The organism is Bacillus sp. EKM202B, assembly GCF_011066025.1.
In the GTDB taxonomy this organism is placed as follows: domain Bacteria; phylum Bacillota; class Bacilli; order Bacillales; family Bacillaceae_G; genus Bacillus_A; species Bacillus_A toyonensis.
The window spans coordinates 115,344-230,686 of the sequence record NZ_JAAMNK010000006.1 but is presented as its reverse complement, the minus strand read 5'-3'; the positions used below and the strand labels follow the sequence as shown (position 1 = coordinate 230,686).

Below are 115,343 nucleotides of genomic sequence, written 5' to 3'. Positions count from 1 at the left end.
TTCTAGAAACGATTCATCTTCTGTAAAAGCATCGAGTGGAACGTTAAAAGAATAACTATAGCCATTACCTTGTCCACGTTCATTTACAGCGCCAGTTCCAGGGAATAAATAACGTCCGGTTTCGTGTAATGAAATGGTGCATACGTTAGGATCATCGTAAAATGACCACTGTACACCATCACCGTGATGAGCATCTGTATCAATATATAAAACACGTAAACCGTATTTCTTTTGAATGTATTTCATTGCGATGGAACTATCGTTATAAATACAAAAACCAGATGCCTTGCCACGGAAGCCGTGATGTAAGCCGCCGCCTAAATTAAGTGCGTGTTTTACTTTTCCAGAAAGAACAGCATCGACAGCTGTTAACGTACCGCCAACGAGCAGTGCACTTGCCTCGTGCATATTTGGAAACATCGGTGTATCTTCTGTTCCGAGTCCATATGTCATCGCAATTGATTTTTCTAACTTTCCTTCTCCAGCACGTTTTACCGCATGTATGTACTCCTCTGTATGAACGTAGGCAATCTCTTCATCTGTAGCCATCCGTGGTGAGATGATTTGAGAGGGAGAGATGAAACCGCCCTTTTGTAATAAATCATACGTAAGTGTGACGCGCAGTTGGTTAAAAGGATGATCAGGGCTAAATGAATAGCCCCGAAAGTCATCCGAATAAATAAACGCGCTACTCATGCTTGTATCCCCATGATGTTTGGCCATAATACGCGGTAGCCTTCTGCTTCAAGTGCATCAATCACTTTTAGCGGATTCATCGTTTGAATGCGGAAAACAAGTACTTTATCATTCTCATCTTTTGCTGGATAGACGAGAACGCTCACGATATTTATTTGTAAATCACTAAAAATAGCAACGACTTTTCCAAGAATACCAGGTTCATTTTTTACTTGAATTTCAATTTGTGAACTTGGTTGATGTGCTCCTGTTAATTTTACTAACGTGTGCAGTACTGTAGATTCTGAGATGATACCAACTAACTTACCAGCCTTTGTAACAGGAAGGCAGCCAATTTTATTTTCAAAAAATAAAGTAGCAATTTCCTCAACGAAATCGAGAGGGTGGCAAGTCATTACAGGATGTTTCATAATAAGTTCGAGCGGTTGCTTCAGCATATCGAGTGAAACTTGTTCATCTAGAATAGACGGACTTGCATCTCTTACATCCCGATCAGAAATAATGCCTACGACGTGATTATTTTGATCGACAATTGGAATGTGCCGAATTCCTTTCGTGCGAATCGTTCGGATTGCTGTTTCGATTGTATCGTTTGGATGTAGCGTAACTACATTTTGATTCATAATTTCTTCTACAATCATTCCAGTTGCCCCCTTTATTAATACATAAAACGATTGTGAAAACGTAGACGGTCAAATGCTTGAATAGAATCCGTATCGACGCGATTACCGATGCGGACCATTAAACAGTTGGCAGGATGTGAACAAATTTCAGGATCATCTGTAGCCATCCATTGTAAACCACCAGCATTCATCATCTTTTCCATTACTTTTCGGTACTCCCAAACATTTAAACCTGTTTGTTTTAAATCCCAGTGCCAATAATATTCAGTCGTCAATATAATGTAATCTTCCATATAATCGTCCATCATAGACACTTCTAATAAGTTCTTTCCGACAGAGCACCCACGGAAGGCTGGGACGACTTCAATTGCCCCGAGCTCAATTAAGTTTTCCATTTTTCCTTCTGACCATCGTTCGAGCGGATCGGGATACAAATATGTAACATATCCAACAATCGTTTGGTCATGTCTAGCAATAATGAGACGTGCTTCTGGTAATTTAGAAATTTCGACAATTGCTTTATATTGCTGCTCGGCAGGACGAAACGCAATTAAATCTGGATGGAATTCATACATTTCAAGATTATGGGTAGAGACAGGACCTTCAATAATTAAAGTGCCTTTCGCTGTTTTCAAGTTTCTAGCATTATATATTTTTTTATGAATCAATGTATTGCTCACCACCTTGAGGGTTTGTGAATCTATTAATATCGTACTTTATAATATATGCGATGTGAATCGAATTTTGTCATTAAAAATTTGTCTAAAAATCAACAAATATACTGAAAATTTTAAATAATATCATTATAATAGATAATAGAATACATAGGAGGGGGATGTAAAGTATGAAAGTAGAAACGCTTCCTGTCATTAAAGGAGAAAATAATTTGCCGAATTATGAAGAGGCATACGCGAATTTTAACTGGGAAGAGGTTAATAAAAATTTTACTTGGAATGAGACAGGCCGAGTAAATATGGCGTATGAAGCAATTGATAAGCATGCGAAATCTGATCGAAAAAATAAAGTAGCCCTTTATTATCAAGATGGATCGCGAAAAGAGAAATATACATTTAAGGAAATGAAGGATTTTTCTAATAAAGCAGGAAACGTCCTAAAAAATTATGGCGATGTTGAAAAAGGCGATCGCGTTTTTATTTTTATGCCACGTTCTCCAGAATTATATTTCGCGCTTTTAGGTGCAGTGAAATTAGGAGCAATTGTTGGACCGCTATTTGAAGCATTTATGGAAGGCGCAGTTCGTGATCGTTTAGAAGATAGCGAGGCAAAGGTGTTAATTACAACTCCTGAATTGTTAGAGCGTATACCATTAAATGATTTACCAGCTTTAAAAACAGTCTTTCTTGTTGGAGATAATGTAGAAGAAGGTGGTAAAACAGTAGCGTTCAATCCTTTATTTGAACAAGCTTCAAAAGAATTACATATCGAATGGTTAGGCCGCGAAGACGGTTTAATTCTTCACTATACGTCTGGTTCTACTGGTAAGCCAAAAGGTGTTCTCCATGCGCAAAATGCAATGGTTCAGCACTATCAAACGGCGAAATGGGTATTAGATTTAAAAGAAGATGACGTATATTGGTGTACTGCTGACCCGGGCTGGGTAACGGGAACTGCTTACGGCATTTTTGCACCGTGGTTAGTCGGAGCATCAAATGTTATTTTAGGTGGACGATTTAGTCCAGATGCATGGTATGAAGCACTGCAAGATTACGGTGTAACAGTTTGGTATAGTGCACCGACAGCGTTCCGTATGTTAATGGGAGCTGGACAAGATGCAATTAAAAAATACGACTTATCACAAGTACGCCACGTATTAAGCGTAGGTGAGCCATTAAATCCAGAAGTAATTCGCTGGGGTATGAATGCATTTGGACTTCGTATTCATGATACGTGGTGGATGACAGAAACAGGTGGACAAGTTATTTGTAACTATCCTTGTATGGAAATCCGTCCAGGTTCAATGGGTAAACCAATTCCAGGTGTGAAAGCAGCGATTGTTGATAATGAAGGAAATGAAGTGCCTCCATACACAATGGGTAACTTAGCAATTGGTAAAGGTTGGCCAGCTATGATGCGTGGAATCTGGAATAACCAGCAAAAATATGAGTCATACTTTATGCCGGGAGACTGGTATGTATCAGGTGATTCAGCTTATATGGATGAAGACGGATACTTCTGGTTCCAAGGACGTATTGACGATGTAATTATGACGTCAGGTGAGCGAGTTGGACCGTTTGAAGTAGAAAGTAAACTAATCGAGCATGCTGCTGTTGCAGAAGCTGGTGTAATTGGTATTCCTGATCCGGTGCGCGGCGAAATTATTAAAGCGTTTATCGCACTTCGAGCAGGATACGAACCATCTGATGAATTAAAAGAAGAAATTCGTCAATTTGTAAAAAAAGGCCTAGCAGCTCATGCAGCGCCAAGACAAATTGAATTTAGAGATAAATTACCGAAAACGAGAAGTGGTAAAATTATGCGCCGCGTATTAAAAGCGTGGGAGTTAAACTTACCAACAGGTGACTTATCAACGATGGAAGATTAAGAGAGAAAGGTCTGAACGAAAAATGTTCAGGCCTTTCTTTTTTATGATATCATGAACTTATATATATAAGTTGAAGGGGATAGTATGATGAAAACAGAAAAAGAAAAGATGATACTAGGAGAAATGTACATACCGGCTGATCCAGTTTTAGTACAAGAAAGAGAGCAAGCACGTATATTAACGAGAAAATTAAATGATACGCCAGAAGAGCAATTGAAAGAGCGTAGCGAAATCGTAAAAGAATTATTCGGAACGACAGGAGATAATATTCATCTTGAATCTTCTTTTAGATGTGATTACGGCTATAACATTCATGTCGGTGAAAATTTTTACGCGAACTTTGACTGTACGATTTTAGACGTATGCCCGGTAACAATCGGAGTGAACTGTATGTTAGCTCCAGGTGTTCACATTTATACAGCAACGCATCCACTCGATCCAATTGAGCGTATAAGCGGATCAGAATACGGAAAACCAGTTACAATTGGCGATAACGTATGGATTGGCGGAAGAGCAATTATTAATCCAGGTGTAACAATTGGAGACAATGCGGTGATCGCATCTGGTGCTGTCGTAACGAAAGATGTGCCTAATAATGTAGTAGTTGGCGGGAACCCTGCAAAGATTATAAAAAAACTAAAATAATATTTGAACGAAGTGCCTTCCTCGTCTGCATACATTTATGAAAGAATAGATGAGGGAGGCTTTTATATGTCTAATAAATTACTTCTTGCTTTTGCTTTAATTGGAATTATAGTTGTATTTTCTTGTGGTCTTTTCTTACCGATACCAATTGGATATAGAGTATCAATGATTACAGCTGGAGTTATAATGGGTGTTCTGTTTTCAATCATTATTCCATTTGATAGAAAACATATAGTACGGAAAAATGGATATAAAATTGATTTTATAAAAACAAAAGTGTATTTTCGCTGGAATGTATTTGATACTATTTCTGTCTGCCTTGCGTTGTATGCATGCATATGTGTGCAAGCGTTAAATATTTTAGTTGCAATGGGATTTACGATTCAAAACCCATATGTTCAATTTTTTACAAATCAATCACAATTGTGGATTTTTATTGCGATTGCATATTTAATTTCCCGTATTTCATTAACGTTAAAAGGAATAAAGGAGATCAAAAATCATGGCGCAAATTGGGATTGAGGAGGAGCTCATGCTTGCGTATCAAAGTGGAGATAAACAAGCGGGAGAAAGACTATATGTTTTAATCAAACCAGCGCTATACACATTTTTATATCGATTTAACCGAGATGAACAATTAAGTATCGATCTTGTGCAAGACACGTTTTTGACGCTAGAGCGTAAGAAACATATGTATGAACTTGAAAAAGGTAAAATAAAAACATATTTATTTCAAATTGGTTATCGTCTTATGATTAATAAATTAAATAGGAGAAAAAAGTGGCGTACGCTTTTGCCATTTTTAGTGCCGATTCCGGAAAAAGAATTTTCTCACGAAGATCGGCTCACAGTAAGAGAAGCAATTTTGAAAGTTCCAGAAGAGCAAAGAGCGGTCCTAATCCTTTCTTATTATCATGACATGCAGCAAAAAGAAATTGCAGAGATATTAAACATTCCGATTGGAACGGTGAAATCGAGACTTCATAACGGGATAAAGAAATTGAAACAATTGCTGGAGGTGGACGAAATTGAGCGAAAATCCCTTTAAGAGTGAATATAAGTTAAAGCAACATTTAGATAGTGATCATGTAGAGATACCAGACTTTCCAAAAACGGTAAGTCGATTCGATCGATTAATCGGGTTTCTTGGTTCCCCAGCGAAAGATCCTGTGGAGGCGACCATTGGGAATGATTTATCGGTTGTGTTTCATGTATCGTTATTAGTTGGGGTTCCAATTCTTTCTCTTATTACGATACTCTTTATGACGTTGTAAAGGATTGGCAAGGAGAGAAACCGGGCCTCTATTTGACACGCCTATATAAATGATGGTATAAAGAAAAGTATATGAATAATTGAGCGTGGAAAGGGAGAAGTAGTGATCATTTCCCTGTTTTAGAGAGCTGATGGTCGGTGGAAATCAGCACATAGATGATCGCGAATTACGCCCCTAGAGCATCTTTTTTCGATTGAATTGTATTCAAAAGGGAAAAGACGGTGCTAAGCCGTTATGTAAATAAGGTGGTAGGCTTTTTTTGCCTGCAACTAGGGTGGTAACGCGATAATCAAAATCGTCCCTTATTTGAAGGGGCGATTTTTTTATGTTTTCAACTTTCACGCCAGTAATGAACTTAAAGGAGAGTATGTAGGATATGGGTATTTTACAAGATCTTGAATTTCGCGGTCTAATTAATCAGCAAACAGATGCTGAGGGCCTTGAGCAATTATTAGAAAAAGAAAGCGTTAAATTATACTGTGGTTTCGACCCGACAGCGGATAGCTTACACATCGGTCATATGTTACCAGTATTAATGTTACGTCGTTTCCAATTAGCTGGTCATCAACCAATCGCACTTGTTGGCGGTGGTACTGGTATGATCGGTGACCCAAGTGGTAAAAAAGCAGAGCGTACATTAAATACGAAAGATACAGTTGCTTACTACACAGAAAGCATTAAAAACCAACTTTCAAACTTCTTAGAGTTTGAAAACGTGGACAACCCAGCAACAATGGCTAACAACTATGACTGGCTTGGTAACTTAGATGTCATTTCATTCTTACGCGATATCGGTAAAAACTTCGGTTTAAACTATATGTTAGCAAAAGATACAGTAGCATCTCGTTTAGAGACGGGTATTTCATTCACTGAGTTTAGTTACATGATCTTACAATCATACGACTTCTTAAACTTATACCAACACCATAATTGCCGCCTACAAATCGGTGGTAGTGACCAATGGGGTAACATTACAGCTGGTCTTGAATTAATCCGTAAATCAGAAGAAGATGCGAAAGCATTCGGTTTAACAATTCCACTTGTTACAAAATCTGACGGTACGAAGTTTGGTAAAACAGAAGGCGGCGCAATTTGGTTAGATCCAGAGAAAACAACTCCTTACGAGTTCTACCAATTCTGGATTAACACAGATGACCGCGACGTTGTTAAATACTTAAAATACTTCACATTCTTATCTCATGAAGAAATTCTTGAGCTTGAAAAGCAAGTAGCTGAAGCGCCAGAAAAACGTGCAGCACAAAAAGCGTTAGGTTCTGAAATGACAAAACTTGTTCACGGTGAAGAAGCATTAGAGCAAGCGATTAAAATTTCAGCTGCACTATTCAGCGGTTCTGTAGCAGAACTGACTGCAAATGAAATCGAACAAGGATTCAAAGACGTACCATCTGTAGAACGTACTGCAGAAGATACAGTATTAATCGACTTACTTGTAGAAAGCAAAATCTCTCCATCAAAACGTCAAGCACGTGAAGATGTAACGAACGGTGCAATCTACGTAAACGGTGAGCGTACACAAGCATTAGACTATGTTGTAACAGAAAACGACCGCATCGAAGGTAAATTCACAATCATTCGCCGCGGTAAGAAGAAATATTTCTTAATTCGTTACTAATCAGAAACGAATATAAACAAATAGTACCCCGGATTGTAGGCTGAAAGGTTTATGATTCGGGGTTTTTATGTATGAATTTAGATTACCTTACGAGTTCTTGTAAATAGAATATGAAGAATTAATACGAGCATATAAAGTAAGCTAATGAGCATAACAATAAATGCTGTTGGATAAAATTTTGCTGCATATATAAAGAAATCGATTTGATAAATATCTTGGTAATTTGAAACGGTGCCTTTAAAATAATTCGTAAACTTAGCGCTATATTTCCATTCATCAGGATAATCTATTAAATTACTCCCCTGATACCAACTCATAAGTGTTGAAGTAATAAAAAGCATACATGCACTGCCCAATTGAACCATTTGGTTTATCGTCAAAAGAAATCAACCTCCTATTTTATGGTTATTATAGCGTGCATTCGTATTCCTGTAACCTTTTTGTTGTAATCTCCTTTTCGAGTTCATACGGAAATCACATGTAAGCGGTATGATAAACGTATAACAAATAGAAAGGAGTGGTAAAACAAAATGTCACTAGAAGCGCTCATTATTTTTTCTTTGCTAAATGCGGGTCAGCTTGCAGAGAATTCGAAGGTTGATATACATAAAGAGCAAAAAGATGCTTATGTATATGTTCAAAAAGAGGAAAATAAATAACTTTATTTTATATATAAATGACAAAAAGCCAATCCAGAGGATTGGCTTTTTGTCATTGTGTTGGAAAAAGAGGGGAAATCCCTCTTTTTAAACATTAGCTAAAATTTGATCATAGCATGAAATAATAAGTGGTTCCAAATCTTTTAAATCATTAACATTATCAATGAAAATTCTACTTACTCCCTGTGATTTTGGGGCTTGCTCAACAACGAAATTAGGGCATAGCTGTTTAGTAGCTTCTAGATCTAGTCTTACAACTAAGGATTTTGCATCTCCATCAAGGAAGAGACGTATAAACCATTTTGTGATTACACGATTCATGATGCAAAAATAACTAATAGTATCTTTATATTTGAGGTCACTGATGTCTCTTTGATTTTCAGTTAATATTTCTTTAACAATGTTAAAGGCAGTCAGTTCATCTTCGGTAGTGAAAACTCTATCTGTTTTGTCTTCTTTGCTAATGTCTTCCATTATTTCGGCAGAAGCGGCTGCAACTAGGCTTGTTTCTATTTTCTCCGTTATTTTTGTTTCTTTTGGTGTTAAACCATCACTGATTATTTCTAATAGTGTTCGATTAATTGCTTTTTTAACAATTGGTCGGAACCGCTCTAAAACGTTATTTGTAATTCTAGTTGAGCTAAAGTCTTTAATTAGAAAACGAAGGAAGTCATCTGAAGGATTTTTAAATAACTCTTTAATTGTGGAGTTTAAATTGGTCATATAAATAAGTTCTTCGGCATATTTTACGATCTCTTCAGCTTCAAAATTCTCTTTTGTAAAAGTTTCAATCGTTTCAATATCTAAATTACTTAAATTATCCATACTGAATGTGAAGAAAGGTTTTTCATCCATTACATTGTCATTTGTTAAATCAGTATAAAATTTGTATTCTATACCATTAGTTAGTACCCCTACTTTGACATCAGGTAAGGCATTGAAATACCTAGATAGTTGCGCATCGTGTTTAAGGAGGTTTTCTGTTACAGGTTTTGCCTCAATTAAAATAATTGGAACTCCATTTTTGAAAACCGCATAATCGACTTTTTCCCCCTTTTTAGTTCCAAAGTCTGCAATATACTCAGGTCTAACTTCTAAAGGGCTAAAAACGTCATAACCTAGCTTTTGAAGAAAAGGAATAATTAAGGATTGCTTGGTCATTTCTTCATTAGTTATGTACTCTTTTCGTTCTAAAATTTGGTTAGCTATTTTGTTTATGTCATTTCTGAATTCCATATCAACGTCTCCTCGTTATAAAGTTTAAAAATCCTTAATATTAATACTATTATTTAAAAATTCATAATATAACATAAGTTATGTATGGAAATAGGAAGGTTATTTTTTTATTTGAATTAGATTAGATAAAACATATTTGTTTTAGGTGGGGGTATAGAGTATTGGGATTTTTATGTTACGTGGGATATAAAAAATTATGGTGAGAATTGAAAAAAGCCAATCCACAGGATTGGCTTTTTGTCATTAACGAGAGTAGAACTCGATAGTATCAAAAAGCCTTATTATATCAGTGTTTGGAGTAGGTCTATTATTAACTAGCCCCAAAATTAGCCCCACTTTCTGCTAAGCTTTGACTAAATAACTCTACTGACATAGATTCCATTTCCTTTAATACATGGCCATAAATTTCATAAATCATTTGTGGAGTATTCCCTAAACGTTCGGCAATTACTTTCACATTTAAACCTTGATTTAATAATATGGTGCAATGTGTATGACGTAAGCCATGTATTGTTATCGAAGGAAGGTTTGTTTTATTTAATACTCTTCTAAATGCATATAGGACACTGCTATCTGTTATAGGTTTTCCGGTTTGGTATGATGTAAATACAAAAGATTCATCATGTAGTTTATATCCAAAAGACAGCATTGTTTCCATGCACCATTTCCGATAAACCTTTAATTGATTTACTAATACATCATCTATTAGAATTGTTCTATAACTATTTTTTGTTTTTGGTGATCGTACACCTTTATTATCCCTGGTACGTTCAATAGTAATTGTTTTTTTATCAAAATCGATGTTGTTCCATTGTAAACCACAAGTCTCGCCTCTACGAATTCCTGTGTATGCAACTGTTAATAAAAATGTGTAGTTTGTAGTGTTTTCTTCTTGTTTCGCTACTTTTAAAAATTCAACTAATTGCTCAGGTGTGAAATAATTGTTGTTTTCGTCTTTAACAGTTTCTTGGCTTGAAAGTTTAATTTTTGTGAAGCGATTACGAGACAATATTTCATCTTCTACAGCTGCGTTAATAGCGATCTTGAATAGGGTGTGAAATAAATGAACTGTACTTGGCTTATATTTCTTTTCAAGTACATTCAAAAATTCTCTCTTATATGTGGTTCTATCCAATGTTTGCAACTTGTAACGGCCAAGTAATGGTTTCATTTGTAAGCGAATAGCCATTTCACGTTGCGCTCGAGAGGTTGGTTTCCAACTATTTTTATGAGTGTTATACCATATATCTAACCATTCCCCAATGGTCATTTGATCATGTTCCACTTGTTTAGATTCACCACGTATTGTTGCAGCTTTCACTTCTAAAAGGGATTTGAGAGCTGCTTTTTCTGTTTTAAATCCACTTTTTTTCTTCTCTTTTCTTTTCCCCGTGTTGTCATAATACTTATGACGGTACATCCACAGTTTTTCGTTCTTTGTATTGAAATAATAGTATATTTCCGGTTCTTTTGCTGATTTGTGCAACTTCACTATTACCATTCCTTTCATTGCTTTGGCTGGCGTATGCATAGGAATGGATAAGTGTTGAATTGGTGTTATTTATCTTTGTCACGATCAGATGAATCTTGGTTTAAAAATGTAAACTTAAAACTCTTCATATGGTCATATTCCTTTTCAATGTCTTCATCTGAAGGGCAATTTACTTCAAGTTTTTCAAATAAAACTTCTAATATCTTTGTAGCTGTTTTCCTCTGTTCATAATTTAGCGATTTGCCATCAAAAAATACATCGCCCCCATTTAAAAGTATTTTTAAATCTGGATAATGGAGTCTGCGATATTCCCACAAGGCAAAATTTTTATGGTCTCTTTCTATATATGCTTCTTCTTCTTCGGGTGTCATGGATTCCCAAAAAGCCTTTTCTTCTCTATGTGCTTGTATATCTGCATCTGTATATAATCCAGCCTGCCAAGCTAATTCAGCAAATTCAATTCCAAGAGTCTCGGATAATTTTCTAATAACACCATATGCAAGTTGTCTTTGTCCTTTTTCAAAATACTGTTTTTCCTCTAGTGATAGATTATCAAATGGATTTCCGCTTAAAAGATACTCGATTGTCACATTTCCTATTTCTGCAATTTTTGCAAGGCGTTCATTATTTGGGACTGTAATTCCCTTTTCCCATTTCGAAACAACGCTTTTGTTAGCATTTAGTATTTGCTTTCCGAATTCCTCTAATGTCATTCCGTTTTTAATCCTTATTAACTTTATTCTTTGTCCTAACGCTTCTTTATTATTTTTCATGATATACCTCCGATTAGGGTTAATAATAATTTAATAATACAACAAGTATCATAAAGTGTCATCTTTTTATTGACAGTATCACTAAGTGTCATTTATTATAAAAGTATCATAAAGTTTCACGCGGAAGGAGGGAAGGTATGAAAAAAGTTACATTAACTGTCAAAGAAGTTGCAGCATTATTGGGTGTTTCTTTAACAACTGTATATTCAATGACACGTATGAGTGAAATTCCACATGCAAGAGTTAGGGGGAAAATACTTTTTCACCGCCCAACAATTGAAACATGGTTAATTAATGGAGCTATGCAAAGCTGCGAAAAGGTAGAAGCATAATTTAATTGATAAATAGAATGAGGTGAAAAAAGTGATTCCTGCAAATGTGCAAGTGAATATTGATGAAAAAGCCATCAAGGAGTACATACAGCAGCAGATAGATCAGCAGATTCATGAAACATTGTTAATGGTTGATGTTGAAAAATTAGTAACCATTACATCAATGAGCAAAAGATTTTTGGATGATGAGATTTTGTCAGACCCTCGTATGAGATTAATAGAGCGACGACGTAATAGAAAACGTTGGTGGTTCTATAAGCAAGCTCTTGAGGTAATAACAGAAATTGTAGATGAATGGTAAGTAACAACGCTTTGGCTGGCGTGTGCATAGGAAAAAAAGTCCATGAAAGATTAGGTGGATAAATACTTATTAATTCAAATTGCTTGATATTTTGTAGCAACTTTGATTTGGAAACGATTGAGGTGAATAGGTTAATGACGACTGCTGAAATACGTGAAGACAAGTTACATATGATTTTAGAAAAAGCGGAAAACGGTGATTCAAAAGCAATCAAAGTTTTAAAAGGAATTAATCGAATATTAAAGCAAGTATGATATTTACTTTCGAAAACATTATTAAGAGAAAAGGAGGTGCTCATTTTTGAAAGTTACCATGCCGCACTATATAACAAGAATTGATGAAATGTTACCTGGAGCAAAAATTATCAAGCTTACTGGATATGCAAATGGAAATACAGATTATCAGAAGGCTAAGAGTCCAATAGGCTCATGGCAAAGCAGTACTTCTTTAAATGAGGAACAAATAAGCGATTGGATAGAAAAAGGCGGCTGGATAGGTGTAAGGATACCAAAAGGATTTTATTTGGTGGATATTGATAACACGCAAGAAGGAGAGTTATTGAAAGAACTTCTTGAGGGTGAAAATATAAATCATCATGCGATTAAAACACCTAATGGATTGCAGTTTATTTTTAAAGGTGAAACGGATAGAGCACTCAATCAAGGTCAATATCAGAACTATGTTAACCGTTTAGGTTTAACACAAGATACACGGGCTGCTGAAAAAGGCTATATAGTATTTCCAACTGAAAATACCGAAGGGCGTTATGTACTATCTCAAAGTATGGGGAATTTAGGCGAATTACCGCATTATCTTTATAAAGTGTGGAACGCACAAAAAAAGCCTTCTCCAATGTCTTACCCTTATGAAACTAGCGGCAGCCGTGATGGTGATTTTTTCGACTTAGCCCGAAGATTATTAACGTGCGGTGTAAACAAAGAAGACGTATTGGAAAGCCTTCAATTAGCTTATGAATATTTTGTACCGTATAAAGAAGGTTTCCCTTTAAGTACAATAAATGAAAAGGTAGAATCTGCCTGCAAATTTATAAAAACAAATGAAAGTAAAAGCAAACCAACTAATGAAATTGCGGAATTTAAAATTCATGTAGATGGTATAAGCGAAGATAAAGTTATTCCTAAGCCTTTTAAAATAGGAAACAAAGGTACACTTTTTGAGACTAGAGAGGATAAGGATGGAAATGAGATAACAAAACTCGTATCTCGCAAAACACCATATATTACAAAGGAATTCCATAACATAGAACGTTCACAGGTCCTTTATGAAATTGAATGGAAGGAAAGTAATAGAACTGTAAGTGAAGTTGTACCAGCTTCTACTATTGCGGTTAGAAAAGAATTACTAGAACTAAGTGATAAAGGTTTTTCTGTTAATGATAATAATGTTAAGAAAATCATTGCTTATTTTGATCAATATCTATTGGTTAATAATATAGGACAACATTATGCAGTAGAACGTTTAGGGCATATAAAGGATACTTTTATCCACCCTTTAGTTACTAAAGATGTTGAAATAATGGCGATAGATCATGGTGAGAAACAACTACTTGAAGCCTTTGAAGTGAAAGGAACAAGTGATACTTGGAAAACAGAAGTGTTTGAACGAATTAAACAGCATCCCAAGGCAGTATTTTTTGTTCTTTCTAGTTTTGCGAGTGTTATTATAAAGGATTTACGTTTACAACCTTTCATTGTTGATTTAAGTGGAACAACCTCACAGGGCAAGACTACTACATTAAAAGTGGCTGCAAGTGTTTGGGGTAATGAAAGCTTAATGAGTGAGTGGAATGCTACAAAAGTATCTATTGAGAGAAAATCAGCATATTTAAACAGTTTTCCTTTATTAATGGATGATACACGGAAAGCCGATGAACGTATTTTAAAAGATGTTATTTATTCTTTCAGTGGAGGACGTTCAAAAGGAAGAGGAAGTTTAAAAGGAAGTCAGAGGGAGTTTACTTGGCATAATATTTTACTAAGTACAGGTGAAGTAACTTTAAACGAATATGCAAAAAATCAAGGTGGAGCTGCTGCTAGAATTATTCCGCTAGTTGACCAGCCATTAAAGAAAGATCATAGCAATATTATGGCACTACATGAAGCATTAGAAAACAACTACGGAGCGATAGGAATAGATTTCTTAAAAGTTTGGTTGAAACATAAAAAGGAGCTTATTCCAGAGTATCACAAGTTTAGACAACATTATGTAGATAAATCCAAAGATAATGAAGTATTAAGCCGATTAGCTGGATATTATGCTGCAGTCCATTTTACAGGAAGTATACTAAAGAGCAAAGTGGATTTCGATATTGATCTAAAAGCTATTTCCTCATTATTTGATGATATAGCAGAAGAAAATAAAGCAATAGACAAGCCTATGCAGTTTTTAGAAGAGATACTTTCGGATTTGGATAGTAGTAGACAGGATATATTTTATGATTATATGCCTAAAATTATTAAAGCAATTTATAAGGATAAACAAAGACAGTTGTTTTTGACACCAGCTTATGTAAAGGACTTTTTAGGATTAGAAGAAAAGCCAACACGTAGAGAATGGCTAAAACGAGGCATCACCTCTCCAATAGAAGATAAGGATAAAATCGTTGACTATAAACAAGTAAAACACAAGGGTAAGAATGTCAGAGTGATATTTTTAAATATGGATATTGTCAATGAATTAGGATTTAACTTTCATGAGGAAACAAATGTGCATTAAAAAACGCAGTAGCAAAAGTAACAAAAATGATGATAAGTTCTATCTTTTGTGTTACCTCATTAAACCTTAGAGCCACAAGGGATTGATAGTTAAAGGTAACAAAAGTAACAAAGGTAACAAGTAGATATAAGTTATGTTTTTTTAATAATAAAAGAAACTATAAAAAACTAATATACAGTACATTTTCAAAAAAAGTGCTACTCTTGTTACCTTTTCAAAAAATAAGGTTAAAACCGTTGGGAGAGTAAGGTTTAATAGGGTAACGAAAAATTGGAGAAATACGTTACCATCGGTGTTACCTTGTTACCAAAACATAAATAAACAAGGGTGTGTAGAAATGACTTCAAAAAAAGCTCCAATCGTATTAGCAGTTGAACGTGATGAAAAAGGAAATCTTAGTACATGGTGTCAATACTGTAGAAAGTTTCATCATCACGGAACAGGTGAAGGACACAGGGATGCGCATTGTTTTGAGGAAGATAGTCCATATATTCGTACAGGTTATGTCCTTAAGAAGATGAAACTATCGGGTAAAGAGGTTGTTACAAAGAATAAGCCTAAGTAGGTGATACGTAATTGGTTTGCCTTAAAGATTATCAAATGTTAGAAGAAGAGATCACTTATTTGGAATACAAGTTAAATAGAATACATGCTGAATTAAAACGTCAGAGCAATTGCAACAGCTCGTTGACATATTGAGTAATTTCAAAAACTTAGAACAACAGATACTTAAGCTGAAATATATTGATGGAATGACGTTAGAAGGCATAGGAGCCAAGTTAAATTACAGTACGCATTATATTAAAGTGAAACATGCTGAGATTATGAGAAGAATCCAGTTTGCTGAGAGATTAAAGTAAGATGATAAAGAACTGTGAAAGGAAAATAAAATATTTTACAAGCTATTTAATTAATTAAACAAGAATTGAGTTGTTCATTTGTAAACAAAAATTAAAAATAAATTTTTATATAACACCCCCCGGTCAAAATATAGAAAAATTTTTGCTGGGGGACCGATCAACGCGAGGGGGAGATTTGTCTTTTTATTTTTTGCTTTTCGCGCGTGGAAAATAGAAAAAAAGGCCAAAAAAGATGCTTTCCTATTTTTTTAGGAAAACATTTATGTTTTTAATCGGTAAATTAAATTGTTACTTATGAACCTATAAATCGCATGAAATCAACGTTTGTTTCGTTAAATTTAGATTCTCACAACTCAAATATACACGTCAAATAGTGATTTTCATTTAAAAAAATAATAAAACAAGCAATGAAAGGGTGATGAAAGTATGATTTCAAATGAAAACAAAAAACAAACAGCTTATGAAATGTATAAAAGCGGAAAATACTCATTTAAAGAAATCGCAGCAGAATTAGAAGTCAAAGAGAGTACGCTAAACAATTGGCGTTACCGTTACAAGTGGGTAGAACTATCGGCAAATGTAGATCGTCAAAAGCTTTATGAGTTACTGATGTCTAAATTGAAAGATAAAGGTTTAGAAAATGAAATGCAATTCGTAGACATGGTGAATACGTACATGAAATTTTTCGATATCAAAAACAAATTGATTGAAGATATTGAAGAACGTGGCGTATCTGTAATGGGTGTAACCGGATCAGTCAAAAAGAATGATTCTATTTCAGAATTAACAAAAGTTATCACGTCTATGTCAAAGTTGCTGGAGTTTTTAGGTATCGACATTGAAGAAGCTGAAGACGATGAAGAACTTTATGTATAAATAATAATATAACAGGAGGTCATGAAAATATGGCACATTTAGAAAATAGTTTAAAATTGAAAGACTTATTTTATCAACGAATCAAAACAGAAGAAAGGAGCCTTCCGGTCCTGGAAAAGCTAAAATTAGCAGAAGAGTGTCAAAGAAACGTTACGTCACGTGATGAATATGACCACATTACAAAGATCGTTGAAGAACTAAAAAAAGAATATGCAGCCGAAAGGAAATTCGGTTACACGCCAACAGTTATTTTTAGTGAAGAAGACAAAGCCCAGGCGGCGAAAGTGATTAAGAAAGATATCAAAGAAATGGACAAACGTTATATCGAGTTACGCAAACGAAAAGATGACTTAGAAACGTCTATTGCTGATGAAGTTGCCGCTATTAATGTAGAACTAAATGAAATGCATGAAGCTCACAGAAAGTTAATGCATTGTAATGAGACTTACGGAGGGTATTACTGTGAACTATATGAAATGGTTACATCTACAAAATCGGGGGTATTACGATAATGATTACATTATATGAAAAGATTCTATCAGCACGCGAAGGAAAACATGCTTATCATACTTATGATATTGAACTAACGCCGCTAACAGATGCAGGGAAAGTATTATTCGGTCGTATGGACTTATTAAAGGGAGAAATGGACGGACAAGTTAAAAACTGGTTAAAGAATGCTTTATCACGTAACAAAGGCAACTTCAAACCTAATGACAAATATACTTTTTACTATGATGATTCGAACGAATCAGAAGATCAGCGAGTAAATGAAGTATTACGTTATGTAGAAAACAAGATTTACAGAAAATGGGAAACAAGTACAAAATGGGGTAATTTAAAATCTCCTATACCTGGAGTCGACTATTCAGTAAAGATTGAAAAGAGAGTTGACGTGATCGACGCGCCACAAAAGTCAGGTTCGAGACAAAAAACGTTAAAAAATCCAGCGATTGATGTAGAAAGAAAAGAAGTAACCGATACATTAGTTACTGAAGGTTAACGCTTGAAAAAATTCAGATGGATTGGAAATTGAAATGATTAGGGAAATGTATACGAATATTAATGAATTAGGATTGAAATTATACAACCTTCTTGATGGGAAGTTAATCTATTCAGAGGTAGAACCGACTGTGTATCGTTGGAGATTAAGAAATTATTTAATAGTTGACTAATTACAACAAAAAGAGCCGATGTTTAATAATAAAGGGTGTCGGTTCTTTTTTATATGATAGATTGTGAGAGTAGGGTGGTTACTATGCGTAATAATAAATTAAATCGTATTCATGGCATAGGGAACGAATTTTCGGTTGCAGAAATTAACGTGAAATTGTATAATACTTGCAAAGATTGGAGGAGGATGTGTGCATGGATTTTATTTTACAAAAGGATATTCCTAGACAAGCAATTGAACGAAGCTTTCCACAAAATATTAGAGTCGAAATGAATGAGGCTGTAGCTAAAGCGTATGAGTTAGCGCTTAGTACCCTAGAAAATACAAGCTATTTAAATGACTCCGATGGGAGAGGAAAGGATAGTTTTCCCTATTTGAAAAATTTTGCGGTTGAATTCGTATTACGTAATTTTATTAAGCAAGGGAAACTTCCTTATAAGTATGAAATTAAATATAATCGTAACAAATCAGCGCGATATTTTATTATGAAGAACCTAGAAAATACGGTTGAAATTTGTGTTAATCAAGTCAAAAGGAAATCTTGTATAGGTAGACCTGCACACTATAGAAATCAGCGTATTAAACAATTTCAGTCTTACATGTTATTAGATGATCAAGAGCAAGAGAACAGTGAAATAGATATTATTTCTAAACCTCCTATATATTTTGAATTAAATCATGGTTATCAAAGTTTTAAACCGACTTTTGTTGTACTCGGCATTCCGAATAAAATTGGAGAATGGGTAGATTATATAGAAATATCTAAAGAATTACATGTGTTAGAAAATCCATCTGGAATACAAACACAGGTAGCTAATGTGGAGGACTTTGATCTTAATGAGTTCTTAGAATATTTAAATGAGAGTGAGATAAATGAATAAGCAATATGATAAGTATTCAAAAAAGAGAATGCTGTTTTCTGGGAAATTTCAATTTAACGGAAAAAAGCTAAAACTAGCTAGAGAAATACGTTCAATGACTACCACGGAATTAGCGGGGAAAATTGATGTATCACATCAAATGATATCTAAATATGAAAAAGGAGAGAATATTCCTCAAGAAGAAAAAATAAGGCTTATATCTCAAGCACTTCAATTCCCAAGAACATTTTTCTTTACATCATACTTTCTGGAAAATAACGACAGAACTAGTCCGAACTTTTTCCGGAAAGGAGCAGCGGTTGCAAAAAAATATCAAATACAAGTAGAAGCTAATACAACCATATCCGTAGGAATAAAAAAATATTTAGAATCGAAATTGAAATTACCGAAATTTACTATGCCTAATTTTGCGTTGGTCCAAAAAGAATTTCGTCAATTAGATTTTAATGACATAGAAGATACAGCAAATGCCTTACGAGATTTATTTAATTTACAACGTGGCCCTATAGGGAACATAACTCTTTTGTGTGAGCGAATGGGTATTGGAGTGTTTTTTGCTGATTTAGATAGTGCAAAAATTGACGCACATACAGTATTCGTAGATGATACACCATATATTATTTTAAATAAAGAAAGAAAATCTAGTGTACGGATGAGATTTAATATAGCACATGAATTAGGACATATTTTATTACATTCTCATTATCAAGAAAAAGATGTTGCCAATTCAAGTAATCATAAGCGTATAGAAGATGAAGCTGATCACTTTGCAGGATGTCTTTTATTGCCGGGTGATGGACTTGCATTAGATATGGCAGCATCAAATTTAACTTATCTAATTTCATTAAAAAAACACTGGAAAGCATCCATTCAAGCGATAATTTACAGATCAGAGCAACTGGGATTATTTTCAAGCGATCATACTTTACATTTAAGGCAACAAATTAGCCGAAATAGTTGGCGGAAATTTGAACCTTTAGATGACGAAATTACAATTGAAGAGCCACAAGTACTAAAGCAAGCCATTCACGTTCTCTTAAAGAATAATATAATTACTGTTGAAGAAATGGAAATGGAACTAGGATTAACAATGGAGATGATACAAGAATATTGCTTGGGACGTAATTGTTATGAAGCAAAGGAAATAAAATTTCAAAATAATGTTGTATCATTGTTTTAAAGTATTTTATCATTAATAAAAAAATTCCCTCTGTATAGTTAAGTAGGGAATTTTTTATAAGCTTTGAATGATTGAATATTATAAAATTTAGGTTTATTTTGTTTTTGTGTTCTTAAATCATTCTTATATAGTTTTTTATTTAAGGACGAACATCTCTAATGGATGCTCTATTTAGCTTGTTTCTTCTAAATTAAAAAAGAATTCTACTATATCCCTTCCGAATTTTGATAATTCGAAACGGTCATTTGAATTTAGTCCTTTCAATTTTAAATTAGATGTTCTTTTTCCTTTAGCTTGTTTTTCCAAATAGTCATGAATATCTTTTATAGATTGGAAAAGATTTTTTAAATCATCAAGAATCTTTTTCTCTGTCTTTGTAGTGAGAATACCTAATCTAAAGAGATTATTTCTGATAGAGTCATATTGATCGTAACTTAATCCGTGTTGTTTCATCACATCTTCAAAAGTTAGATGTTCTTGATCGTAGGAGTAATTATATAGCCTTAATACTGCAATATCGACTATTCTTAGTTCTTTTAAAACATCATAATAAGTCAACACAAAATCTTCAGTCACATCTTCGTGTTCTGTTAATTTAACAAAACCATTTACCATGTATTTTATTTTATCTTCTTGTTGCTCATCGATAACATAATCCATTACATATCCGTATAATTTATCAATTTGTTGCTTTTGCTCGCTTGTTTTATTTTCTAAGTTGGTCTGAAGCTCAGTAATTCTAGAAGCTAAATCTTCTGAAAAACTTTGCATATTTCTTTCAAGTTTTGCTCGTTTAAGACTTCCATAAACTCCGGATAAACCTGGTACTAATGATGCGACTCCGTCTATTGCCAACTCTGCAACAAGACCGGTAACAGATTCTTTTGCGAAATCAGCTACAGCATCACTTCCAACTTCAAGAACGGTTGTTATTGTTGTTTCTTTTGTTATTTCCTTTAGATCTTGTTTCTTATTTCTATTCATTTATTTCCCTCCATCTTCTTGTTTGACAAAATTTATATTTCTACAAAAATGAATGCTATCCTTTCAAATAAATGAAAAGCACCTATACTGGATGCTTTTTTGTTAATTAGATTAACTCGAATGGGATTTTCTAGATTTCATTTTTGAATACTTTAAATATACTTTTGATGAGAAATCACACACATAAAAAGGTCCCTCTTCTTCTTTGTACTTTTCGTGGAATACACTTCTTTTATCATCGATAATAAAATTGTGTATTAATTGTAACTCTTTTATTTTTTCTTCGCTTAAGCTTTCTACAAGATATTGTGTTTGATGTCTATCTCTTAGTTGTTGATTTAAATATTGATAGAAGAAGCTCATAAATAATGGGATAAAGATAGCGATTAATACAAAAGTATTTTTTGAAGTTTGAAAGAGATTAATATCAATTTTGATATTGAAAAGGACCCAATAAATGAACATAAAATTAATCATGTTAAGTAGGACAACATATCTAGTAATTCTACAAAATAGACTATTTCTATTAGGTTTAATGAAGGGGAGGGTGGCTGTTATTATTAAAAGTACTAAAAATATCAAAGAAAATAAGAGTGCACTCACTTGATATAATGTTTTTAAAATGAAAGAATAGTCAATTGGTACACTAGGTATAAAAATTTTAAAATAAAGCGCAGGGAGAATAAATACACATATCGCAGCAAGGACTATATCTTGCCAAAACATAAAAATATCCATCTGCTTACGTTTAGTTTTGTCCTTAAATAATTGATCGAATTCATTGGTAGTGGAAGATTCCATGTAAAATGAACCGAACCCTTTTATAATCCCCCAAACTCCTACAGCTGCACCTACGATTTTAGCTATATTAATAATTTCGTTAAATGACATATAATTATCTACTCTCCTTTGAAATGAATTGGTTTAATATTCCAGTTTGATTATTGTATCATAATTTTTATATGTAAGGTTAGATAATGTATAGGAATTTTCATTTGGAATAGAAATTATCCATTAGATTATTTATAAAAGATTGAAAACTTGTTTGTTTTGGTAAAGGTATTAATATGCTTTAAAGCGAACTTATCCATATTCAAAATGAAAAAGAAGAACGTTAATCCTTATAATAAGGCGTTCTTCTTTGTGTGTGATTTTTATCTCCAGCGCCATGCAATGGTTGTATCTTCAATATGTATTGCTGGAATGTCAATTCCTATATATTTCCCCTCATTTTCATCAAAAATAGACCAATTTTCATCGTCGAGAAATTCAGGGTTAATGCTTTCAAAATCAAATGTACTATCCTCATCTACCATTTCACGAAAATATTCCTGAAATGGTTTACTATTATCATTTAAATGTATTGTTCCATACATCCATGGTGTTTCTACAAAAACGTCTCTGATTTCACCTATTTCAGTATCTTTAAAGTATAATTTCATATTTGCACCTTCTTATTCATGGATTTTGAAATAGTCTTTTGGTATCTCACCTTTTATCAAATACTCATTATCTCTTTTTATTCAGCTTCGAAGCATAAGTGATTAAAACTCCTAATGTAAGTTCAGCAATTACAACTTATGTGCAAGCAATGTAAATATTACATTTTTGATGTCTAATTACATAGACCAATAAAAAAGAAGAACGTTTACCCTCATTAAAAGACGTTCTTCTTTTTTGTTTGTATTGATTTAATAATAAAAGTTAAGATGTTTTATCCGCTATACTTTTTCGTATTACTACATCAATTTCTACCTCTTGTGCGTCATCTAGTGCATGAAATAATAAATCAAAGTAGGTAACTCCTCTAGGTGTAGCATAATATGTAGCTAAATTTATCACTTGTGGTGGAAGTGGTTGACTATCCCAAGGTGGACGTTTTGTTAAATCTTCAATATCCCAAACTACTTCATCAGGTTTCTTCTTTTGTAATATGTTTTGAATCTCTTTTAAATTTTCTCGTGCTTCTTTCACATCGTCCCAACTTAACTTGTCAAAATACAAATCCTTCATTAATAATGGATACTTAGTTCCCCAACCTTCAGGTTCTGCATGATAAGACATCGTTGAAAAAAAACTGTGTAATAAATCTGGATGACCAACTTCATAAAAAATACAATCTACTCCAAATCCTACTGTCATTTTTAATCCCTCTCTTTATATTACTGTTTTTTAATTTCTATTGTTACTTGATCATTTGTCTTATCAAGAATTTTTTTCTTCAATTCTAAAATCTCTGTGGCACTAATCTCTTGTCCTCTAATATCAACAATGATTGACTGTGTAGTTCCTTCAGGTAAGTTTTTTAATCTTGCTTCTACTTGTTTTCCTATAACATATGCCAATCTAGTTCTTTTGGCTGATGTAGATACATCGTAATTTTTTACTTCGATCGCATGTTTAACTGAATCAGAATATAAATCTGGAATAGAAGAACCTTTGGTTTTTTTCTCTAATTCTAGACCATCTTTAAAAATAACTTGTTCTCGATAATTGGGGTTATCTTTTAAGGCATCAAGTTCTGACTGTCTCCAAGATGGTCTAGCAAACATGAGATAACCACTTAAATAATTTCCCCAATGTCCTGATGGTGGAAGTGTGCTTAATATTCCTTCACCAGTGAGACCACCACCTGCAAGAGCAGGCTGTAAACGTGGTGGAAAGGCTTCAGTTACTCTATATATATTTGCTCCTCTAGCAAGTTTAGAAGCTTTATCAAGGCCTTTTCCACCAAGAAACCCCAAACCGACTGACGTCACAAGATAAGAACCCCAACGAAATCCACTCTCAACATCGCCATGCCAAACGTCATTCATAAAAGAATCTGAGAAAGCGTTCCACATAGCAGGAAGAGTCTCATCATAATTGACAACAGCATCCCACATGTCTGACCATGTTTCACCGTCACCTAACGCTTTAAATCCTTCCCAAGCATCTCCAACACCTTTTCCTGCACCATCATAAAGACCATCCCAAGCTTTCTCTAAATCAGATTTTGGTTTATCACACATTGCACCTTCTTCAATTGAATTATCAGCCTGGCGCTTCCTATCTTCTGTAATTGCTTGGATAGAAGTCACCCATTCCATATTCAACCCTTGTGTACTAAATGTACCACTTGCAGGACTAAAACCTTTTCCACTTTTGACTTCTGCAAGACCTGTTGCAATACTAGCGGCTAATTGAATTGCTGTACTATAGTTATCGCTAGATGTTCGATTAAATTCATATAGATGTTCTAACTTCTCTTGCAGTTTCCGTTTCATGACAGCAAAGATATTTACCATAGCGTCCATGCCTGAAATTGGCATAGTTTGATGGAGTGCTTCTGTACTTGCCTTCATTCGGTCAATTTCTCGAATTTGTTCTAATATTTCTTGTTCAATTACATCTGTCGAAGCGACCTGTGATTGAAATTGATTTGGAAAGGCATCATTCTGACGAATTAGTTCTTCACACAAATAAATGATTCCTTGTGCCAAAGGACGAAAAGTTTCTGCAAAGAATGCTTTTGCGCTATCGTAAGTTTGCCCTTGTAGAACAGTATCGCTTGTAAAAGCATCAATCGACTGAATAGCTTGTTCCATACCTTGAATAGTAGCGGTACAGAAAGCATTCATACTTTGAGTTTGAGCCTGTACTTCCCCTAGATACATATTTAAACTCAAAAATCTCCCTCCTTTAATAAGTAAATTATACCGATTTAAGGAGATAACTGTAAATATTACATTGCAATGATTTTATTAGAGGTATTAATATACCTCAAAGCGAACCTATTCATATTCTAACTGAAATGGGGAGTAAAGAACTGGTGGTATTAAATAATTCATCAAATAAAAAAGTGAACGATTATGAAAAATATTCGTTCACTTTTATTTTATTCTTTACGTTAAATATAGTTCATAATCCCCATCAATACTGCTTGGATCTCCGAATGTTTCCTCATATAGATTACTGGCTTTTGTAAACCTATTTTTTAATGCAAAGTGGTAACCTTCTTCTGTTATAACTTCTTGTAATACTAAACGCTCGAAGCCCTTTTCTTTTGCGAATGTTTTAAACCAATCAAGAATAATACTTCCTTTTCCTTGATTACTTGGTGTAATGCTTATAGCGGCAATTGCTAAATATGGTTTTGGGAAATACTCACTTCTAATGTTAATTGTGGCCATAGATTCTTTAGATGAAATATGTAAAGTATATTTAGAAAAACCTTCAAACAATTCTATTTCGTCTTGTACTATTTCTTCTAATAACAATTTTAATGTTTGAAAGTCATGTATATGAAGAGGAATTTTGATGAAGTTTTCTTTCAAAATAAGTAGCTCCTTTTAGCATCTGCTTTTTTTGTACTTACCCATTTCTATACACACGCCAGCCTTATAATTATTTGCCCCAAACTAGCCCCACTTGGCCCCAGGGACATTCTTTTTTATGCCTTATTTTGCATTGTTAATGCTAAATAAAAAAAGCCCAGGCCCCTTGATAAACAAGGTTCCTAAGGCTTTTAATACTACTCTTTGCAGAGTACCGAGATTAACGAGAGTAGAACTCTACGATTAATGCTTCGTTGATTTCAGCTGCTAACTCAGAACGCTCAGCGTGACGAGTGTAAGTAGCTTCTAATTTATCAGCATCGAAAGTTAAGTATTCTGGTACGAAATTGTTAACTTCGATCGCTTCTTTAACAACAACAAGGCTGTTAGATTTTTCGCGAACGCTGATAGTTTGACCAGGTTTAACGCGGTAAGATGGGATATCTACGCGAGCGCCATCAACCATGATGTGACCGTGGTTTACTAATTGGCGAGCTGCACGACGAGTGCGAGCTAAGCCCATACGGTAAACTAAGTTGTCAAGACGAGCTTCAAGAAGGATCATGAAGTTTTCGCCGTGCTTACCAGGCATTTTACCTGCTTGGTCAAATGTGCGACGGAATTGACGCTCAGTCATGCCGTACATGTGACGAAGTTTTTGTTTCTCTTGTAATTGTAAACCGTATTCTGAAAGTTTCTTACGTTGGTTAGGACCGTGAGGACCTGGTGCGTAAGGGCGTTTTTCTAATTCTTTTCCTGTGCCGCTTAGAGAGATTCCAAGACGACGAGACAGTTTCCAAGCTGGACCTGTATAACGAGCCATAGTTGACTCCTCCTTTAAAAATGTTTTTATTTACGTAAAATAAAAACAGACGTAATCGATATTTACGGGCATTTTGTTTTCATGTACCTTCGCTCCAGCAGCAGGGAGTTACGAGATACACCTCCGTAGAGGAACAAAATACAAACGATAAACTCACATTACAAGGCTGCCTTTTTATTTTACACAAACGCTATTATATCTTTTACCCAGAGTTTCGTCAAGCGAGTACGTTTTTGTTTTATGCATATAAATTTTGGAAATTAATATAAGAAGGAATTTAAAACAATATAAAAGAAGAGATAGAAACACAAATGAAACGCTTACATAAAATGTAGTAAAAACATTCATCAGTTTTTTAATGGTGAATATGCGGGATAAAAACATAAAGGGGATGTTTTTATGAAAAAGAAGCATATGGAGACAGCGTTAATTCATCACGGTTATACATCTGAGGAACATAAAGGAAGTTTAACACCACCGTTATTTCAAACGTCTACATTTACATTTGAGACTGCGCAGCAAGGAGAAGCGAGTTTTGCGGGAGTAGATCCGTCTTATATTTACTCAAGACTTGGAAATCCGACTGTAAAATTATTTGAAGAGCGCATGGCTGTGTTAGAAGGGGGAGAAGAAGCACTTGCTTTCGGATCCGGAATGGCAGCTATTTCAGCAACGTTAATTGGCTTTCTAAAAGCTGGAGATCATATTATTTGTTCAAACGGATTATATGGGTGCACGTACGGATTTTTAGAAGTGTTAGAAGAGAAATTTATGATTACACATTCGTTTTGTGATATGGAGACAGAGACTGATATTGAAAATAAGATTCGCCCAAATACAAAGCTCATTTTCGTTGAAACACCGATTAATCCAACGATGAAATTAATCGATTTAAAACAAGTGATTCGAGTTGCGAAGCGAAATGGCCTACTCGTCATTGTTGATAATACGTTTTGTTCACCTTATTTACAAAGACCGCTTGAGCTTGGTTGTGACGCAGTTGTGCATAGTGCGACAAAATATATTGGTGGCCATGGTGATGTTGTAGCGGGTGTAACAATTTGTAAAACGAAAGTGTTAGCTGAAAAAATTCGTCCGATGCGAAAAGATATCGGCGGTATTATGGCGCCGTTTGATGCGTGGTTATTATTACGCGGATTAAAGACGTTAGCAGTAAGAATGGATCGTCATTGTGATAATGCAGAAAAAATTGTATCGTTCCTAAAAAATCATGATGTAGTAGAAGGGGTTTGGTACCCAGAAGGGGAGTTAGCATCTCGCCAAATGAAACGGGGCGGTGGCGTTATTTCTTTTTCTGTCAAAGGCGGGAAAGAGGAAACGCAAGCGTTTATCAATGACCTTCACTTTATTACGATCGCGGTAAGTTTAGGTGATACAGAAACGTTAATTCAGCATCCAGCAACGATGACGCATGCTGCGATTCCAGCGGAACTAAGAAAAGAAATGGGTATTTTCGATAATTTAATACGTTTATCTGTCGGTTTAGAATCGTGGGAGGATATCATTTCTGATTTGGAGCAAGCGTTAAAGAAAATATCTACTGTTAGTAATCAATAAAAAAGAGTGAGCTATCGGTTTCGTACATTACGTACTTAATCGATAACTCACTCTTTTTCTTATATATGTTTTAACAGTGTTTCCACAAACTTTTCTAAATAGTGCTGATCTACTTCATCGAAACGATTTTTTTCAGGACTATCAATATCCAGCACACCAATGACATTTCCGTCTTTTATAATCGGTACAACGATTTCCGAATTAGAGGCACTATCGCAAGCGATATGTCCTGGGAATTGGTGAACGTCCGCTACAAGTTGCGTTGTTTTCGTTTCAGCTGCTACGCCGCAAACGCCGCGCCCAAATGGAATACGTACGCATGCTGGCATTCCTTGGAATGGCCCGAGAACGAGCTGATTTCCTTCTGTTACATAAAAGCCAACCCAATTAACGCGATCTAAAAATTGGTTTAATAATGCGGACGCATTTGATAAGTTTGCGACTACGTTTAATTCGCCAGTTAATAATGCATCCAGTTGTTTAATTACTGTCTCATACTGCTTTTCACGAGAACCTGCATAACTTTCTTTTGTAAACATGGAAACAACTCCCTTTTTATCGAGATGTGTAAAATATTAGCAAAATACGATGTATTTCACATGACTTTGTCGATAGAAAATTAAAGGAATTTGTCTTAAAAGTCAAGAAATTTAAACTATAGCTGTTCAGTGAGAGGAAGTGAGCGCATGAAGCAGACGAAACAAAAAGTAATTGATGCGGCAATATCGTTGTTTAATACGAAAGGTTATGACGGGACATCAGTGCGAGACATTGCAAAGCGAGCGGATGTGAATGTAGCGAATATTTCATACTATTTTGCTGGAAAGCAAGGCCTATTAGAGCAGCTTATTACTGATTTTTTAGAAGGATATATTCATGTGATTGAAACGTCCTTTGAACAGAGAGAGTATTTGTCGGCTAAAGATGTGATGGTGCAAATGGTGCGCGGGATTTTACGATATCAATTTGAAAATAGGGAACTGACACGTTTTTTTTATAGAGAGCTTTCGCTTGATACGACATTAATTCGTGAAGTGATGACCGTTTATTTTTCTAAAGAAAGATATTATATCGAGCAAATCATTAGAGAAGGACAAATGAAGAAAGAATTTCGAAAGGTATCTTTTACAATGTTTATGACGCAATTAAAAGGCATGATAAATATGCCGTTTTTATATCCGCAGTATATATCAGAAGTATTGCATTCTTTTCCATCCGAAACATTTTTCTTAGAAATGTATACGAAGGAAATTGAGCAATGGATGGAACAAGCATTATGTAAAACGAATATGTATCAGGAATGGCCAAGAGCTGTTCATATGTGAAGAATCCCCACCTAACGAACCGAGGTGGGGATTCTTGTAGTTTCTTTTCTTTGCCATAAATTGTTACATAATAGCGCAATAATTGTTAATGAGGCTCCGGCAATTTCGATTTTGTCGACCGTATAACCTCGAAATATGGAACCGATAAGTGCAAGGACAGGAACTAAATTCATAAATAATATGCCGTTAATAGATGAAATATAGCGATTCCCCATATTCCAGCAAAACACAGCGATAACACCTGCAATAATCGACATATAAAAGAGTTCAAAACGAACGCTCACAATTGTGCGTAATGATGGTACAGTAATGACGTTTGTGTAAGTTAATAAAGTGACAATAACGATGAGTGACATTGAACCGAACAAACAAGTTAACGTTGTATATCGAAGTGGTGACCAAGATTGAAAATGAGCACCGCCATTTGTATAAATGACCCAGCAAGTAACGCCGCATAACATCAATATATTCGTAGATAAGTGACTTGCAGCTCCAAATAATAAGTGAATATTTCCTTTTGAAATGACAAGCATAACACCGAGTAATGCAACGAACATACAAAGAAAAGTGTAGTTTTGTGGACGCTTATTTTTTGTTATCCATTGTAATGATAAGGCAATTAGTGGCATGAGAGACTGAATCATCGCTGCATGGATTGCTCCAGAAGGTCCGGCAAGTTGTTGTCCGTAGAAAACGAGAAAACCATATCCAGCGAAACCGACTGTTCCGTAAAAAAATAAAGAAAGTGTTCGTTTTTCTAAGCGGAGCGAATGTGTCCCTTCAGTGATTAATAGCAAAATAAGAAAAATAATAGCTGCAGATCCGTAGCGAATAGTTGTGAAAAAGAACGGATCGATAAATTGTAAGGCGTTTGCCATTACAGGAAACATAAATCCCCAGGCAGTTACGGCAAGTAAGCATAGGAGGGATCCGAAGAGCATTTGTTTTTTGTTCAAGAGTACCATTCTCCTTTACATTTCGTTATAGTAAGTTGATGAAATAAGTATAAAGAGTAATGATTTATAGAAGGAAATATCGATTTTTTATAACAGTTATAACTTTTTGTTAGAGGTGTATATGATGGATTTAGAGGCAGTACGATCGTTTATGGAAGTAAAGCATACGCGCAGTTTATCAAAGGCAAGTAAGCTTTTACATATTTCACAACCAGCGCTTAGTAAACAAATTCAAAGATTAGAAGCGGATTTAGAGGTTACTTTACTCAAGCGTTCTGCTCAAGGAGTGGAGTTAACAGAGGCTGGTGAGATATTTATAGCAAGAATGTTACCGATTTTGGAACAAATACATGAAGTGAAAACGGAGATGAAGAAGTATCAAGAGAAACGGAGAATTTCGATAGGTATATTGCCAAGTTTAGCGGCGTATTACATATCGAAATGCAAAGATATATTAGGTGATGGATTCGAAATAGAATGGAAAATTGAGCATACGAAAGTATTAATGGAATTGTTTAAAGAGCGGAAGATTGAAGCGATGTTCATTGATTCAGTAGTAGAAGGCGCTACATATATAAAAGAAATGCGGGAGGAAAAAATTGTTTGTGTAGTTTCAAATGATCATCCTTATAAAGAGAAAACAATAATCCGAATGGAAGGTTTGGAACATGAGAAATTAATTGTGTACCCAGAAATATGTGATGTAAGGAAAATGATTATGAACATGTTTCAAGGTATAGGTGCGAAACCAATCATTGCGTTTGAAACTTCTTATGCAGAACCGATGCTTGCGATGGTCGGAGCTGGACTTGGCATCACTTTACTTCCAGAAATGTCAGTGGAGCAAGCGGTAAAGCAGGGGAATGTGCATGTGATTTCTGTTGAACCCCCACTCATGCGCAAAATCTATTTCGTATCTCATATGAAAGAGTGCCCGTTATGGCAATCATTTGAGGATAGGTAGTGAAGCGGGCGGAAGATTAAGAAAGATTACAATTGCATTTAAAGAAACATGAAATTTTAAAAAAAACTAGGTCAAAAACACGTCATTACATGGTATGATTAGTACATTGTTAGTTGTTAAATATAGGGGAATTCCCTTTTTATACATAATGCCTTCCATTTCATAAACGGAACGGACAAAAAAAGAGATATAACTAGGAGGCTTTTTTGCATGGATTCTATCCTGACGATCGTTATCATTGTAGTAAGCTCTATTCTAGTGCTGCTCATGATAGAGCTTGTGATAAGAAATCGTTCATATAAAGATATTGAAGCACTGGAGCAGTGGAAACAAGAAATAAAAGATAAACCTGTGGCAGATGAACTAAAGCGAGTAAAAGATTTGAACATGACAGGTCAAACAGAAGAACTGTTTGGTAAATGGCGTGAAGAGTGGGATGAAATCGTATCAACAACTCTTCCAAAAGCTGAAAAAGATTTAGGGCAAGCGCGAAAATTCGCCTCGCAATTCTCCTTCCGCAAAGCAAAGCATGCGATGAACGAATCCATAAGTGGTTTAGATGACGCTGATAATCGTATTACAGACATTTTAAATGAATTACAGCAACTGTTAGAAAGCCATGAAAAAAATAGCTCGGAAATTGAAGGGTTACGTGATACATATCGTAGTATGAAAAAGAGTGTTCTTGCCCATCGACACATGTATGGAGCAGCTGAGCAGAGAATTGAAGAGATGCTAGATGCCGAATCTAATAAATTTAATAGTTTTGAAGAAGCAACAAATAATGGCGACTATTTAAAAGCGAGAGAAATTGTTATTAGTTTGGAAGAAGGTTTAGCTAATTTAGAAATCATTATTCACCAAATTCCAGATTTATTGGTAGAGTGTCAAGCAACGTTACCAGTTCAACTGGAAGATTTATTACACGGACATAATGATATGGTAAGACAAGGTTATGTATTAGATTACCTGGAAATCCCTAAAGAAGTCCGCGATATGACGACACAACTACAAACATGTTTAATGGATATACAGGAGCTTCATATAACGGAAGCGGCTGAAAAAGTAGAAAAATTAAAAACTCGTTTAGACGGTTTTTATGATCAACTAGAACAAGAAGTGCATGCGAGACATTATGTAGAGCAAAAAACACTTTCTGTTTATGAAGATTTAGAAGAACTTCGTGAAGAAACAATTGAAACGAAAGCAGAAACGCAACTTGTGAAACAAAGCTATCAGTTACAAGATAAGGATATTGAGTCTCAAAAAGTAATTGAAAAGCAAATGCACATTTTAATGAAACGTTTTGAAGTGATGCAATTACGCGTTGCTGAACAAGATATTGCATTCTCTATAATTCGTGAGGAACTAGAAGAGGTTTATGAGCAATGTGAAACTTTAAAAGTACTTCATGCAGAATATAAAGAAATGCTACAAACGATGCGTAAAGAAGAATTTGAAGCGCGTGAGAAGTTGCAGGAAATGCGCAATACAATTTTTGAAACGAAACGCTTTATGCAAAAGTCGAATTTGCCAGGTCTTCCAGTGAGTATTATGGAAGATTTACAAAGAGGGCAAATGGCAATGCAAGCTGTATATGAGCAATTAGAAATAAAACCGTTAAATATGCATGCTGTAAATAGCAGTTTAGAAGAGGCATACACAACTGTTAACGGTGTAGCTGAAATGACAGAAGAGTTAATTGGACAAGCGTATTTAGTTGAAAAATTAATTCAATACGGAAACCGTTACCGCAGTCATGATGAAAATCTTGCAGAAAGCTTAAATTATGCAGAGAAATTATTCCGTGAATATCAATACGATGCAGCTTTAGAACAAGCGGCTTCTGTACTAGAGCAACTTGAACCTGGCGTTGTTCAAAAAATAGCTGAATATGTAGACAATGAACAAACCCTTTCATAAAGGGTTTGTTTTTTTGTGTAATTTTGAAGGCGATGTTGCTATAATGAATAGCGGAATACAGTAAGGTTATTCGTTTCAAAATAAAGTGAAACTGTAATCAGTGGGGGGGATTCATCCTCACTGATTACTAGCCTTCACCAATCGGGATAAAACGGAACCTTTGTGTAGTCTTAGCGTAATTACACGTATTTATGATATGATTATATGATGTGATAGCGCTGAAAGGGGAAGAACGATGATCTATTTTGATAATAGTGCGACGACGAAGCCATATCCAGAAGCCCTTCAATCGTACGTAACGGTTGCTGGGAAATATTTTGGAAATCCTTCTTCTATTCATTCGCTTGGAGGAGAGGCAGAGCGTCTATTAACACAATCAAGAACGATTGCAGCGCAGCTTCTTCACGTAAAACCTTCTGAAATTATTTTCACATCGGGTGGAACGGAAGGGAATAACCTTGCGATTAAAGGGATAGCGATGAGGAATCGTTCGCGCGGCAAACATATCATTACAACAAATATTGAACACGCGTCTGTGTTTGAGGCATATAAGCAATTAGAAGAACTCGGGTTTGATGTAACATATTTACCGGTTAACGAGCATGGTGTTGTATCGGTAGAGGATGTGAAGCGAGTGCTTCGTGAAGATACAATTCTTGTTTCAATTATTCATGTGAACAACGAAACTGGAGCAATTCAGCCCGTTGCTGAAATTGGAACGTTATTATCGAATTATCCGAAAATAAGATTCCATGTGGACCATGTACAAGGGATAGGAAAAGTACCGCTTAATTTATATGCTTCGCATATTGACCTTTGCTCAATATCTGGACATAAATTCCACAGTGTAAAAGGAACAGGTCTTCTTTACGTGCGTGATGGCGTAAGATTAGATCCGATTTTATCAGGTGGTCAACAAGAGCTTAAGTATCGCTCTGGTACAGAGAACTTACCTGGCATTGTAGCGATGGTGAAAGCACTTCGCATGACAATGGAACAAGTGAAAGAAAAGATAGCTCATTTGCAAAGTTTACAAACAGAGCTTGTACGTTTCTTTAAAGAAATGGAAGATGTAACAATTAATACGTCGCTTGCATATGCAGCACCACACATTTTAAATGTGTCGTTTGTCGGTTTAAAACCGGAAGTGGTCGTTCATGCTTTAGAAGAACACGGTGTATATGTATCAACGAAGTCTGCTTGTTCTTCAAAAGCAAATGAAGTGAGCAGAGTGTTAGTGTCAATGGGAGTACCGCATGCAGCTGCTGCAAGCGCTATTCGTATTAGTCTAGCACCAGACAACACGATGGAAGAAGTAAAACAATTTGAAGGTATTGTAAAAGAGACAATGCCAAAATTATATGAAGTGATGAGGTAAAGAAATATGATGACATATGAATATATTTTAGTACGTTACGGAGAAATGACGACAAAAGGTAAGAACCGTTCTAAATTTGTAAGCACATTAAAAGATAACGTTAAGTTCAAACTGAAAAAATTCCCAAACATTAAAATCGATGCAACACATGACCGTATGTACATTCAGTTAAATGGCGAAGACCATGAAGCGATTGCTGAAAGATTGAAAGATGTATTTGGTATTCATAAGTTTAATTTAGCGATGAAAGTACCATCAGAATTAGAAGATATTAAAAAAGGTGCATTAGCAGCTTTCTTACAAGTAAAAGATGATGTGAAAACATTTAAAATTACAGTGCACCGTTCTGATAAACGTTTCCCAATGAAGACGATGGAGTTACTTCCAGAAATTGGCGGGCACATTTTAGAAAATACAGAGAATATCACAGTAGACGTCCATAATCCAGATGTGAATGTACGTGTAGAAATTCGCAGTGGTTACAGCTATATTATGTGTGGTGAGCACATGGGAGCTGGCGGTTTACCAGTTGGCGTTGGCGGAAAAGTAATGGTACTTCTTTCTGGTGGTATTGATAGCCCCGTAGCAGCGTACTTAACGATGAAACGCGGCGTATCTGTGGAGGCAGTTCACTTCCATAGTCCACCTTTCACAAGTGAGCGTGCGAAACAAAAAGTAATCGATTTAGCACAAGAGTTAACGAAATACTGTAAACGTGTAACACTTCACCTTGTTCCATTTACTGAAGTGCAAAAAACGATTAATAAAGAAATTCCATCTAGTTATTCTATGACAGTAATGCGTCGTATGATGATGCGTATTACAGAGCAGATTGCAGAGGAGCGTAATGCACTTGCAATTACGACTGGTGAAAGTCTTGGACAAGTAGCGAGCCAAACGTTAGATAGTATGCATACGATTAATGAAGTGACAAACTATCCTGTTATTCGTCCGCTTATTACGATGGATAAATTAGAAATTATTAAAATCGCTGAAGAAATCGGCACATATGATATCTCAATTCGTCCATACGAAGATTGCTGTACAGTATTCACACCAGCAAGCCCAGCGACGAAGCCGAAGCGTGAAAAAGCGAATCGTTTTGAAGCGAAATATGATTTCACACCATTAATCGAAGAAGCTGTAGCAAACAAAGAAACAATGGTATTACAAACGGTAGAAGTAGTAGCGGAAGAAGAAAAATTCGAAGAACTTTTCTAAAACCATAAATTACCATATCTAAAATGTGTATGAAGTCATGTTATTTATCACACTCTATACTCACAAGGAGGTGATATAACATGGCACGTAGCACAAATAAATTAGCGGTTCCTGGTGCTGAATCAGCATTAGACCAAATGAAATACGAAATCGCTCAAGAGTTTGGTGTTCAACTTGGAGCGGATGCAACATCTCGCGCTAACGGTTCTGTTGGTGGCGAAATTACGAAACGTCTAGTTTCACTAGCTGAGCAACAATTAGGCGGTTTCCAAAAATAATTCCATATACAATGGCTTAGAAAGAGCGGGTTCTCCCCGCTCTTTCTTTTTGTTGTTCCTATTAGTATAAATTCATTTCGACAAAAGTATAAAAAAATTGTCAAAAGAAGAGGGTTCAAAATTTACTGAAAATTCTTTATTATATAAGGGAGGCATAAAGAAAAAGGAGGATGTTTATGAAGAGAGAGGAATTGTTGGCACCACCATCTTATAATTTAGTTTCAGAAATAGAGAAATATACAGACGATAAAGAGAAGCTTGCTTTAATTTGGCAAGATGATAAAGGGAATAGACGAGAAGTTACATATTTTGAATTAATGCAAGGTGCAAATAAAATTGGAAACGCTTTTATAAAAAGTGGCTTACAAAAAGGGGACAAGCTCCTTATTATGATGCCGCGTTTAATTGAAGCTTACATGACGTATATCGCTGCGATTAAAGCAGGGTTTGTCGTAATTCCGAGTTCGGAAATGTTGCGTAAAAAAGATATTGAATACCGCATTGGACACGGAGAAGTAAAAGCGATTGTAAGTTATGAACCATATATCGGACAGTTTGATAACATAGGGGCGATGGAATCTCTTCAAAAGTTCGTTCTGAGCAAGCAGTCAGTAGACGGATGGATCAATTTAAAAACAGCATTAGAAACAGAAAGTGACATGTTAGAAATGGCGAAAACAGATAAAGAAGATATGGTCTTTTTATCTTATACGTCAGGGACGACAGGAAACCCGAAAGGTGTTGTTCATACGCATGCATGGGCATACGCTCATTTACGTACGAGCGCTCCAAATTGGCTCGGAATTGAAGAGAATGATGTTGTATGGGCAACGGCTAGTCCAGGGTGGCAAAAGTGGATTTGGAGCCCGTTTTTAGCAACTCTCGGTTCAGGGGCAACAGGATTTGTATACAACGGTAAGTTTGAACCGAAAACGTATTTAAATTTATTAGACGATAATAAGGTGAATGTGCTTTGTTGTACACCGACTGAGTATAGATTAATGGCAAAGGTAGAAGACTTGACTGAGTACAATTTAGAAGCGTTACATAGCGCTGTATCCGCAGGTGAGCCGTTAAATAGAGAAGTCATTGAAACGTTCCAAAAGCACTTTGATATTACAGTAAGAGATGGCTATGGGCAAACGGAAAATACATTACTTGTTGGCGTAATGAAAGGGATGGATATTAGACCGGGATCAATGGGGAAACCAACGCCAGGAAACCATGTTGATATCGTTAATGAAGAAGGAATCCCAGTGCAGGTAGGAGAAGTTGGCGATATTGCAGTTCATATTGAAACACCAGCCCTCTTTAAGCAATATTATAAAGATGATGAGCGTACAGCGATGCAATTCCGTGGTGATTATTATATTACGGGTGATAAAGCGAAAAAAGATGAAGACGGCTATTTCTGGTTTGAAGGGCGCGGAGATGATATTATCATTAGCTCTGGTTATACAATTGGGCCGTTCGAAGTCGAAGATGCACTTGTAAAACATCCTTACGTAAGAGAATGTGCGGTTGTCGCAAGTCCAGATGAAATTCGAGGGAGTGTCGTGAAGGCATTTATCGTATTAAGAGAGAATATAGAAAAGAACGAAGAAACATTAATTCCAGTGCTCCAACAACATGTGAAAGAACTCACTGCACCATATAAATATCCTCGCAAAATTGAATTTGTAGATGAACTACCAAAAACGATTTCCGGAAAAATTCGTCGTATTGAACTTAGAAAACAAGAGATGGAGCTTCCTTCAAAATAATTTTGAAAATAGGGAAGTAAATAGTTGAATGAAATGTAAAACGATGATATTATAAAAACGAACATAAGTTCTATTTTATAAACTAAAAAAAGAGGTGTCCGTATGATTTTAGGTATTAATCCGTACTTAGTTTTAGATGGTAGTGGGCAAGAAGCTGTACAGTTTTACAAAGAGGCGTTAGACGCAAAAGTAGAAGTAATGCAAACTTTTGGTGACATGCCTGAAAATCCAGAATACCCGATTCCAGCTGAAGCGAAAGAGCGCGTTTTACATGCTACTTTAAAAGTTGGTAATACGGACCTTATGATTTCTGATACATTCCCAGGTCAAGGGCATGCAATCGGATCTCAAGTAACAATCGCAATTCAAATTAGTAATGCAGAAAAAGCAAAAGAAGTATTCGAAAAGTTACAAGAGGGTGGAGAAGTTATTATGCCACTTCAAGAAACGTTCTGGAGCCCAGCATACGGACAACTAAAAGATAAATTTAGCATTGAATGGCAAATTACAACGTCTACTACTGAACAAAAATAATTTTGGGAAAGCACCATTTTTAATTCAAATGGTGCTTTTTTTATACGGATTAATCTCGTAGACTAAAGGGAAAAAGGGGATGAGCATATGGGAGAAATTTGGTATGGCGGCACCATTTACACGATGCGAGAAGAGAATGAAAAAGTAGACGCTGTTTATGTTGAAAACGGTGTGATCGTTGATGTTGGGAGTAAAGAAGAGTTAGAAGACCGATATGCTACTACGGTTAAATTGCACGATTTAGAAGGCAAAACGATGATTCCAGGTCTCGTTGATAGTCATATGCATCTTATTGGGCATGGAGAGAGGTTACTCCGTCTAGATTTATCAAATTGTACATCTTATGGCGAAGTACTTACTCTTGTTCAGAAGCAAGTAGAAGACGCGCCAAAAGGTTGTTGGATTATCGGAGAAGGCTGGAATGAAAATAACTTTACAGATACGAAAGATGTTCACGCACGTGATTTAGATGCAATTTCGAAAGAACATCCCATTTTATTAAAACGAGTTTGTCGTCACGTTACATGGGTGAATTCATACATACTGCAAGAAGCGAACATAACAGAAGAGACGCAAGATCCGAAAGGCGGGAAAATTGGCCGGGATGCATCAAATAAGTTAACAGGGCTTTTATATGAACAAGGACAAGAATTAATGAAACACGTTCAGCCTGAAATTGATGAAGCTTATTTACAAAGAGCTTTGCAAACAGCGATTAAAGACTGCTGGCAATATGGAATCGTTGGTGGGCATACGGAAGATTTAAATTATTACGGTGGTTTTAGAAAAACGTATAATGCGTTTTCTTACGTTATAAAAGAAATGCCATTTAAAGCGCATTTACTCGTTCATCATGAAGTAGCAAATGAAAGAAAAAAATATGAAAATGAGCACTATATTGAATTTGGTGCGATGAAAATTTTTTCTGACGGTTCTTTTGGCGGAAGAACTGCTTTATTAAGTGAATCGTATGAAGATGCGAAGGAAACAAATGGAGTTGCGATTTTCTCACTTGAAGAGCTTGCAAGTTTAGTGAAAAAAGCACGTGATTTACATATGCCAGTTGCCATTCATACTATCGGTGACTTGTCGCTTGAATATGTCATTGATGCGCTTGAATTACATCCACCAGCAGAAGGGGTACGTGACCGTATTATTCATTGCCAGCTAGCTCGTGAAGAGTTGATTGAAAGAATGAAACACTTGCCAGCTATTATTGATATTCAACCGGTCTTTGTTTCATCAGATTTTCCATCAGTCATTGAAAAACTAGGCGAGCGTCGTCTTCGTTACGCGTATGCTTGGAAGACGTTACTGGACGCAGGCTTACATTGCAACGGTGGTTCAGATGCTCCTATTGAACAAGTGAATCCGTTTTTAGGCATATATAGCGCTGTTACACGTAGAAGTTTTATTGACGGTGTATGCTATATGCCTGAGGAAAGATTAACGGCATATGAGGCTGTTTCTTTATTTACGACAGGAAGTGCTTATGCAATAGGAAAAGAAGCGAAGCGAGGACAAATTATAAAAGGATATGAAGCAGACTTTACGATATTAGATCGAAACATATTTGAAATAGAGGCAGAAGAAATAAAAGAAGTACAAGCGGAAATGACCGTCATTGATGGCCAGGTTGTCTATAGAAAAGATGCGTAAAATATATCAGCGATTTTCGGAATATATCGACTGTAACTCGAAATATATCAGCGATTATTGAAATATATCGACCGTAACTCGAAATATATCAGCGATTATTAAAATATATCGACTTACCGACAAAAACTGACAAAAATAACGGCCCGATAGCGAGAGATTGTTGGCCGCACCAATCGGGATAAATAAATAACCGCAGAATTATGGGATCCCATAATTTTGCGGTTATTTTACTACTATAAAAATGTTCTCTGTACTTTTTCCCAGAAGGAATTGTTTTTTAATTTTACTGTTTTAATTTGTTTATCGCTTAAGCGTACAACAGCTTTTTCAACTTGTTTAATGCTAAGCGCTTCGTTATCCATGCCGATAACAGGATAATCGTTACCGTCTGGTTTAAGTTTTAAAGTTAGTGTACGTTCGTGGTTTAAGATGAACGGTGAACCGAGCGTACGGTATGTGTTGTTATTTAAAGATGCTAGTTCGCTTACTTGGAAACATGGGATAAGCGGATCGACAACGGCACCATGCAATGATTTGTTGTAAGCTGTACTTCCTGTTGGGGTAGAAACAACTAAACCGTCACCTCTAAATGTTTCGAAATATAAATCATCAACGTGAACATCTACAACGAATGTTTTAATAATGCTAGAACGTAATGAGAATTCATTTAAACAATGGAAAGATGTACCGTGATCTATATCTACCTGAATTGTTGGATATTTTCGCACTTCAATTTCATTTTTTGTAATTTCTTGAAGGGCTGTATCAACGTGATCAATGTGGAAATCACAGTAGAAAGAAATTTCATCTTTCGTAGAAATCCCTGCGTATAAGCAATCTTCTCTAAAACCAGTTTTACGAACGGCTTGTAAGAAAGTTGCATCATCTCCAACACTGACGATAGCGTTTGCATTTTTTGGTTGATCTAATATGGTAAATCCATTCTCTTCTAAAATACGATAGATTGGTTTCATCTTTTCAACGAGCGTTGCTTTGTCATCACCATAAAAGAAAAATAAATTGCGACGATCTGCCATTATGTATCCCTCCACTGCAGTTAAATTTTCTGTTTTTCGTGCTACATATCATTAGAGTCCGTTCCCTGATGATATGTTCAAATAATATATTTCGATATAAATTGTCAAAATACCTTTTTATTTTTAGAAAAATTTTTATATTCAATCTTACGGAACTCTGTTTAATGATGAATAAACTTGTCGATAATGGGTACGGAGTGAAAGGATGATACGTATGAAGTGGCTCGTAATTGGAATAATAATTCTTCTCCTTTTTATTTTGCTTATACTATTGTCGAAAATAAAGCTTAAAGTGACATTTTTATATTCAGAAATGGAAAAGCAATGTTTGTTTCAAGTGAAAATATGGATGATTCGATATACATTTGATGTGTTGGAAAGAATTGAAAAACAGCAGAAAAAGACAGGACAGAAAATCGAAAAAGCTGAAAAGGACGGCGGAATAGATAATAAAATTATGGCGCAACTTGACAGCATCGGGGAACTGATAAAAAGGCTTCAAAAAGTTCATACTATCGTTAAAGATTTTCTCAAACGAGTGAAAATCAATGGTTGGAAATGGCATACGCAAATTGGAGCAGGCGACGCAGCTAGTACTGGAATTGTCACTGGATATGCATGGGGGACAAAAGGAATGGCTGCTGGAGTTATAGGACAATATATGCATATTGTCGATGTACCAGAATTTGAAATTACCCCTGTTTTTCAAGGGAAGGGATTTGCATCAAGGTGCGAGTTAACAGCATCTTTTCGTATATTTCGTGCTATAAAAACAGGATTCAAATTACTCATGTTTATGAGAAAGCAAAAATCTGGTATGACAGAAAAATCTGTTCAAGCATAGGGGGGATATAGAGTGGACCATCCAATTCAAGGTTTAATGACAACAGCAATGCAGCATTTAAAACAAATGACTGATGTAAATACAATTGTTGGTGATCCAATTAAAGCAGCAGATGGAAGTGTAATTCTTACTGTTTCGAAAGTAAGCTTTGGTTTTGCTGCTGGTGGAAGTGAATTTGGTAAAGTAGAACATTCAGGTCGTCATCCATTTGGCGGGGGAAGTGGTGGAGGAGTTTCTATTAATCCTGTTGCCTTTCTTGTTATAAATGGAGATGGTGTGAAAGTATTACACTTAGATAAGCAGACACACGTCATTGATAAAATAATTGAATTAGCACCACAAGCTGTTGATAAAGTGAAAGAAATGATGGATAAACGAAAAGAAGATGATCCTGAATTTCAAATTTAACGAATAAAGAAGCTAATCAATGGATTAGCTTCTTTAATTTTTTTGTAAATAAAGCGATTTTATTTGCATTATCGATGGGGACAAACTATCATTTACATTGTACATATTTTGTTTAAATAAGGGAGGATTTTCAAGTGGCAAACGTAACTTTTAAAGGTAATCCAATGACTTTAGTTGGAACAGAAGTTAAAGTTGGCGATCAAGCGCCAAACTTCCAAGTATTAGCAAACGACTTATCTCCAGTAAGTTTAGAAACATACAAAGGCGAAGTAAAATTAATTAGTGTTGTACCTTCAATCGACACAGGTGTATGTGATGCACAAACACGTCGTTTTAACCAAGATGCAGCAGGTATTGAAAACGCGAAAGTATTAACAATTAGCGCTGACTTACCATTCGCTCAAAAACGCTGGTGTGCAGCAAACGGTTTAGAAAATGTTGTAACACTTTCTGATCACCGTGACCTTTCATTCGGTGAAGCTTACGGCTTAGTAATGAAAGAACTTCGTTTACTTGCTCGTGCAGTATTCGTAGTAGATAGCAATGACAAAGTAGTTTACGCAGAATACGTAAGCGAAGGTACAAGCCATCCAAACTATGAAGCAGCATTAGAAGCAGCTAAATCTGCAAAGTAATAGGAAGGAAATGACCTCTTATAAAGAGGTCGTTTTTTCTCATCTATTGCTGCGAATGGTAACGATAGATGAGAAAAAATGTTATATCATACATAACTTGAAAGGGAGCTCTTTACAGGAGGTCGCTTTTTCTTTTTGGAAAAAATCACTTTGTGGTATGATATAAGTTATGTGTAAAAGAGAGAAGGAGGAATGTACGTGAGTCAGACAGTGGAAACATTATTTTCTATTTTTGATTCTTCTACGGTAGTTTTACGTAAAGAATTAGATGTAACATATTTAGAGGCGCTTGTAGAAACAGGTGATAACTTGTTTGAAGGTGCGATTTTACAAGAGGAATTATCCGAATCAACAATTGAAAGGTTGAATCGTGAATATAGTACGTTTAATGAAGAAACATATAAAGGTGAAGAAATTCGTAAAGCATTTCAGCTAGCCATTTTAAAAGGAATGAAAGAGGGCGTACAAGCAAATCACGAAATGACGCCAGATGCAGTTGGAATGTTCATGAGCTACTTATTCCATAAATTTATGCAAGGCAAAACAGAAATTACTGTTTTAGATCCTGCAATTGGAACAGGTAATTTAATGACTACAGTATTTAATAGCGCTAAAGAAGAGCTAGCAATGAGTGGATTTGGTGTAGAAGTGGATGAAGTGCTAATTAAACTTGCTTTAGTAAATGCAAATTTACAAAAGCATGGAATCGAATTCTTCCATCAAGATGGACTAGCACCACTTTATATTGATCCAGTTGATGCAGTCGTTTCAGATTTACCAATTGGTTATTATCCAAACGAAATCAGTGCGAGTGAATATAAGTTAAAAGCAGATCAAGGAATGTCATATGCGCATCACTTATTTATTGAACAAAGTGTGAAACATACGAAAGAAGGCGGGTATTTATTCTTCTTAGTACCAAACTTTATTTTTGAAAGTGATCAAGCGCCGAAACTACATGCATTTATTAAAGAAACATGCTTTATTCAAGGTTTGTTACAGCTACCTGTTTCCATGTTTAAAAACGAGAAAAATGCAAAAAGTATATTTGTTCTCCAAAAGAAAGGCCAAGGTGTAACAATGCCGAAACAGGCATTACTAGTGGAATTACCTAAATTCTCTAATATGAAGGCTATGGAGAACATTATGGATCAATTAAATACTTGGTTTGCAACACAAAAGTAACACGATATATATGTAACAGGGTTAGTGATTAATGTAGTACAGTTGTATAGAATATGTCATATTTTTTAATATATACAAGATTTAACTGAATTTTTTTGAAATCTGTAATATATTTTTTTTCTTGGTGTTACAATTTTTTCACTTGAAATATATGTCGGACGATGTTTAAATTAAAATCGTGAGTATAAAATTTACTGATGATGAAACGTTTTCATAGTGAGTGAATTTAATTAGATAAAATCGAGCGGTTTGTGGAATGATCCACACAACTACCAAGAGAAAAAGGGGCGAAAGACTAGATGTCAAAAATCATCGCGATTAACGCAGGAAGCTCTTCCTTAAAATTCCAATTATTTGAAATGCCAAGTGAAACAGTATTAACAAAAGGTTTAGTAGAACGTATCGGTTTAGAAGATAGTATCTTCACTATTACTGTAGATGGCGAAAAACAAAAAGAAATTACAAACATCCCAGATCACGCAGTAGCAGTTAACATGCTTCTTAGCAAATTAACTGAAAATGGAATCGTAAAATCTCTTGATGAGATTGGCGGTATCGGTCACCGTGTTGTACACGGCGGCGAAAAATTTGCGGATTCTGTTTTAATTACTGATGAAGTATTAGCGGAAATCGAAGAATTAAGCGATTTAGCACCACTTCACAACCCAGCAAACCTTGTTGGTATTAAAGCATTCCAAGAAGTATTACCAAACGTACCAGCAGTAGCAGTATTCGATACAGCATTCCACCAAACAATGCCGGAATCTGCATTCCTATACAGCTTACCGTATGAGTACTATGAGAAATTTGGTATCCGTAAATACGGTTTCCACGGAACTTCTCATAAATACGTAACTGAGCGTGCGGCTGAATTATTAGGTCGTCCAATTGAAAGCTTAAGCCTACTTTCTTGTCACTTAGGTAACGGTGCAAGTATCGCAGCAGTAGAAGGCGGTAAGTCTATCGATACTTCTATGGGCTTCACTCCACTTGCTGGTGTAACAATGGGTACACGTTCTGGTAACATTGACCCTGCGTTAATTCCATACATCATGGAAAAAACAGGCCAAACTGTAGAAGAAGTAGTTAACGTATTAAACAAGAAGAGTGGTATGTTAGGTCTTACTGGTTACTCTAGTGACCTACGTGACATCATTGCGAAAGAAGAAGAAGGCGACCACCGTGCGAAAGTAGCACTTGACGTGTTCGTAAGCCGTATCCATAAATACATTGGTTCTTACACAGCTCGTATGAAAGGCGTTGACGCTATCATCTTTACAGCTGGTGTAGGTGAAAACAGTGCAATTATTCGTGAGCGCGTATTAGAAGGCCTTGAGTACATGGGCGTATACTTCGACGCAAAACGCAATAACGTATTCGGTGAAGAAGCATTCATCAGCTTCCCTCACTCTCCAGTAAAAATTATCGTAATTCCAACTGACGAAGAAGTTATGATTGCTCGTGACGTACTACGTCTTGGAGATATTGGTTAATATATGAAAAGAAAGACGAGATCCTATAGGATTTCGTCTTTCTTTTCATATATTTTAAAATTCCATCTGGATATAATAATTTTTCCTTCTGAATGAATGCAGTAATGGGAACCCATTTTGCATATGACGCTGTTTGCTCATCTTGTATATTCACTATTTCCATTTCATATAGTGATCTGTCTAATAAACGCAAAGAATATAGTTGAATAATCTCATGACCAATTTCCTCATCTAGATGAAAGATGTTTTCTAAGCAACCTAAATAATCGATAATTTCTACTTCTGTATGAAGCTCTTCATTAAACTCTCGAATAACTGTTTCATCTGATTTTTCTCCGAGTTCAATTGATCCACCAAGAGGACGGTAATAGGTTTCATTGTCTATATTATATTCTTGTAGTAGAAGTCGATTGTGATGTATAACAATACCAAAGGATTTTGCACGTGGGTACATGAATATGATCGCTCCTTATTCATTTATATGTGGATAATTATAAGTTGAAATATAGAGAAAATCACCTTTTTATTTCACGTTGTTGAGCTAATTGTAATACCGTCTAATAGTTCTTTCCAAAATGCTTCATTGTACTGGTATATATCCATCACTGGGCATTTTATAACGCAAATGTTTTGTAATCCCCAATCTTCTTCAGTGATAGTTGGTACATCGGCAGGAAGTAATAAAAGGACGGAGAAGTTATGCTTGACCATTTGAGATAAAATTTGTTCAAGAAAAAGTGCTTCTTCATATGTTCCCCCGGTTCGAATAAACAATATGGATTCTTCCATTTCTACTGTAGTTAGAAAACGATTAATCCGATGCTCATAATTTAATTTAATATCTGTATAAGAAGGCCAAGAAGTTGGTGTATTTACATCTGTTTTAAAGTCATGGCAGGAGTCAATTTCATAAATGTTGTCTCGTAGTCTTAATTTCGCATCATCATCCCAAAATGAGATGAAGGACAAATTTTCTAATTCTAAAAAACGGTGAAAGCGATTTTGTAATAATAAATTTACTTTCTCTAATGAAGGACTTAGCATAAAATCAATAACGCCAAAAAATGGGGATAATCCTAGTTGATATAAAGCCCAAGCAGGCCAGCAGTTTTGTCCTAAGCTAAATACAGCATTATACTTTTGTTTTATATTGGATAGATTCATGTGATTCATCTCATCCTTTTTGCTAATATTTTATGTCATTAAAAAATGGTATGTGAATGGAGATAGACAAGCATATTTGCAAAGAATAAGCAGAAATATGTTACAATAGAAAAAAATCGAACGAGGTGGTTGTTACGATGCGATCGAAGCGAGAACAAGCCATTTTAGACAATATAAAGGAATGGGAAGCGCAATTAGTTGAGCAAGAAGCGACCGATTTTCAAAAAGTGTTTGATAAATGGTTACATACTACAGTTGCGAAATTACCTGAGAAAAAACGAAAAGAATTCTTTACGAAAGCAGATGGATGGCTTTTTCATTTGCATGCACTGATTCAAAGTTCACAATCACAATTAGATGCACGTAATCGTATTTTAGGAACATCAAGATTATTTAATGAATCAATTGAACAACTTGAAGATTTGAAAGCATTATCTATTGATCAGTTAACATACATAGCAGAGCAACAAACAGCACGTCATCGTCTATATTCATTCGTGCAAGGCGGAGCAACGGGTGCTGGAGGATTATTATTATTGACAGCTGATTTTCCGGTTATGATTGCGTTAAATGTGAAGGCTGTCCAACTTATTGCAACATCGTTTGGGCATGATGTGAACAAGCCTTATGAAATGATGCTGGCGTTAAAGGTGTTTCATGCGTCATTATTGCCAGGAAGACTTCAGCAATACGCTTGGTACAACTTGCTACGAGAGCTGGAGCAAGAAGATTCGTTCTTTTATGAAGGAGACGAAGCAGTGTTACAAACAGCCTCTACCGAAGTTTTGTTAAAGCAAATTTTGAAAACATTTTCAATTTATGCTCTTCGTCGTAAATTATTCCAAGGTATCCCAGTCATCGGAATGGCAATTGGATCTACAGTAAATTATCGTTTAACAAGAAATGTTACTGAATTTGCCAATCGATTTTATCAAGTGCGCCACATAATGGAGAAAGAAAAAAAATCATAAAAAAAGCGAGAGGCCGAAGCCTTTCGCTTTTTTAATTTGTTGCATGTTTTTTGGTCATTGGAATAGATACTGGTTGCTTTTCTGCTGCTTTTTCTGCTTTTGGATAATAAATTAAATCCAATGTTTTTGCCTGTACGGCAATTGAAAGAATAGTAAAAGCAATTTCTGTCCAATTTAAATAATATAATGAAAGCGCAAGAACAATCGCGTCAAAGACGAAGAAAATTTGCCCAATTGTAAAACGAGTTCGTTTACTTAATACAATTGTTAAAATATCGTCTCCACCGGTTGCACCGCCAAATCGCAATATAAAACCGAGTCCAATACCAGCTAAAGCACCGCCAACTATTGCAGCTATAAATAAATTGTTTGATAAATCTACCGTAAATGGAGAATAATTTTCCATAAGGGAATAAAATACTCCGAATGAAATTGAACCTAAAAATGAATAGCCAACCATTTTTTTACCTAAAAATGAAGCGCACAGTAAAATAATTGGGATATCCATTATTACAGTTGAAATAGATGGTGAAATATCATAAAAATTTTGGATGAATAGTGCAATACCTACAAATCCACCTTCTGTTAAGTGGTTTTGGAAGTGAATGTGATATAGCGCTGCCGCTAAAATAAATGAACCGATTAAAACCATAAAAACTTCTTTAATAATTTGTCGACTTTGGATGTTCCTCATCGTTATTCCTTCTTTCCGTAGTTAGTAGTCCTTTTTGTGTTGTAAACTAACTACGAGCTCACATGTAGCTTTCAGTTAGTTTACGAAAAAACTAACTACGCTATATGTCGCTGAAGAAATAACGAATAATCCTCTCGTCCATCAATTCTCCCTACCTTCGTTTTAGTTTAAGTCTTAAAACGACTAAACAAAACGTGGAGTAGGATTCGTCATTTAGCAATCCTGCTCTTCTTTGTTTTGTTTAGCTAATAACAATTAAGTCCTAAACAAAACGCTACGTGTAAGAAGAGTCTTTTTTTTGCCAAATTATCCTTCGGGCAATCATAATTTCCCCACTCTCGTATTTTTTTCGCTAGACTAAAGTATCTGAGCTGAAAAATACGCTACGTGTATGATTCGTCAATACGATGCCACATGCTCCTTCGAGCGATCATGATATCAAAATCCCTTCCTTCAAGATTTATATTATTATATCATACTTTCAAAAAATGTATGCGGATGGAAACCGACAATAAACGGAGGGAATCTACAAAAATTGTTATGTTTAAATATTTTTGTAGAAAAGCCTAAGTTATTTTGTAGGATTGGACAGTTTTTAGAAGTTTGTCCAATAAGTAAGCAAAGATGGTTTTTTATTCAGTTGTATTGTTTTCGTCACCTTTATCTTTAAAAAATGCATCCCAGCTAATCACACTTAAAAATGTTAAAGCGATAATAATGAAAGCTCGCATCATTTTGAGGCCTCCTTTTGTACATAGTATATGAATATCTTACTTTGTAATGTGTCATTTTTTTACATATTATATTAATATAGATAGATGAAAGGGAGAGTGGAGATATGCTAAAAGACATGTTTAAAAGAAGAGAATTAAAATGCGTTTCATGTCAGAAAAAGATTGAATATGAAGAAGAGCTAGTTGCTTTTGTGAAGTTGCCGAAAGAAAGAAGTATATTAGTAGGTCCGTTTGATGTATGTTTAGCAAAAACGGCGCAAGAAATATATTGCAAAGCTTGTTACGACAAAAAAGCATGACCCAAAGTGAATGAGGGGCATGCTTTTTTCATTGGTGTGCTTTTCCCTCAGATACATTTTGGGTGAGGCGATACCAAAGCCAAAGGTCGTTAATAATAGAGGCTAAATCAGCTATTTCAGAATTAAGCCTACAGGAAATTTCAAAATTATCTTCGTTATTTAAACGATGTTGTTTTTGATTAATGTAATGTTCAATCTCTTTTATACGATCAGGTATTTTTCCGCGAATTTGCTCCCATTTTAATAAAATACCATGCTGTGTTTTTTCAGAGATGTCTTCCCATTCTTCTTGTATGTTTGGCACTGCAATTCCTAGATGTTCATTGTATATAAAATACTTTTCCATAGACACACCTCCAATTTCCTGCCTCTATTTTACATAAAAAAAGAAAGAAATTCGACGAAATTGTTTGAAAAAAATTATGAATTCCCCTTGATTCATTTTATGAAAGGTGTTAAAGTTTGAATTATTATAAGAAATAATGAATATTTATTCTTTAGGGGGATGTAAAATGGAGAAGAAAAAAGTTGTATTAGCATATTCCGGAGGTCTTGATACTTCCGTTGCAATTAAATGGTTACAAGAGAAGAATTATGATATTATCGCGCTTTGTTTAGATTTAGGGGAAGGAAAAGACTTAGCGTTTGTAAAAGAAAAAGCACTTTCAGTAGGTGCAATTAAATCGTATATGATTGATGTTCAAGAAGAATTCGCGAATGAATATGCATTGATGGCGATGCAAGCACACACGTTATACGAAGGGAAATATCCTCTTGTCTCTGCATTATCTCGTCCACTTATTGCGAAAAAATTAGTAGAAATCGCAGAACAAGAAGGCGCAACTGCAGTTGCACACGGATGTACAGGGAAAGGGAATGACCAAGTTCGTTTTGAAGTTTCTATTCAAGCATTGAATCCATATTTAGAAGTGATTGCGCCTGTACGTGAATGGAAGTGGTCACGTGAAGAAGAAATTGCATATGCAAAAGAAAACGATGTACCAATTCCAATTAATTTAGATAGCCCATTCTCAATCGATCAAAACTTATGGGGACGCAGCAACGAATGTGGAATTTTAGAAGATCCATGGGCAGCGCCGCCAGAAGATGCATACGAAATGACATTAGCATTAGAAGATACACCGAATAAACCAGAGTTTGTAGAAATTGGATTTGAAGCAGGAGTACCGACGACTTTAAATGGCACTTCATATTCACTGTCAGAACTAATTAAAACGTTAAATGCCCTTGCTGGAAAACATGGCGTTGGACGTATCGATCACGTAGAAAATCGTCTTGTCGGTATTAAATCTCGTGAAGTATACGAATGCCCAGCAGCAATGACGTTAATTACAGCGCATAAAGAGTTGGAAGATTTAACACACGTGAAAGAAGTAGCACATTTTAAACCGGTGATTGAACAGAAAATAACGGAACTTATTTATAATGGCTTATGGTTCTCTCCTTTAAAACAAGCGCTTCATGCATTTTTACAAGAAACGCAAAAGCATGTAACAGGTACAGTGCGTGTGAAATTATTTAAAGGTCATGCGATTGTAGAAGGGCGTAAATCTGAATACTCGTTATATGATGAGAAATTAGCTACGTATACTGCCCAGGATGAATTTAATCATGATGCAGCAGTTGGATTCATTTCATTATTCGGTTTACCGACGAAAGTATACAGTCAAGTGAATCAAAAGAAGGTGGAAGCGTGAGCAAACTTTGGGGCGGACGTTTTACAGAAGAAGCGGAAGCGTGGGTTGAAGAGTTTGGAGCGTCCATCTTCTTCGATCAACAATTAGTCAATCAAGATATAAATGGGAGTATTGCACACGTAACGATGCTAGCAAAGCAAGGGATCGTTACGAAAGAAGAAGCCGAGAAAATAAAGCTAGGTCTTCAATATTTATTAGAAGAAGCGAAACAAAATAAGTTACATTTCTCAGTTGAAGCTGAGGACATTCATTTAAACATTGAAAAGATGTTAATTGAAAAAATCGGTGAAGTGGGAGGGAAACTTCATACAGGCCGAAGCCGTAACGACCAAGTGGCAACAGATATGCATTTGTATATAAAAGAAAAGGTAGAAGATATTATAAAAGCTACAAAACAATTGCAAACTGTTCTTGTTCATCAAGCAGAAAATAATATTGAAACAATTATGCCTGGCTATACGCACTTGCAACGTGCGCAGCCTATATCATTTGCACATCATATTCTTGCTTACTTTTGGATGTTAGAGCGCGATGTGAATCGTTATGAAGATTCGTTAAAACGCATTAACATTTCACCACTCGGAGCAGGAGCGTTAGCTGGGACGACATTCCCGATTGACCGAGAATATAGTGCGGAGCTTCTCGGATTTAATGGCATCTATGAAAATAGTTTAGATGCGGTAAGCGATCGTGATTTCATACTGGAGTTTTTAAGTAACTCATCTATGCTCATGATGCACTTATCACGCTTTTGCGAAGAACTTATTTTATGGAGTAGCCAAGAGTTTCAATTTATTGAAATGAGCGATCAATACGCAACGGGAAGCAGTATTATGCCGCAAAAGAAAAATCCGGATATGGCGGAACTAATCCGCGGTAAAACAGGCAGAGTATACGGTAATTTATTCAGTTTACTTACAGTAATGAAAGGATTACCGCTCGCGTACAATAAAGACTTACAAGAAGATAAAGAAGGAATGTTTGATACAGTAAAAACAGTAGAAGGATGCCTTCATATTATGGCAGGCATGCTGGAAACGATGACTGTAAACCAAGAAAAAATGGGGCAAGCTGTGACCCAAGATTTCTCTAACGCAACAGAAATTGCGGACTACTTAGCAAGTAAAGGACTGCCATTCCGTCAAGCTCATGAAATTGTTGGGAAGTTAGTTCTACATTGCACACAAAAAGGAATTTATTTATTAGATGTACCATTTGAAACGTATAAAGAAATGAGTTCGTTATTTGAAGAAGATTTGTATGAAGTTCTTTCGCCGTATGCTGCTGTAAAGCGCCGTAACAGTGCTGGCGGGACTGGGTTTGAGCAAATTGAAAAAACTTTGGAGAAGGCGAAGGGGTTAGTTGGAGAGTTTGTAGGAATTAAATGATGTATGAGATAGAAGGTAAGGTGCTTTTTATAGAAAGTACCTTACCTTTTTGTATTTAGATTTTTACAGGAGTATTTATCATTCCATAATCATAAAATGATGTTTCTCATGTATGGCTAATAGTTGAATAGATTGAATCAAATTAGGATAGTGAGCAATTGGATCTAAAAATACGATATGCCCTGCAATATTTTCTTCTATATTTTGAATGAGTTTTTTTATTTCATTTGTTTCACGTGTAAGTAATTCTTCTAATTGAGTTACATTCATAGATTGATAGACTTTTTTTGAAGGGATTAAAATCCAAGGTGCTTTCATTCCTTTGCCATGCTTTTCTTTATATTCGGCATAAATGTCATGTATTTCAGTGGCAAATGGGACGTTTTTTCTTAGCTTTGCATAAGGGATAAGGGTAAACGAGAATTTAATTGCTACTTTGAGCATATTTGCAATTAAATATAAGTGATAAAAATGCTCCCCAATAGACCATTTTCCATTCTGCGGGCGATACCATAGTTGTTCTTGAGATAGTGAATGGAGATGAGGAAGGAACTGGCTTCTTTGTACATGTAATGTATGAAAATGCTTTGAGATATTTTCAGATTTCATATTTTGGTATCCTCCACACGTATTTTTCCTAATTATAACATTTTTAGTGGGAATGTAATTAAGCCTAGAACAGTCTGTTCTAGGCTTAAAATTTCATCGCTTAATCATACTTATGTCGATCTTCCGTAATTCGAATATACTCAATATCCATCAAATCTCGCAGTAATGCACCGTTACTTAGTTCAATTCCATGTGTCTCTTTAAAATGTGTACGAATCGTATCTAACATTTCGATTTCTTTCCCATTCACATCTAAAATAATACGTTCAGAATCATCCATGTAGCATCCTCCTTTTTTACACACATATATTTTGTCCGTCTATTTCTAAAAAATGTATGTTAACGTAATGTTAGGAAATAAGAAAGGGATGGAAAATGAGACGTATTTATTTTATAGGGCTAATTTTGTACACATTAATTGTATTACATGTTGCATTCCCAAATATCTTTTCATTTGAGGATGTAGAAACAGTACACGTTGCGATATTTATTTTTGCTCTATTTGTAGTAGATTGCTTTATTTCTATATGGCTTTCGAAAAGAAAAGATATACAAGGCAAAAAAGAAATGGAACGGAAAAAGAGAAAACGTTCATTTTGGATGATGACGTACTGTTTATCTTTAGTGCTTACTGCTGCTTTTTTTAGTGAGCATATTCCATTAGAAAGATTAAATATTGGTTTTGGAGCGTTCGTATTTGCATACTATTTTTTCATGCATTTTCTTCCTTATATGAAAGAGAAGCGAGGAGAAGAGGAAGATCCTCTTGTAGAAGAAGCAAGAGAACGAGAGCATAGGAGAATAGAAGAAGATATACAAAAACTCGGAGAACAAAAATGGTATTTGAAGTCTAAAATTATATATGTTCTTTGCTTTATCACGCCGCCAATCGGTTATTTGTATGTGTTCTTGCTTCGTAAAAAAATGAAAGAAGATGCAAAGCAAACGTACTTAACGGTTGCGACGATCATGATGGCATTATGGTCTTTGAAGTTCTTACCGCCATATGTGCTGGCAGTTGCAGTTGTTGTGGTTGTTTGTCTTGTATTTATAGTGAAGTATGTGAAATGAAAAACACCAAGCCCATGTGGGCTTGGTGTTTTATCTATAAATTAAAGCTCACCTTGTTCCTCATCACCACGAACAACAAGGACATCGCATTTCGCATAGCGAATAATATGTTCAGAGACGCTACCAATTAGGAAACGTTCAACAGCATTTAAACCAGTTGCACCACACATAATTAAATCTACTTTATGGTTTGGAGCGATTTCTTTTGAAATTTTAGATTTAGGATTACCAAATTCTAATACAGTTTCAATTTTTTCAAGGCCAGCTTCAAGCGCAGTTTTTTTGTAGTCTTCTAATAAGTCTTCTGCAAATAGATTTGCACGTTCAGCAATTGCGCGGCTATAAGCTTCTACTGCTGAGTATGCTTTTACATCAACGATATGAGCAATTGTTAATGTTGCATTGTTTCGTTTTGCGACTTGAATTGCTTTTTTAAAGGCTTTTTCTGCTTCTTTAGAACCGTCCACCGCGATTAAAATATTTGTATATGTATTATTCATAGTAAATTCCTCCCAATCATTTTTATTACCTTTTACAACTTTATTATAAAACAAATTTTGGTAATGTGCTTGTCGGAAACGTTACAGAATTTTGAAAACTTTGTTTTAATTCATTTTAGTTGTAATTGGTGCGAGAACTTGTTACATATGAACTATAGCAATTTAAAAGGGGGCAGTTTTGTGAGACATGCGCTCATTACAGCCGGTACGAAAGGTTTAGGAAAGCAAGTAACAGAAAAATTATTGGCTAAAGGCTATTCAGTAACAGTAACATATCATAGCGATATAACGGCTATGGAAACGATGAAAGAAACATATAAAAATATGGAAGAGCGTCTACAATTCGTGCAAGCGGATGTCACGAAAAAGGAAGATTTACATAAAATAGTAGAAGAAGCGATGAGCCGTTTTGGCAAAATTGACTTTTTAATTAATAATGCTGGTCCATATGTATTTGAACGGAAAAAGTTAGTCGATTATGAAGAAGAAGAATGGAATGAAATGATTCACGGCAATTTAACAGCGGTATTTCATTTATTAAAACTTGTCGTTCCGGTCATGAGAAAACAGAACTTTGGCCGTATTATTAATTACGGATTTCAAGGGGCAGATAGTGCACCGGGATGGATTTATCGCTCAGCTTTCGCGGCAGCAAAAGTAGGACTTGTTTCATTAACGAAAACAGTTGCTTACGAAGAAGCGGAATACGGTATTACTGCGAACATGGTATGTCCTGGTGATATTATTGGTGAAATGAAAGAGGCGACAATTCAAGAAGCACGCCAGCTGAAAAGTCATAACACACCAATTGGTAGATCTGGAACAGGTGAAGATATCGCAAGAACGATTTCGTTTTTATGTGAGGACGATTCCGATATGATTACCGGTACAATTATTGAAGTGACTGGTGCAGTGGATGTTATTCATAGACATCGATAGAACAAAATAAAATGGAGTTTTAAATAATTGGACAGTTTATCCTTCATACTAAGAGATGCGGATAATACTGTCCTTTCATGTAATATTAAATCTATCGGAAAACTTGTGTTATTTTTTTGTCAAATATTGAGATATTATGTTAGAATATAAGGGCGTAGAAAGCGCTTTAAAAAATGATTCAGGGGTCATTTCATAACTCAAGGGGGAACTAATAATGCGTATCGGTATTCCAACAGAAATTAAAAACAATGAAAACCGTGTGGCAATGACGCCAGCGGGAGCAGTACATTTAGTACAAAATGGTCATGAAGTTTTTGTTCAAAAAGGAGCAGGTTTAGGATCTGGCTTTACAGATGAAGAATACGTACAAGCTGGTGCGAAACTTGTTGAAACTGCTGAAGAAGCATGGAACCAAGATATGGTTATGAAGGTAAAAGAGCCAGTTGCAAGTGAATACGGTAATTTCCGCGAAGGTTTAATTTTATTCACATACTTACACTTAGCTCCAGAACCAGAATTAACGAAAGCATTAATTGATAACAAAGTGGTATCAATTGCATACGAAACAGTACAATTAGACAATCGTTCTTTACCATTACTTGCACCTATGAGTGAAGTAGCTGGTCGTATGTCTGCACAAATCGGTGCACAGTTCCTTGAGAAAAACAAAGGTGGTAAAGGTATTTTACTTGCAGGCGTTCCAGGGGTGAAACGCGGAAAAGTAACAGTTATCGGTGGTGGTCAAGCTGGTACAAACGCAGCGAAGATTGCAGTAGGTTTAGGTGCAGATGTAACAATCATCGACTTAAGTGCAGAACGTCTTCGTCAATTAGATGACATTTTCGGTAACCAAGTAAAAACGTTAATGTCTAATCCTTACAACATTGCAGAAGCAGTAAGAGAATCTGATCTTGTTATTGGTGCGGTATTAATTCCAGGTGCAAAAGCGCCAAAACTTGTAACAGAAGAAATGATTCAATCAATGGAACCAGGTTCTGTCGTTGTAGATATTGCGATTGACCAAGGTGGTATTTTCGAAACAACTGACCGTATTACAACTCATGACAACCCAACTTACGAAAAACATGGCGTTGTTCATTATGCAGTTGCAAATATGCCAGGTGCGGTTCCACGTACATCAACTCTTGCATTAACAAACGTAACAGTACCGTATGCAGTACAAATTGCTAACAAAGGCTATAAAGACGCTTGCTTAGGCAATTCTGCATTACTAAAAGGTATTAACACATTAGATGGATATGTAACATTCGAAGCAGTTGCAGAAGCACACGGCTTACAATACGCTGATGCAAAAGAGCTTCTTGAAAAAGCTCCTGCTTTATCATAATAGAGATACATTAGAGACCTTCCTCTTATGAGGAGGGTCTTTTTTTAGGGAATAATATGTAAAAAATTGTTACTTATTGATGTTAATAGATATTAGTTGTGATAATTTAGAATTATAAAATAAAAAGAGGGGGTTCAATGGGGAGAAAAAATAAGAAGAAAAAGCAAGCTAAGAGGCAAAAATATATAAAGAAAAAACAGGAACAGAACATTCCAACTTCAAAAAAAATAGTCATTATGATAGAAAAAACGTTTCGGTATGTTTGTATGGTTCTGTATGTGATTTTGTGTATGGGTTCATTTGGGGTGCTTTACAGTTTTGGGATAACCCCGAATATTATTGAGAGTATTTTAGAGGTTATACTTGCCGTAATAGAATTAGTTTTATTCGTTATATTCTTTGATACAGTATGGCCTAGTCATGAAAGTAAGAGGGATAGGAAAAGAAAAAAGAGAAAGAAATCTTCATACGCTTCAAGTTCATCAAGTGGATTTGGTGACTACAGTAGCAACGATTGTAGCAGCTCAAGTGATGGTGGAGGAGATTGCGGAGGTGGAGGAGACTAAGTTGTTTTTTCAGAAGAACGACTAATGAAAGGATGAGACGAAAGATGGAAACTGTGAATTTAATCGAATTAACAAAGGGCATTCAAGATCAACATAAAAACTTCGTCGTTTCAAATGTAAATAGTCATTGCTTACGAATCGCTGTATTTACTGGTGAATATGATTGGCACTATCATTCTAATTCGGATGAGTTATTTATTGTGTTAGAGGGAGAATTACTTATCGATTTTCAAGACGGAGAAACAGCGGTTTTAAAGCCGAATGATTCTATCTTAATTCCAGCATGTACGATTCATAGAACGAGAGCATTCAAGAGAACTGTAAATCTTTGTTTTGAAAATATAGAGGCTGATACGATTATAGTGGAGCAATTATGAGGGAATTATCTGTAGCCCAGTATAGAAAAATACTTTCGATTTTAGAAAGTAATACAAGAACCACAACTTTTGCTTATGCAGTATGTGATCAAACGATAGATGGTAGGGTTTTTGCAAACGAGGAGTTAACAGCAGGACTAATTATCACAGCTAATGGCATTTATTATTTATTTGGTAATACGCAAGAGAAAAGTTATAACGAAGATGTATTTTCGTATATAAAAACGGCCATTGAAAAAACAGAGAAGAGATTTACATTGTTCACTTCAAGTGAAGAATGGGAAATGATGTTAGAAGAGCGTTTTAGTAATGTGCTTCGGAAAATCCCGCGAATGAAATTTCAAAGAGTAACCTTTGAAGAGAGAAAGCGAGATTGTAACAAAAATACATATGAAGTGAAGCGTATTGATAGAAGAGATATAGAACGAAGTAATGAATTTACACAGGCGTATTATAAAGAATATTGGGGATCAAATGAAGCATTTTTGAATGATGGTTTTGGATTTTGAATAGAACAAAATGGGATGACTGTAGCGGAATGTGTTTCGATATTTAGTGGGAATGGATTTGCTGAAATTGATATCGTGACGCATGAAGCGTATCAAGGGAAAGGGTTAGCTCAAGCTGTCGCAACACGTTTCATTGAACATTGTATACAAAATGATATTACACCGTGTTGGGATTGTTATGTAGACAATATTCCTTCGCAAAAATTAGCTAGTAAATTAAGTTTTCATCATCCAATAGAATATGGTTTGTTTGTACGTAAGAGAATGGGGGAATGAAAATGAATGTGGAGTTAACGAGATTTAAAGTGAAAAAAGGTAAAAGTCATCGTGTAGATGAATGGATGCAGCTTCTTAATGACAATATGAAAGAAGTGCTGTTGACACTAAACGACGAGAAAATGTACGTAGAGACAATTTTCCGGGAAATAAGAGATGGAGAAGAATACTTATATTGGTATTCTATGCAAGGAGAAGGCGGGGCTCTTGTCGAAAATTCTCATCATGAAATTGATAAAAAGCATGTAGCGTTTTGGTATGAGTGTATTGATGAAGAAGCACCGTCTGTTGATATGAAAACAGAAGTTGTTATGATTCAAGATGTTGTGAAGGAAGCGATGAAATAATAGAATAGTGTTTTTTGGAGAAGCACATTAAAATAGATGTGCTTTTTATTATGCAAAATTTTAAAAAAGAAAAGCTGTATTTAGATATTTTTAAGTGAAAATAAAGGGGGATTTCAAGAGCATTTTAGGACAAACTATAATGAAAAGACCTACCAATATACGGTGTAGTCGTAACAGGAAAAATAGAGGATTTACAAAGTTTACAAGGGTTACCGTATATTAAGGTTGCTGTTAGAGGTGTAACAGTTGAGAAATATTGATTACAAGTAATTAATGTGAATAATCAGAAAATTTATGTTATAATATGGGAAAAGGAGGTTTATATGAGGCAAATACATGGAGCAATTTATATTTACATAACAATGTTTTTCGTGGCGATATCCTATGGATTAGGGCACGTGTATTCGCATCCTATACTAACTTTTTTAAGCGGAGCATGTATGGCGTTTGCGCTTCTTGTCCACCTTTTCTCAGTTTGGATCGTAAAATTTCAATTAAATATTAGTGAAATAGAAGAAGGCACTTTTTAAAGGGCCTTCTTTTTTAGTAATATTGGCGAAGTCCTTGTAGTAATTTTTCAATTTCGTATTCAGTTTCCTTACATATAGATATTGTACGTAATCTGAAAAATAAGCTACGTAAGAAAGCTTTTATATTTCCGTATAGAAATTCGTATGATTCAATATGTAGCGTTGATTTTTGAACTTGTAATTGAGTTGCTAAATCACGAAGGGCTAATATGAGTACTTCTTCCTTTAGGCCATTTTGCAGCATTGCGACAATTGGATAAACGAGACGCTCATCTTCTTCGTATTTGTAATAGATGGAATGAACACAAACTTTGTTTAATAAAGTTTGTAATATTTCTTCGTAATATAAATTTTCCAGTTTAGGACTATTCACAAGCGCTTCAAATGTATCGGAAGCATGAGCGACACTATGCGCCCAGCCACGTTCTTGGACATAGCCTCGTAAGTCGTGCTCTTTGTTCATATATAAAATTAATTGATCTTTTACATTTAATATATCAGTCTGTGATAAAAAATTATGATTTGTATCCGCATCAATAATGAGCGCAATTAATAATGTCGTAAATGCACGGGTAAATACCGCATCTTCGTCATCCGAATGAATCTTATACAATAAATATTTATCACTGATGCTTTCTAATAATAGTTTCTGCAAGTGTGAGTGTGAAATATAGCCCTTCTTGATGAGATGATAAAAAGTAGAGTAAATAAGTTTATCCCTTAAATAACTATCAGTAACACCGATATGTTCAAGCATATTGGAACTTAAAGAATCAATATGAATTGTGTTGTCCAGTATGTAATTATTATTACGAATTTCTTCTAACTGTTGTTGTAACATATAAACCTCCTATTTTAGAAAATTCTGCATTTTAATAATATAATAAAAGGAAGAAATAGACAATAAAGTGAAGCTTTAATCAGTGGGGGTTCATCCCCCAACTAACTTCTTTGCTTTCACCGAATTTTGAGGTTGGGGTCTTACTGCCCGTTACTGCGGGATAAATAAGTGCTTTTGAATGGAGGGCATTATGAAGAGAGCATTATTCTTTTTTATAAGTATTTTCTTTTTAGGAAGTTGTTCGATTTCGTATGTTACTTTTTCTAGCGAGAGCAAAAGTTGGACGGGGCAATATAAAGGGCATATTAAGGATGACAGTGAAGATGGAAATACAGAATTTAAAAATTTGGAGATTTCTATTCATGGGACCTTTAGTACAATGACAGAAACGTCAGAAGTTCATAAAGGAGCAAGGATTGAAATGAAATCTTCTTGTGTAAGTTGTGCGCCTCTATCTAAAGATGAACCGATAGAGATTGTGATTAAATGGGATGATAAGTATGAAGAGAAGATGGTTTTAAAGCGGAAATAGCAAACATAGAGTGAGGGATAAAAATGAGTAGGAATATGAGAGTTTCTATGTATATATTTTTTAGTGTATTTCTAATCATATTATCAGCGTGTACTACAAAACAAGTAGAGGTAAAAAAAGTACCTGAAGAAGGGTATGTCATAGTAAGAAATGATGCGGTATTTTTTGTCGGTGATAAAACGTTTAATACAAAAGTAGAGTTGCAACATTATATAGAACAACAAATGAATAAAGAACATCCATCAGATATAGTGTTGAGCTTTAAGGAGAAAAACGCATCTAATCAATTAAAAACAGGAGATAAAATAAAAGTATGGTCTTCTCACATACTTGAAAGTTACCCAGGACAAATGATTGTAGAGAAATTTAAAGTAGTAGAAAAATAGAAAAAGGCAGCAATTAAGCTGCCTTTTTCTTATTTTACAAATTGTAATTCTTTCGGGAATTTCGTTAAAATTTCTGATCCGTCTTTTGTGATGTAAATATCATCTTCAATACGAACGCCACCTACGTTTGGTACGTAAATACCTGGTTCGATTGTGAAGACCATACCTTCTTTTAATAGAGAATCGTTGCCTTCTTTTACATCTGGATATTCGTGAACGCTAATTCCAAGTCCGTGACCAAGTCGGTGCGGGAAGAAGTCTCCGTAACCTGCATCCGCGATAACAGAACGAGCAGCATTATCAATTGCGCCAAGTGTAACGCCTGGTTTACATGCTTCAACTGCTTGTAGTTGTCCAGCAAGTACAGTGTTGTAAATGCGAGTTTGTTCTTCAGAAAGTTCACCGAATGCTACTGTACGTGTAATATCAGAGCAATAACCGTCAATAATTACGCCTAAATCAAATAGTACGAAATCGCCGCGCTTCATTTTGTTAGCACCTGGAATACCGTGTGGAAGAGCAGAGTTAGCACCTGCTAATACCATCGTATCAAATGACATTTTATGTATGCCTTTTGTTTTTAATTCGTGTTCAATAATTGCTAATACTTCTAGTTCGCTACGGTTTTCTTTAATTGCATTTACCCCAACTTCAACAGCATAGTCTGCCATTTTAGCTGCTTCACGTAAAATAGAAAGTTCTTTTTCATCCTTAATTAAACGAAGCTCGCGAACTTTTTCCTCTGCTGATTTGAAAGCTGCATTTGGGAATAATTTTGTTAATTCTTCGTAACGTTCTACGTTTAAATGTTCTTTTTCAATTGCAACTGCATTTGCATTGATGCCACGGTCTTTAATTGCTTTTGCAATCATATCCCATGGTCTGTCAGTATCAGTGAATCCGATAATTTCATGTGCCCATCCAGCGTTACGTGCTTGGCCTTCTTCCATTTTAGGGCAAATTAAAATAGGCTCTTTTTCTTGGAATACAAACATACCAAGTAGTCTTTCGTGTGGTTCACAGTGGAAGTTTGTCATGTAGAAAACGTTTGGTGTAGAAGTTAAGAACGCGGCTTCTACGTTTTTTTCTTTTAGCCATTGCATTAAATTTTCTAATCTAGCATTCATCGATTGGCACCCCCGAGATATTTAATTACAAATATAACTTTACCTCGGAAGAAAGCGTTATGACAAGTAAATAGATGTTAGAAAAGACAGGGAATTGAAAAATCATGTAGAATAAAAAGTGAGAATGTGAATAGGGGAGGAATGTAATAATGAAAGTATCTTATCATGGGCATTCAGTTGTAAAGATTGAAACGAATGGAAAAGTGATTTTAATTGATCCATTTTTAACGGGAAATCCGAAAACAGATTTAAAGGCTGAAGATGTAAAAGTAGATGCAATTCTTTTATCGCACGGTCATGGTGATCATGTTGGAGATACAGTAGAGCTTGCGAAGAAAAATAATGCAGTTGTTGTGGCGCCATTTGAACTAGCGACATTTTTAAGTTGGCAAGGTGTAGAAACACATCCGATGCATATTGGTGGTTCACATGAATTTGACTTCGGAAAAGTGAAGTTTACACAAGCATTCCACGGCTCTAGTTATATTGATGAAGAAAATAAGACGATTACATATACAGGTATGCCAGCGGGTATTTTATTTACAGCAGAAGAGAAAACGGTTTACCATGCAGGGGATACGGCTCTATTCTCTGATATGAAGTTAATTGGGGAACTGAATGATATAGATATAGCGTTGTTACCAATTGGTGATAATTTCACAATGGGACCAGAAGATGCTGTTTTAGCAGCAAAATGGATTCATGCGAAAACTGTTGTACCGATGCATTACAATACGTTCCCAGTTATTGAACAGGATCCATATCAATTTGTAGAAAAACTACAAAATTGTACAGGGAAAGTATTAGAAGTTGGAGAAAGTATTACGCTATAAAACAGATACCCTTCATTTGAAAAGACAAGTGAAGGGCTTTTTATGCGTGTAGTACAGCTTTTAAAGTCTGTATTTGTTTAGTTGACTCTTCTCTTTTTGAACGCGGCTGTTCAGGAGTTTCATTCAAATCCATTGCAACTTTTTTCCCATCTACACAAGCTAAAAATACTGCGCCTATAACCTCTAAAATTTTTTTCATCATGTATTCGCTCCTTTGTTTCATTTCTTGTCTTAATTGTATATGGAAGTGTGTGGACGAACTATCGAACGAGATGACAATAGCATTACATTGTTGTAATGGAATGACTAGTGGAATGTAAGGGTCATTTTGTTATAAAAAAAATAGTACAGATATACAAAGAGAGAGTGTAACAGTTTTGAAAATATAGTATACTGGGAATACAACACATGAAGAATTTAGGGAAAAGAAAGTATGGTGAAACCATTTGGCTACCAAACATAATCAAATTTTAGAACATATTAATAGCCTACCGGTAGGGCATAAAATTTCTGTAAGGCAAATTGCGAAAGATTTGAGTGTAAGTGAAGGGACAGCTTACCGTGCGATTAAAGATGCAGAAAATAAAGGATATGTTAGTACAATTGAACGTGTCGGAACAATTCGAATTGAACAAAAGAAGAAAGAGAATATCGAAAAACTAACATATGCAGAAGTCGTTAACATTGTCGATGGTCAAGTACTTGGAGGCAGAGAAGGACTACATAAAACATTAAATAAATTCGTAATCGGGGCTATGAAATTAGAAGCGATGATGCGCTATACAGAAGCGGGGAACTTGCTTATCATCGGGAACCGTACGAATGCACATCAATTAGCATTAGAAACAGGGGCCGCTGTATTAATTACAGGTGGATTTGATACAGAAGAGCATGTGAAAAAGTTAGCAGACGAATTGAAGTTGCCGATTATTTCCAGTAGCTATGATACATTTACGGTCGCAACGTTAATTAACCGCGCGATTTATGATCAACTTATTAAGAAAGAAATTGTACTCGTTGAAGATATTTTAACACCGATTGAAGAAACACTATATTTAAAGCCTAGTGATATCGTGCAGAAATGGCATGAGTACAATGAAGAGACGATGCATGGACGTTATCCAATTGTGGATGAAAATAAAAAGGTGTTAGGTATCGTAACTTCGAAAGATATGATTGGTGTTGCGAAAGATACACCAATTGATAAAGTGATGACGAAACACCCTATTACGGTAAATGGAAAGATGTCTGTCGCAGCTGCAGCGCGTATGATGGTATGGGAAGGTATTGAATTACTTCCTGTTGTGGAAGATGGAAATAAATTGCAAGGTATCATTAGTCGTCAAGATGTACTTCAGGCATTACAGATGATTCAGCGTCAACCACAAGTTGGTGAAACGATTGATGATATTGTAACGAATCAATTTATGACGCCGAAAGAAGCAAAAAATGAGCATTTGTATCAATTTTCAGTGACACCACAAATGACGAATTCAATCGGAACATTATCTTACGGTGTATTTACAACAATTGTGACAGAAGCAACAAACCGTGTCATTCGTGCTCAGAAGAAGAGTGATTCAATTGTTGAGAACTTAACAATTTATTTTGTAAAGCCGGTTCAGATTGATAATGTTGTATCCGTTCATCCGAAAGTATTAGAAATTGGCCGTAAATTTGGTAAGGTTGATGTAGAAGTACACCATGAAGGTAATGTTGTTGGAAAAGCATTACTTATGGTGCAATTGATTGATAAATAAAAAGATGGAACAAATCGTTTTGATTTGTTCCATCTTTTTTTATGTAGAGAGTGATTTATATAATATTAAATGACAGAATATTAATTTATTTAGATGGTAGACTATGTTACAATTATATTGTAAGAAAATGGATTTTGAGGAGGCGGTATGCAATATGTCATCAGAAATAATCTTCTTTGGTGGTATCGCACTATTTTACTTTCTTGTAATGATACCGATCCAATATTTATATTTACAAGGTTTACATGAAAAAAGGAAACGTACAGGATTATCTCAGCGAGAACTATATGAAAAAATGTCTTTTGAAGAGGAACAATTACATTTTCATGTGCAAGGCAACCTATTTAATATACCTTCTGCGTTTGTTGCATATATGATTTTAAAAAGTAGAGGACGTAAAAAAGCATCACAATGGTGATGCTTTTTTACGTTGCTTCATAAGCTTCTGCTTCTTTAACTGCTAATGGAAAGAAATGTTTATATTGGCGAAATCCATTAAATGCACTCGCACTACCAAATAGAACGAATAAAACACCGACGATCATACGAGCGGTTGAAAGTTCTAAAAAGAATTGGTTTATCCCGAAGAATAAGACGAATGAACCGAGTGCCATTGCGGATTTTCCTGAGAGCCAACCTTTTTCCATTGGGCGGTTTGTACGAAAGTATTTTGTTTTGTAGAAGAGGTACAACATAAATGAGACGATAATACAGAAGACTAATACTGGCATAATGCACACTCCCATCGCTTTGTGAAAAATTATAGTGAAGAAAAAAGAAATATCTAAACTTTCTAATTTTTATTATAAAGCAATTGTTCGCATGTATGAAATACTTTCCGTTATAATGGAGGATAAAGTGAAGAAGTTGAATAAAAAGGAGATTATACATATGCATGAGCAAATTTTAGGAGCAATTAAAGAATTTGAGACAATTATTATTCATCGTCATGTGCGTCCGGATCCAGATGCGTTAGGTTCACAAGGCGGTCTTGGTACGATTTTGCAAGAATCGTTTCCAGAGAAAAATATTTATACGGTTGGGTACAATGAACCGTCACTAGCATACTTACGAGTAATGGATAATATTGAAGATAGCGTATACGAAAATGCACTTGTTATCGTTTGTGATACTGCGAACCAAGAACGTGTTGACGATCAACGCTATACAAAAGGGAAGATGTTAATCAAAATTGATCATCATCCAAATGAAGATCCGTACGGAGATATTACGTGGGTAGATACGACAGCAAGTTCTACAAGTGAAATGATTTATGAGTTTTATAACTATGGAAAAGATAAAGGATTAAAAATAACAAAAGAAGCAGCTCGCCTTATTTTAGCAGGGATTGTTGGGGATACAGGTCGTTTCTTATTCCCGAATACAACAGCAAAAACACTCCTTTACGTAAGTGAGCTTGTTGATATGGGTGTGAAATTCACAGATTTATACAATGAAATGTATAAGACAAAAGAAAAAATCGCTCGTTTAAATGGCTATATTTTACAAAAATTTACGATGGTAGAAGAAGGAGCAGCTTACATTAAATTAACGAAAGAAGTATTAGAAGAATTTGATGTACTTCCTTCTGAAGCATCTGGTGTTGTTGGAGCTCTTGGTAATATTGACGGATTAAAGGCATGGGTTCTATTTTTAGAGGAAGACGATGTAATTCGTGTTCGCCTTCGTTCAAAAGGGCCAGTTATAAATAAATTAGCAATGCAATATAACGGCGGAGGACATCCGATGGCTTCTGGTGCAAAAGCATCTTCTTGGGAAGAAGCGGATCGTCTGTTTGCTGATTTACGTGATATTTGTAAATAAGAGAGTATATGTTAAAACGAAAAGAAGGAGCGGCGCTTAAGCCCTCCTTCTTTATTTTTCTTTCTCTATATCAATACTAATTTCAAGTACAGTATCAAAAGAAATTGTATCGACTTTAAAGCGGTATATACGATCGTAATGTTTGTACGTTTTGTTTTCGATTGCTTTTTTGAGTAGGTCTTTATTTTTTGCGATACTTTGAATGTTTTTCGTTAAAAGATGCTGGAGGTCATTATGGATAGAAGTGGTCATATTTTCGAGTGTTAGATTGTCTAAATCATATTTTTCTCGATTTATTATTTTTATTTTAATCTCTTGAATTGTTAAGAGACGTTTATTTTCTGTGTTCAACTTTTCTTGATCTTCGAGAAGGACGTGGAGCTTTGCTTCTTGTTTTTCTATAATTTCTCTTTGTTCTGCTATTTTACTAGCTTGTTCTTCTTGAAAAACACCGTATATGTACAAAAAAATAAACCAGCTTAACACGCCTCCAACAGCAGCACCAGCTAAAACTAAGTACCATCTTTTTGCTGTATTGGCACTTGGCACTCTCATACATGTTCCTGCGTTAGCCATTTAATAATAATAAGACCTGTTTGCATACCGCCAGTTGCGAAAAAAATAAGGAGAATTTGTTTTACGATATCTTTCATATCTCCGCCAAAGAAACTTCTTTCAAAGCTATAAAAGGTATCGAATGTTCCGCCGATTGCTGCAACGAGTGCCCAAATTCTTAAATTTTGGGCGAATTGATTAATGTAAGTTAGAGCTGGTTTTCCGATAAGAAACGCACCAAATCCACCAATTAATGAACCGCCAAGTATAACCCCAAAGGCAATAAAATAACTAATAATAAGCAGAGAGAAAAAAGTATGTTCTCTTACATCCATCGTCATTCCCCTTTCTTCTTCATATATATGGACAAAGTATGAGAAGTATGTTTTGATTTCCGCTTTCCTCATCACCTATAATGAAAGTAGTCAAATAGGTAAAGAGAGGGTACAACAGTGAAGTTTGTGCATTTACAATGTCAAACCGTTTTTAGTTTATTAAAAAGTGCTTGTAAAATTGATGAGCTTGTAGTCAGGGCGAAAGAGCTTGGTTTTTCATCGTTGGCTATTACGGATGAAAATGTTATGTATGGCGTTATTCCGTTTTATAAAGCATGTAAGAAACATGGTATACAGCCTATTATCGGCTTAACAGCTTCTATTTTTAGTGAAGAAGAAGAAAAGTCTTATCCGCTCGTCTTACTTGCTGAAGATGAAATAGGCTATCAAAATTTATTAAAGATTTCTAGTAGCATTATGACGAAGTCAAAAGAGGGTATTCCGAAGAAGTGGCTTGCGCATTATGCGAAAGGATTAATTGCTATTTCACCAGGTAAAGATGGGGAAATTGAACAATTATTATTAGAAGACAAAGAGGATCAGGCGGAAGAAGTAGCTTGTACATATCAAAATATGTTCGATAATTTTTATATGAGTTTGCAGCATCATGCGATTCAAGATGAACTGCTCCTGCAAGAAAAATTACCTGAATTTATTAGTAAGGTAAATGTCCCAGTCGTTGCAACAAATGATGTGCGCTATATTAATCAAAGTGACGCGCTCGTTCACGAATGTTTACTATCAGTTGAAAGTGGAACGAAAATGACTGATCCAGACAGGCCGAGGCTGAAGACAGATCAATATTATTTAAAGTCATCGGATGAAATGGAAGCACTATTTTCTCACACGGAAGAGGCGATTTACAACACTGTAAAAATTGCAGAACGTTGTAAAGTAGAAATACCGTTTCATGTAAATCAATTACCGAAATTTCCTGTTCCATCTAACGAGACGAATGATACTTACTTACGCCGTGTTTGTGAAGAAGGCTTGCATAAACGTTATGGTACGCCAAAAGAAGTGCATATAAAGCGTTTGAATCATGAACTAAACGTCATTTCTAGTATGGGATTTAGTGATTATTTTCTCATCGTATGGGACTTTATGAAGTATGCACATGAAAATCATATTTTAACAGGACCAGGCCGTGGATCGGCAGCTGGCTCACTCGTTTCGTACGTATTAGAAATTACAGATATTGATCCGATTGAATACGATTTGTTATTTGAAAGATTTTTAAATCCCGAACGTGTGACCCTTCCGGACATTGATATCGATTTTCCAGATATAAGACGTGATGAGATGATCCGATATGTGAAAGATAAGTATGGTCAGCTCCGCGTGGCGCAAATTGTAACGTTTGGGACGCTTGCAGCGAAAGCAGCAATTAGAGATATTGCTCGTGTAATGGGGCTTCCGCCGCGAGACATTGACATATTTTCAAAACTTATTCCATCAAAGCTTGGTATAACGTTAAAAGATGCATATGAAGAATCACAATCACTCCGTGAGTTTATACAAGGGAATCTTCTTCATGAGCGTGTGTTTGAAATTGCAAAACGTGTAGAAGGCTTACCTCGTCATACGTCTATTCATGCCGCTGGCGTTATTATGAGTCAAGAACCGTTAACAGGTAGTGTAGCAATTCAAGAAGGACATAACGATGTTTATGTTACGCAATATCCTGCTGATGCATTAGAAGAACTCGGGTTGCTCAAGATGGACTTTTTAGGCTTACGTAATTTAACGTTACTTGAAAATATTATAAAGTTTATTGTGAAAAAAACGGGGAAAGAAATTGATATAAGGAATTTACCTCTCCAAGATGAAAAGACGTTCCAATTGCTAGGGAGAGGGGATACAACGGGGGTATTCCAGCTTGAATCAGGTGGTATGCGAAATGTACTTCGCGGATTAAAACCGAATGAGTTTGAAGACATTGTCGCTGTTAACTCGTTATACAGACCAGGACCGATGGAGCAAATCCCAACCTTTATTGAATCGAAGCACGGAAAAAGAAAAATTGAATATTTACATCCGGATTTAAAGCCGATTTTAGAAAGAACATACGGTGTAATTGTATACCAAGAACAAATTATGCAAATTGCATCGAAGTTAGCAGGATTTTCGCTCGGAGAAGCGGATTTATTACGCCGAGCAGTGAGTAAAAAAAATCGTGATATTTTAGATCAGGAACGTCAGCATTTCGTGCAAGGTTGTTTGCGAAACGGATACAATGAGACATCAGCAGATAAAATTTACGATTTAATTGTAAGATTTGCGAATTACGGTTTTAACCGAAGTCACGCTGTAGCTTACAGTATGATCGGATATCAGCTTGCCTACTTAAAAGCGAATTATACATTGGAATTTATGACAGCATTATTATCAAGTGCAATTGGAAATGAAGATAAGATTGTGCAGTATATACGAGAAACGAAGCGGAAAGGTTTCCACGTTTTGCCACCGTCACTTCAGAAGAGTGGTTACAACTTCCAAATAGAAGGGAATGCGATACGTTACAGCTTACTTTCAATTCGAAATATCGGAATGGCTACAGTGACGGCATTGTTAGAAGAACGAGAGAGCAAAATGTTTGAGGATTTATTTGAATTTTGTCTTCGTATGCCAGCGAAGTTTGTAACAGAACGAAATTTAGAGGCGTTCGTCTGGTCGGGATGTTTTGACGATTTTGGTATTTCGAGAACGAATTTATGGAAAAGCCTTAAAGGAGCGTTAGAGTACGCAAATCTTGCCCGTGATTTAGGGGATGCTGTTCCAAAATCAAAATATGTACAAGGAGAAGAGCTCTCTTTTATTGAACAGTTAAATAAAGAGAAGGAAGCACTTGGCTTTTATTTATCAAGCTATCCGACAGCGCAGTATGTGAAGTTAGCAAAAGAATTAGAAATTCCATCTCTCGCTCAGGCGATGCGAAATAAGAAAAAAGTACAAAGGGCTATCGTGTATATAACAAGTGTGAGAGTCATTCGTACGAAAAAATTGCAAAAGATGGCGTTTATTACATTCTGTGATCAAAATGATGAAATGGAAGCGGTTGTTTTCCCGGACACGTATATACATTTCTCAGACAAGTTACAAGAAGGGGCAATTGTTTTAGTTGACGGTACGATTGAGCTAAGAAATCATAAGCTGCAATGGATTGTAAACGGACTATATCCGTTAGAAGAAATGGATGTTTATGAAGAAAAGAAAGATGCATCTGTTTACGTGAAATTGCCGTCTCAGTATGAAAAAAAGCTTTTGAATCAGGTTACAAAAATATTGTTTGACTATTCGGGTTTTGCGAAAGTACTAATTTATTATGAAAAGGAACATAAAATGGTACAATTATCTCGAAGTTTATCGATTCATCCAAGTGAAAAATGCTTAGGAACACTTCGTGAAATTGTCGGGGAAGAGAATGTAGTTGTGAAAATATAATGGACAATTTCCCTACACTTCGATTATTATAGTAGTAGTGTTCGTGGTCAGACCACTTGGAGAAATTGATACCAGCTAGAATAATTTGAGGAGAGTGGATAGTTTGTCAACACTTCGTGAAGAAGCACTTCACATGCATAAAGTGCATCAAGGAAAATTAGAAACTGTATCAAAAGTAAAAGTAGAAAATGCAAAAGATTTAAGTCTTGCATATTCTCCAGGGGTTGCAGAGCCTTGTAAAGAAATTTATGACGATAAAAGTAAGGTATATGAATATACGATGAAGGGAAATATGGTAGCAGTTGTGACGGATGGAACGGCTGTACTCGGTCTTGGTAACATTGGACCTGAAGCATCTCTTCCAGTAATGGAAGGTAAAGCTGTATTATTCAAGAGCTTTGCTGGTGTAGATGCATTCCCAATCGCCTTAAATACAAACGATGTAGATAAAATTGTTGAAACTGTAAAATTAATGGAGCCAACTTTTGGCGGCGTTAACTTAGAAGATATCGCAGCACCAAACTGCTTCATTATTGAAGAACGTTTGAAGAAAGAAACAAATATTCCTATCTTCCATGATGATCAACACGGAACAGCTATCGTAACAGTAGCGGGCCTTGTGAATGCGCTGAAATTAGTTGGAAAGAAAATGTCTGACATTAAAGTTGTCGCAAATGGCGCAGGTGCAGCAGGTATTGCAATTATTAAACTTTTATATCGCTATGGAGTACGCGACATTATTATGTGTGACCGTAAAGGTGCAATCTATGATGGTCGTCCTACTGGTATGAATCCAGTGAAAGATGAAGTTGCAAAATATACAAATAAGAATCGTATAGAAGGTTCTTTAGCTGATGTTGTACAAGGTGCGGACGTATTCATTGGTGTATCTGCAGAAGGTGCATTAACAGAAGAGATGGTTCGTACTATGAATGACAATGCGATTATTTTTGCAATGGCGAATCCGGTTCCGGAAATTATGCCAGAATTGGCAAAAGCAGCGGGCGCAGCTGTTGTTGGAACAGGTCGTTCTGACTTCCCGAACCAAGTAAATAATGTACTAGCGTTCCCTGGTATTTTCCGCGGTGCACTTGACGTACATGCGACACAAATTAACGAAGAAATGAAGATGGCAGCTGTACAGGCTATTGCTGAGCTTGTAGCAGAAGATGAGTTGAATGCAGACTATATCATTCCGGCACCGTTTGACGCGCGTGTAGCGCCTCGAGTGGCAGCTTACGTTGCGAAAGCAGCAATGGAGACAGGAGTAGCTCGTCGTCAAGTAGATCCAAATGAAGTTGCTGAGAAAACAAAACAATTAGCGCTGATTGGTAAAGAATAAGCGAGGAATTTCCATTGACATCATCAAATACAAAAGTATATCTCGAAATTGTAAAAAAAATCCGTTCCATTATGGAAGAGGATGGATTGGTAGCAGGGGATCGTTTGCCGTCTGAGCGGGAGCTAAGTTCACGCTTAAACGTAGGACGCTCATCTGTAAGAGAAGCATTGCGTGCTTTAGAACTGGTAGGGTTAATTGAAACGAGACGTGGTGAAGGGACGTTTATTCGAAACTTTTACGATAACGGTCTTGTACAACTAATTGCTCCGTTTCTATTGCAAGATGAGAAAACAATTCGTGATTTATTACAAACAAAACGATTGCTTGAGAAAGATATGATTCGAATTGTATGTAATTTACCGAAAGAAACATTTTCTAAAGTGCTAAGTAGATTACAGAAAGTGCTTGAAGAAAATGAAAGTTCGATTCCAATGCTTCACCAAACGTTCTTTAAAACACTAATTGAACAAGTCGATAATTATTTACTATATCGCATTTGGATGATCGTAAATGATTACGTAGCAACTCTTTCTTGTAAAGTTTCAGGAGATTCTATCGATATGTATAGAAAGCTTTATGCTACTTTGGAAGAAAAACAAGAAAATGATGCACTAAAAATTTACGATGAATTAGTAGAGAATATACAGTTTCACTCGTAATGTATAAAATTTGTCGAAATGACCATGACACGTTATGACAAACATTCTACCGCATAGCGGTTAAAGTTAAACGTAAAGAGAGAGGTTATTAGACAGATTGAGAAGATAAGGCTAACATCAAACATTGGTGTTAGCCCCATTTTCTTCTTACGCTAACCTTAGCTCTCAACGAAGGGGGTCAAATTGTGCTAAGAGATTTATTCGTGAAAAAGAAAAAGTATGCTGCAATACCTTCAGAACAAGTACGAAAAGATGTACCAGATGGCGTTATGACAAAATGTCCGAAATGTAAAAAAATCATGTATACGAAAGAACTTCTGAAAAATTTAAAAGTATGTGTGAACTGTGGATATCATCATCCTATGAATGCATGGGAGCGCCTTGATAGTATATTGGACGAAGGGTCATTCCGTGAGTATGACAAAGAAATGGTTTCATTAAATCCACTCGAGTTTCCGGGATATGAAGAGAAATTAGAGAACGATCGTAAGAAGACTGAATTGAATGAAGCGGTTGTAACTGGTGAAGGAACAATTGATGACATGCTTGTTGTTGTTGCAGTAATGGATTCTCGTTTTCGAATGGGGAGCATGGGCTCTGTTGTAGGAGAAAAAATTGCCCGTGCGGTTGAAAAGGCATACGACTTACAAGTTCCATTTATTATCTTTACTGCTTCGGGTGGTGCCCGTATGCAAGAAGGTATATTAAGTTTAATGCAAATGGCAAAAACAAGCGTAGCTTTGAAAAAGCATAGTAATGCAGGAGGGTTATTTATTTCTGTTATGACTCACCCAACGACGGGCGGGGTTTCAGCGAGTTTTGCTTCACTTGGTGATTATAATCTTGCAGAGCCAGGTGCACTTATCGGATTTGCTGGTAGACGTGTAATTGAACAAACAGTGCGTGAGAAACTACCGGAAGATTTCCAAACGGCAGAATTTTTACTAGACCATGGTCAATTAGATGCGGTTGTGCATCGTGATGATATGAAAGAATCACTTCGTAAGATTTTAGAAGTTCATCAAGGAGGGGAAATGGCTGTATGGCAGAGCTAGAATTTGAAAAACCAGTTGTTGAGCTAAGAAATAAGATCCGTGAACTGAAAGACTATACGAAAAACAGCCAGATGGACTTCAGTGAGGAGATTCGTATTTTGGAAGACAAGCTAGAAAATTTAGAGGAAGATATATACGGCAATATGAAAGTATGGGACCGTGTGCAAATTGCTCGTCATGCAGAACGACCGACAACGCTCGATTATATTGAGCACTTATTTACTGATTTTTTTGAATGTCATGGAGATCGCCTATTTGGCGATGATGCAGCGATTGTCGGCGGCATTGCGAAATATAAGGGGATGCCTGTAACTGTAATTGGGCATCAGCGCGGAAAAGATACGAAAGAAAATATTCGTCGTAATTTTGGGATGCCTCATCCAGAAGGGTATCGAAAAGCACTGCGTCTCATGAAACAAGCGGAAAAGTTTAATCGTCCTATTATTTGTTTCATCGATACGAAGGGAGCTTATCCTGGTAAAGCAGCTGAAGAACGTGGACAAAGTGAAGCTATTGCCCGCAATCTATTTGAGATGGCAGGTTTAACGGTACCAGTTATTTGTATCGTTATCGGTGAAGGCGGTAGTGGTGGTGCGCTAGGTCTTGGAGTAGGAGATTACATTCATATGCTAGAAAATTCCACTTATTCTGTTATTACACCAGAGGGTGCAGCGGCAATTCTTTGGAAAGATGCAGGAAAAGCGAAGGAAGCTGCAGAAGCAATGAAAATTACAGCAGCAGATTTGAAAGAATTAGGTGTAATTGATGAAATTATTCCAGAGGCAAAAGGTGGAGCTCACCGTAATCTTTTAAAACAGTCAGAAAATATAGACTTAATGATTAGAAAAACTTTTGAACAATTAAACGGAATTTCGAAAGATGAATTAATCGAAAAACGTTATGAAAAATATATGAAAATTGGGCAAGTTTCGTTTTCAAACGCTTCCATTGGGATAAAATAAGAAAAGCGTGCGTTCCTCTTCGCGAATGCACGTTTTTATTATGAAAAGACACATCTTCTCCATTGTGTTTTTATATTTTTTCGTGTTATTTTATTATAAGGCAAATAATCTTTATGAGGTGAGTACAAATGAAACGTATTGGTGTATTAACAAGTGGTGGAGATTCACCTGGTATGAATGCTGCCATTCGTGCAGTTGTTCGTAAAGCGATTTTCCATGATATTGAAGTATATGGTATTTACCATGGATACGCTGGATTAATTTCTGGTCACATTGAAAAATTAGAACTTGGTTCTGTTGGCGATATTATCCACCGCGGTGGTACGAAATTATATACAGCAAGATGTCCTGAGTTTAAAGACCCAGAAGTACGACTAAAAGGTATCGAGCAATTAAAGAAACACGGTATCGAAGGACTTGTTGTTATTGGTGGAGATGGCTCTTACCAAGGTGCTAAAAAATTAACTGAACAAGGATTCCCATGTGTTGGTGTACCAGGTACAATCGACAATGATATTCCTGGAACAGACTTCACAATTGGTTTCGATACAGCTTTAAATACTGTTATTGATGCAATTGATAAAATCCGTGACACAGCTACATCTCATGAACGTACATATGTTATCGAAGTAATGGGACGTCATGCTGGAGACATCGCATTATGGGCTGGTTTAGCTGATGGTGCAGAAACGATCTTAATTCCAGAAGAAGAGTATGACATGGATGATGTAATCGCTCGTCTAAAACGCGGTAGCGAACGTGGGAAAAAACACAGTATTATCATTGTAGCTGAAGGTGTTGGAAGTGCAATTGACATCGGTAAGCATATTGAAGAAGCAACAAACTTTGATACTCGTGTAACTGTATTAGGTCACGTACAACGTGGTGGATCACCAAGTGCACAAGACCGTGTATTAGCAAGTCGTCTTGGCGCAAGAGCAGTTGAGTTGTTAATTGCTGGTAAAGGTGGACGCTGTGTAGGTATTCAAGATAATAAACTTGTTGATCATGACATTATCGAGGCGTTAGCTCAAAAGCATACAATCGATAAAGATATGTATCAATTATCTAAAGAATTATCCATCTAATCGGCGTAATGTCGGATATTTGGGAACGGTTTCATAATTTTCGGAGGTGCAATATGCGTAAAACTAAAATTGTATGTACAATAGGTCCTGCTAGTGAAAGTATTGAGAAATTAGAACAATTAATGGAAGCGGGTATGAACGTTGCTCGTTTAAACTTCTCTCATGGTAGCCATGAAGAGCACGGCGCTCGTATTAAAAACATTCGTGAAGCTTCAAAGAAAACTGGTAAAACAGTTGGTATCTTACTTGATACAAAAGGTCCAGAAATCCGTACTCACGACTTCGTAGACGGACAAGCTGAACTTGTAACAGGTGCAGAAGTAGTTCTTTCTACTGAGCAAGTATTAGGTACTGCAGAGAAGTTCTCTGTATCTTATGCTGGTCTTTATGATGATGTAGACCCAGGTTCTCGCATTCTAATCGATGACGGTCTTATCGAGCTAGAAGTAATCGAAAAAGCTGACGGAAATATCCGTACAAAAGTTTTAAACAGTGGAACTGTAAAAAATAAAAAAGGTGTTAACGTACCAAACGTAAGCATTAAGCTTCCTGGTATCACTGAAAAAGACGTAAAAGATATCATCTTTGGTATCGAGCAAAAAGTTGATTTCATCGCAGCATCTTTCGTTCGTAAAGCATCTGACGTATTAGAAATCCGTGAATTACTAGAAGAGCATAATGCTCAATACATCCAAATCGTACCAAAAATCGAAAACCAAGAAGGTATCGACAATATCGATTCAATCTTAGAAGTTTCTGACGGTTTAATGGTAGCTCGTGGTGATATGGGTGTGGAAATTCCACCAGAAGAAGTACCTTTAGTGCAAAAACGTTTAATCAAAAAATGTAACGTATTAGGTAAACCAGTTATTACTGCAACGCAAATGTTAGATTCTATGCAACGTAACCCACGTCCAACTCGTGCGGAAGCAAGTGACGTAGCTAACGCAATCTTCGATGGTACGGATGCAATCATGCTTTCAGGTGAAACTGCTGCTGGTCAATATCCAGTAGAAGCGGTAACAATGATGGCTAACATTGCAGTACGTGTTGAAAAATCATTACAATACGAAGATATGTTCAAAAAACGTATTAAAGAGTTCACTCCAACAATTACAGATGCAATTAGCCAATCTGTTGCGCATACAGCACTTGCTCTTGATGTAGCTGCGATCGTAGCTCCAACAGAAAGTGGACATACTGCGAAAATGATCTCTAAATATCGTCCGAAATCTCCAATCGTAGCTGTAACATCTGACGAGCAAGTAGGACGTCGTCTTGCGCTTGTTTGGGGTGTACAAGCATTTATGGCTGGGAAACGTGCAGCGTCTACTGACGAAATGTTAGATACTGCGATTCAAACAGGTATGGATGCGGGTCTAATCGGACTTGGAGACACTGTAGTAATCACTGCGGGTGTACCAGTTGCTGAAACTGGTACAACAAACTTAATGAAAATCCATGTTGTTGGTGAAGAAGTTGCTAAAGGACAAGGAATCGGTCGTAAAGCTGCAAAAGGTAAAGTAGTTGTAGCAAAAACAGCTGCTGAAGCTGTAGCGAACGTAAACGAAGGTGATATCCTTGTTACAACAAGCACTGATAAAGATATGATTTCTGCAATCGAAAAAGCTGCTGCTTTAGTTGTAGAAGAAGGTGGCTTAACTAGCCATGCAGCTGTTGTAGGCGTATCAATCGGTATTCCTGTTATCGTTGGTGTAAACGGCGTAACAGCAACTTTAAAAAATGGCCAAGAAGTAACAGTTGATGCGGCACGCGGAATTGTTTATAATGGACATGCGGAAGTGCTATAAGAAGTAATACGGAGAGAAGGAGCGGAGTCCTTCTCTTTTTTTTACACAAAAACATGATAGAACTATTTTAAAACGTCTAAATTTGCTTTTACAAGCTGCTTGTTATGAAGTTTAATGTGAATGGGTGTCTTACTTCTGTTTAGTCTATATGAGCGTTTTAGGGGTCTTTAAAGCGATTTGTGAAAGGGGTGCAGAACTATGAAATGGTTGTTATTCTTGTTGATTTTAATACCGGCGGTTGAGATTACGGTATTAATTGGGTCGAGTCATGTAATAGGGTTATGGTCTACGTTCGCTATGATTGTATTTACTGGTGTTGTAGGTGTATATTTGGCGAAAAGGCAAGGGTTTAAAGTGCTTAGAGAGATTCAATCTAAGTTGAATAGAGGAGAAATGCCAGGCGAGGCAGTACTAGATGGTATTTTTGTATTTGTAGGAGGTATTCTTTTAGTGCTTCCTGGATATGTGACGGATGTAATGGGGTTTATTTTTGTTGTCCCTTTTACTAGGGCTTTATTGAAGCCGCTTGTTATGAAGTGGATGGAATGGAAGTTTAGAAAGAGATCTACTATTATTATTCAGAAGTAGTGCTTAGATTATAGCGATCTAAGCACTACTTTTTTTATTCTGCAAAAAGCCTGATTGGTACGGGTTAATAATTAGTGGGGGATGAACAAAACCTGATTGATTAAAGTTTCACTTTATTGTGTAGGATATATATTTCTGATTGAACATGTAAATTGGATACTATTTGTTCTTAATGAATAGGATGTAGAAAAAATCCGCTATATTGAAGTTTTATTTTTGTGTATGAAGGATCGAGGAACGTAATGAAATCTGATAAAAGCAGGGAAATCGTTAGTTGAAGCCTTATCTTATATTGGTTTGTATATTTATTCATTTACATAAAAAGTAATAAATGTAAGTAATAATTATAAAATAAATAGAATAAAAATGTATTTTAGGTTGAAAAATCCGTTTTTATATGCAAAAAAACAAGAGAATTATCCTTTTTTGGGCAATTCTCTTTTTGCATGTAGTTAGTATGAAAAAGAAGTACAAGGAATAATGAGTGGGAAATTGCACTCATTATTCCTTAAGTTTTTTGTGTGAATTAGAAATTATTGTTTTGAAGAGGGTGAACCTTTAATGTATTTCCACAAGTCATGGAAGACATGAGCTTTGTGTAATGTATTAAGTAGTACTAATGTGACTGGACCGATGATTAATCCTAAGAAACCGAAGAGCTTAAAGCCGATAAATAGAGCGACTAGTGTCGCTAATGGATCAAGACCAATATTAGATGAAAGCACTTTAGGTTCCATAATTTGTCTTTGGACAATCACGACGATGTATAGAATGAGAAGACCGATGGCGAATGCAGTGTCGCCAGTGAAAAATACGTATATAACCCAAGGGACGAAGACGGCTCCTGTCCCTAAGTATGGGAGTAAATCTACAACACCTGTAATAATCGCGATAGTAATGGCGTATGGTACGCGTAATATTAAAAGTCCGATTAGTACAATAACGGTTGTCATAGATACGAGTGTAAGTTGCGCTTTAACAAAACCGAACAAAGCTTTTCTTAAATCGACAAAAATAGTTTTTCCGTAGCCATGTACACGATTCGGTAGAAGTTTTCTTGCTTTTTGAGCAAGACGGTGCCAATCGTAACTAATGAAGAAAGTGGCTAATAAAATGAATACAAGAACAGTTAGAGTTGTTGGTAATGCACTAATGAAATTTGTTAATCCACTTATAATAGCTGTTAAAAGTTCTTTCATTTGTGTTGTTGCTTCAGTTCCTAAGTTTTGGATGTTTTGTGTAATTGTATAACGCTGCGGTTCTCCAAGATGATTAAATTTAGAAATTAAATCGTCATAGAGAGGCATAATATGATTAAGTGCAAATTGCTCTGCGAATTTAACGATATCCGGAAACTTTACTGTAACAAGTTGTAGTAAGTATGTTGTGGCAGATATTGCTTCTGTTACAAGGTATGTAACAAGCCCGACGATAGCTCCGAATACGAGAATTAAGCTAACGAGTACTGCTAGTGCGCGAGGGAATTGTAGTTTTTGATTAAGAAAATTGACGACAGGATTAATCAAATAAGCAAATGCAAAAGCGATAATAAAAGGATAGATAAGTCCTGACATGTATAGTAATACATAGAACCCAGCTACCGTTGCTACAATGACAAATATGAGTCGCAATATCATATATAGTAAGTTTCGGTTCAAAGATGTATACCTCCCATTCCAATTTGTATTAGCCTAATTCGTTCAACTTATAACGAGTAGCATTCACTGATTAAAGTTTCACTTTTATGTTATAGTGGAATGATGGATTTTCCCTGCTTTTTCAGTACATGAACGACTGTAAAAGCTTGTTGATGATGCTTCTACTATATGGTAAAAACTTCATTTTCTCTTCTTTTTATTTTACCTGTTTCTTGTTAGAAAAGAAAGGAGAGACCATCGTTTTCAAAAATGTATATATGCTTTGATTTTTTTGGGTTACAGTCTCGTTTTGTAAGTTAAAAATGCATACAAAAATGAAATTGTTGGCTTATTCTCATTGGCAAATAGACATCGATATGACATGTATAACGATAGGTTTAAAGGTATTTTTGTTTGGAAGCGAGTTCATTATTTTCAGAAAGGAAGTGCAAACATGATTAGTCAGTCAACGTTATTTTTATTCATACTACTTATTATAGGACTTATTGCTAAAAACCAATCGCTTACTGTAGCCATTGGAGTGTTATTCTTATTGAAGTTTACGTTTTTAGGAGATAAAGTCTTTCCTTATTTACAAACGAAAGGGATTAACCTTGGTGTAACGGTCATTACAATAGCAGTGCTCGTACCGATTGCGACAGGGGAAATAGGCTTTAAACAACTCGGAGAAGCAGCGAAATCATATTATGCATGGATTGCTTTAGCCTCAGGTGTGGCGGTCGCTTTGTTAGCGAAAGGCGGCGTACAATTATTGACGACGGACCCTCATATTACAACTGCGCTTGTTTTTGGGACGATTATAGCGGTTGCCTTATTTAATGGGGTGGCTGTAGGCCCGTTAATTGGGGCTGGAATTGCCTATGCAGTTATGAGTATTATACAAATGTTTAAATAAGGAATTTTATAGTAATATAAAATTTTTGAATTCTTTCTGTTCACAAAAGTCAGATAATTGTTTATAATAGAATTAGAAACTTTGAAAAGTTACATAACAGCAGAGACTTTACACCAGATAAAATAAAAACAACATAAAACAATTTTATAATGATATTGTTTTATGTTGTTTTTATCATAAAACTCTTCGGAATTCATTTTCCTCACTAACTTGTTGTTCTGAGCGTGAGGATTCGGGGAGACATTCACGCTCATGCTTTCCATGTAAGCAATGGACATTAAGAGGGGAACATCGCAACAAATGTGCATGATCGTGCATTTTGCTTGCCTAAAGAGTGAACGGGCGTTCATAATTCATAAGGGGAGCAAATAGATATAAGGAGCAAGGTTGGGAGAATTTTTCAGGAAAAGGAGAGAATGTCATGACTGTTATTCGAGGTTTAGAAGGGGTAGTAGCAACAACATCATCTGTGAGCTCTATTATTGATGATACATTAACTTATGTTGGGTATAATATTGATGATTTAGCTGAGAATGCTACATTTGAAGAAGTAGTGTACTTATTATGGCACCGCAAGCTTCCTAACGAACAAGAACTAGCGGAATTTAATGAAACTGTATCAGAATACTATAAAGTGCCAGGTGAAATTTTAACATATTTAAAACAAGTAGATTTAAAGATCGCACATCCTATGTCTGTTTTACGAACTGCAATTTCCATGCTATCATTATACGATGAGAGCTCTGAAATTATGGATGAAAAGTCCAATTATTTGAAAGCGGTTAAATTACAAGCTCAAGTGGGAACTTTAATTGCCGCTTATGCAAGAATCCGTAAAGGTTTAGATATTGTTGAACCGAGAAAAGATTTATCATTAGCTGCAAACTTCTTGTACATGTTAAATGATCGTGAGCCAAATGAAGTTGAAATTGAAGCTTTTGATAAGGCGCTTGTACTTCATGCAGATCATGAGTTAAACGCTTCTACATTTACTGCACGTGTTTGCGTAGCTACACTTTCAGATGTATATTCTGGTATTACTGCAGCAATCGGTGCGTTAAAAGGTCCTCTTCACGGCGGGGCAAATGAAAATGTAATGAAGATGTTAACTGAAATTGGCGAAGAAGAAAATGTAGAATCATATATTCATAATGCTCTTCAAAATAAAGTGAAAATCATGGGCTTTGGTCATCGTGTGTATGAGCAAGGTGATCCACGTGCAAAACATTTACGTGAAATGTCTAAGAGATTATGCGTGCTTTTAGGAGAAGAGAAATGGTATAATATGTCTATCAAAATTGAAGACATTGTAACAAAAGAAAAAGGTCTTCCACCAAATGTTGATTTCTATTCAGCTTCTGTATACCATTGTTTAGGAATTGACCATGACTTATTTACACCTATTTTTGCAATTAGCCGTATGTCAGGCTGGTTAGCTCATATTCTAGAACAATATGAAAACAACCGTTTAATCCGTCCGCGTGCTGATTATAATGGACCAACACATCAAGTATATGTTCCAATTGCACAACGATAAGCGAAAAACACTATTTCGATAGTAAAAATACGCTTTCAAAAGTCTGATTTTTTTGGGAAGATGTAATGATTAGAATATTTTAATTTGACTAACGGTTTGAACTGAGGGGTTATTCCCTCAGTTTCATACATATGAAATTTCAAACATGGGGGTTATCACATTGACGACAGGTGAAAAAATTACTGTAACTAATGGTGTTATGAATGTACCAAACAATCCGATTATTCCATTTATCGAAGGAGATGGAATTGGTCCTGATATTTGGGAAGCTGCATCTCGCGTACTAGAAGCAGCAGTAGAAAAAGCTTATGATGGTGAGAAGAAAATCGTTTGGAAAGAAGTGCTTGCAGGGGAAAAAGCATTCAACCAAACAGGCGAGTGGTTACCAGAAGAGACTTTAAATTTAATCCGTGAATATTTAATCGCAATTAAAGGTCCACTTACAACTCCAGTTGGCGGTGGTATTCGTTCTCTAAACGTAGCGCTTCGTCAAGAATTAGATTTATACGTATGTCTACGTCCAGTTCGTTATTTTGAAGGTGTTCCTTCACCTGTAAAACGTCCGGAAGATACTGATATGGTTATTTTCCGTGAAAATACAGAAGACATTTATGCTGGAATTGAATATGCACAAGGATCTCCAGAAGCAGAAAAAGTTCTTGCTTTCTTAAAAGAAGCAATGGGTGTTAATAAAATCCGCTTCCCAGAAACATCTGGTATTGGTATTAAACCAATTTCAGAAGAAGGGACAAAGCGTCTTGTTCGTGCTGCAATTCAATATGCAATTAACGAAAAACGCTCTTCTGTTACATTAGTTCATAAAGGAAACATTATGAAATTTACAGAAGGTGCTTTCAAAAACTGGGGTTACGAAGTTGCGGAACAAGAATTCGGCGATAAAGTATTTACTTGGGCTGAATATGATCGCATCGTTGAAAAAGATGGCAAAGATGCAGCGAATAAAGCGATGGCAGACGCAGAAGTGGCTGGAAAAATCATTGTAAAAGATTCTATTGCAGATATCTTCTTACAACAAATTTTAACTCGTCCACGTGAGTTCGATGTTGTTGCAACAATGAACTTAAATGGAGACTACATCTCTGATGCACTTGCTGCACAAGTAGGTGGAATTGGTATTGCACCTGGTGCAAACATTAACTATGTGACTGGACATGCTATCTTTGAAGCTACACATGGTACAGCTCCAAAATATGCAGGTTTAGATAAAGTAAACCCGTCTTCTGTTCTTCTTTCTGGTGTATTATTACTAGAACATTTAGGATGGAATGAAGCTGCGAAATTAGTAACTGATTCAGTTGAGAAAACAATTGCATCAAAAGTAGTAACATACGACTTCGCTCGTCTAATGGAAGGCGCAACAGAAGTGAAATGTTCTGAATTTGCTAATGAGCTTATTAAAAACATGGATGTAGCGATAATCAAAAACGCATAATTAAAGTGGGGGGTAAATTATGACAATCAAACGCAAGAAAGTTTCAGTCATCGGTGCAGGATTTACAGGAGCAACAACAGCATTCTTATTAGCACAAAAAGAACTTGCAGATGTTGTATTAGTGGACATTCCACAACTGGAAAATCCAACAAAAGGGAAAGCGTTAGATATGTTAGAAGCGAGCCCAGTACAAGGTTTTGATGCTAACATTATTGGAACATCTGATTACGCAGATACTGCTGATTCTGACGTTGTCGTTATTACAGCAGGTATTGCACGTAAGCCTGGTATGAGCCGTGATGACTTAGTAGCAACAAACTCTAAAATTATGAAAAGTATTACGCGCGACATTGCAAAACATTCACCAAATGCGATTATTGTTGTATTAACAAATCCAGTTGATGCAATGACATATTCTGTATTTAAAGAAGCAGGATTCCCGAAAGAGCGTGTTATCGGGCAATCGGGCGTATTAGATACAGCTCGTTTCCGTACATTCATTGCACAAGAATTAAATTTTTCTGTGAAAGACATTACAGGATTTGTTCTTGGTGGACACGGTGACGACATGGTACCTCTTGTACGTTATTCCTATGCGGGTGGCATTCCGTTAGAAACGTTAATTCCGAAAGAGCGTTTAGAGGCAATTGTAGAACGTACACGTAAGGGTGGCGGAGAGATTGTAGGCTTATTAGGAAACGGTAGTGCATATTACGCACCAGCGGCTTCTTTAGTTGAAATGACAGAAGCAATCTTAAAAGATCAACGCCGTGTATTACCGGCTATTGCGTATCTTGAAGGTGAATATGGTTATAGTGACCTTTACTTAGGGGTACCAGTAATTCTAGGTGGTAACGGAATTGAAAAAATTATTGAATTAGAACTTCTTGCAGAGGAAAAAGAAGCGTTAGATCGCTCTGTAGAATCTGTACGTAACGTTATGAAAGTTCTTGTTTAATAATTAAATATAAGCGGAAAAAGATTCGGGGCCCCGAATCTTTTTCTACTATTTAATGAAATGTTTTTTTGAAATAATATGAAAACGCTATCATTTGTAGTATCCTATAATGAAACTGTAGATTTATACTATACATTGCCCTCATCATAGTAAATTTCGGATAAGGTATCGCTTTTAGTAGGATAATAAGGTGAAAAAATCGGAGGGGGTTGTAACATGTTAAAGAAAAAAGTTCAAATTGGTCGTAAAATGGATGAAATTACAGTAGGAGAGAAACTATCTATCACTGAAAAAATTGAGGATAAAGATTTGTTATTGTATTTAGGGCTAACGAATGATGCCAATCCATTATATATTCAGCATGATTACGCATCCCAAACTCCGTATGAAAAGCCGATTGTACCAAGCATTATGCTAACGGGAATGATTACAACGGCGGTTACGAAATATTTACCAGGTCCAGGTAGTCATATTATTAGGAAGGACCTTACGTTCGTGAAGCATGTTCACCATTATGAAACGTTACAAATCCACTTTGAAGTTGTGGCTGTTTCTGAGGAGGCACATACAATTGATATGCTTGTATCTGCTCATGATGAAAAAGGAGAAACGGTTGTTAAAGGTTCATTAACGGTAACGCCACCTTTTAAATCTGTTTCCATTATGGAAAAAGCATTAGATAATTTTTAAAACATGAAAATATGAATAGCGCTAGCATACCTTTAATAAGGGAGCTAGCGCTATTTTTAGTTGAAGAATCCTTCAGCGAACCCTGCAGCAAAATCTGAACAACCCGTTTTAATCGTATCCCAGCTTGGAGCGTTAAAAGTAAGAATACATGTTACTACTAAAGTTAGAATAGGTAGTACTAGTCGCATAATAGAACCTCTGTATATATAACATTCATATATATTAATTATTATATGAAATTATCACATACTTTAATAACTGAAGTCAATTGAAGGAGGGATTTTTTAAGTGAGATGGAAAAGGGAAGACGTTATTTTTGAAACGATAAGAGAAGCTGAAGTGTGGGCAGACGGGATCGCGAATGAAATATACGGAAGGGTATTTGATGGATATGAAACACCGGACTATAAAATAGCGTATGTTCTATCTTTTTTCTTAGCACAAAATCGAGAATTCAATGTTCATACGGAAGTAGAATGTAATGAGAATATAGAATTGTATAAAGTGTGGATAGTAACACGTTAATTGAGCCGAGTGTAATTGTTTTTAGAGATAACGAGAGCATAATCTGAATCCATGAATAGACAATTATATTGAGGGGGGACCTGTTTTCTAGTATGATGAGAATAACGGGGAAAATACTAGGATGAAGAAGGTTTCAAGTCTATAACTTGGAGGAAAAGAATGAACAATCGTATTTTAGTAGTTGATGATGAGGAATTTATCTTAACTTTAATTGAATTTAATTTACAACAAGCTGGTTTTGAAGTTATAACAGCGATGGACGGAGAAATGGCGCTTCAAAAAGCGACAACAGAACGTCCGGATTTAATTATATTAGATTTAATGCTTCCAAAAATGGATGGTATGGAAGTTTGTAAAGAATTACGATTGCAGCGTGTTATGACGCCGATTTTAATGTTAACAGCAAAAGATGATGAATTTGATAAGGTGCTAGGTCTTGAACTTGGGGCGGATGATTATATGACGAAGCCATTTAGTCCAAGGGAAGTTGTTGCTCGTGTGAAGGCGATTTTACGTCGTACGAAATTACAGCAAGAAGAGCAAGTTGCAGAAGCGCCAGATGAAGATAGCATCCTAATTGCAGACCTTAAAATTTTACCGGAGTTTTATGAGGCTTATTTCCAAGGAAGAAAGCTTGAATTAACCCCAAAAGAATTTGAACTACTTGTTTATCTTGCGAAAAATAAAAGTCGCGTGTTGACGCGTGATCAATTATTAAGTGCTGTATGGAATTATGATTTTGCTGGTGATACACGAATTGTTGATGTTCATATTAGCCACTTGCGCGATAAAATTGAAAAAAATACGAAAAAACCGACGTACATTAAAACGATACGTGGTTTAGGATATAAATTAGAGGAGCCAAAAGGGGATGAATAAATTTCGTTCCAGGCTTCTTTTTACATTTGTTTCTCTTATTGTGTTTATTTTAGTTGGACTAGGTTTACTGTTAGAAACCGTGTTTGAAAACTATTATATAGATCATGCGAAAGAGAGAATGGTAAAAGAAACAGGATATGTTGCGGTATTAGCAGAAGAACAAGGTTTTGAGGATGTTTTAAAAAGGCCGTATGTATTTGAAAAGTTAGAAGAAAAAATACCAGCTTCTATTATATTTGTAGATGAAAAAAAGAAAGTTCAATATGGCAAAGGGCAACAATCTGCATTTAGTCAAGAGATGATTAAAGAACTTTCTGCCGAAACAGCGAAACAACGAAATAAAGTCATTACGAAAGAAACGGATCAGAAGAATGAATTTTATCATGCGGTGTTCGTTCAAGATGTAACAGGGAAACAAGGATACATTTTGGTGAAAAGTACAATTGAGCCTTTGAAAGATGTTCATCAAAAAACGTGGGGATTATTAATTATCGGATTTGTTATCGCTTGTCTTGTAGTCGTGTTTTTAGGTATGAAAATTACAGGGCAATATATTAGGCCAATTGAATCAGTTACGAAAGTTGCGATTGAATTAGCGAAGGGAAATTATAAAGCACGTGCTTATGAAAGTCATTCGGATGAAACAGGAATGCTGAGTAAAGCGATTAATATTTTAGCTCGTAATTTACAAGAGATGACACTTGAACAAGAAATGCAACAAGATCGTCTGCATACGTTAATCGAAAATATGGGAAGTGGAATGATTTTAATTGATAGCCGCGGTTATATAAACCTTGTAAACCGTTCTTATAAAGAGACTTTCCACGTAACAGATGAAGAATATTTAGATCGCTTATATTATGAATCGTTCCACCATACAGAAATTATAGAGCTTGTGGAAGAAATCTTTATGACAGAAGTGAAAGTGCGTAAACAAATGTTATTGCCACTTGGAATTGAGCGAAAGCATTTCGAAGTATATGGAGCGCCGATTATCGGGACGAACCATGAATGGAAAGGGATTGTTCTCGTATTCCATGACATAACAGAGTTAAAGAGATTAGAACAAATGAGAAAAGACTTTTTAGCAAATGTTTCTCATGAACTAAAGACGCCAATTACTTCTATTAAAGGTTTTTCAGAAACGCTCTTGGATGGAGCGATGGATAATAAGAAATTTTGCGAACATTTCTTACACATTATTTTAAAAGAAAGTGAACGCATGCAGGGGTTAATTGAAGATTTATTAGATTTGTCAAAGATTGAGCAACAAGGGTTTAAATTAAATATGGAAACCGTTGATATGAAGGGACTTATTGAAGATATTCATATGGTGCTTGACAATAAAGCAGGCGAAAAAGAAATCTCTTTACAAGTGAATGTATTAAAACGTGTCTCTGTCATTGGAGATCCTGGTCGTTTGAAACAAATCTTTATTAATTTAATTAATAATGCAATCGTATATACACCGGCTGGAGGCGTTGTTTCTGTTGAATTAGCAGAAGATAAATACAATGCTTATATAAAAGTATCTGATACTGGAATTGGTATTAGTAAAGATGAAATCCCACGTATTTTTGAACGTTTTTACCGAGTGGATAAGGCGAGAAGTAGAAATACTGGTGGTACAGGTCTTGGATTATCGATTGTAAAGCATTTAGTTGAGGCACATCACGGTACAATTACTGTGGATAGTGAAGTTGGGGAAGGGACAACATTTACAGTTGTTTTACCGAAATCGGCAACTGAAAAATAGGATGAAGGATATTTACAATATATTAACAATGGCTTAATTAAATATTAATAAAGCTCTGTTAATATAATACATGAAAACCCCTTCATCCAAGGAGTAATTTTGGACGAGAATAGTTATGCTGTTCTCGTCACTTCCCTTTATGCCAATATAAGTTTGATATATATGAAAGAAAAAAACCGTTATTTTTCTTCTCTCTATTAGTCATGTTAATATAGAGAGAGGAAAGGAACGGTTTTTTTTCTATGTGAAAATCGTTTCAAATTTGTATGGGGAGGTTTCTATTGTGGAAAAAAAAGTCGTATTAGTAGATGGTAATAATATCGCGTATCGTGCTTTCTTTGCACTACCGCTTTTAAATAACGACAAAGGTATACATACGAACGCAATTTACGGTTTTACAATGATGTTAATGAGAATATTAGAGGAAGAAAAGCCAACGCATATGCTTGTTGCGTTTGATGCAGGAAAAACGACATTCCGTCATAAAACGTATAGCGAGTATAAAGGAGGACGTCAAAAGACTCCACCTGAGTTATCAGAACAATTCCCGTTTATTCGTGAGATGCTTGATGCATTTAATGTACCGCGTTATGAACTAGAAAATTATGAAGCGGATGACATTATGGGGACGTTAGCGAAAGAAGCGAGTGAGCAAGGGTTTCATGTTAAGGTTATTTCAGGAGATAAAGATTTACTTCAACTTGTTTCTGATAATACGCTTGTATGTATACCTCGAAAAGGGATTACAGAAGTAGATGAATATACGAAAGAAGCTTTATTTGAGAAATACAGTTTATCACCAAAGCAAATTATCGATATGAAAGGTTTAATGGGGGACCAGTCAGATAATATTCCGGGTGTACCAGGAGTTGGTGAAAAAACTGCAATTAAATTGTTAACGCAATTTGAAACGGTTGAAGCAGTGTATGAAAATATCGATCAAGTAAGCGGGAAGAAATTAAAAGAAAAACTAGAAGCGAATAAAGAACAAGCTCTTATGAGTAAAGATCTTGCAACTATTATTACAGATGCGCCGATTACAGTGCATGTGGATGATATGGAGTATAAAGGATATGAAGCAAGTGATGTGATTCCAATGTTCGAGAATTTAGGATTTACATCTCTTTTGAATAAATTAGGTGTTACGCCAGAAGAAACAGCTCCAGCTGAATTAGATGATATTACATTTGATATTGTGGAAGAAGTTACAGAAGAAATACTTCAGCAAGATAGTGCGCTTATTGTAGAAGTACAAGAAGATAACTATCATAAAGCGGACATTCAAGGTTTTGGTATTCAAAATGAAAATGGTTGCTACTTTATTCAGACGGACATAGCTCTTGCATCCGAAGCTTTCAAAGCATGGCTTGCAAATGGAGAAATGAGAAAGCATACATTTGATGCGAAGCGAGCTATCGTTGCACTCAAATGGAAGGGTATAGATATTCAAGGAATCGACTTTGATTTATTAATTGCTGCTTATTTACTTGATCCAGCTGATACGGATAAAGATTTCCGTACTGTAGCGAAAATGAAAGAAACGCATGCCGTGAAATCGGATGAAGAAGTTTATGGAAAAGGTGCGAAGCGTGCTGTTCCAGAGCTAGAAGTAGTAGCGGAGCATGTAGCTCGAAAAGTGCATGTATTATATGATGTAAAGCAAACGTTCTTGGAAGAATTAAAAAAGAACGAGCAATATGAATTGTTTACAGAGTTAGAATTACCACTTGCACGTGTACTAGCTGATATGGAAGTAAAAGGTGTAAAAGTTGATACGGAGCGCCTTCGTAATATGGGAGAAGAACTTGCGGGTAGATTAAAGGAAATGGAACAGGAAATTTATAAGCTTGCGGGAACAGAATTTAATATTAATTCACCGAAGCAACTTGGGGTTATTCTGTTTGAGAATTTAAACTTACCAGTTATTAAAAAGACGAAAACAGGTTATTCTACGTCAGCTGATGTACTAGATAAACTTATGAATCATCATGAAATTATTCCAAACATTTTACATTATCGTCAGTTAGGGAAATTAAATTCAACTTACATTGAAGGTTTACTAAAAGTTGTACATGAAGATTCATCGAAAATTCATACTCGCTTTAATCAAGTTTTAACACAAACAGGTCGATTAAGTTCAACAGATCCGAACTTGCAAAATATACCGATTCGATTAGAAGAAGGAAGAAAGATTCGTCAGGCATTTGTTCCATCAGAAGAAGGATGGATTATGTATGCGGCCGATTATTCACAAATTGAACTTCGTGTATTAGCTCATATTGCAAATGATAAAGGGCTAGTTGAAGCGTTCCAACATGATATGGATATTCATACGAAAACAGCTATGGACGTATTCGGTGTTGGAAAAGATGAAGTAACTTCGAATATGAGACGACAAGCGAAAGCTGTTAACTTCGGAATTGTGTATGGTATTAGTGATTACGGTCTTTCACAAAACTTAGGAATTACAAGAAAAGCAGCAGCGGAATTTATTGAAAAGTATTTAGAAAGTTTCCCTGGTGTACAAGAATATATGGATGACATCGTAAAAGATGCGAAACAAAAAGGGTATGTGACTACCTTATTAAATCGTCGCCGTTACATTCCGGAAATTACGAGTCGTAATTTCAATTTACGTAGCTTTGCTGAGCGTACAGCTATGAATACACCAATTCAAGGTAGTGCTGCAGATATTATAAAGATAGCTATGATTATTATGGCAGATCGTTTAGAAGAAGAAGGATTACAAGCGCGTCTTCTTCTGCAAGTACACGATGAATTAATCTTTGAAGCACCAAAAGAAGAAATTGAAAAATTAGAGAAGCTTGTACCAGAAGTAATGGAGCATGCAATTGAACTCGCAGTTCCACTGAAAGTTGATTATTCTTACGGTCCAACTTGGTACGACGCAAAATAAGGAAGTGATGAAATGCCTGAATTACCAGAGGTTGAAAACGTCAGACGGACACTCGAAAATCTTGTAACAGGAAAAACGATTGAAGATGTTATTGTTACGTATCCAAAAATAGTAAAACGACCAGATGATGCGGAAATCTTTAAAGAAATGCTCAGAGGCGAGAAAATTGAAACGATAAAGCGAAGAGGTAAGTTTTTGCTTTTATATGTAACGAATTATGTTATCGTTTCACATTTGCGTATGGAAGGAAAGTTTTTACTGCATCAAGAGGATGAGCCAATTGATAAGCATACGCACGTCCGTTTCTTATTTACAGATGGAACTGAATTACATTATAAAGATGTGAGAAAGTTTGGTACGATGCATCTCTTTAAAAAAGGTGAAGAGTTGAATCAAATGCCTCTTGCTGACTTAGGTCCAGAGCCATTTGATGCTGAATTGACACCACAGTATTTACAAGGAAAATTGCAAAAGACAAATCGTAAAATAAAAGTCGTATTATTAGATCAGCGTCTTTTAGTAGGGCTTGGAAATATATATGTAGATGAAGTTTTATTCCGTTCTCATATCCATCCGGAGCGAGAAGCTGCATCTTTAACGGAAGAAGAAATCGAAAGAATTTACGAAGCAATTGTTACGACGCTAGGCGAAGCAGTGAAGCGAGGCGGAAGTACAATTAGAACGTATATGAATTCGCAAGGGCAAATTGGTTCATTCCAAGAACTTTTAAATGTATATGGGAAAAAGGGAGAACCATGTGTAACTTGTGGCACGATATTAGAAAAAACAGTTGTTGGCGGAAGAGGGACGCATTATTGCCCAATTTGTCAGCCTAGAATATAGAAAAGAGATAACATCGGATAGGCATTTGTCATATACATACAGCAGAGCTATGTATAAGGGAGGAGCTTACCGATGTACCTTTATTTATCTCTTATTTTATTAGCTTTTACATTAAGCTTAGATAGCTGTAGTGTAGGGCTGACATATGGTTTGAGAAGCGTAAGAATTCCACTAAGATCAATTATAATTATCGGAATCTGTTCAGCCGCTGTTATGCTTGTTTCAATGGGAATTGGACATATGATTGCGAAAATATTTTCACCTGTTATCGCAACGCGTATCGGTGGGCTTGTTCTTATTGGAATAGGGATTTGGGTATTATATCAATTTTTTCGAAGTGATAAAAAGGAAGAACCGAAGCAAGAAGAGAAGGTTTGGAAACTAGAAATTGCTTCACTTGGGTTAGTAATTCAAATTTTACGGAAACCGACTGTTGCAGACTTTGATAAATCGGGAACTATTTCTGCAGGAGAAGCGCTACTTCTTGGTATCGCACTTTCCGTGGATTCGTTTGGTGCTGGAATTGGTGCATCTTTATTAGGTTATGCACCCGCTATGATGGCAATATTAGTTGCAGTTATGAGTTCTTTATTTTTGTTTATTGGAATGAAGCTGGGTACAGTTTTATCGAATATGAAATGGTTACAAAAATTTACATTCCTGCCTGGGGTATTACTCATTATTATTGGAATTTGGAAAATGTAAGTATAGGCGTGGAACATTAGTTTCGCGCCTTTTATTATGAGGAGGAGAAGTATTATGACAGTGGTAATTGGATTAACGGGAGGAATTGCAAGCGGAAAAAGTACGGTATCAGAAATGTTTCGTGAGCTAAGTATACCGGTTATTGACGCAGATGTTATTGCAAGAGAAGTTGTAGAACGAGGAAAACCAGCATATAACAAAATAGTAGAAGTATTTGGAACGGAAGTGTTACAAAAAGATGGAGAACTGGATCGGCCGAAATTAGGAAATGTTGTTTTCTATAATGAAGAAAAACGATTGCAGTTAAATAAAATTGTTCATCCTGCAGTACGTGAGGAAATGAATGCACAAAAGGAAATGTACATAAAAGAAAGTATGCAAGCGGTTGTGTTAGATATCCCTCTTTTGTTTGAAAGTAAATTAACAAGTCTCGTTGACCGCGTTTTAGTTGTAGCTGTCACGCCTGATACGCAATTAAAACGTTTAATGGAGCGAAATAATTTTTCGAAAGAAGAAGCAAAAGCACGTATACAATCGCAAATGCCGTTAGAAGAAAAAGTGAAGCATGCGGATGAAGTAATAAATAATGATGGCACAATTATGGGAACGAAAACACAATTACAGGGAATTTTAAAGAAATGGAACATTATTGACTAAAAAATTGTGAAATTAATGAAAATGCTTAGTGACATATCCCCTTTTTGTGTTATACTATTATTGGGATTGGAGATAAATAGTATAACGCATTCAAGGGGGATAACATATTATGACTCGTGTGGCAATTAATGGATTTGGACGTATTGGGAGAATGGTATTTCGTCAGGCAATAAAAGAAAGCGCATTCGAAATTGTAGCAATCAATGCAAGCTATCCATCTGAAACGTTAGCACATTTAATTAAATATGATACAGTTCACGGCAAGTTTGACGGAACAGTAGAAGCATTTGAAGATCACTTATTAGTTGATGGGAAAATGATTCGCCTTTTAAACAACCGCGATCCAAAGGAATTGCCTTGGACAGATCTAGGTGTTGAAGTTGTAATTGAAGCAACTGGTAAATTTAATTCAAAAGAAAAAGCAATTCTTCACGTTGAAGCTGGAGCGAAAAAAGTTATTTTAACAGCGCCTGGTAAAAATGAAGATGTAACAATTGTAGTTGGTGTGAACGAAGACCAATTAGATATTACAAAACATACCGTTATTTCAAATGCATCTTGTACAACAAACTGTTTAGCGCCTGTTGTGAAGGTGTTAGATGAGCAGTTTGGAATTGAAAACGGTTTAATGACGACTGTTCACGCTTATACAAATGACCAAAAAAATATTGATAACCCACATAAAGATTTAAGAAGAGCACGTGCTTGCGGACAATCAATCATTCCGACAACGACAGGTGCTGCGAAAGCGCTAGCAAAAGTTCTTCCGCATTTAAACGGAAAACTTCATGGTATGGCACTTCGTGTACCAACACCAAACGTGTCTCTTGTTGACTTAGTAGTAGATGTAAAACGTGATGTGACAGTTGAAGCTATTAACGATGCATTCAAAACGGTTGCAAACGGTGCGTTAAAAGGTATTGTAGAATTTAGCGAAGAGCCTTTAGTATCTATTGACTTTAATACAAATACACACTCAGCTATTATTGATGGCTTATCTACAATGGTAATGGGTGATCGTAAAGTAAAAGTACTTGCTTGGTATGATAACGAGTGGGGCTACTCTCGTCGTGTTGTAGATCTTGTAACGTTAGTTGTTGACGAATTAGCGAAACAAAAAAATGTGCAACATATTTAAGTGAATAAGGGAGAGGGCAAGTGAATATTGCCCTCTCTTTTTTATTTTTTTCTGAAAAGGAAAAAAATTATATGAGTATATTTTGGAAAGTGGACATACCACGAAGCGTTGTTATTACTGTATTTGTGAATCATTTCTTTTTTTTAGGGAAAAGTAAAGAGGAAAATATGACAGAAAATCGAAAAAACTGTTGTTGCAAAATGAAAATAAACAAAGTATACTAACACTCGTAAACTTAAGAGCTGAGGTACGTAGTCACTACTTAAAGGGTTAGGACCTCTCTGGACTAACTTTCCCCCGTGGTAGTGGAGCAAGCCAAATTGCAAATTAGTTTTCAATTCGAACAGTTAGAATAAATTTACAAGGGGGAACTGTAGAATGGATACTATGGATACGATGGGTCGTCACGTGATCGCTGAACTTTGGGATTGCGATTTCGACAAGCTTAATGACATGCCGTATATTGAACAATTATTTGTGGATGCAGCACTAAGAGCTGGTGCTGAAGTGCGTGAGGTTGCTTTCCATAAATTTGCACCACAAGGTGTAAGTGGAGTAGTAATTATCTCGGAATCACATTTAACAATTCATAGCTTTCCGGAGCACGGTTACGCAAGTATTGATGTTTATACTTGTGGGGATCGTATTGATCCAAATGTTGCTGCAGAATATATTGCAGAAGGTTTAAACGCGAAAACGCGTGAGAGCATCGAGCTTCCTCGAGGCACTGGTAGCTTCGAAATTAAGCAGAGAGAAACAAAAGCTCTTTAAAAAAGAACATAATTGATTTAAAATGTAAAGAGGTGTATAATGCACCTCTTTTTTAGTTTATAAAAAAGGAAAAACATAACGTGTTCATTAGTTAGTTAAATGGAGCTCTCACACATAAGTTAGTGCTACATCTACCATCTTATTTTGTTGGGAAAATAGATGATGAAATCATGTATTTAAACTTAGAGTGGTAAGAGCATTAGAATGAGTTATATAATATTGTATATATATTTTTACGTGAATGAAGTAGAGAAAAATAAAAATCAAATTGTAAGGGAGTGAATGAATTGCGTTGTCCATCCTGTTCTCATAATGGCACAAGAGTGTTAGATTCGCGTCCGGTAGACGAAGGGCGCTCTATTCGAAGAAGGAGAGAGTGTGAAAGTTGTTTAAGTCGCTTTACGACATTTGAAAGAGTAGAAGAGTCACCTCTTATCGTTGTTAAAAAAGAAGGCACACGAGAAGAGTTTAATAAAGAAAAGATTTTACGCGGTTTAATTAAAGCATGTGAGAAAAGACCAGTATCTTTAAGACAATTAGAGGAAGTAACACAAAGTGTGGAACGTGAACTTCGTAATTTAGGTATATCAGAAGTGAAAAGTGATATGATTGGTGAAATTGTTATGGAAGAACTTCGTGATATCGATGATGTTGCTTACGTACGCTTTGCTTCTGTATATCGTCAATTTAAAGATTTAAATGTATTTATTGAAGAATTAAAAGATATACTGCAAAAAGAAAGAGAATAGAAGCTGTATTCAATTCTCTTTACATACTGTAAGTAATGAGGTAAGAGAGCTAGAAGCGTAAGCTAATAGCTCTTTTTCGCTAATAATCATTGGGGATTTTGTTCATCCCAAAATGAGTATTAGCCTTAACCAATCGGGCATTTACGGGAAGGTATCTCCTGCCAAACTTCCGTGCATTCGCCGAATTTTGATGTGGGAGTCTTACTGCCCGCAAATAGCGGGATAAAATATATAATGAAGATAGAACGAATGAATTAGAGGATAGATTGGATGAAAGAAAGGAAAAGCAAGAATGCAAAAACAGTCATGGATGGAGCTATTGCCGATTGATCGTTATAAAGTAAGTACGAAAGGACTACTACATAATTACGACCGAAAAGTGTTAACGATGTTGTATCAGCCGTTAATAGGTAGTAGAGCTTTTAGCTTGTACATGACGCTATGGGGGGCGTTAGAGCAAGATCGTGTATTTGGAAAAGAGAATACACATCATTCCCTTATGGTGACCATGCAAATGCAACTTCCCGAAATATATGAGGAACGAGTAAAGCTAGAGGCAATTGGGCTTTTAAAGGTATATATTAAGAAAGAAAAAGATATTCGAATGTTTATATACGAATTGCAACCACCTTTATCTCCAAAGCAGTTTTTTGATGATATTGTTTTAAGTATCTTTTTATACAATCGATTGAGTCGGACAAAATATAATCAAGTAAAACAATATTTCTTAGAAGAAGAATTTGATTTTGCTTCTTATGAAAATATTACACGTTCTTTTAATGAGGTGTTTGATTCGTTTAATCCAGGACAGCTTGAGCATGCGCAAGAAGAACTCCGTATTCCAAAAGCGACAACGATGCCAAATAATGAAAAGGGAGATGCTCCTAAAGTTTGGAACGATTTCTTTGATTTCTCCTTATTTGTAGACGGATTGTCCGCTCTTGTTCCTAAAAAGGCGATTACAGATCAAGTGCGAGAATGTGTCATTACACTTGCTTACGTGTATGGTGTGGATGTGTTATCGATGCAAAATATCGTTCTTGGTGCGGTGACAGAGATGCAAACAATTGATATGGGAAGGCTTAGAAAAGGAGCGCGCGATTGGTACCAATTCGAAAATGGTCAAGCGTTACCAATATTAAGTGAAAGAGTACAGCCACACGCTGCACGTACGATGAAAGAGAAAGAGCCTTCATCGCAAGAAGAGATGCTTATAAAACAATTAGAAGAAATCTCACCAAAACAACTATTGAAAGAGATTTCTGGTGGTGCAGAGGCGACGAAAGCGGACTTGCAAATTGTTGAGGATGTTATGATCAATCAAAAATTAACGCCAGGAGTTGTGAATGTACTTATTTATTACGTTATGCTACGCTCAGATATGAAGCTTGCGAAAACGTATGTGGAGAAGATTGCTGGGCATTGGGCTCGTAAAAAGGTCGGTACAGTAGCTGAAGCAATGGCGCTAGCAAAAGAAGAAAACCGTCAATACCAAGAATGGGCTGAGACGAAGAAAAAAGGTCGTACAGCGAAGAAAACAGTACGAAAAGAAATGGTACCAGATTGGTTGAAAGAAGAGCCGAAAGAAAAAGAAACTGTGAAAAATGATGTAGGTGCGGAAAAAGATACAAGTACGTTAGAAGATGAACGAAAACGACTAGAAGAAGTGTTGAAAAAATATAAGCGTGATTAATAGAAGAGAATGAACGCTCTTTGAGGTGAGAAAATGGAGCATATTCAAAATTCATTTACAAAATTAATGGAAAATGAAAATTTTAAAAACAGATATGAAGTATTAAAGGCGGAAGTGATGGCACATCCGCGTGTGAAAGAATTTATAGACGAGCATAAAGGCGAAGTAACAACTTCTATGATTGAGCGCAGTCTTGTGAAGTTATATGAATATATTGGACAATGTGTAGGTTGTTCAGATTGTCCGGATCTAGGGACATGTAAAAATATGCTGCAAGGATATGAGCCGAAGCTCGTTATCCAAGGTAAGATGATTGATATTCAATACGATCGTTGCATTAGAAAAGTAGCATATGATGAGAGAAAAAAATATGAAAAACTCGTTCAAAGTGTGTATATGCCAACGGATATTTTACAGGCGACTATGGAAAATTTAGACCCTTCAGAGTTAAATGCACGTATTGATGCAATTGGTGCAGCGAATGAATTTTTAAGCACATATGAACCGGGTAAAAAAGTACAGGGGCTATATCTTTACGGTAAATTTGGTGTAGGGAAAACATATCTTTTAGGGGCGATTGCGAATGAGCTTGCTCGAAAGAAAATAAGTTCCATGCTCGTATACTTCCCAGAATTTTTACGTGAAATTAAAAGTTCGATTCAAGATAATTCAATTGGAGAAAAGATTGATGCGGTTAAACGGGTACAAGTTTTAATGTTAGATGATATCGGAGCGGAAGCGATGTCTAGTTTCGTACGTGACGATGTACTCGGTGCAATCTTACAATTCCGTATGCTAGAAAACTTACCAACGTTCTTTACGTCTAATTTTGATTTCAAACAGTTGGAACATCACTTAACGTATACACAGCGCGGTGAAGCAGAAGAAATGAAAGCGGCCCGTATTATGGAACGAATTAAATATTTAGCGAAACCAATTACAATCGGTGGGAAAAACCGCCGTCATAAGTAAAGAGCAAGCTGAGAAGCTTGTTCTTTTTTTGTTTTGAATGCTTTTCAGCGTAGTCGAATTGTAAAACGAACAGTTCTTATGGAAAATTCATAGTAGCTTGTATCATTTTTTTCTCCCTCCCTTAATATATATAAAATTAGCAAGCCATATCGAGTGGATTTTCTAACGAAAGGAAATGCAATTCTACTAAGAGTGAACTTCCACGGGCCAAACTCTTATAGGATTTGTAACGTATAGATACAATCCTTTAGAGCGGGGATAAAAGGGGGGACAAAAGTGATTGAAATTTGCTTCGAAGAAAAAAATGATGCTATGCACGTATATAAACAACTACTGAAAAGGGCGGAAGTGTTATATAAAGAAACGAGTGTATATTTACAGGAACAAAAAATTGTAATTCACATACCAGTATGTGAATCACACTATATTGAAAAGATTTTATTGCCAGTCATGGTATATTTCATTGTGAATGTGAAACAAAATGAGTGGATTTATACAATTTTAAAAGAAAAGTTTTTTTATGAAGAACAAGAAGAGTGTCATCAAATATTGCATATAGCACAAGAAGTTTTAAAGGGAAGAAGAAAAGGGGTTGCTCGTGAGTTAACACGTTACACATTTGAATCGTATATTAAGTCTTCTTTAAATAATTGGCTTTGTGATCCGCTCTCATTCTCGTTTTCATCATATGTTCGTTTTCGTCTTCGTACATATAGGGAAATGGTAGCTAAGCTTACTGAAGTGGCAATTGATGAGTATAAGATGGAACAAGAATATCAAATGTTCATTGAGACGCTCCGGCAACAAGTTAGTAATCGAAAGTCACGTTTGTCCTGTATGCATCTTATTTTTGATGAAAGTTTTATTTTCTATGATGATAAAGGTAGACGTTTAAAACAGGAGAAATTGGTCCAATATATAGATGAAGATTTGCTAAAGCAAAAAGATGTATATATTGATACAAAAGTAATTGCACCACTTCTTTCTATTTCACCGAAAAAAATCTATTTGTATACGAAAGAACAAGACCATAATATGATTATTACTTTGCGAAACGTATTTCAAGAACGGATACAAATACACGGATTACATGAGTTTGAACGCAATGTGAAAAATTTAAAAAATAAAGGTAACGCCCTTGATTTTCTAAGTTTTTGAGCATATAATTACCTACATAAATGAAATATATTGAAATGTCATGATGAGGACATGAGTAGTTTTCTACGATTTTCAGAGAGGGAAGCCTTAGGGTGTGAGCTTCCTAGTACGGGATTATTACTTACCACCTCTAAACTTTAGCAGTGAACGATTTTTTTAGTAATTGCTAACGGACAACACCGTTATGTTGAACTTGAGCAATTAACAATCATGTTAATTGGAACAAGGGTGGAACCACGAATTCAACACTCGTCCCTTTTTACGGGATGAGTGTTTTTTATTTTGAGAAAAAGAGGAGTGACCAGTGATGGCAGATGTAGTTAAAATTACTTTCCCTGATGGAGCTGTGAAGGAGTTTCCAAAAGGCGTAACAACTGAAGAAATCGCAGCTTCTATTAGCCCAGGCTTAAAGAAAAAAGCTGTAGCTGGAAAATTAAACGATGAGATGATCGATCTTGTTACACCAATCGAAGAAGATGGTGCAGTTTCTATTATTACATTAGATTCAGAAGATGGCTTATACATTTTACGCCATTCAACAGCCCACCTTTTAGCACAAGCGTTAAAACGTTTATATAAAGATGCTAAGCTTGAGCTTGGCATTGGTCCAGTAATTGAAAATGGCTTCTACTACGATATTGATATGGAAGAAGCAATTACAGTTGAAGACTTCAAGAAAATCGAAAAAGAAATGCAAAAAATCGTGAACGAGAACTTAGAAATCGTTCGTCATGAAGTACCACGTGCAGAAGCACTTCGTCGTTTTGAAGAAATCGGCGATGAGTTAAAATTAGATTTAATTAACGATCTTCCAGAAGATGCAGTTATTTCAATCTATGAGCAAGGCGAATTCTTCGACCTTTGCCGCGGTGTTCACCTTCCATCTACAGGAAAAATTAAAGTGTTTAAATTATTAAGCGTTGCAGGTGCTTACTGGCGCGGCGATAGCAATAATAAAATGCTACAACGTATTTACGGTACTGCATTTGTTAAGAAAGCAGAATTAGATGAGCATTTACGTATGCTTGAAGAAGCGAAAGAGCGCGATCACCGTAAATTAGGTAAAGAATTAAAATTATTTACTAATAGCCAAAAAGTAGGACAAGGTTTACCACTTTGGTTACCAAAAGGTGCAACGATCCGTCGTATTATCGAGCGTTACATCGTTGATAAAGAAGCAAGCTTAGGCTATGATCACGTATACACTCCAGTACTAGGAAGCAGAGAGCTATATGAAACTTCTGGTCACTGGAATCACTACCGTGATGGTATGTTCCCATCAATGGAAATGGATAATGAAGAGTTAGTTCTTCGTCCAATGAACTGCCCTCACCACATGATGGTTTATAAAAACGATATTCACAGCTACCGTGAATTACCAATCCGTATTGCGGAACTTGGAACAATGCACCGCTATGAAATGTCAGGTGCGTTATCTGGATTACAACGTGTACGCGGAATGACTTTAAACGATGCGCACATTTTCGTACGCCCAGATCAAATTAAAGAAGAGTTAAAACGTGTTGTAAACTTAACTCTAGAAGTGTACAAAGATTTCGGTTTAGAGAACTATTCATTCCGTCTATCTTATCGTGACCCAGCAGATACTAAAAAGTACTATGCTGATGATGAGATGTGGGAAAAAGCACAAGGTATGTTAAAAGAAGCTATGGATGAAATGGGTCTTGATTACTACGAAGCTGAAGGTGAAGCGGCGTTCTACGGTCCAAAACTTGACGTTCAAGTTCGTACTGCTCTTGGAAAAGACGAAACACTTTCAACTGTACAATTAGACTTCTTACTTCCAGAACGCTTTGAATTAGCTTACGTTGGTGAAGATGGAAAACAACATCGTCCAGTTGTAATTCACCGTGGTGTTGTATCAACTATGGAACGTTTCGTAGCATTCTTAATTGAAGAATACAAAGGTGCATTCCCAACTTGGTTAGCTCCAGTTCAAGCGCAAGTAATTCCAGTTTCTCCGCAAGTGCATTTAGACTATGCGAAGAAAGTACAAGATGAATTGCGCCGTGCTGGTATTCGTGTTGAATTAGATACTCGCGAAGAGAAAATTGGTTACAAAATTCGTGAAGCACAAATGCAAAAAATTCCGTACATGCTTGTAGTAGGTGACAATGAAGTAACTGAAAATGGCGTAAACGTACGTAAATATGGTGAACAAAAATCAGAAACAATCGCATTAGATGCTTTTGTTGACATGATTAAAGTAGAAGGAAAACGATAAGAAAGAGCCGCGGTATATCGCGGCTTTTCTTTTTAATATAAAAGAGAAAAACTAGAAAAAATAACCATGTAACTCTTATCATAAAAAAGTATTGCATGTATGCTAGTTGTTTGTTACAATATTTCTTGTTGTTAGTAAAACACATCGCGTCTTCTTGACAGACGTCATGTCCTATGATAAACTCATCAAGGATAATAGAATATTGTTTTGTGGAACAAGTAGAAGCACCCGCTTCTCACCTGATGGACGCATTCGCAGTTAGCAGGTAAATGTATTTCTTACTTAAGATTTTACAAGTGTGGGTGTCGTATGCCCGCACTTTTTTTGTCGGGTTCTATGACTACAAAATATGTTCTGAGAAAACCTTGGAGGTGGCTTACTATTAGCAAGGATATGATGATTAACGAGCAAATTCGTGCACGTGAAGTACGTTTAGTTGGCGCAAATGGCGATCAACTTGGAATCAAGTCTCGTAATGACGCTTTAGACTTAGCTGCAAATCTTAATCTTGATTTAGTATTAGTTGCTCCAAATGCGAAACCGCCAGTATGCCGCATTATGGACTACGGTAAATTCCGCTTTGAGCAACAGAAGAAAGAAAAAGAACAGCGCAAAAATCAAAAAGTAATTAGCATGAAAGAAGTTCGTTTAAGTCCAACAATTGATGAACACGACTTTAACACAAAACTTCGTAATGCTATCAAGTTTTTAGAGAAAGGCGACAAGGTTAAAGCGTCAATTCGCTTTAAAGGACGTGCCATTACTCATAAAGAAATCGGTCAACGTGTTTTAGATCGCTTCTCAGAAGCTTGTGCTGAAGTTAGTACAATTGAATCTAAGCCTAAAATGGAAGGACGTAGTATGTTCTTAGTTTTAGCACCGAAAAACGATAAGTAATAGATAGAGGAGGAAATACCTATGCCTAAACAAAAAACTCATCGCGGCGCTGCAAAGCGTTTCAAAAAGACTGGATCAGGTAAACTGAAACGTTCTCACGCTTACACAAGCCATTTATTCGCTAACAAATCTACAAAAGCTAAACGTAAACTACGTAAAGCTGGTGTAGTAAGCGCTGGTGACTTCAAACGCATTCGTCAAATGCTTGACAACTTAAAATAAGTTCGGCTGATATATAGAACAATTAGGAGGTAATATTATGCCAAGAGTAAAAGGTGGTACAGTTACTCGTCAACGTCGTAAAAAAGTTATAAAATTAGCAAAAGGTTACTACGGTTCTAAAAATACATTATTCAAGGTTGCTAACCAACAGGTTATGAAATCTCTAATGTATGCATTCCGTGACCGTCGTCAAAAGAAACGTGACTTCCGTAAATTATGGATCACACGTATCAACGCAGCAGCTCGTATGAATGGTCTTTCTTACAGCCGCTTAATGCACGGTTTAAAAAATGCTGGCATCGAAGTTAACCGCAAGATGCTTGCTGACTTAGCTGTTCATGACGAAAAAGCTTTCGCTGAATTAGCAACAGTTGCAAAAAACAACATTAACTAATTAATTAGTTGAAACCTTAGAAGAATTTTCTTCTAAGGTTTTTTGTTTGTTTTCAAAGAGAAGTTTGAAGTGAATGAAGCTCTAAAGATTTATGGACGCATCGTTATCGATATGACAAAATCAACATAAAAACTATAGCGATATAGAAGAATATGCATATGAAGTCAGGAGAATTCTCCTGGCTTTTTTCAATTATGCTCGTTTGGAAAGAAGAGTATCTTTCCTAGCCGAAACGACACTGCTATAATGGAAAGATGATATGGAACTTTCATCAGATGAACAATATACGAGCGATGACTGAAACGTATTTGTAAATTAAGGACAAGCTATTTTATAAAGAGGTAGATAGCTGACTTATTCATAAGAACTGAAACATAATAATGAACTTTGAGATGAAACAACATTGTTGCATAAAATGCGATGTTGGAGGAGGACAATAGAATGGACTTACTACAACTATTTAAATTACAAAAAGAATTAGATGACCGTATTGCAAAAGAACATGACTTACAACCGAAAAAGTTGTTAAAAGAAAAAATGCTAGCTCTTCTTGTAGAAATTGGAGAACTTGCAAATGAAACACGCTGTTTTAAATATTGGAGCAATAAACCAGCATCAGAACGTGAAGTAATATTAGAAGAATACGTAGATGGTTTGCATTTTATTTTATCAATCGGAATCGATTTAGGTATTGATAAAAACTTCCTATTCTATAAATGTGCACAAACGAATAAAACACAAGTGGAAATTTTCTTAGACACATATGCGAAAGTAATTCGTTTTACAGATCAACCATCTATCACGAACTATATTGAATTATTTACAAGCTATCTTCGACTTGGACAAGCACTTGAATTTGGACAAGAAGAAATTGAAAAAGCGTATTTAGATAAAAATGAAGTAAATCATCAGCGTCAAACACAAGGATACTAATTTAATTTTTGAATATTTCAATTTCCTTTTGTATAATAAGGTGACTGAAGAAAAAGGAGGGTGTTGGCAATGACAAAATTAGACGCGACATTGACAATGCTAAAAGAGTTAACAGATGCACGTGGTATTGCTGGTAACGAGCGTGAACCACGTGAAGTAATGAAGAAATATATTGAGCCGTTTGCGGACGAACTTTCTACTGATAATTTAGGAAGTTTAGTCGCGAAAAAAGTTGGGGAAGAAAACGGCCCGAAAATTATGGTTGCAGGTCATTTAGATGAAGTTGGCTTTATGATTACGCAAATTGATGACAAAGGCTTCCTTCGTTTTCAAACAGTTGGTGGCTGGTGGTCACAAGTTATGCTTGCACAGCGCGTGACAATTGTAACGCGTAAAGGAGATGTAACAGGTGTAATTGGTTCAAAACCACCACACATTTTACCTCCAGAAGCTCGTAAAAAGCCAGTTGATATTAAAGACATGTTTATCGATATTGGTGCTTCTAGCCAAGAAGAGGCAATGGAGTGGGGCGTACGACCAGGAGATCAAGTTGTACCTTACTTTGAATTCCAAGTGATGAAGAATGAAAAAATGTTACTTGCAAAAGCATGGGATAACCGAATCGGTTGTGCGATTGCAATTGACGTATTAAAACAATTAAAAGATGAAAAACATCCAAACGTTGTATACGGCGTTGGAACTGTACAAGAAGAGGTTGGTCTTCGTGGTGCAAAAACATCTGCGAATTATATCAAACCAGATATCGCGTTCGCAGTAGATGTTGGTATCGCTGGAGATACACCGGGTGTAACGTCAAAAGAAGCGCAAAGTAAAATGGGCGATGGACCGCAGATTATTTTATATGATGCTTCTGTTATTGGACATACAGGTTTACGTGATTTCGTAGTTGATGTTGCTGACGAACTACAAATTCCATACCAATATGATTCAGTAGCTGGCGGGGGAACAGATGCAGGTGCGATTCACATTTCTGTAAATGGTATTCCGTCTATGGCAATTACGATTGCGACACGCTACATCCATTCGCATGCGGCAATGTTACACCGTGATGATTATGAAAATGCAGTGAAGTTAATTGTAGAAGTTATTAAACGTCTTGATAAAGAGGCTGTACATAACATTACATTTAATTAATAGAAAAAAGCGAAGGAGAATCTCCTTCGCTTTTTTATGTGTTAAAAAGGTCTTTCTAATCCTGCGGCAGTATGGGCCCCTAAAATAATTAAACGAGTTAATTGCATGGCCATAAAATGCGGGGTATATATCATCCCCCTTTTTAACCATGACATAATCATCCCGATGTGAGCCCCTGTCACATAACTAATTAGAATATCACGAGGAACCATAAGATCTTTATCATCTGGTTGTGAAATTGATAAGCTTAATGTTAAATGCGTTTGTATTGTTTTCATCATTTTATAAGAGTAGTTTCCTGCAGCTTTATCCCCGAGCATAACATTATAGAAGTTCACGTTTTCTGCGATGTGTTCGAACAGAGCCAAAAATGTTGGATGTGGTGAATCGAATGTAAGTTGAAAATCCTCTTTATTTTTATTTTTCGGTTTGATTACTTCTGCTAGCTTCTCTAACATTTCTTCAATGCTTTTGTCTAATAAGTCGTATTTATCATGGTAATGGCTATAAAATGTAGCGCGATTTACAGGAGCGCGTTCTGCGATATGTTGAACAGTTACATTTTCAAACCCTTTTTCGCCTACTAAAGCGACAAAAGCATCCTGTATGAGTTGTCTCGTCCGCTTTACACGTGGATCATTTGTATTTTTAATAGACATTTTACTTCTCCTCGTTTCATTTTATACACTTAAACAACAAATCGTTATTATATTGTTGTTTAAGCGACATTTCATACTTAAATTGTCGGTTGTAGATTCGAAATAATTATTTATAATTATAAACGATAGTCCTTTAGAAATCAGCACCACTCGCAGGTAGACGAAATCCGGTTTATGCTGCTGAAGGTGTGCTTTTTTTGTTTAAAGGTTAATATAATTAACAATTAAACAGTATAAACAATAAGGATGTAAATAGTTTAGAAAAAAATTATATGCGATATAAGGAGAGGAATGCAATGAATCAGTTTCGAAGAATGGTGATTATCAACATTATCACATTAATTGTACTAGTTGGCGGCGGCATTGGTGGTTATTACTATTACAATCAAGCGGAAAACTATTTAAAAACAGAAAATGCAAAAATTGATGGAAAGGTAATTCCAATTGCTTCACCAGCAGCAGGTAAATTGACTGACTGGAAAGCTGAAGTAGGAAAAAACTACAATGAGAACGATAAATTAGGTGCTGTCACTGTAGCTGGAGCAAATGGGGAGCAAACAGTAGACGTAACAATTCCGCAAAACGCGACAGTTGTACAATCAAACGCAACGACAAATGCTTTCGTTGGAGCTGGTAGCCCAATTGCTTATGCATTTGATATGAACAATTTATGGGTAACAGCAAACATTGAAGAAACAGATGTTGACGATGTGCAAAAAGGTCAAGATGTAGACGTGTATGTAGATGCATACCCAGACACGACGTTATCAGGAAAAGTAGAGCAAGTTGGATTAACAACAGCGAATACATTCTCTATGTTACCATCAAGCAACGCAACAGCGAACTATACGAAAGTAACACAAGTGGTACCAGTTAAAATTTCTTTAGATCATAGTAAATCAGTAAATATTGTTCCTGGCATGAATGTGACAGTTCGTATTCATAAGTAAGGGGGAGATGAGATGTCCTCAATTGCAATTGCAGGATATGCACTATTTTGTATAATCGTCTTCTTCCTTGTAAATCGTCTTTTACGAAAGAAAAAAACGAACGTGGGAGAAGAACAAGTCCCAGCCGTAAGTAAAATAGAAGTAAGTAAGGTAGAAACAGAAGAAAAAGAAATTGAACGAAAGCAAGAAACAGAAATTTCTAATGTAGTTGAGTTAGAAACAGGTAAGCAAGAAGAAGTAAAACAAGAAAAAGAAATGCCGAAAAAACAAACGTCTATGCCTATAGAGAATGTGAACGTAAAAGCAGTTGTAACAGTATTAATTCTCGGGATGTTCGTTTCTATTTTAAACCAAACGATCATTAACGTTGCATTGCCTCCGTTAATGAATGAATTTAATGTATCAACTTCAACAGCACAATGGTTAATTACAGGCTTCATGCTCGTAAATGGTATTTTAGTACCGATTAGTGCCTTTTTAGTTTCACGATTTACGTATCGTAAATTGTTCGTAGCGGCAATGTTATTCTTCACGGTAGGATCTATCATTTGTGCTACTTCAGGAAACTTTACAATGATGATGACGGGCCGAGTGATTCAAGCGGTTGGAGCGGGTATTTTAATGCCGGTTGGTATGAATATTTTCATGACATTATTCCCGCCTCATAAGCGAGGAGCAGCTATGGGATTACTAGGGGTAGCGATGATTTTAGCACCAGCTATCGGACCAACTGTAACAGGATGGGTAATTGAAAACTATAGCTGGAACTTAATGTTCTACGGAATGTTTGTGATTGGTTTAATTATTACTTTCCTATCTTTAAAATTCTTTACACTAGCTCAGCCGGTATCTAACACAAAGCTAGATGTATTCGGTGTTATTAGTTCAAGTATTGGACTAGGTAGCTTATTGTATGGATTTAGTGAAGCGGGAAATAATAGCTGGACTAGTGCAGAGGTTGTGATATCACTTATCATTGGTGTAGTAGGTATTGCAGTATTTATTTGGAGAGAGCTAACAACGGACAATAAAATGCTTGATTTACAAGTGTTTAAATATCCAGTATTTACTTTTACTTTAGTAATTAACGCAATCGTAACGATGGCATTATTCGGAGGTATGCTATTACTTCCAGTATATCTACAAAATATTCGTGGCTTTACGCCAATTGAATCTGGTTTACTACTTCTTCCAGGATCATTAATTATGGGGATCATGGGACCAGTAGCAGGTAAATTATTCGATAAATATGGCATTCGTCCATTAGCGATAATTGGATTGGCAATTACAACTTATGCGACATATGAATTTACAAAATTATCGATGGATACACCGTATAGCGTTATTATGACGGATTATATTATACGTTCAATTGGTATGTCATTCATTATGATGCCAATTATGACAGCTGGTATGAACGCGCTGCCGATGAAATTAATTTCTCACGGTACAGCAACGCAAAATACGTCAAGACAAGTAGCTGGTTCAATTGGAACAGCGATCTTAATCACACTTATGACGCAACAAACGACTGCTCACGTAGCGGATTATGGCAACATGTTAACAACGTCAAATCCAATTTTAGTTGATAAAGTACATGGTATGGGTCAAAGCTTAGCGGCTTTAGCTGGATCAGCTCAAGCGGGAGATGCGATGAGCACGCAACTATTATTCGGACAAATCTCAAAGCTATCTGCAATTAACGGTATTAACGATGCCTTCTTAATTGCAACAATACTCGCAGGTATTGCTTGGGTGTTATCGTTCTTCTTGCCATCAGGCAATAAACCAAATAGAAAAGCAGGGAATTAATTTCCCTGCTTTTTTGTGTTTTTTATGTAGTTAGATATAAAAGATGATAACTAGTTACAGAGCATAATCCTGTTATAACCAAAATCGTCCCCATAGAACGAATACTTGATATTTGTCTGCCACTTATAATAGCTACTAGTCCAGCTAATGAGAAGAAGCACCAATATAAAGTTCCCGAAATTGGAACCATTCCCTCTAAATCTATTCCATAACCTATACAAATGATAGGAACAACGATAAGTGATATGCTAATTAAACCAGCTATAACGATAAGTGATTTTCGATATTTAATTCCGGCAGCAATTAAATAAATGCCAACGATGCCTTCACATAATAACAAAATAGGGGCTAAGATAAGCCAAATAAATAAACCAGTAGATTCCATATGTAATAACTCCTTAATGAATAAAATATGAATCAGGCATGGACAATAGCTGCAAACAGTCCTATTGAGAAAATAATGAGTCCCATGTTGCGTATACTCTTAATTTTTGAATGTACCCCATTCAATCCTGCTAATAAACCAGCTAGAGAGAAAAGCATCCAATATAGGACAGGTGGAATGTGGAGAACGTTCTCTCCATTGATACCTTTGTTTAAAAAAAGTAAAAGGCATTATAACGAATGAAAAGCAAATAATCCCCATTAAGGTAACAAGTAATTTCCGATGTTTAATTTCTGTTACCATTAAAAAATACCACCAGCAATCCCGCATAGTAAGAGAAGTGGCGTAAAAAGCATCCAAATAATACTGAACATATGTAAACTCTTTTATGTGAATTAAGTTATATTTTACTACATGAGGTTTATTTTGGATATTATTAATAAAATCCAAAAATAGTTATTGGCGATTTGAAAAGCTAGAGGATAGTGTAACAAAAATTATACTGACGCCTGTCCTAACTTCTGGTGAAGAAGGAGAAAAGAAAACGAATTATCGAAAAGTGCTAACGGAAGAAGAGTTTGAAGTTGTTATAAAAGAGTAAAAAGAGGTATCGCGATGATACCTCTTTTTAACTTAAGAATGCTAACATATTATTCATAATATGAAATAACATAGCTGGAATAATGGATTTTGTTTTCTTGCATAAAATAGCCATTAATAATCCCGTGAAGAAAGTAATTACCATTACTCCGAGTGAGTATGTATGAGCGATACCAAAGAAGAAACTTGTTAAGACTGCTGCAATCCAAAATGGAAAGCGTTCAGAGAAAAAGTGGAGTAAAAAACCACGGAAAATAAGTTCTTCAAAAATTGGGGTGAGTATCGCAAAGCCGATAAGTAATAATATTTGATACTGTTCAAATACGTCTAAGTTTAGTGCAGAAGCTTGTTGCTTTGTTGCGTCTTGGAACACATATTTTAAAAAGATATAATTGAGCACGATGCTTATAGCGAAGAAAAGAAGTAAGTATACGTATGTGCGCCATTCTTTCAGTGCTTTAAAATTAAAAGATTTTAATAGTAAATTTTTTGCGGGTTCGAATTTAAAAATGAAGAATAACAACACGGTTAGTTGTAATCCGATACTTGCAGTATTTGCAATAGATTCATACAGGGCAATTTGTTTTTTATTTTCGAGTCCGGCTGTATAAATTGTTAAGGGCATTGCGAGGAACACAGTAATGAGTCCAGTTCCGAAAAAAGCAAATAAAACGGAGCTAATGAATTGTCCCCATGACATAGAGTATTTCTGTTCATAAGGAAGTTGTGTAGTGGGTTGCATATGTAGAATCACCTCTTTATATTTATATATTTAATTATAAAGTGTTTTATTTTTATATGTAACATTTAAATATTACATATAAAGGTGTATTTTCCATAAAATAATAAAAGAGGTATCACCCTATAGTGATGCCTCTTTCTCATTGATAACTATGTTCTGCCTTGTTATTTGATTTTGATTGCTCTATTTGCAATTCACGCTCTACCAATCGATCTAACTGCTGAATTGCTTTTAGTGCTTTTTCATAAGAGATAGTTCGATAGTGGTGTGCGCCGCCTGGTTCTTCGTCTGCTTCATCTGCCCACTTAATAATGTTTTGTAGAGGTGTTCTTTCAAGTGATTGTTCTACTAGGAAAGAATCAGTATGCAATAGAATTGCAACAGAAATTTCTTTGGCTTGCTTCGGATGTTCGCCTAATCGGATTAATAACTTATGAGCTCTTTCCGCTCCTTTAATTGCATGTATATCATTCTTTTTATATAAGTCATAGTCCCATTCGCCGCCTGTGTACCATGTATGATGTCCGATATCGTGAAGGAAACCGGCTTTTGTCGCAGCATCGACTGAGGCGTGATGCTTTTTGGCTAAGTGAAACGCATGGTAAGCGACAGCAATCGCGTGGACCATTCCAGAACGATTTACGTATTTTTGGGTAATGTGGTGTTTAAAAATTTGTTCAAGCGTAATACGATGCATAAAACATTCACTCCTTTTATCTAATGGTGTCTGTGAAGAAAATCGATCGGTTTAAATGTATTTTGAACATTGTACTCCATCCGGGTAGCGTTAGTAAAGTAGAAATGTTTAGGAGAAGAAAAAAATTTTCGCAAAAAAATCACCTTGGCTTATGCGAAGGTGATTTTCAAATTGCTTATTTTTTTAATCCTTGCTCTAGCGTTTCTAACATTTCGTGCTTTTCATTTTCATCAGCGTTTTTCCAAATGACTTCGAATAAAACACCAAGACCTGGAAGCATTTTTTCTTCACCGCTTTGAATTGCATCGACAATCGTTTCTTGTAATTGATCTTGTGAATTTCCAGATACATTCGCTAATACAGCACCACGTAAATTAAAACTCATTGCTTTCACCTCTTCTTCAGAATTGAAACTGACGTTAGTTTTTGTTCTTTTTTATGTAAATATGTATGAAAAATAGGCTATAATGATAAGACAAGAAGAGAGGGAAATACATATTATGAAAAACATTGATTCAGTACAAAATCCGCGTGTGAAGCAGTGGAAAAAGCTGCAAACGAAAAAAGAACGCGATAAAAAAGGGTTGTTCTTTGTTGAAGGATTCCACTTAGTGGAGGAAGCTTTAAAGGCAGGAGTTGTAACAGAACTTATCGTTTCAGATCAAACAGACCTTCCGAAAGATTGGACAGTGAATGATGTTGAAATGTATATCGTGCCTGAAGCGATTGTAAAAATACTTCGTGAAACAGAAACGACACAAGGTGTATTTGCTGTCTGTGAAAAGCATGAGAAAGAAGTAGCTCTTACTGATGGGAAATTTCTTTTATTAGACGGCCTTCAAGACCCAGGTAATTTAGGAACGATTATTCGTACAGCTGATGCAGCTGGTATTCATGCCGTTGTGCTTGGAGAAGGTTGTGTTGATGTTTACAATAGTAAAGTACTCCGCTCTACACAAGGTTCTATTTTCCACTTACCAATTGTAAAAGGGAACTTAGAAGAATGGGTAGACAAGTTAAAAGAAAATAACGTTCCTGTATATGGAACAGCTCTTGAAAATGGAGTTCCGTATGGGGAAGTAACACCAGCTGGCAGTTTTGCATTAATTGTTGGAAATGAAGGAAATGGCGTACGCCAAGAAATTCTTGCAAAAACGGATCAAAACTTGTATATTCCGATTTACGGCGGGGCAGAATCATTAAATGTTGCGGTTGCAGCAGGGATTTTAACGTATTATTTACAAAGCCCGGTTGCGAACAAATAAAAAACTTCTTATAATAAGTTGAAGTATATTATATTAAAAGTTAAATAACGAAAAACGTTGATAGAGAAGAGTAACTTACAAAATCGCCATATAGGGAGAGAATGCCTTAGACTGAAAGCATTCTTATGGTAGACGGAAGTGAATTCACCTCTGGAGTTGACGCCAGGACCATGTATATGTAAAGGCGTTCCGGTCAGAATTGATCGTTATAAATAATGAGTGGGCAGACTTGTTCTGTCAATTTAGGGTGGTACCGCGAATTTACCTCGTCCCTTTTTGGGAGCGAGGTTTTTTTATTTTTAAAATTAGGAGGGTTCCAAATGGAAGCACGTTTAAAAGAGCTAAAGCAAAAAGCGTTAGAGCTTATTGAAGAAGCGAAAGAGCTAAAGGGCTTAAATGACGTACGCGTAGCGTATTTAGGGAAAAAAGGCCCAATTACAGAAGTATTACGCGGCATGGGAAAATTATCAGCGGAAGAGCGTCCACGTATGGGAGCATTAGTAAATGAAGTACGTGAAGCGATTCAAACGCGTCTAGATGACAAAATTGGTAACTTAGAAAAAGCAGTAATTGAAGCGAAATTAGCTACTGAAACAATTGATGTTACCTTGCCAGGTCGTCCTGTTGAAACAGGTTGTCACCATCCGTTAACAGCTGTTGTTGAACAAATTGAAGATGTATTCATCGGTATGGGTTATGAAGTAGCTGAAGGAACAGAAGTAGAAAAAGACTACTACAACTTCGAAGCATTAAACTTACCGAAAGATCATCCAGCGCGTGATATGCAAGATACATTCTACATTACAGAAGAAACGTTACTACGTACGCATACATCTTCTGTGCAAGCACGCACGATGGAAAATAACAAAGAAAAAGGCCCAATCAAAATTATTTGTCCTGGTAAAGTGTATCGCCGCGATGACGATGATGCGACGCATTCACACCAATTCATGCAAATTGAAGGTCTTGTAATTGATAAAAACATTCGTATGAGTGACTTAAAAGGTACACTGCAAGTATTCGTGAAAAAGATGTTCGGTGAAGACCGTGAAATCCGTCTTCGTCCAAGTTTCTTCCCATTCACAGAGCCATCTGTAGAGATGGATATTTCGTGTATGATGTGTCACGGTAAAGGTTGTGGCACTTGTAAAGGAACTGGCTGGATTGAAATTTTAGGCGCAGGTATGGTTCACCCGAACGTACTTGAAATGGCTGGTTATGATTCAAAAGAATATCAAGGTTTCGCATTCGGTATGGGCGCAGAACGTATCGCAATGTTGAAATACGGCGTAGATGACATTCGTCATTTCTATACAAATGACGTACGTTTCTTACAACAATTCAAACGAGCGTAAGGGAAGGAGAGGATAAATATGTTCGTATCATATCGTTGGTTACAAGAGTATGTAGATATTAAAGATGTAACAGCACAAGAACTAGCAGACAAAATCACGAAAAGTGGTATTGAAGTAGAAGGTGTTGAAGTATTAAATAAAGGTGTAAAAGGTGTTGTAGTTGGTCACGTATTAGAGTGTGAAAAACACCCAGAAGCTGATAAGTTAAGCAAATGCTTAATCGATATCGGTGAAGAAGAACCAGTTCAAATTATTTGTGGTGCTGCTAACATTGCAAAAGGTTTAAAAGTACCAGTTGCAAAAGTTGGCGCTGTACTTCCTGGTAACTTCAAAATTAAAAAAGCAAAACTACGCGGTGAAGCTTCTCATGGTATGGTTTGTGCTCTTCAAGAGCTTGGCATTGATGGAAAGTTAGTTTCAAAAGAATACGCAGATGGTATCTTCATCTTCCCAAGTGACGCTGAAGTTGGTGCAGATGCACTTGAAATTTTAAACTTACATGATGAAGTACTTGAGCTTGGTTTAACACCAAACCGTGCAGATTGCTTAAACATGTTAGGTGTTGCATATGAAGTAGCTGCTATTTACGGCCGTGAAGTAAAACTTCCAGCTATCGACTTACAAGAAACAGCAGAAAAAACTTCTGACTACATTTCTG

General features: G+C 35.9%; 123 protein-coding genes, 5 pseudogenes and 4 other annotated features (2 of these 132 cut by a window edge). Of the genes and pseudogenes, 90 read left to right on the top strand and 38 right to left on the bottom strand.

Going from position 1 to position 115,343, the window contains the following annotated elements:
* The 3 genes in view from acuC to acuA are tightly spaced (at most 17 nt apart) and all read right to left on the bottom strand, a layout consistent with a single transcriptional unit that may run on beyond the window.
* Positions 1-696 carry the 5' portion of an acetoin utilization protein AcuC gene (gene acuC / locus G9F74_RS10805; RefSeq protein ID WP_000092814.1) on the bottom strand. It extends 471 nt beyond the left edge of the window, so 696 of the gene's 1,167 nt are visible here — the first part of the coding sequence; it begins with the start codon at positions 694-696; its stop codon lies beyond the left edge, outside the window.
* A complete protein-coding gene (locus tag G9F74_RS10800) occupies positions 693-1,337 on the bottom strand; it encodes an acetoin utilization AcuB family protein (protein ID WP_000634579.1) in 645 nt (214 codons plus the stop codon). The genes acuC and G9F74_RS10800 overlap by 4 nt, the downstream gene beginning before the upstream one ends.
* 17 nt (positions 1,338-1,354) lie before the next feature.
* On the bottom strand, positions 1,355-1,987 hold the full coding sequence (acuA, locus tag G9F74_RS10795) for an acetoin utilization protein acetyltransferase AcuA (protein ID WP_000581385.1): 633 nt from the start codon (positions 1,985-1,987) through the stop codon (positions 1,355-1,357).
* A gap of 176 nt (positions 1,988-2,163) precedes the next feature.
* Between acuA and acsA the strand changes: the two genes are divergently transcribed.
* The 6 genes from acsA to tyrS all read left to right on the top strand — a co-directional run bounded on the left by acsA (position 2,164) and on the right by tyrS (position 7,434).
* Positions 2,164-3,882 carry an acetate--CoA ligase gene (gene acsA / locus G9F74_RS10790; protein WP_000862062.1) on the top strand — a complete coding sequence of 573 codons (1,719 nt, stop codon included), beginning with the start codon at positions 2,164-2,166 and terminating at the stop codon, positions 3,880-3,882.
* An 84-nt stretch (positions 3,883-3,966) separates the two neighbouring features.
* The gene (locus tag G9F74_RS10785; protein ID WP_016099034.1) at positions 3,967-4,527 is read left to right on the top strand and encodes a maltose acetyltransferase domain-containing protein; all 561 of its coding nucleotides are present in this window, start codon (positions 3,967-3,969) and stop codon (positions 4,525-4,527) included.
* 66 nt (positions 4,528-4,593) lie between these two features.
* Positions 4,594-5,049: a hypothetical protein gene (locus G9F74_RS10780; RefSeq protein ID WP_000066426.1), complete on the top strand. Its 456-nt coding sequence runs from the start codon at positions 4,594-4,596 to the stop codon at positions 5,047-5,049.
* Positions 5,030-5,575: an RNA polymerase sigma factor gene (locus G9F74_RS10775; protein ID WP_000057201.1), complete on the top strand. Its 546-nt coding sequence runs from the start codon at positions 5,030-5,032 to the stop codon at positions 5,573-5,575. Before G9F74_RS10780 ends, G9F74_RS10775 begins: the two co-directional genes overlap by 20 nt.
* Positions 5,556-5,801 (top strand): hypothetical protein, encoded by a 246-nt coding sequence (locus tag G9F74_RS10770; RefSeq protein ID WP_001293783.1) that lies wholly within the window; start codon positions 5,556-5,558, stop codon positions 5,799-5,801. The genes G9F74_RS10775 and G9F74_RS10770 overlap by 20 nt, the downstream gene beginning before the upstream one ends.
* A gap of 77 nt (positions 5,802-5,878) precedes the next feature.
* Positions 5,879-6,107: a binding site (T-box leader), on the top strand.
* Between the two features lie 70 nt (positions 6,108-6,177).
* On the top strand, positions 6,178-7,434 hold the full coding sequence (gene tyrS / locus G9F74_RS10765; protein WP_000512079.1) for a tyrosine--tRNA ligase: 1,257 nt from the start codon (positions 6,178-6,180) through the stop codon (positions 7,432-7,434).
* A gap of 77 nt (positions 7,435-7,511) precedes the next feature.
* Here tyrS and G9F74_RS10760 read toward each other — a convergent pair whose 3' ends face one another.
* A complete protein-coding gene (locus tag G9F74_RS10760) occupies positions 7,512-7,814 on the bottom strand; it encodes a YjdJ family protein (RefSeq protein ID WP_000154645.1) in 303 nt (100 codons plus the stop codon).
* Positions 7,815-7,964: 150 nt separating this feature from the next.
* On the opposite strand from G9F74_RS10760, the gene G9F74_RS10755 reads away from it, so the two are divergent.
* Positions 7,965-8,093: a hypothetical protein gene (locus G9F74_RS10755; RefSeq protein WP_000050940.1), complete on the top strand. Its 129-nt coding sequence runs from the start codon at positions 7,965-7,967 to the stop codon at positions 8,091-8,093.
* A gap of 87 nt (positions 8,094-8,180) precedes the next feature.
* On the opposite strand, the gene G9F74_RS10750 is transcribed toward G9F74_RS10755, so the two are convergent.
* The 3 genes from G9F74_RS10750 to G9F74_RS10740 form a co-directional block, all read right to left on the bottom strand.
* Positions 8,181-9,329 carry a type I restriction endonuclease gene (locus G9F74_RS10750; protein WP_000395707.1) on the bottom strand — a complete coding sequence of 383 codons (1,149 nt, stop codon included), beginning with the start codon at positions 9,327-9,329 and terminating at the stop codon, positions 8,181-8,183.
* Between the two features lie 310 nt (positions 9,330-9,639).
* Positions 9,640-10,821, bottom strand: a complete 1,182-nt coding sequence (locus G9F74_RS10745) for a site-specific integrase (protein WP_458102666.1) — start codon at positions 10,819-10,821, stop codon at positions 9,640-9,642.
* Between the two features lie 65 nt (positions 10,822-10,886).
* Positions 10,887-11,594: a helix-turn-helix domain-containing protein gene (locus G9F74_RS10740; RefSeq protein WP_016109219.1), complete on the bottom strand. Its 708-nt coding sequence runs from the start codon at positions 11,592-11,594 to the stop codon at positions 10,887-10,889.
* Positions 11,595-11,731: 137 nt separating this feature from the next.
* Here G9F74_RS10740 and G9F74_RS10735 point away from each other — a divergent pair, with 137 nt between their 5' ends.
* The 11 genes and pseudogenes from G9F74_RS10735 to G9F74_RS10685 all read left to right on the top strand — a co-directional run bounded on the left by G9F74_RS10735 (position 11,732) and on the right by G9F74_RS10685 (position 19,934).
* Positions 11,732-11,926, top strand: a complete 195-nt coding sequence (locus tag G9F74_RS10735; protein WP_016109218.1) for a helix-turn-helix domain-containing protein — start codon at positions 11,732-11,734, stop codon at positions 11,924-11,926.
* Positions 11,927-11,957: 31 nt separating this feature from the next.
* Positions 11,958-12,227, top strand: a complete 270-nt coding sequence (locus G9F74_RS10730) for a hypothetical protein (protein WP_016109217.1) — start codon at positions 11,958-11,960, stop codon at positions 12,225-12,227.
* Between the two features lie 300 nt (positions 12,228-12,527).
* Positions 12,528-14,963, top strand: a complete 2,436-nt coding sequence (locus tag G9F74_RS10725; RefSeq protein WP_016109215.1) for a DUF927 domain-containing protein — start codon at positions 12,528-12,530, stop codon at positions 14,961-14,963.
* 337 nt (positions 14,964-15,300) lie between these two features.
* Positions 15,301-15,528: a hypothetical protein gene (locus G9F74_RS10720; RefSeq protein ID WP_016109214.1), complete on the top strand. Its 228-nt coding sequence runs from the start codon at positions 15,301-15,303 to the stop codon at positions 15,526-15,528.
* Positions 15,529-15,539: 11 nt separating this feature from the next.
* Positions 15,540-15,823: pseudogene (locus tag G9F74_RS10715) on the top strand (sigma factor-like helix-turn-helix DNA-binding protein).
* A 426-nt stretch (positions 15,824-16,249) separates the two neighbouring features.
* Positions 16,250-16,699 (top strand): terminase gpP N-terminus-related DNA-binding protein, encoded by a 450-nt coding sequence (locus G9F74_RS10710; protein ID WP_016109213.1) that lies wholly within the window; start codon positions 16,250-16,252, stop codon positions 16,697-16,699.
* Between the two features lie 29 nt (positions 16,700-16,728).
* Positions 16,729-17,211, top strand: a complete 483-nt coding sequence (locus G9F74_RS10705; protein ID WP_016109212.1) for a hypothetical protein — start codon at positions 16,729-16,731, stop codon at positions 17,209-17,211.
* Positions 17,211-17,702: a hypothetical protein gene (locus tag G9F74_RS10700; RefSeq protein WP_016109211.1), complete on the top strand. Its 492-nt coding sequence runs from the start codon at positions 17,211-17,213 to the stop codon at positions 17,700-17,702. The genes G9F74_RS10705 and G9F74_RS10700 overlap by 1 nt, the downstream gene beginning before the upstream one ends.
* Positions 17,703-17,736: 34 nt before the next feature.
* Entirely contained in the window at positions 17,737-17,874 is a 138-nt protein-coding gene (locus G9F74_RS10695; RefSeq protein ID WP_016109210.1) for a hypothetical protein, read from the top strand.
* A gap of 193 nt (positions 17,875-18,067) precedes the next feature.
* A complete protein-coding gene (locus G9F74_RS10690; RefSeq protein WP_016109209.1) occupies positions 18,068-18,754 on the top strand; it encodes a hypothetical protein in 687 nt (228 codons plus the stop codon).
* Positions 18,747-19,934 (top strand): helix-turn-helix domain-containing protein, encoded by a 1,188-nt coding sequence (locus G9F74_RS10685; protein ID WP_016109208.1) that lies wholly within the window; start codon positions 18,747-18,749, stop codon positions 19,932-19,934. Before G9F74_RS10690 ends, G9F74_RS10685 begins: the two co-directional genes overlap by 8 nt.
* 171 nt (positions 19,935-20,105) lie before the next feature.
* Here the strand turns inward: G9F74_RS10685 and G9F74_RS10680 are convergent, their stop codons facing one another.
* The 7 genes from G9F74_RS10680 to rpsD all read right to left on the bottom strand — a co-directional run bounded on the left by G9F74_RS10680 (position 20,106) and on the right by rpsD (position 26,057).
* Entirely contained in the window at positions 20,106-20,918 is an 813-nt protein-coding gene (locus G9F74_RS10680; RefSeq protein WP_016109207.1) for a hypothetical protein, read from the bottom strand.
* Between the two features lie 111 nt (positions 20,919-21,029).
* On the bottom strand, positions 21,030-21,809 hold the full coding sequence (locus G9F74_RS10675; RefSeq protein ID WP_016109206.1) for a hypothetical protein: 780 nt from the start codon (positions 21,807-21,809) through the stop codon (positions 21,030-21,032).
* Between the two features lie 263 nt (positions 21,810-22,072).
* Complete coding sequence (locus G9F74_RS10670; RefSeq protein WP_016109205.1) at positions 22,073-22,360, bottom strand: hypothetical protein; 288 nt, start codon at positions 22,358-22,360, stop codon at positions 22,073-22,075.
* 262 nt (positions 22,361-22,622) lie between these two features.
* Positions 22,623-23,060, bottom strand: a complete 438-nt coding sequence (locus G9F74_RS10665) for an Imm70 family immunity protein (protein WP_016109204.1) — start codon at positions 23,058-23,060, stop codon at positions 22,623-22,625.
* Positions 23,061-23,080: 20 nt separating this feature from the next.
* Entirely contained in the window at positions 23,081-24,586 is a 1,506-nt protein-coding gene (locus G9F74_RS10660; protein ID WP_016109203.1) for a T7SS effector LXG polymorphic toxin, read from the bottom strand.
* Between the two features lie 216 nt (positions 24,587-24,802).
* Entirely contained in the window at positions 24,803-25,234 is a 432-nt protein-coding gene (locus G9F74_RS10655) for a GNAT family N-acetyltransferase (RefSeq protein ID WP_016109202.1), read from the bottom strand.
* 220 nt (positions 25,235-25,454) lie between these two features.
* Entirely contained in the window at positions 25,455-26,057 is a 603-nt protein-coding gene (gene rpsD, locus G9F74_RS10650) for a 30S ribosomal protein S4 (RefSeq protein ID WP_000135316.1), read from the bottom strand.
* A 399-nt stretch (positions 26,058-26,456) separates the two neighbouring features.
* On the opposite strand from rpsD, the gene megL reads away from it, so the two are divergent.
* Positions 26,457-27,635: a methionine gamma-lyase gene (gene megL, locus G9F74_RS10645; RefSeq protein WP_000726603.1), complete on the top strand. Its 1,179-nt coding sequence runs from the start codon at positions 26,457-26,459 to the stop codon at positions 27,633-27,635.
* Positions 27,636-27,694: 59 nt separating this feature from the next.
* Here megL and G9F74_RS10640 read toward each other — a convergent pair whose 3' ends face one another.
* Positions 27,695-28,174, bottom strand: coding sequence for a GAF domain-containing protein (locus G9F74_RS10640; RefSeq protein WP_000494323.1), 480 nt, complete (start codon positions 28,172-28,174; stop codon positions 27,695-27,697).
* Between the two features lie 147 nt (positions 28,175-28,321).
* Between G9F74_RS10640 and refZ the strand changes: the two genes are divergently transcribed.
* Positions 28,322-28,960: a forespore capture DNA-binding protein RefZ gene (refZ, locus tag G9F74_RS10635; protein WP_000814925.1), complete on the top strand. Its 639-nt coding sequence runs from the start codon at positions 28,322-28,324 to the stop codon at positions 28,958-28,960.
* An 11-nt stretch (positions 28,961-28,971) separates the two neighbouring features.
* Here refZ and G9F74_RS10630 read toward each other — a convergent pair whose 3' ends face one another.
* Complete coding sequence (locus tag G9F74_RS10630; protein WP_016109201.1) at positions 28,972-29,916, bottom strand: DMT family transporter; 945 nt, start codon at positions 29,914-29,916, stop codon at positions 28,972-28,974.
* Positions 29,917-30,040: 124 nt separating this feature from the next.
* Here G9F74_RS10630 and G9F74_RS10625 point away from each other — a divergent pair, with 124 nt between their 5' ends.
* The 8 genes from G9F74_RS10625 (at position 30,041) to G9F74_RS10590 (ending at position 39,636) form a co-directional block, all read left to right on the top strand.
* Positions 30,041-30,880, top strand: coding sequence for a LysR family transcriptional regulator (locus tag G9F74_RS10625; RefSeq protein ID WP_033668558.1), 840 nt, complete (start codon positions 30,041-30,043; stop codon positions 30,878-30,880).
* Positions 30,881-31,090: 210 nt separating this feature from the next.
* Positions 31,091-32,803 (top strand): septation ring formation regulator EzrA, encoded by a 1,713-nt coding sequence (ezrA, locus tag G9F74_RS10620; RefSeq protein ID WP_016109199.1) that lies wholly within the window; start codon positions 31,091-31,093, stop codon positions 32,801-32,803.
* A 235-nt stretch (positions 32,804-33,038) separates the two neighbouring features.
* Positions 33,039-34,181 carry a cysteine desulfurase family protein gene (locus G9F74_RS10615; protein WP_000638978.1) on the top strand — a complete coding sequence of 381 codons (1,143 nt, stop codon included), beginning with the start codon at positions 33,039-33,041 and terminating at the stop codon, positions 34,179-34,181.
* A 6-nt stretch (positions 34,182-34,187) separates the two neighbouring features.
* Positions 34,188-35,402, top strand: coding sequence for a tRNA uracil 4-sulfurtransferase ThiI (gene thiI / locus G9F74_RS10610; protein ID WP_016109198.1), 1,215 nt, complete (start codon positions 34,188-34,190; stop codon positions 35,400-35,402).
* A gap of 80 nt (positions 35,403-35,482) precedes the next feature.
* Positions 35,483-35,680, top strand: a complete 198-nt coding sequence (locus tag G9F74_RS10605) for an alpha/beta-type small acid-soluble spore protein (protein ID WP_000124490.1) — start codon at positions 35,483-35,485, stop codon at positions 35,678-35,680.
* Between the two features lie 176 nt (positions 35,681-35,856).
* Positions 35,857-37,443, top strand: a complete 1,587-nt coding sequence (gene mbcS / locus G9F74_RS10600) for an acyl-CoA synthetase MbcS (protein ID WP_016109197.1) — start codon at positions 35,857-35,859, stop codon at positions 37,441-37,443.
* Positions 37,444-37,545: 102 nt separating this feature from the next.
* Positions 37,546-37,977 carry a VOC family protein gene (locus G9F74_RS10595; RefSeq protein WP_000600354.1) on the top strand — a complete coding sequence of 144 codons (432 nt, stop codon included), beginning with the start codon at positions 37,546-37,548 and terminating at the stop codon, positions 37,975-37,977.
* An 87-nt stretch (positions 37,978-38,064) separates the two neighbouring features.
* On the top strand, positions 38,065-39,636 hold the full coding sequence (locus G9F74_RS10590) for an amidohydrolase (protein ID WP_016109196.1): 1,572 nt from the start codon (positions 38,065-38,067) through the stop codon (positions 39,634-39,636).
* Between the two features lie 233 nt (positions 39,637-39,869).
* Here the strand turns inward: G9F74_RS10590 and G9F74_RS10585 are convergent, their stop codons facing one another.
* Positions 39,870-40,673, bottom strand: a complete 804-nt coding sequence (locus G9F74_RS10585; protein ID WP_016109195.1) for an NAD kinase — start codon at positions 40,671-40,673, stop codon at positions 39,870-39,872.
* Between the two features lie 205 nt (positions 40,674-40,878).
* On the opposite strand from G9F74_RS10585, the gene G9F74_RS10580 reads away from it, so the two are divergent.
* The 5 genes from G9F74_RS10580 (at position 40,879) to ackA (ending at position 45,238) form a co-directional block, all read left to right on the top strand.
* The gene (locus tag G9F74_RS10580; protein ID WP_016109194.1) at positions 40,879-41,517 is read left to right on the top strand and encodes a DUF2953 domain-containing protein; all 639 of its coding nucleotides are present in this window, start codon (positions 40,879-40,881) and stop codon (positions 41,515-41,517) included.
* Positions 41,518-41,529: 12 nt separating this feature from the next.
* Positions 41,530-41,925 (top strand): GerW family sporulation protein, encoded by a 396-nt coding sequence (gene ytfJ / locus G9F74_RS10575; protein ID WP_000350003.1) that lies wholly within the window; start codon positions 41,530-41,532, stop codon positions 41,923-41,925.
* 134 nt (positions 41,926-42,059) lie between these two features.
* The gene (tpx, locus tag G9F74_RS10570) at positions 42,060-42,560 is read left to right on the top strand and encodes a thiol peroxidase (RefSeq protein WP_000024525.1); all 501 of its coding nucleotides are present in this window, start codon (positions 42,060-42,062) and stop codon (positions 42,558-42,560) included.
* 198 nt (positions 42,561-42,758) lie between these two features.
* The gene (locus G9F74_RS10565; RefSeq protein ID WP_000084373.1) at positions 42,759-43,745 is read left to right on the top strand and encodes a class I SAM-dependent methyltransferase; all 987 of its coding nucleotides are present in this window, start codon (positions 42,759-42,761) and stop codon (positions 43,743-43,745) included.
* A gap of 299 nt (positions 43,746-44,044) precedes the next feature.
* Entirely contained in the window at positions 44,045-45,238 is a 1,194-nt protein-coding gene (ackA, locus tag G9F74_RS10560) for an acetate kinase (protein WP_000034585.1), read from the top strand.
* Here ackA and G9F74_RS10555 read toward each other — a convergent pair.
* Together G9F74_RS10555 and G9F74_RS10550 are read right to left on the bottom strand one after the other, a co-directional pair.
* Positions 45,195-45,692, bottom strand: coding sequence for an NUDIX hydrolase (locus tag G9F74_RS10555; RefSeq protein ID WP_016109193.1), 498 nt, complete (start codon positions 45,690-45,692; stop codon positions 45,195-45,197). The two genes, ackA and G9F74_RS10555, sit on opposite strands and share 44 nt — an antisense overlap.
* Positions 45,693-45,766: 74 nt before the next feature.
* Positions 45,767-46,402, bottom strand: a complete 636-nt coding sequence (locus G9F74_RS10550; RefSeq protein WP_001054281.1) for a DUF1796 family putative cysteine peptidase — start codon at positions 46,400-46,402, stop codon at positions 45,767-45,769.
* Between the two features lie 137 nt (positions 46,403-46,539).
* Between G9F74_RS10550 and G9F74_RS10545 the strand changes: the two genes are divergently transcribed.
* Entirely contained in the window at positions 46,540-47,373 is an 834-nt protein-coding gene (locus G9F74_RS10545; RefSeq protein WP_001256857.1) for an EcsC family protein, read from the top strand.
* A gap of 31 nt (positions 47,374-47,404) precedes the next feature.
* Here the strand turns inward: G9F74_RS10545 and G9F74_RS10540 are convergent, their stop codons facing one another.
* Positions 47,405-48,067, bottom strand: coding sequence for a YitT family protein (locus G9F74_RS10540; RefSeq protein ID WP_001244520.1), 663 nt, complete (start codon positions 48,065-48,067; stop codon positions 47,405-47,407).
* Positions 48,068-48,905: 838 nt separating this feature from the next.
* Here G9F74_RS10540 and G9F74_RS10535 point away from each other — a divergent pair.
* Positions 48,906-49,100: a hypothetical protein gene (locus G9F74_RS10535; protein WP_000910296.1), complete on the top strand. Its 195-nt coding sequence runs from the start codon at positions 48,906-48,908 to the stop codon at positions 49,098-49,100.
* 28 nt (positions 49,101-49,128) lie between these two features.
* Here G9F74_RS10535 and G9F74_RS10530 read toward each other — a convergent pair whose 3' ends face one another.
* Positions 49,129-49,446 carry a hypothetical protein gene (locus G9F74_RS10530; protein WP_016109192.1) on the bottom strand — a complete coding sequence of 106 codons (318 nt, stop codon included), beginning with the start codon at positions 49,444-49,446 and terminating at the stop codon, positions 49,129-49,131.
* Positions 49,447-49,612: 166 nt separating this feature from the next.
* On the opposite strand from G9F74_RS10530, the gene G9F74_RS10525 reads away from it, so the two are divergent.
* Complete coding sequence (locus tag G9F74_RS10525; protein ID WP_000412319.1) at positions 49,613-50,818, top strand: argininosuccinate synthase; 1,206 nt, start codon at positions 49,613-49,615, stop codon at positions 50,816-50,818.
* On the top strand, positions 50,815-52,206 hold the full coding sequence (argH, locus tag G9F74_RS10520) for an argininosuccinate lyase (RefSeq protein ID WP_016109191.1): 1,392 nt from the start codon (positions 50,815-50,817) through the stop codon (positions 52,204-52,206). Before G9F74_RS10525 ends, argH begins: the two co-directional genes overlap by 4 nt.
* A gap of 78 nt (positions 52,207-52,284) precedes the next feature.
* Here argH and G9F74_RS10515 read toward each other — a convergent pair whose 3' ends face one another.
* Positions 52,285-52,815, bottom strand: a complete 531-nt coding sequence (locus G9F74_RS10515) for a DinB family protein (RefSeq protein ID WP_016109190.1) — start codon at positions 52,813-52,815, stop codon at positions 52,285-52,287.
* 100 nt (positions 52,816-52,915) lie between these two features.
* Positions 52,916-53,095 carry a hypothetical protein gene (locus tag G9F74_RS10510; RefSeq protein ID WP_000342762.1) on the bottom strand — a complete coding sequence of 60 codons (180 nt, stop codon included), beginning with the start codon at positions 53,093-53,095 and terminating at the stop codon, positions 52,916-52,918.
* A 95-nt stretch (positions 53,096-53,190) separates the two neighbouring features.
* Here G9F74_RS10510 and G9F74_RS10505 point away from each other — a divergent pair, with 95 nt between their 5' ends.
* Entirely contained in the window at positions 53,191-53,886 is a 696-nt protein-coding gene (locus tag G9F74_RS10505) for a hypothetical protein (protein ID WP_016109189.1), read from the top strand.
* A 41-nt stretch (positions 53,887-53,927) separates the two neighbouring features.
* On the opposite strand, the gene G9F74_RS10500 is transcribed toward G9F74_RS10505, so the two are convergent.
* A complete protein-coding gene (locus G9F74_RS10500) occupies positions 53,928-54,386 on the bottom strand; it encodes a universal stress protein (RefSeq protein ID WP_001066673.1) in 459 nt (152 codons plus the stop codon).
* A 147-nt stretch (positions 54,387-54,533) separates the two neighbouring features.
* On the opposite strand from G9F74_RS10500, the gene G9F74_RS10495 reads away from it, so the two are divergent.
* The 8 genes and pseudogenes from G9F74_RS10495 (at position 54,534) to G9F74_RS10465 (ending at position 59,278) form a co-directional block, all read left to right on the top strand.
* Positions 54,534-55,325: an SDR family oxidoreductase gene (locus G9F74_RS10495; RefSeq protein ID WP_016109188.1), complete on the top strand. Its 792-nt coding sequence runs from the start codon at positions 54,534-54,536 to the stop codon at positions 55,323-55,325.
* Positions 55,326-55,539: 214 nt separating this feature from the next.
* Entirely contained in the window at positions 55,540-56,673 is a 1,134-nt protein-coding gene (gene ald, locus G9F74_RS10490) for an alanine dehydrogenase (protein ID WP_001219395.1), read from the top strand.
* 137 nt (positions 56,674-56,810) lie between these two features.
* Complete coding sequence (locus G9F74_RS10485; RefSeq protein ID WP_016109187.1) at positions 56,811-57,239, top strand: hypothetical protein; 429 nt, start codon at positions 56,811-56,813, stop codon at positions 57,237-57,239.
* A gap of 44 nt (positions 57,240-57,283) precedes the next feature.
* Positions 57,284-57,616 (top strand): cupin domain-containing protein, encoded by a 333-nt coding sequence (locus G9F74_RS10480; RefSeq protein ID WP_000450949.1) that lies wholly within the window; start codon positions 57,284-57,286, stop codon positions 57,614-57,616.
* Positions 57,613-58,401: pseudogene (locus tag G9F74_RS10475) on the top strand (GNAT family N-acetyltransferase). Before G9F74_RS10480 ends, G9F74_RS10475 begins: the two are co-directional and overlap by 4 nt.
* Positions 58,402-58,403: 2 nt before the next feature.
* Entirely contained in the window at positions 58,404-58,748 is a 345-nt protein-coding gene (locus G9F74_RS10470) for a DUF6176 family protein (protein WP_016109184.1), read from the top strand.
* Positions 58,749-58,891: 143 nt separating this feature from the next.
* Positions 58,892-59,008: pseudogene (locus tag G9F74_RS30670) on the top strand (anti sigma factor C-terminal domain-containing protein); the annotation flags it as partial.
* Between the two features lie 63 nt (positions 59,009-59,071).
* Positions 59,072-59,278: a hypothetical protein gene (locus G9F74_RS10465; RefSeq protein WP_001248905.1), complete on the top strand. Its 207-nt coding sequence runs from the start codon at positions 59,072-59,074 to the stop codon at positions 59,276-59,278.
* 13 nt (positions 59,279-59,291) lie between these two features.
* Here the strand turns inward: G9F74_RS10465 and G9F74_RS10460 are convergent, their stop codons facing one another.
* Positions 59,292-60,119 carry a DUF2785 domain-containing protein gene (locus G9F74_RS10460; RefSeq protein WP_000941466.1) on the bottom strand — a complete coding sequence of 276 codons (828 nt, stop codon included), beginning with the start codon at positions 60,117-60,119 and terminating at the stop codon, positions 59,292-59,294.
* A 178-nt stretch (positions 60,120-60,297) separates the two neighbouring features.
* Here G9F74_RS10460 and G9F74_RS10455 point away from each other — a divergent pair, with 178 nt between their 5' ends.
* Positions 60,298-60,651, top strand: coding sequence for a hypothetical protein (locus G9F74_RS10455; protein ID WP_131202368.1), 354 nt, complete (start codon positions 60,298-60,300; stop codon positions 60,649-60,651).
* Between the two features lie 23 nt (positions 60,652-60,674).
* A complete protein-coding gene (locus G9F74_RS10450) occupies positions 60,675-61,037 on the top strand; it encodes a DUF3221 domain-containing protein (protein WP_016109182.1) in 363 nt (120 codons plus the stop codon).
* Between the two features lie 29 nt (positions 61,038-61,066).
* Here G9F74_RS10450 and pepQ read toward each other — a convergent pair whose 3' ends face one another.
* Complete coding sequence (pepQ, locus tag G9F74_RS10445) at positions 61,067-62,164, bottom strand: Xaa-Pro dipeptidase (RefSeq protein ID WP_000994035.1); 1,098 nt, start codon at positions 62,162-62,164, stop codon at positions 61,067-61,069.
* Positions 62,165-62,313: 149 nt separating this feature from the next.
* On the opposite strand from pepQ, the gene G9F74_RS10440 reads away from it, so the two are divergent.
* Positions 62,314-62,997, top strand: coding sequence for a metal-dependent hydrolase (locus G9F74_RS10440; protein WP_016109181.1), 684 nt, complete (start codon positions 62,314-62,316; stop codon positions 62,995-62,997).
* 40 nt (positions 62,998-63,037) lie between these two features.
* On the opposite strand, the gene G9F74_RS10435 is transcribed toward G9F74_RS10440, so the two are convergent.
* On the bottom strand, positions 63,038-63,199 hold the full coding sequence (locus tag G9F74_RS10435) for a hypothetical protein (RefSeq protein ID WP_000976100.1): 162 nt from the start codon (positions 63,197-63,199) through the stop codon (positions 63,038-63,040).
* A 244-nt stretch (positions 63,200-63,443) separates the two neighbouring features.
* Here G9F74_RS10435 and G9F74_RS10430 point away from each other — a divergent pair, with 244 nt between their 5' ends.
* On the top strand, positions 63,444-64,757 hold the full coding sequence (locus G9F74_RS10430) for a DRTGG domain-containing protein (RefSeq protein ID WP_000201581.1): 1,314 nt from the start codon (positions 63,444-63,446) through the stop codon (positions 64,755-64,757).
* A gap of 154 nt (positions 64,758-64,911) precedes the next feature.
* Positions 64,912-65,175, top strand: a complete 264-nt coding sequence (locus G9F74_RS10425) for a DUF3949 domain-containing protein (protein ID WP_000093555.1) — start codon at positions 64,912-64,914, stop codon at positions 65,173-65,175.
* Between the two features lie 7 nt (positions 65,176-65,182).
* On the opposite strand, the gene G9F74_RS10420 is transcribed toward G9F74_RS10425, so the two are convergent.
* On the bottom strand, positions 65,183-65,488 hold the full coding sequence (locus tag G9F74_RS10420; protein WP_001144779.1) for a YtpI family protein: 306 nt from the start codon (positions 65,486-65,488) through the stop codon (positions 65,183-65,185).
* 160 nt (positions 65,489-65,648) lie between these two features.
* On the opposite strand from G9F74_RS10420, the gene G9F74_RS10415 reads away from it, so the two are divergent.
* Positions 65,649-66,581, top strand: a complete 933-nt coding sequence (locus tag G9F74_RS10415) for a DHH family phosphoesterase (protein ID WP_016109180.1) — start codon at positions 65,649-65,651, stop codon at positions 66,579-66,581.
* A gap of 51 nt (positions 66,582-66,632) precedes the next feature.
* Here the strand turns inward: G9F74_RS10415 and ytrI are convergent, their stop codons facing one another.
* Complete coding sequence (gene ytrI / locus G9F74_RS10410) at positions 66,633-67,136, bottom strand: sporulation membrane protein YtrI (RefSeq protein WP_001265733.1); 504 nt, start codon at positions 67,134-67,136, stop codon at positions 66,633-66,635.
* Positions 67,133-67,546: a YtrH family sporulation protein gene (locus tag G9F74_RS10405; RefSeq protein WP_002034291.1), complete on the bottom strand. Its 414-nt coding sequence runs from the start codon at positions 67,544-67,546 to the stop codon at positions 67,133-67,135. The genes ytrI and G9F74_RS10405 overlap by 4 nt, the downstream gene beginning before the upstream one ends.
* A 42-nt stretch (positions 67,547-67,588) precedes the next feature.
* Here G9F74_RS10405 and dnaE point away from each other — a divergent pair, with 42 nt between their 5' ends.
* From dnaE to G9F74_RS10365, 8 genes are all read left to right on the top strand, one after another.
* Positions 67,589-70,915: a DNA polymerase III subunit alpha gene (dnaE, locus tag G9F74_RS10400; protein WP_016109179.1), complete on the top strand. Its 3,327-nt coding sequence runs from the start codon at positions 67,589-67,591 to the stop codon at positions 70,913-70,915.
* 133 nt (positions 70,916-71,048) lie between these two features.
* Complete coding sequence (ystJ, locus tag G9F74_RS10395) at positions 71,049-72,257, top strand: NADP-dependent malic enzyme (RefSeq protein WP_162148121.1); 1,209 nt, start codon at positions 71,049-71,051, stop codon at positions 72,255-72,257.
* A 14-nt stretch (positions 72,258-72,271) separates the two neighbouring features.
* Positions 72,272-72,916 (top strand): FadR/GntR family transcriptional regulator, encoded by a 645-nt coding sequence (locus tag G9F74_RS10390; RefSeq protein WP_000204451.1) that lies wholly within the window; start codon positions 72,272-72,274, stop codon positions 72,914-72,916.
* A gap of 185 nt (positions 72,917-73,101) precedes the next feature.
* Positions 73,102-73,971, top strand: a complete 870-nt coding sequence (gene accD / locus G9F74_RS10385; protein WP_000942864.1) for an acetyl-CoA carboxylase, carboxyltransferase subunit beta — start codon at positions 73,102-73,104, stop codon at positions 73,969-73,971.
* Complete coding sequence (gene accA / locus G9F74_RS10380) at positions 73,959-74,933, top strand: acetyl-CoA carboxylase carboxyl transferase subunit alpha (RefSeq protein WP_000818790.1); 975 nt, start codon at positions 73,959-73,961, stop codon at positions 74,931-74,933. Before accD ends, accA begins: the two co-directional genes overlap by 13 nt.
* Before the next feature lie 128 nt (positions 74,934-75,061).
* The gene (gene pfkA, locus G9F74_RS10375; protein ID WP_000821156.1) at positions 75,062-76,021 is read left to right on the top strand and encodes a 6-phosphofructokinase; all 960 of its coding nucleotides are present in this window, start codon (positions 75,062-75,064) and stop codon (positions 76,019-76,021) included.
* Positions 76,022-76,074: 53 nt separating this feature from the next.
* Positions 76,075-77,832 carry a pyruvate kinase gene (gene pyk / locus G9F74_RS10370; protein WP_001232683.1) on the top strand — a complete coding sequence of 586 codons (1,758 nt, stop codon included), beginning with the start codon at positions 76,075-76,077 and terminating at the stop codon, positions 77,830-77,832.
* 198 nt (positions 77,833-78,030) lie between these two features.
* Complete coding sequence (locus tag G9F74_RS10365) at positions 78,031-78,420, top strand: FxsA family protein (protein ID WP_000871649.1); 390 nt, start codon at positions 78,031-78,033, stop codon at positions 78,418-78,420.
* 533 nt (positions 78,421-78,953) lie between these two features.
* On the opposite strand, the gene ytvI is transcribed toward G9F74_RS10365, so the two are convergent.
* Positions 78,954-80,078: a sporulation integral membrane protein YtvI gene (gene ytvI / locus G9F74_RS10360; RefSeq protein WP_001081386.1), complete on the bottom strand. Its 1,125-nt coding sequence runs from the start codon at positions 80,076-80,078 to the stop codon at positions 78,954-78,956.
* Positions 80,079-80,511: 433 nt separating this feature from the next.
* Here ytvI and G9F74_RS10355 point away from each other — a divergent pair, with 433 nt between their 5' ends.
* The 5 genes from G9F74_RS10355 to G9F74_RS10335 all read left to right on the top strand — a co-directional run bounded on the left by G9F74_RS10355 (position 80,512) and on the right by G9F74_RS10335 (position 85,611).
* The gene (locus G9F74_RS10355; RefSeq protein ID WP_000625507.1) at positions 80,512-80,973 is read left to right on the top strand and encodes a DUF441 domain-containing protein; all 462 of its coding nucleotides are present in this window, start codon (positions 80,512-80,514) and stop codon (positions 80,971-80,973) included.
* Between the two features lie 421 nt (positions 80,974-81,394).
* Positions 81,395-82,510, top strand: coding sequence for a citrate synthase (gene citZ / locus G9F74_RS10350; RefSeq protein WP_016109178.1), 1,116 nt, complete (start codon positions 81,395-81,397; stop codon positions 82,508-82,510).
* Positions 82,511-82,670: 160 nt separating this feature from the next.
* A complete protein-coding gene (icd, locus tag G9F74_RS10345) occupies positions 82,671-83,963 on the top strand; it encodes an NADP-dependent isocitrate dehydrogenase (protein WP_000206907.1) in 1,293 nt (430 codons plus the stop codon).
* A 19-nt stretch (positions 83,964-83,982) separates the two neighbouring features.
* Positions 83,983-84,921: a malate dehydrogenase gene (gene mdh, locus G9F74_RS10340; protein WP_000153227.1), complete on the top strand. Its 939-nt coding sequence runs from the start codon at positions 83,983-83,985 to the stop codon at positions 84,919-84,921.
* A 216-nt stretch (positions 84,922-85,137) separates the two neighbouring features.
* Entirely contained in the window at positions 85,138-85,611 is a 474-nt protein-coding gene (locus G9F74_RS10335; protein ID WP_000914174.1) for a MaoC family dehydratase, read from the top strand.
* A gap of 56 nt (positions 85,612-85,667) precedes the next feature.
* Here G9F74_RS10335 and G9F74_RS30030 read toward each other — a convergent pair whose 3' ends face one another.
* The gene (locus G9F74_RS30030; RefSeq protein ID WP_001241584.1) at positions 85,668-85,799 is read right to left on the bottom strand and encodes a hypothetical protein; all 132 of its coding nucleotides are present in this window, start codon (positions 85,797-85,799) and stop codon (positions 85,668-85,670) included.
* A 100-nt stretch (positions 85,800-85,899) separates the two neighbouring features.
* On the opposite strand from G9F74_RS30030, the gene G9F74_RS10330 reads away from it, so the two are divergent.
* The 19 genes from G9F74_RS10330 to G9F74_RS10240 all read left to right on the top strand — a co-directional run bounded on the left by G9F74_RS10330 (position 85,900) and on the right by G9F74_RS10240 (position 106,220).
* A complete protein-coding gene (locus G9F74_RS10330; RefSeq protein WP_001267375.1) occupies positions 85,900-86,136 on the top strand; it encodes a hypothetical protein in 237 nt (78 codons plus the stop codon).
* 159 nt (positions 86,137-86,295) lie between these two features.
* Positions 86,296-87,015 (top strand): two-component system response regulator PhoP, encoded by a 720-nt coding sequence (phoP, locus tag G9F74_RS10325; RefSeq protein WP_001065218.1) that lies wholly within the window; start codon positions 86,296-86,298, stop codon positions 87,013-87,015.
* Positions 87,008-88,771, top strand: coding sequence for a sensory box histidine kinase PhoR (gene phoR / locus G9F74_RS10320; RefSeq protein ID WP_016109177.1), 1,764 nt, complete (start codon positions 87,008-87,010; stop codon positions 88,769-88,771). The genes phoP and phoR overlap by 8 nt, the downstream gene beginning before the upstream one ends.
* A 283-nt stretch (positions 88,772-89,054) precedes the next feature.
* Positions 89,055-91,688 (top strand): DNA polymerase I, encoded by a 2,634-nt coding sequence (gene polA, locus G9F74_RS10315; protein ID WP_016109176.1) that lies wholly within the window; start codon positions 89,055-89,057, stop codon positions 91,686-91,688.
* A 12-nt stretch (positions 91,689-91,700) separates the two neighbouring features.
* On the top strand, positions 91,701-92,531 hold the full coding sequence (gene mutM / locus G9F74_RS10310) for a DNA-formamidopyrimidine glycosylase (RefSeq protein WP_001114490.1): 831 nt from the start codon (positions 91,701-91,703) through the stop codon (positions 92,529-92,531).
* A 72-nt stretch (positions 92,532-92,603) separates the two neighbouring features.
* Positions 92,604-93,236 carry a sporulation membrane protein YtaF gene (gene ytaF, locus G9F74_RS10305; protein ID WP_000281731.1) on the top strand — a complete coding sequence of 211 codons (633 nt, stop codon included), beginning with the start codon at positions 92,604-92,606 and terminating at the stop codon, positions 93,234-93,236.
* A 54-nt stretch (positions 93,237-93,290) separates the two neighbouring features.
* On the top strand, positions 93,291-93,893 hold the full coding sequence (gene coaE, locus G9F74_RS10300; protein WP_016109175.1) for a dephospho-CoA kinase: 603 nt from the start codon (positions 93,291-93,293) through the stop codon (positions 93,891-93,893).
* Between the two features lie 109 nt (positions 93,894-94,002).
* The gene (locus G9F74_RS10295; protein ID WP_000198973.1) at positions 94,003-95,031 is read left to right on the top strand and encodes a glyceraldehyde-3-phosphate dehydrogenase; all 1,029 of its coding nucleotides are present in this window, start codon (positions 94,003-94,005) and stop codon (positions 95,029-95,031) included.
* Between the two features lie 387 nt (positions 95,032-95,418).
* Positions 95,419-95,802 carry an adenosylmethionine decarboxylase gene (gene speD, locus G9F74_RS10290; RefSeq protein WP_002003660.1) on the top strand — a complete coding sequence of 128 codons (384 nt, stop codon included), beginning with the start codon at positions 95,419-95,421 and terminating at the stop codon, positions 95,800-95,802.
* A gap of 287 nt (positions 95,803-96,089) precedes the next feature.
* The gene (nrdR, locus tag G9F74_RS10285; RefSeq protein WP_001203687.1) at positions 96,090-96,551 is read left to right on the top strand and encodes a transcriptional regulator NrdR; all 462 of its coding nucleotides are present in this window, start codon (positions 96,090-96,092) and stop codon (positions 96,549-96,551) included.
* Between the two features lie 292 nt (positions 96,552-96,843).
* Entirely contained in the window at positions 96,844-98,244 is a 1,401-nt protein-coding gene (locus G9F74_RS10280; protein ID WP_016109174.1) for a replication initiation and membrane attachment family protein, read from the top strand.
* Between the two features lie 33 nt (positions 98,245-98,277).
* Positions 98,278-99,216 carry a primosomal protein DnaI gene (gene dnaI, locus G9F74_RS10275; RefSeq protein ID WP_000400118.1) on the top strand — a complete coding sequence of 313 codons (939 nt, stop codon included), beginning with the start codon at positions 98,278-98,280 and terminating at the stop codon, positions 99,214-99,216.
* Between the two features lie 276 nt (positions 99,217-99,492).
* A complete protein-coding gene (gene ytxC / locus G9F74_RS10270; protein ID WP_016109173.1) occupies positions 99,493-100,374 on the top strand; it encodes a putative sporulation protein YtxC in 882 nt (293 codons plus the stop codon).
* Positions 100,375-100,405: 31 nt separating this feature from the next.
* Positions 100,406-100,634: a binding site (T-box leader), on the top strand.
* Positions 100,635-100,681: 47 nt separating this feature from the next.
* The gene (thrS, locus tag G9F74_RS10265) at positions 100,682-102,619 is read left to right on the top strand and encodes a threonine--tRNA ligase (protein ID WP_000786073.1); all 1,938 of its coding nucleotides are present in this window, start codon (positions 100,682-100,684) and stop codon (positions 102,617-102,619) included.
* A gap of 210 nt (positions 102,620-102,829) precedes the next feature.
* Positions 102,830-102,950, top strand: a sequence feature (ribosomal protein L20 leader region).
* A gap of 62 nt (positions 102,951-103,012) precedes the next feature.
* Positions 103,013-103,516 carry a translation initiation factor IF-3 gene (gene infC, locus G9F74_RS10260; protein WP_000973214.1) on the top strand — a complete coding sequence of 168 codons (504 nt, stop codon included), beginning with the start codon at positions 103,013-103,015 and terminating at the stop codon, positions 103,514-103,516.
* A 21-nt stretch (positions 103,517-103,537) separates the two neighbouring features.
* Complete coding sequence (gene rpmI / locus G9F74_RS10255) at positions 103,538-103,738, top strand: 50S ribosomal protein L35 (protein ID WP_001125945.1); 201 nt, start codon at positions 103,538-103,540, stop codon at positions 103,736-103,738.
* A gap of 37 nt (positions 103,739-103,775) precedes the next feature.
* Positions 103,776-104,132: a 50S ribosomal protein L20 gene (gene rplT, locus G9F74_RS10250; RefSeq protein WP_001138362.1), complete on the top strand. Its 357-nt coding sequence runs from the start codon at positions 103,776-103,778 to the stop codon at positions 104,130-104,132.
* A 441-nt stretch (positions 104,133-104,573) separates the two neighbouring features.
* Positions 104,574-105,065: a dUTP diphosphatase gene (locus G9F74_RS10245; RefSeq protein WP_000365051.1), complete on the top strand. Its 492-nt coding sequence runs from the start codon at positions 104,574-104,576 to the stop codon at positions 105,063-105,065.
* A 69-nt stretch (positions 105,066-105,134) separates the two neighbouring features.
* Positions 105,135-106,220 carry a M42 family metallopeptidase gene (locus tag G9F74_RS10240; RefSeq protein ID WP_000163548.1) on the top strand — a complete coding sequence of 362 codons (1,086 nt, stop codon included), beginning with the start codon at positions 105,135-105,137 and terminating at the stop codon, positions 106,218-106,220.
* 41 nt (positions 106,221-106,261) lie between these two features.
* Here the strand turns inward: G9F74_RS10240 and G9F74_RS10235 are convergent, their stop codons facing one another.
* Positions 106,262-106,879 (bottom strand): TetR/AcrR family transcriptional regulator, encoded by a 618-nt coding sequence (locus G9F74_RS10235; RefSeq protein WP_000023657.1) that lies wholly within the window; start codon positions 106,877-106,879, stop codon positions 106,262-106,264.
* A gap of 296 nt (positions 106,880-107,175) precedes the next feature.
* On the opposite strand from G9F74_RS10235, the gene G9F74_RS10230 reads away from it, so the two are divergent.
* Together G9F74_RS10230 and G9F74_RS10225 are read left to right on the top strand one after the other, a co-directional pair.
* Positions 107,176-107,829 carry an HlyD family secretion protein gene (locus tag G9F74_RS10230; protein ID WP_001071409.1) on the top strand — a complete coding sequence of 218 codons (654 nt, stop codon included), beginning with the start codon at positions 107,176-107,178 and terminating at the stop codon, positions 107,827-107,829.
* 12 nt (positions 107,830-107,841) lie between these two features.
* On the top strand, positions 107,842-109,641 hold the full coding sequence (locus G9F74_RS10225) for a DHA2 family efflux MFS transporter permease subunit (RefSeq protein ID WP_000094770.1): 1,800 nt from the start codon (positions 107,842-107,844) through the stop codon (positions 109,639-109,641).
* A gap of 22 nt (positions 109,642-109,663) precedes the next feature.
* Here the strand turns inward: G9F74_RS10225 and G9F74_RS10220 are convergent, their stop codons facing one another.
* Positions 109,664-110,026, bottom strand: coding sequence for a hypothetical protein (locus tag G9F74_RS10220; RefSeq protein ID WP_000446230.1), 363 nt, complete (start codon positions 110,024-110,026; stop codon positions 109,664-109,666).
* Between the two features lie 13 nt (positions 110,027-110,039).
* A pseudogene (locus G9F74_RS10215) lies at positions 110,040-110,400 on the bottom strand (ammonia permease).
* A 62-nt stretch (positions 110,401-110,462) separates the two neighbouring features.
* Here G9F74_RS10215 and G9F74_RS30400 point away from each other — a divergent pair.
* Positions 110,463-110,627: pseudogene (locus G9F74_RS30400) on the top strand (DUF4179 domain-containing protein); the annotation flags it as partial.
* A 27-nt stretch (positions 110,628-110,654) separates the two neighbouring features.
* On the opposite strand, the gene G9F74_RS10205 reads toward G9F74_RS30400, so the two are convergent.
* The 3 genes from G9F74_RS10205 to sspI form a co-directional block, all read right to left on the bottom strand.
* Entirely contained in the window at positions 110,655-111,368 is a 714-nt protein-coding gene (locus G9F74_RS10205) for a CPBP family intramembrane glutamic endopeptidase (RefSeq protein ID WP_016109172.1), read from the bottom strand.
* A gap of 139 nt (positions 111,369-111,507) precedes the next feature.
* On the bottom strand, positions 111,508-112,065 hold the full coding sequence (locus G9F74_RS10200; protein WP_000554798.1) for an HD domain-containing protein: 558 nt from the start codon (positions 112,063-112,065) through the stop codon (positions 111,508-111,510).
* Between the two features lie 175 nt (positions 112,066-112,240).
* Complete coding sequence (gene sspI / locus G9F74_RS10195) at positions 112,241-112,450, bottom strand: small acid-soluble spore protein SspI (protein WP_000009509.1); 210 nt, start codon at positions 112,448-112,450, stop codon at positions 112,241-112,243.
* Between the two features lie 82 nt (positions 112,451-112,532).
* Here sspI and G9F74_RS10190 point away from each other — a divergent pair, with 82 nt between their 5' ends.
* From G9F74_RS10190 to pheT, 3 genes are all read left to right on the top strand, one after another.
* Positions 112,533-113,330 carry a TrmH family RNA methyltransferase gene (locus G9F74_RS10190; protein WP_002060131.1) on the top strand — a complete coding sequence of 266 codons (798 nt, stop codon included), beginning with the start codon at positions 112,533-112,535 and terminating at the stop codon, positions 113,328-113,330.
* A gap of 48 nt (positions 113,331-113,378) precedes the next feature.
* Positions 113,379-113,607, top strand: a binding site (T-box leader).
* A gap of 43 nt (positions 113,608-113,650) precedes the next feature.
* Positions 113,651-114,685 carry a phenylalanine--tRNA ligase subunit alpha gene (pheS, locus tag G9F74_RS10185; RefSeq protein ID WP_000388217.1) on the top strand — a complete coding sequence of 345 codons (1,035 nt, stop codon included), beginning with the start codon at positions 113,651-113,653 and terminating at the stop codon, positions 114,683-114,685.
* A gap of 18 nt (positions 114,686-114,703) precedes the next feature.
* Positions 114,704-115,343 carry the start of a phenylalanine--tRNA ligase subunit beta gene (gene pheT / locus G9F74_RS10180; protein WP_165406224.1) on the top strand. 1,781 nt of this gene lie beyond the right edge of the window, so the window shows 640 of its 2,421 coding nt (coding positions 1-640); it begins with the start codon at positions 114,704-114,706; the stop codon falls past the right edge of the window.

Coding starts and splice junctions, on each gene's coding strand:
- G9F74_RS10800 (WP_000634579.1), bottom strand. CDS start 1,337: ATGATTGTAGAAGAAATTATGAATCAAAATGTAGTTACGCTACATCCA.
- acsA (WP_000862062.1), top strand. CDS start 2,164: ATGAAAGTAGAAACGCTTCCTGTCATTAAAGGAGAAAATAATTTGCCG.
- G9F74_RS10785 (WP_016099034.1), top strand. CDS start 3,967: ATGATGAAAACAGAAAAAGAAAAGATGATACTAGGAGAAATGTACATA.
- G9F74_RS10780 (WP_000066426.1), top strand. CDS start 4,594: ATGTCTAATAAATTACTTCTTGCTTTTGCTTTAATTGGAATTATAGTT.
- G9F74_RS10775 (WP_000057201.1), top strand. CDS start 5,030: ATGGCGCAAATTGGGATTGAGGAGGAGCTCATGCTTGCGTATCAAAGT.
- tyrS (WP_000512079.1), top strand. CDS start 6,178: ATGGGTATTTTACAAGATCTTGAATTTCGCGGTCTAATTAATCAGCAA.
- G9F74_RS10755 (WP_000050940.1), top strand. CDS start 7,965: ATGTCACTAGAAGCGCTCATTATTTTTTCTTTGCTAAATGCGGGTCAG.
- G9F74_RS10750 (WP_000395707.1), bottom strand. CDS start 9,329: ATGGAATTCAGAAATGACATAAACAAAATAGCTAACCAAATTTTAGAA.
- G9F74_RS10740 (WP_016109219.1), bottom strand. CDS start 11,594: ATGAAAAATAATAAAGAAGCGTTAGGACAAAGAATAAAGTTAATAAGG.
- G9F74_RS10735 (WP_016109218.1), top strand. CDS start 11,732: ATGAAAAAAGTTACATTAACTGTCAAAGAAGTTGCAGCATTATTGGGT.
- G9F74_RS10720 (WP_016109214.1), top strand. CDS start 15,301: ATGACTTCAAAAAAAGCTCCAATCGTATTAGCAGTTGAACGTGATGAA.
- G9F74_RS10710 (WP_016109213.1), top strand. CDS start 16,250: ATGATTTCAAATGAAAACAAAAAACAAACAGCTTATGAAATGTATAAA.
- G9F74_RS10705 (WP_016109212.1), top strand. CDS start 16,729: ATGGCACATTTAGAAAATAGTTTAAAATTGAAAGACTTATTTTATCAA.
- G9F74_RS10700 (WP_016109211.1), top strand. CDS start 17,211: ATGATTACATTATATGAAAAGATTCTATCAGCACGCGAAGGAAAACAT.
- G9F74_RS10695 (WP_016109210.1), top strand. CDS start 17,737: ATGATTAGGGAAATGTATACGAATATTAATGAATTAGGATTGAAATTA.
- G9F74_RS10690 (WP_016109209.1), top strand. CDS start 18,068: ATGGATTTTATTTTACAAAAGGATATTCCTAGACAAGCAATTGAACGA.
- G9F74_RS10685 (WP_016109208.1), top strand. CDS start 18,747: ATGAATAAGCAATATGATAAGTATTCAAAAAAGAGAATGCTGTTTTCT.
- G9F74_RS10680 (WP_016109207.1), bottom strand. CDS start 20,918: ATGAATAGAAATAAGAAACAAGATCTAAAGGAAATAACAAAAGAAACA.
- G9F74_RS10675 (WP_016109206.1), bottom strand. CDS start 21,809: ATGTCATTTAACGAAATTATTAATATAGCTAAAATCGTAGGTGCAGCT.
- G9F74_RS10670 (WP_016109205.1), bottom strand. CDS start 22,360: ATGAAATTATACTTTAAAGATACTGAAATAGGTGAAATCAGAGACGTT.
- G9F74_RS10665 (WP_016109204.1), bottom strand. CDS start 23,060: ATGACAGTAGGATTTGGAGTAGATTGTATTTTTTATGAAGTTGGTCAT.
- rpsD (WP_000135316.1), bottom strand. CDS start 26,057: ATGGCTCGTTATACAGGTCCAGCTTGGAAACTGTCTCGTCGTCTTGGA.
- megL (WP_000726603.1), top strand. CDS start 26,457: ATGAAAAAGAAGCATATGGAGACAGCGTTAATTCATCACGGTTATACA.
- G9F74_RS10640 (WP_000494323.1), bottom strand. CDS start 28,174: ATGTTTACAAAAGAAAGTTATGCAGGTTCTCGTGAAAAGCAGTATGAG.
- refZ (WP_000814925.1), top strand. CDS start 28,322: ATGAAGCAGACGAAACAAAAAGTAATTGATGCGGCAATATCGTTGTTT.
- G9F74_RS10625 (WP_033668558.1), top strand. CDS start 30,041: ATGGATTTAGAGGCAGTACGATCGTTTATGGAAGTAAAGCATACGCGC.
- ezrA (WP_016109199.1), top strand. CDS start 31,091: ATGGATTCTATCCTGACGATCGTTATCATTGTAGTAAGCTCTATTCTA.
- G9F74_RS10615 (WP_000638978.1), top strand. CDS start 33,039: ATGATCTATTTTGATAATAGTGCGACGACGAAGCCATATCCAGAAGCC.
- thiI (WP_016109198.1), top strand. CDS start 34,188: ATGATGACATATGAATATATTTTAGTACGTTACGGAGAAATGACGACA.
- G9F74_RS10605 (WP_000124490.1), top strand. CDS start 35,483: ATGGCACGTAGCACAAATAAATTAGCGGTTCCTGGTGCTGAATCAGCA.
- mbcS (WP_016109197.1), top strand. CDS start 35,857: ATGAAGAGAGAGGAATTGTTGGCACCACCATCTTATAATTTAGTTTCA.
- G9F74_RS10595 (WP_000600354.1), top strand. CDS start 37,546: ATGATTTTAGGTATTAATCCGTACTTAGTTTTAGATGGTAGTGGGCAA.
- G9F74_RS10590 (WP_016109196.1), top strand. CDS start 38,065: ATGGGAGAAATTTGGTATGGCGGCACCATTTACACGATGCGAGAAGAG.
- G9F74_RS10585 (WP_016109195.1), bottom strand. CDS start 40,673: ATGGCAGATCGTCGCAATTTATTTTTCTTTTATGGTGATGACAAAGCA.
- G9F74_RS10580 (WP_016109194.1), top strand. CDS start 40,879: ATGATACGTATGAAGTGGCTCGTAATTGGAATAATAATTCTTCTCCTT.
- ackA (WP_000034585.1), top strand. CDS start 44,045: ATGTCAAAAATCATCGCGATTAACGCAGGAAGCTCTTCCTTAAAATTC.
- G9F74_RS10555 (WP_016109193.1), bottom strand. CDS start 45,692: ATGTACCCACGTGCAAAATCCTTTGGTATTGTTATACATCACAATCGA.
- G9F74_RS10550 (WP_001054281.1), bottom strand. CDS start 46,402: ATGAATCTATCCAATATAAAACAAAAGTATAATGCTGTATTTAGCTTA.
- G9F74_RS10545 (WP_001256857.1), top strand. CDS start 46,540: ATGCGATCGAAGCGAGAACAAGCCATTTTAGACAATATAAAGGAATGG.
- G9F74_RS10540 (WP_001244520.1), bottom strand. CDS start 48,067: ATGAGGAACATCCAAAGTCGACAAATTATTAAAGAAGTTTTTATGGTT.
- G9F74_RS10535 (WP_000910296.1), top strand. CDS start 48,906: ATGCTAAAAGACATGTTTAAAAGAAGAGAATTAAAATGCGTTTCATGT.
- G9F74_RS10530 (WP_016109192.1), bottom strand. CDS start 49,446: ATGGAAAAGTATTTTATATACAATGAACATCTAGGAATTGCAGTGCCA.
- G9F74_RS10525 (WP_000412319.1), top strand. CDS start 49,613: ATGGAGAAGAAAAAAGTTGTATTAGCATATTCCGGAGGTCTTGATACT.
- G9F74_RS10515 (WP_016109190.1), bottom strand. CDS start 52,815: ATGAAATCTGAAAATATCTCAAAGCATTTTCATACATTACATGTACAA.
- G9F74_RS10510 (WP_000342762.1), bottom strand. CDS start 53,095: ATGGATGATTCTGAACGTATTATTTTAGATGTGAATGGGAAAGAAATC.
- G9F74_RS10505 (WP_016109189.1), top strand. CDS start 53,191: ATGAGACGTATTTATTTTATAGGGCTAATTTTGTACACATTAATTGTA.
- G9F74_RS10500 (WP_001066673.1), bottom strand. CDS start 54,386: ATGAATAATACATATACAAATATTTTAATCGCGGTGGACGGTTCTAAA.
- G9F74_RS10495 (WP_016109188.1), top strand. CDS start 54,534: ATGAACTATAGCAATTTAAAAGGGGGCAGTTTTGTGAGACATGCGCTC.
- ald (WP_001219395.1), top strand. CDS start 55,540: ATGCGTATCGGTATTCCAACAGAAATTAAAAACAATGAAAACCGTGTG.
- G9F74_RS10485 (WP_016109187.1), top strand. CDS start 56,811: ATGGGGAGAAAAAATAAGAAGAAAAAGCAAGCTAAGAGGCAAAAATAT.
- G9F74_RS10480 (WP_000450949.1), top strand. CDS start 57,284: ATGGAAACTGTGAATTTAATCGAATTAACAAAGGGCATTCAAGATCAA.
- G9F74_RS10470 (WP_016109184.1), top strand. CDS start 58,404: ATGAATGTGGAGTTAACGAGATTTAAAGTGAAAAAAGGTAAAAGTCAT.
- G9F74_RS10465 (WP_001248905.1), top strand. CDS start 59,072: ATGAGGCAAATACATGGAGCAATTTATATTTACATAACAATGTTTTTC.
- G9F74_RS10460 (WP_000941466.1), bottom strand. CDS start 60,119: ATGTTACAACAACAGTTAGAAGAAATTCGTAATAATAATTACATACTG.
- G9F74_RS10455 (WP_131202368.1), top strand. CDS start 60,298: ATGGAGGGCATTATGAAGAGAGCATTATTCTTTTTTATAAGTATTTTC.
- G9F74_RS10450 (WP_016109182.1), top strand. CDS start 60,675: ATGAGTAGGAATATGAGAGTTTCTATGTATATATTTTTTAGTGTATTT.
- pepQ (WP_000994035.1), bottom strand. CDS start 62,164: ATGAATGCTAGATTAGAAAATTTAATGCAATGGCTAAAAGAAAAAAAC.
- G9F74_RS10440 (WP_016109181.1), top strand. CDS start 62,314: ATGAAAGTATCTTATCATGGGCATTCAGTTGTAAAGATTGAAACGAAT.
- G9F74_RS10435 (WP_000976100.1), bottom strand. CDS start 63,199: ATGATGAAAAAAATTTTAGAGGTTATAGGCGCAGTATTTTTAGCTTGT.
- G9F74_RS10425 (WP_000093555.1), top strand. CDS start 64,912: ATGTCATCAGAAATAATCTTCTTTGGTGGTATCGCACTATTTTACTTT.
- G9F74_RS10420 (WP_001144779.1), bottom strand. CDS start 65,488: ATGCCAGTATTAGTCTTCTGTATTATCGTCTCATTTATGTTGTACCTC.
- G9F74_RS10415 (WP_016109180.1), top strand. CDS start 65,649: ATGCATGAGCAAATTTTAGGAGCAATTAAAGAATTTGAGACAATTATT.
- ytrI (WP_001265733.1), bottom strand. CDS start 67,136: ATGAGAGTGCCAAGTGCCAATACAGCAAAAAGATGGTACTTAGTTTTA.
- ystJ (WP_162148121.1), top strand. CDS start 71,049: ATGCATAAAGTGCATCAAGGAAAATTAGAAACTGTATCAAAAGTAAAA.
- accA (WP_000818790.1), top strand. CDS start 73,959: ATGGCAGAGCTAGAATTTGAAAAACCAGTTGTTGAGCTAAGAAATAAG.
- pfkA (WP_000821156.1), top strand. CDS start 75,062: ATGAAACGTATTGGTGTATTAACAAGTGGTGGAGATTCACCTGGTATG.
- pyk (WP_001232683.1), top strand. CDS start 76,075: ATGCGTAAAACTAAAATTGTATGTACAATAGGTCCTGCTAGTGAAAGT.
- G9F74_RS10365 (WP_000871649.1), top strand. CDS start 78,031: ATGAAATGGTTGTTATTCTTGTTGATTTTAATACCGGCGGTTGAGATT.
- G9F74_RS10355 (WP_000625507.1), top strand. CDS start 80,512: ATGATTAGTCAGTCAACGTTATTTTTATTCATACTACTTATTATAGGA.
- citZ (WP_016109178.1), top strand. CDS start 81,395: ATGACTGTTATTCGAGGTTTAGAAGGGGTAGTAGCAACAACATCATCT.
- mdh (WP_000153227.1), top strand. CDS start 83,983: ATGACAATCAAACGCAAGAAAGTTTCAGTCATCGGTGCAGGATTTACA.
- G9F74_RS10335 (WP_000914174.1), top strand. CDS start 85,138: ATGTTAAAGAAAAAAGTTCAAATTGGTCGTAAAATGGATGAAATTACA.
- G9F74_RS30030 (WP_001241584.1), bottom strand. CDS start 85,799: ATGCGACTAGTACTACCTATTCTAACTTTAGTAGTAACATGTATTCTT.
- phoP (WP_001065218.1), top strand. CDS start 86,296: ATGAACAATCGTATTTTAGTAGTTGATGATGAGGAATTTATCTTAACT.
- phoR (WP_016109177.1), top strand. CDS start 87,008: ATGAATAAATTTCGTTCCAGGCTTCTTTTTACATTTGTTTCTCTTATT.
- mutM (WP_001114490.1), top strand. CDS start 91,701: ATGCCTGAATTACCAGAGGTTGAAAACGTCAGACGGACACTCGAAAAT.
- ytaF (WP_000281731.1), top strand. CDS start 92,604: ATGTACCTTTATTTATCTCTTATTTTATTAGCTTTTACATTAAGCTTA.
- coaE (WP_016109175.1), top strand. CDS start 93,291: ATGACAGTGGTAATTGGATTAACGGGAGGAATTGCAAGCGGAAAAAGT.
- G9F74_RS10295 (WP_000198973.1), top strand. CDS start 94,003: ATGACTCGTGTGGCAATTAATGGATTTGGACGTATTGGGAGAATGGTA.
- speD (WP_002003660.1), top strand. CDS start 95,419: ATGGATACGATGGGTCGTCACGTGATCGCTGAACTTTGGGATTGCGAT.
- G9F74_RS10280 (WP_016109174.1), top strand. CDS start 96,844: ATGCAAAAACAGTCATGGATGGAGCTATTGCCGATTGATCGTTATAAA.
- dnaI (WP_000400118.1), top strand. CDS start 98,278: ATGGAGCATATTCAAAATTCATTTACAAAATTAATGGAAAATGAAAAT.
- thrS (WP_000786073.1), top strand. CDS start 100,682: ATGGCAGATGTAGTTAAAATTACTTTCCCTGATGGAGCTGTGAAGGAG.
- infC (WP_000973214.1), top strand. CDS start 103,013: ATGATGATTAACGAGCAAATTCGTGCACGTGAAGTACGTTTAGTTGGC.
- rpmI (WP_001125945.1), top strand. CDS start 103,538: ATGCCTAAACAAAAAACTCATCGCGGCGCTGCAAAGCGTTTCAAAAAG.
- rplT (WP_001138362.1), top strand. CDS start 103,776: ATGCCAAGAGTAAAAGGTGGTACAGTTACTCGTCAACGTCGTAAAAAA.
- G9F74_RS10245 (WP_000365051.1), top strand. CDS start 104,574: ATGGACTTACTACAACTATTTAAATTACAAAAAGAATTAGATGACCGT.
- G9F74_RS10240 (WP_000163548.1), top strand. CDS start 105,135: ATGACAAAATTAGACGCGACATTGACAATGCTAAAAGAGTTAACAGAT.
- G9F74_RS10235 (WP_000023657.1), bottom strand. CDS start 106,879: ATGTCTATTAAAAATACAAATGATCCACGTGTAAAGCGGACGAGACAA.
- G9F74_RS10230 (WP_001071409.1), top strand. CDS start 107,176: ATGAATCAGTTTCGAAGAATGGTGATTATCAACATTATCACATTAATT.
- G9F74_RS10225 (WP_000094770.1), top strand. CDS start 107,842: ATGTCCTCAATTGCAATTGCAGGATATGCACTATTTTGTATAATCGTC.
- G9F74_RS10220 (WP_000446230.1), bottom strand. CDS start 110,026: ATGGAATCTACTGGTTTATTTATTTGGCTTATCTTAGCCCCTATTTTG.
- G9F74_RS10205 (WP_016109172.1), bottom strand. CDS start 111,368: ATGCAACCCACTACACAACTTCCTTATGAACAGAAATACTCTATGTCA.
- G9F74_RS10200 (WP_000554798.1), bottom strand. CDS start 112,065: ATGCATCGTATTACGCTTGAACAAATTTTTAAACACCACATTACCCAA.
- sspI (WP_000009509.1), bottom strand. CDS start 112,450: ATGAGTTTTAATTTACGTGGTGCTGTATTAGCGAATGTATCTGGAAAT.
- G9F74_RS10190 (WP_002060131.1), top strand. CDS start 112,533: ATGATAAGACAAGAAGAGAGGGAAATACATATTATGAAAAACATTGAT.
- pheS (WP_000388217.1), top strand. CDS start 113,651: ATGGAAGCACGTTTAAAAGAGCTAAAGCAAAAAGCGTTAGAGCTTATT.